This window comes from Thermococcus eurythermalis (genome assembly GCF_000769655.1).
GTDB lineage: Archaea > Methanobacteriota_B > Thermococci > Thermococcales > Thermococcaceae > Thermococcus > Thermococcus eurythermalis.
Window position 1 is genome coordinate 387,168 of record NZ_CP008887.1, and the last position, 113,114, is coordinate 500,281.

The window sequence follows — 113,114 nt, forward strand, 5'->3', positions numbered from 1 at the left end:
TACTGGAAGGGGACAATAAAAATAACTTCCATCAACAAAAAAGAAGAAGTTGAAGCCCCGTCTACCTGAGCTCAACGACGTCAAAGTTGTTGTAGGCCAGGTCAACCAGCAGGAGCCTGTTGAGAAGGGGCTCACCGACCCCGGTCAGGAGCTTTATGACCTCCATCGCCTGTATTGAACCAATGACGCCGGCGGTGGCCCCGATTATCGGGAACTTCCCGCTTTTTTCTTTCACACTGGGGAAAATCTCGCGCAGGCTCTTTGTTTTTCCGGGGACTATTGTCGTCACCTGGCCAAAAGTCCCCTCGACGGCACCGTGGACGAGGGGAATGCCCTTTCTCTGGGAGTACTCATCGAGCAGGAAGCGGGTCTCAAAGTTGTCGAGGCAGTCAACGATTACATCGACCCCCTCAAGGACTTCGTCAACGTTATCCTCACTCAGCCTCCCCACGAATGTCTCGATTTTTATATCGGAGTTGAAACGCTCCAGCTTCCACTTCGCGGAGAGGGGCTTCGGGTTCCTCGCCACGTCCTCTTCCCAGTGGAGTATCTGCCTGTTGAGGTTGCTGAGCTCGGGCTCCTGCTCGTCTATCAGGAGGAGTGTTCCCACCCCCGCGGCGGCCAGGTAGTAGGCCACAGGGCTTCCGAGACCGCCGACGCCAACCACCGCGACCTTCGCCCGTTTGAGCTTCTCCTGTCCCTCCGTTCCAAAAATCATTATCTGTCTGTCGTACCTCTCCAGCTCCCTCTCGCTCAGCATATCAACCACCACTCACCGGCGGGAAGAGCGCCACGGCATCACCGTCCCGGAGAACCTCATCAAAGCGGGCATAGCGGCCGTTCAGGGAGACGTTGACGTCAGCTAAGTCGTCGTCCTCGGCAAAAACCTCGTTCTTCAGAACCGGGTGCCTCTCCTTGAGGATTTCTATCAGCTCTCTTATCGTTATTCCATCGGGAACCTCAAGCTCCTCCTCACTCTTACCAACGAGGGAGCGGTAGCGGGCAAAATACCTCACCTTGACCCTCATCCACACCACCGGAAGAAGTTGGGAGGAGAGTTAAAAAGGGTTGCTGGACGGCTTTGTCACCAAGGGACGCTCTTCCAGCCCATTTTGTAGGCAAAGTAGTTGGCGCCCCAGTGGATGAAGGGCGAAAATACGAGGAGGAAGATAATCTGCCCGCTGGAGAGAGTCTTAACAGGATAGGCGAAGGCAAGGGCGCTTATCAGGAAACCGAGCTGGTCGAGGCCTATGGCCGGAGCACCGCGCGGGAGGTTTGCGCGCCTCTTGATGAAGCTCCCAACGAGGTCACCAAAGAGCGCACCGAATGAAAGCAGGAACGCGAGCTTTACCGCCGTCGGAAGGTCTCCGTAGAACCCAGGGGTTATGAAGTACTGGACTACACCAACGAGGGTCCCAATGGCAACTCCACCGATGAAGCCCCGCCAGGTCTTTCCATCTCCAAGAATCCTCCGTCCGTCCCTCCACTTTCGCCCGCCGTCTATGGGCGGCCCTCCCCCCACGAGAACCGGGGAGGCGTTGGCAAAGTAGGCGGGAAGGATGTACCAGAACGCCCAGAACACGGATTCCAGCCCCATTTCACCACCAGAGGAATAAACTGGGAACCTTTTATAAGGGTTGGGGCTGGAATCCGAGACAGGGTGACAGGTATGATAAAGAAGCTCGTTGCAATAGTGCTCCTCGCGTTGCTCCTATGGGGGGCTTATGTCTCGTACACACTCCTCAGCTCGCCACCAAAGCTCAGCGCCCGCTGGGGCACAGTGACCGAGACAAACACGGAGCTGATAATCGAGGGTGAATGGAACCGGCCCCTTCTCCTGCCGGTTTCACTGGAGAACACCACAATGGGCTTTATGGGAATACCCATCGCCAGGACGGAACGGGTTGAGCTCTCTGGAGAGAACGCACTCATCGCCCTCAGCATAGACAACCAGAACCTGATCAGCGCGCTTTTCAAGTACCTTGAGAACGGACAGAGCGGAACTTTTGAAGTTTCCTTCAAGGGGACGGCCCTGAAAGTAATCCCCTTGAGGTTCAGCGTGACCCGAAACGTCGGTATGGACGTCTTCAAGACCTTCAACTTCACCTCCGAGAGCAAGCCTGTGCTCGGGGGCCTCGCGTACACGCCCGCACTCCTCGAGACCAAAGTCACCAGGGTGGAAGAGAAGGACGGTAAGGGAACGTTAATCGCCGACATGAGGCTCTACAACCCCAACTCGTTCCCAATCCCGCTCTCAAACCTGACGTTTGATGTGTACGCGAATGATGTAAAGATTGGAACCGGGTACCTCCTTAAGCCCACTACAATTCCGGCCAAGGACTACGCGACCGTCAGGACGACAATAGAGCTCGATAAGAGCGCACTGGCCAGGGCCTGGGCTCTTCACGTGAAGAACGGCGAAAGGAGCACCATAGAAGTCCAGATGGGGGTCTCAGTGAGCCTGCTGGGTAAAAACCTCAAGATACCCCTCAAAACCGAGAAAAGGTACCTCGAGACCCACATAATAGAGGACATCAACGGGGCACTGGCAGGGCTCGTGCGGGGGTGAGCTTTTAAATCAAGCCCCTCTTTTTTCACTATGGTGAGAGAAATGAACGTTAAGGAAATCCACGAGTTCCTCAACAGAATCTGGAACGACATCTTCACGCTCAACGAGGAGCTCAAGGTCGAGCTCCCAAAAGAAGGGTTCAAAGTGGAGGACGTGGAGGAGGTCTTTGGAGCGTACATATTCCTCGACGGCGAGTGGGTTAGAATGGACTACCCCCACCCGGCTTTTGAGGTGAAGCCGCAAATCGAAGTCGGGGCGACGCCGGAGAGCTACTACTTCGTGGTTGCAGTTCCAAAGGAGAGAATAAACGAGGGCTTCCTGGAGGCGTTCCTTGAGCTCTTCCCGAGGAGCTTCATCTACGGGAGCGAGGACTTCCTGAGCGACGTCCACAACTGGAGAAGAGGGGAGGCGTCGCCTGAGGAAATCCTTAGAAGAATCGAGGAGAGCCGTGAGAAGGTCTTCCAGTTTGAGGCGAACTTTGAGAGCGCCGGAGAGCTGAAGAAAGGGCTTTTGAAGCTCATTGAAGCCGGAAAGCGCTTTGAAATCTTTGACCTGTGAGGTGTCGCGATGAGCCCGGAGGAAGCGTTTCCAGCGGAGCTCAGGGAGTACTACCGGAAGCTCTTCGGGAGCGAGGCAGAGGAGATAATGGCGTCGCTCAGGACTCCCGTCGAGAAGTATTATATCCGCGTCAACACCCTCAAGACGAGCAGGGAAAAGCTGATGAGAATCCTCAGGCGCGAGGGCCTGAAGCCGAAGAGGAGCCCCTACCTAAAGGAGGGCATCTACTTCGAGAGGGAGGGCCCGAACTTCCCCGACGACTACAAACCGGGCCTGCCGGTGGTGAAGGCAAACAAGTTCGCGAGCGAGAGCGTCTACCAGGGGGCACACCTCTACGCCCCCGGAGTCCTGCAGGCGGACAGGAACATAAAGCCCGGCGACGAGGTCGAGATACGCGACCCAAGGGGCCTGCTCGTCGGGATTGGAATAGCCAGAATGAGCGCAAAGGAGATGGTCGTCTCGACGAGGGGCCTGGCAGTCGAGGTCACCCTGCCCAAGTTCAAGCTCCCGAGCCTGAACGAGCTGGAGTCCTTCAAGGAGGGCCTCTTCTACGCCCAGAGCCTTCCCTCTATGGTGGTGGCCCACGTCCTTGAGCCGAGCGAGGAGGAGCTGATAATAGACATGGCCGCCGCCCCCGGCGGAAAGACGAGCCACATCGCCCAGCTCCTCCAGAACAGGGGGGAGATAATCGCCATAGACAAGTCGAGGAACCGGCTGAAGAAAATGGAGGAGGAGCTCAACAGGCTCGGTGTGAAGAACGTCAAGCTTATCCGAATGGACGCGAGGAAGTTACCGGAGCTCGGTCTCCAGGCAGATAAGATACTCCTCGACGCCCCGTGCACCGCCCTCGGCATAAGGCCAAAGCTCTGGGAGAGCAGGACGCCGAAGGACATCGAGGCGACGGCCCGTTACCAGAGGGCCTTTATCTGGGCTGCAATAAAGTCTCTCCGCAGAGGGGGAGTCCTCGTATACTCCACCTGCACGCTGAGCTACGAGGAGAACGAGGCCAACGTGAAGTTCATGCTGGAGAAGGGACTCAAGCTTGAGGAGCAGGCGGTCTTCATAGGCTCTGAGGGAATTGAAATGGAGGAAGTCCAGCGCTTTTACCCAAACAGACACCTGACGCAGGGCTTCTTCATTGCAAGGCTCAGGAAGGTGTGACGGATGGACTGGAAGAAAGCCGGACTCATGGGCTTTGGAGTCCTCATCATTGGCCTCCTGCTGTGGTGGGCAGGAATACGGGACGTCATTGAGCTCCTGGGCCGGGTTAAGCCGGACTACTTCCTCCTGGCAGTTCTTATGTACATCATCGGGCTCCTCACGTGGGGCCTGCGCTGGAAGGTTCTCCTCGACGCCATCGGTGTGAGGACGGGCTTCAGGAAAGTGCTCCTCGCCCTGCTTTCCGGTATATTCGTCAACAACGTCACCCCTGGGGCGAGGGGCGGTGGCGAGCCCGTCAGGACTTATTTCCTCGCGAAAGAAATCCAGAAGCCCTACGGCCAGGTCTTCGCGACTGTTATGATGGACAGAATCCTCGACATTATTCCCGTTGTGGTGATGCTGGCCCTTTCAACCGCCTACGTCTACAGGCTCGGCTCCATCTCGCTCACCATTATACTCGTCCTCCTCGACATTGCCTTTGCGGGCCTTATACTCTTCACCCTTGGAATCCTGCTGAGCGAAAAGAAGACAAAGGGTGCCCTCTACTGGTTTTTCAGGCTCTTTGAGAGGCTCGCCCCCCAGAAGGCGGAAGACTACCGGGACAGGTTTAAGAAGACCGTTGAAGAAGACGTCCCGAGGTTTCAGAGCGACTTCCGCTTTTTGATGAGGCACAAGGGGGCCTTCCTGCTTGCCCTGGCTTACTCAACCGCCTCCTGGCTCACGGTCGTCCTCAGGACGTACTACGTTTTCAGGGCAATCAACTACCCTGTCTCACTGGTTGACGTCATGGTAGTCCAGATGGTGGGAATGGTCATAGGCATGGTGAGCGTGATTCCGGGGGGAGCCGGAATCATAGAGAGCGTAAACTCCGCGGTCTATATTCTTCTAGGGATAAGCAAGGAAGTCGCCGTCACGGCGACGCTTCTGGACAGGCTGATTTACTACTGGGTTCCAACCGCAGTGGGGGCTCTGGCGACTGCCCACCTCGGGACAAAGATAAAGAGAAAAGTTTAATTAAAACGGGCATAAACAAGAGGGATTGACATGAAGTTCGGAGTTGTTGCCCGCCGGGATAAGGCAGAGGCTTTGAAGCTGGCTTATAGAGTCTACGACTTCCTCAAGGTCAGCGGCTACGATGTGGTGGTTGATGAGGACACATACAGATACCTGAGGGAGTTCGACGAGTCGGACATTCTCCCCCTGGAGGACTTCGACGTGGACTTCATAATAGCCATAGGCGGCGACGGGACCATCTTGAGGGTGGAGCACAAGACCAAGAAGGAAATCCCAATCCTCGGGATTAACATGGGGACACTCGGGTTTCTCACGGAAGTCGAGCCCCACGAGACGTTCTTCGCCCTCAGCAAGCTCCTAGAGGGGGACTACTTCATAGACGAGCGCATAAAGCTGAGGACTTATATTGACGGGGAGGCCAGCGTGCCGGACGCCCTCAACGAGGCGGCTATTCTAACCGGAATCCCCGGAAAGATAATCCACCTCAAGTACTACATCGACGGCGGGCTTGCGGACGAAATCCGCGCGGACGGGCTCATAGTCTCGACGCCAACCGGGTCCACGGGCTACGCCATGAGCGCCGGCGGGCCGTTTATTGACCCCAGGCTCAGCGTCACGGTCATAGCCCCTCTCGCACCCCTGGCGCTCAGCTCAAGGCCGATGGTAATCCCGGCGGAGAGCAGGATAGACATCAGAAACATGACGATAACGAGGGAAATCCTGCTCGCCATAGACGGCCAGTTCTACACCTACCTGCCCCCCGAGACCGAGATAACGATAAAGCTCTCCCCCAGGAGGGCCAGGTTCGTGCGCTTCACTGAAGAGATATATCCCAAATACACGATGAGGCTCAAAAAGAGGTTTTAAAGGGGCTCAAACTCCTTGAGAAAGAGAGCCTTTTCCTGTTCACTCAGCACAGAGTCATCAACAAAGATTATTAGACCAGCCCCATGCTGAAAGACCACGTAGTCCTTGAGGTTTGTCAGGAACTTAAAGACCGCCTTGAAGTCGTTGTAGAGGAGTAGATACTCTACACAGTCAATCAAAACAACGGAACTGGGATTGTCCCTGACAAAGCGGATGATAACGTCCTGAAGTACGTGGAGTGCCGTCGGGTTGATGCCCTCCGAGATCTGAGTCACCCACACCGTCGAAACGTTCTCAAAGCCTTTGTACATGTTAGGCGACCGTGTAACGGCCAAGACTGGGAAGTCGGCACCCTTTAGGAGCTCCATAACGTCAAGAAAGCGGGTCTTGGAAAAGACCACGTGGGCCCCAAAGGAGGATTTTTTGTAGAGGGAAGGGGGACGGGGGATATAGCTGCTCTCCACGAGTTTGATGTAATGGACTATCGCGTAGATTACCCCAACTATCGAAATTGAGTACGCAAACAGCTCAAAATACCAAGCAGGCTCCACACAGCAGAAGTCATCAATCAAATCAGCAACGCGGCCGAGCTCAGCTATCCCGAGGAAAATAACCGAGTACCTCACAAGTGTGTCAATCTCAGACCTATATTTACCCAAACGCTTCACCATGAAGGCAAGCACGTATCCGATAGCCAGGAACAGAATTATATCAATTACCAGAACGTAGAAGGGAACTATCAGCTCCATATAACTTCCACCTCATCGGTTCTAAACTTCTGCTTCACGACGGTCTCTCCAAGGGAGAACCTGATTCCAGCCTTAAACATCCTCAGCCCGGTGTACGCTATCATCGCGCCGTTGTCCCTGCACAGGTCGTAGGGCGGGACGAAGAACTTAACCCCCCTGTCCTGGGCCATGATTTTGAGCATCTCCCTCAGCCTGTTGTTCGCCGCGACGCCGCCAACGAGGACGACTTCATCTTTTCCGGTGTGCGCAACGGCCCTCTCGGTGACCTCAACGAGCGCCGCAAAGGCAGTCTCCTGGAAGGAGTAGGCCAAATCCTCGACGCGGTACTTCCCGGTGCGGTACTTCCTAACTGCCTCGGTCAGAATCCCCGAAAAGCTCAAATCCATTCCCTTTACAGCATAGGGGAGCTCTACGTAGCGCCTGCCCTTGAGAGCAAGCTTCTCAATCTTAGGGCCACCGGGGAAGCCGATGCCGAGTTCACGCGCGAAGGTGTCTATCGCGTTGCCTATCCCAATGTCGAGGGTCTCGCCGAAGACGCGGTAGCGGCCGCCTTCTAAGGCTAAAACCTGCGTGTTTCCGCCGCTCACGTAGAGGCCAACGGGGTCTTTAACGCCGAACATCTTGGTTATCTCGACGTGGGCTATGCAGTGGTTCACACCAACAATCGGCTTGTTGTACTTTATCGCCAGGGCCCTGGCGGCTGTTGCAACAACGCGGAGAGCAGGCCCGAGGCCGGGCCCCTGGGAGAAGGCGATAACGTCAACGTCCTCCATCGTTATTCCAGCAGTCTTGAGGGCCTTCATGAGGAGGGGCTTCAAAAGCCTGGCGTGGTGCTCAGCGGCCTCCTTCGGGTGGATTCCGCCCTTCTCGGTCGTGAGGGTATCAAATACGTTGGCCAGAACTTCCTTCTCAGTGACAATGCCTATGCCGAGCGTGTGGGCGGTGCCCTCTATGCCGAGTGCAATCATGGTGCAGAATAGAGGAAAGCGGTATAAAAAAGTTATTGGGAGGCACAACCGCTACGGCTTGGAGTCTCTTCCAGGACGGTAAATCCTCTTCTCAAACGTTACAAAATCAGTCCAGGCGGCGTGGGCAAGGAAGCCTGCCTCAAGATCAGGCTTGCCGTCCTTAAACGCGTGCTCCTGGTAGGAGCTCCCGACAACCTCGCCAACGAACCACGTGTGGTCGCCGTAGTCCCTCTCGTCAACAACCCTGCACTCCAGGTTCGCGAGGGCCTCCTTTATGCTCGGCGTTTCAATGGCCTTGGACGGAACAAGGGTCACGTTCATCTCCTTAAGCTTCTCCGGGCCGTGCTTCGTGCCCGCTATCCAGACGTCATCGAGCATGTCAAGGCTGGGAACGCTTATCACGAACTCCCGGTACTTCTTGACGAGCTTCCAGGTGTACCTCCGGGGCGCTATGGCAACGCCGACCATCAACGGCTTCGCAGAGAGTATCGTGACCCAGTCAGCCGCCATAACGTTCGCTTCCTCACCCCTCCCAACCACGACGAGATAAGTCCTCATCGGGTAGAGGAGCCTGTACGGATTCATGATAACCACCACATATGAACCCGACGCCAAATTTAAAAAGTTAAAAGCCTCAGCGGAGAGAGAGCCACTTTAAGGCCCTCGCCGCGCGCTCCGGCGTGGGGAAGTTCTTGATTCCATGCTCTTCGAGCAGTTTTACCCCCCCGCGGACGAGCTCACCGGCCATGAAGTTGACGATGACCGGCTTGTCGCAGTCGGCCTCGATAACTGCCTTAGCTATCTCCTCGCTCGGAATGAAAATCGGAGGAACGCAGATTACGAGGATTGAGTCAACGTTCTCGTCCCTGCAAACTACCTCAATCGTCCTCTTGTAGCGTTCGTAGTCGGCATCGGCGATGAGGTCAATCGGGTTCCTGACCGAGCACTGGGGCGGGAGGAAGGAGCGGAGCTCCTCCACAGTCTTATCGCCCAGCTTTGCAATCTCAAGGCCCAGCCTTTCGAGCTTGTCAGTCGCGAGGACGCCCGGACCGCCGGAATTGGTGATGACCGCCACGCGCTTTCCGGCCCTGGGATACATCTCGAAGGCCTTCGCCGCGTCGAAGAGCTCCTCCATCTCTTCGACCTCTATCGCTCCGGCCTGCTTGAAGGCCGCGCGGTAGATTTCGTAGGAGCCTGCGAGCGAGCCGGTATGAGAGGCGGCAGCTTTAGCACCGCTGGCGCTCTTGCCGGCCTTGAGGACTATCACGGGCTTCCTCTCGCTCGCGTAGCGGAGGGCTTTCAAAAAGCGTCTGCCGTCCCTAACGCCCTCTATGTAAAGCGCTATCGCCTTAGTGTTACCGTCATCGGCAAAGTACTCCAAAAAGTCGCTCTCGTTCAGGTCAGAGGCGTTTCCATAGGAAACGAAGGCCGAGAAGCCTATGCCCTCGTCGTTGCCCATCGCAAGGGCCGCGCCGCCGAAGGCACCGCTCTGGCTGATGAGGGCGAGCCCGCCGGGTTTAACGCGAACCTCGAAGGAGCCGAAGAACCTCCCGTGGACGCCGAAGATGCCGGCGCAGTTGGGGCCGATGAGCCTAACGCCGTGCTTTTTTGCCCTCTCGACCAGCTCGCGCTCAAGCTCTTCGTTTCCAACCTCGGAAAAGCCGGCGCTTATCACAACGGCGCCTTTTATCAGCGGGCCGATTTCATCGATGAGGGCTGGAACGAACTTCGCCGGTATGGCGATTATGGCGGTATCGACCGGCTCATCAAGTTTTTCCCGGACTTCAAAGGTCTTCCCCGCGACCTCAACGGTGCCGCCTTTGGGGTTGACCGGGATTATTTTGCCTTCAAAGCCTCCCTCGACAATGTTCCTGAGGATTTCGTAGGCTATGGCACCTTTCTTGAACGAACCGAACACAGAAACGCTTGAAGGGTAGAAGAAGTAGTCCACACCATCACCTCCAAAAGAATCTCCACAGGCCATAAAAAAGCTTATTGGTTCTCGTCCCAACTTTAACCTATGAAGAAAAAGTACCGCAAGGTTGTAGTCGGCGGAACCTTTGACAGGCTACACCTCGGCCACAAGGCACTGCTCAGGAAGGCCTTCGAGGTCGGAAGGGTGGTTTACGTCGGCTTAACTTCAGATGAGATGATAAGAAACAAGCCATACGCCGAGAAAATACTCCCCTACGAGCTCCGCTTAAGGGATTTGCTCAAGTTCTTCGACGTCAACGGCTACACGAACTACCGCGTCATTAAAATCCACACGGCAATAGGCTTTGCAGGAGAAATGAAAAGTCTTGAGGCAATAGTGGTCAGCGAGGAGACCTACAAGGGGGCACTGCTAGTAAACCAGGCGAGGGCCGAGCGCGGGCTCAGACCGCTTGAGATAGTTGTGATTCCGGTAATAAAGAGCTCCCTCGGGCCGAAGATAAGCTCCTCACTGATAAGGGCCGGGCTGATAGACCCGTTTGGGAGGCCGGTTTCCAGTGGAAACGGAACTCCCCGAAAGACGTTTAAGGGGAAAGGACTTAACACCAACGGTGATACCCATGGCGAAGCTGAAGGAGCCGATTATAGCGATCAACTTCAAGACATACATCGAGGCGACCGGAAAGAGGGCGCTTGAGATAGCGAAGGCCGCCGAGAAGGTCTGGAAGGAGACCGGAATAACCATAGTCGTCGCGCCCCAGCTGGCAGACCTCAGAATGATAGCCGAGAGCGTTGAAATCCCGGTCTTCGCCCAGCACATCGACCCGATAAAGCCTGGAAGCCACACCGGCCACGTCCTTCCAGAGGCCGTGAAGGAAGCTGGCGCGGTAGGAACGCTCCTCAACCACTCCGAGAACAGGATGATTCTGGCAGACCTTGAAGCGGCGATAAGAAGAGCAGAGGAAGTCGGGCTCATGACGATGGTCTGCTCCAACAACCCGGCCGTTTCCGCGGCGGTTGCAGCTCTCGGCCCGGACTACGTTGCCGTCGAGCCACCTGAACTAATAGGCACGGGAATCCCCGTGAGCAAGGCAAAGCCCGAGGTCATCACTGACACCGTTGAGCTGGTCAAGAAGGTCAATCCAGAGGTCAAGGTTCTCACTGGAGCTGGAATTTCCTCTGGAGAGGACGTCAAGAAGGCCCTTGAGCTGGGAAGCGTCGGGGTTCTCCTCGCGAGCGGGGTTACCAAGGCAAAGGACCCGGAGAAGGCGATAAGAGATTTGGTGTCGCTTATCGTCTGAGCCCCTTTTTCCCACTTTTAAACACTGGTTTGTAGGCTTAAGATTTATAAGCCTGGACTCTGCTTTTCTATCGGGCAGCCCCGTGGTGTAGCGGCCAAGCATGCGGGACTTTGGATCCCGCGACCCGGGTTCGAATCCCGGCGGGGCTACCACACAAACTTCGCCTGCGCGAAGTTTGACCAAGGTTTATGATTCTTTTTTGGAATGCTGTTCTTTGGATGGATTTCTTCTTGAGTTACTCCTTTTGAAGGGGTGAATTCCCTTGAAAGCGCCTTTTATAAGAGGTTCAAGCCTTTTAGCGCTCCGATGGAGCGCGGTTTAAGTAGAACCTCCCCAAGAAGAAGCATTGGTAGTGAATTCTTCCTCGAAGGGCTAAAATGAAGAGGCAAATCCCTTCTTAAGAAGAGTCTTGTACAATGAATCACAAACTTTTGGTCAAGCTTTGCTAAAGCTTGCTCTGTACTCTCAAACCCCCGAGTGGGGCTTCGCCCCACAACCCCGTTCTTTTTAAAACTCTGGGGGGCTAACGCCCCCACGCCCCCAGAATTTTGCCTGCGCGAAGTTTAGTGAAGCTTTTTGTAGAACAGCCGTTGAAAGCGACCACAAACTGTGGCCATTACTCCTCAAGTGATGCCCCGTCACCAGTGATCGGGTGTTCATTTTGCCAATTTGAGAAGTTTAACTAACAACCCCGAACTTTTTACGGGTTGTTACTCGAAAATAAAAATCAGAGAAGGCTTTCAATGAGCTTGTAGTCTTCTTCTGGGATTTCTCTCATCGCCTTGCCCATCAGGTGACCGCTCCAGCGCTTCTTGTTGGTGATGAACTTCAGCTTTGGAACCAGCGGCTTGAACTCAACCTCGCCGAGCTTTACGGGCCTAATCTTCACCCTCAGCGGGTAAGTCTCGTTGAGGTGCGGCGGGCTCTTGAAGATTCTGCTTGAGTCCGTGTAGGGCTCGCTAACGACCTCGAAGATGCCAACGATCTTGGGTTCGAGAATCTCTTTGTTTTTCCTCTCCTTGTTTTTCCTCTCCTGCTTGACGTAGAAGACGAGCTTATCACCGGGATTGACTTTGGCAATGGTGTTCCTGTGCCTTCTCGGCACGCCCCAGACGTTCTTCTCCTTGACAACCTCCCAGTTCTCGCGGTTCGTAATGCAGAGCCAGTACTTCATTTCACTTCACCCGTAAAGGCAGTTGGGCTCCAAAGGATAAATAAGTTGTTGTCTCAAATTTGGGACCCATGGCACTCACCGCAACGCTAAAATACCCCACTTAGTAATTATCCCTTTGGGTAGAGTAACAGGTGGGATACCCATGGTCAGGGATAAAGCCGAGAAAATCAAAGCTGTTCTTGAGGGCCTCGAAAAGGAGACTAAAACTGAAGAAGCCATTAAAACCTTCCGCGAGATTTTCACGAAATTCTGGGGTTTTAGTTATCGGGATGAGGACATAGAAAGGGAGTACCTCGATAACTTTGTTGATGGGAACACGGGTGTCCTGAAAGTCATTGCCATCACCGAGCCTGAGGAGGGGGCCGAGTTCTTTGTTATCTATGGTGAGACCTGGAGTGATACCGTGAGGTACCGCCAGAGGCTGATAAAGAGGCTCCTGGAGTTTACGGGTTCCCTTGGACTCGACTTTGCGAACTTCATTCTCATCCTGGATATTAAAAAATCGGCCGGAGGCCCACGCAAGTTCTGGAAGCTCATCGTGCCCCTCTATCAGAGGCACCTGGAGAGCGCCAAGCTCAACATCTATACAATTGACCCTGAGGACAAGAAGCTCCGGACTCTTGCGTGGAACTTGGCCCGGGTTTCCGAAGAAATTGAGAAGAAAAGGAAAGTATTGCCCGCCAGTGAGATCAGGGCCCTGATAAATGAACACATGCTCGTACAGCCCCTGACGGAGCAGTTCTTTGAGGACTACAAAGAGTACTACCTGAAGCTCAAGGACTGGATAAAGGCCAGCTACGGGGATGCCCTGAGAAAGGCCTGCCCGCCGGACTATCTATCAACCGTTGATGAATCCGCAAAGGTTCCCCAGGAGAAAGCCGAGGATATCTTCGTTGAGAGGGCCGCCAAGACCTTTGCCCACACCTTCTTCAACAGGCTCATGTTCGTCTACTTCCTCCAGAAAAAGGGATGGATAGTTGATAGGGCGACCCTCAGAAAGGAGCTCAGGGAAAAAGTTGACGTTAAGAACTTCGTCAGATGGCTTCTGGAGCAGCATGAAGAATATGGGGGCAACTTTTACGGTGACTACCTAAGGGTTCTGTTCCTCTATGCGATGAACACTCCGAGAAGGGACTGGGCCAGGCTTAAAACTCCTGAAGTTAAAGAAACCCTGTCAAAGATACCGTCGCCCACCGTTAGGGACGTCTTCCTCTACGGTGTTCCATACTTCAACGGCGGCCTCTTCAGCCCAGTTAAGATGGAGGGCGTGAACCTGGACGAGATAATTACCGAGATCGACGACAACCTGCTCAGGAGGATAATAGTTGACTTCTTCGAGGGCTACAACTTCACCGTTACCGAAGAGACCCCCTACGAGGTTGAGGTGGCCGTTGACCCGGCCATGCTGGGCAAAATTTACGAGTCCCTCATCGCCGAGGAGGAAAAAGCCGGCGAGGAAGAGGAGAGAAGGGCCTCGGGGATATTCTACACCCCGCGGGCAGAGGTTGACTTCATGTGCAGGATGGCCGTTTACCAGTACCTCCGGAGGAACACAGGAGTCGGGGAAGAACTCATCAGGGGGTTCGTCTTCACGCCCGCCCACGAGTGGAAACCGGGGAAGCTGTCGTGGGGTGAGATTGAAGAGCTCGAAAGGGCCCTAAACGAGGTTAAAGTCGTTGATCCGGCCGCCGGAAGCGGTGCCTTCCTCGTGGGCATGTACCACCTCCTAATCGAGCTCCACGAGAAGCTGACGGAGGACAGCAGGGCAACCTACAAGAAGAAGCTTGAGATAATCAGGGACAACATCTACGGCGTTGACATCAAGGAGTGGGCGATAAGGGTTGCAAAGCTCAGGCTCTGGCTGGCCCTCATAGAGGAAGAGGAGAGAATCCCCAACGAGCCAATCCTGCCAAACCTTGAGACGAAGCTGGCGGTTGGAGACTCGTTAGCGCCACCTCACTTCGTTCTGAAGCTCGGCGGAAGGAAGAGGGTTATAGAGATACCCCTCGCCAAGTTCCGTGAGGGTCTCAAGCTTTTAGGGGCGAGGAGGGGTGCCAGCGAGGCCATAGTCGCTTACAAAGGCCTCGTGAGAAAGTACTACATGGGCGAGAAGATAGACGGCAAGCCCGTGACGCTCAGGGACATAGAGAAGGCCAAGTGGGGAGTCCTCCAGGAGTTCCTTGAGATGGCCCTCCAGGAGGAGCTGAAGGCAAAGGAGAAGAAGGAGATTAAACTGCTCCTTGAGGCGGTGAAGAAGGAGGACTTCTCGGCCCTTGAGAAGCCACCCTTTATCTGGGAGCTTGATTTCCCCGATGTCATGCTTGAGAAGAAGGGCTTTGACATCGTGATAGCGAACCCGCCCTACGTGAGGCAGGAGAAGATTTACCCGGAGTACTATGACCTGGCGGAGTTCCAGATGCTGCCGAAGAAGGAGCAGAACAGGCTCAAGAAGGAGTACAAGAACAGGATAAAGACCCACATGGAGACCATAATAAAGGAGAAGTTCAAGCACGAGATGAAGCTCCCCGGCAGGAGCGACCTCTACGCCTACTTCTTCGTCCAGGGGGTTAACCTGCTGAACCCCAAGGGGGCGCTGGTCTTCATCACCTCAAACTCCTGGCTCGACGTTGACTTCGGGAAGGCCCTGCAGGAGTTCTTCCTCCGCTTCACCCACCTCAAGGCGGTGATTGACTACACGAGGAGGAGCTTCGAGCAGGCCGATGTCAATACGGTGATTACGGTTTTGACGAGAAAGCCCAAGGAGCTGTTCAACACGGTCGGGGAGGAGTGCGTCAACTTCATCCTGCTGAAGAGGGGCTTTGAGGGCATTGAGTCAGGGGTTGCGGAGAAACTGCTCGAATGCTACGCCGGAAAGGTGAAGGGCGTTGAGGTCTTTGGCGGGGAAGTTTACAGCTACGAGGACGATGATGTTAGGGTCAGGAGCGTTAAAGCGGTGGAGCTCGCCAGAATGGGCGGCTTCGAGGTCGGAAAAAGGAACCCCCTCCTCGGGACTTACAACATCTTTGGTGAATACGGGGGCATGAAGTGGGGCGGAATTTTGATTAGAGCACCGAGGATATTCTACGTGATTCTGGAGAAAGGTAAGGGGAAGCTCGTGAGGCTGGGGGATATTGCTGAGGTCACAAGAGGATTCACAACAGGAGCGAACGAGTTCTTCTACCTTGAACCTATCAAGAACCCGATAGAGTGGCCAGTCTGTCCTATTTGTGGCAGGGTTCACAGGCCGGAGGAAGGATTAGTCGCCGTCAAAAATAAAGCGGGTTGGGAGGGCTACATTGAGGAGGAGTTTTTGAGGCCTGTAATAATAAGTCCCCGAGAAATTAGGAAACCTCTAATCTATGAGCAAGAACTAAAGATGGTAGCGTTTATTTGTAACGAATCCAAAGATTCGCTAAAAGATCATCAAAAACTTCACGCTCTTAATTACATCCAATGGGGAGAGCAGAGAGGATATCCTCAGCGTAGCACCCTTAAAAGTAGAAAGCCTTGGTATGGACTAGTTCCCCATAAAACTCCTGATGTACTATGGCCAATGATACACAATGACAGGCTTATTGTTGGGATTTTGCAGAGTAGAAATATTGTAGTTGATCACAACCTATTTGAGATAACTGCCGACGAAAAAAATGCATCATTGGCTCTTTTTGCATCATTATTTGCAACATACCAGGCACTTATTCGAGAACTTATTGGACGTTCGAATCTTGGAGAAGGAGCGCTGAAGACTGAAGGAGTTGATATTCAAAAGCTTATTGTCTTTAAGCCTGAAGCTTTGGCTGGATTCACAGAACAGCTAAAACAGGTGTTTGAAAGACTGAAAGACTACGAAATCAAGTCCATCTTCGAGGAGCTCGGCCTCCCGAAGCCCAACCGCGATTTGAGCAACATCAACCCCGAGGACGTCTCCCTCGACAGGGTTCTTCCCGACAGGCGGGAGCTCGACAGGGTCATCTTCGAGGCCCTTGGATTGACGGAGGAGGAGCAGCTTGAGGTTTACAGGGCGGTGGTTGAGCTCGTGAAGGCGAGATTAGTTAAGGCGAGGACGTTTTCGAAGAAGGGGAGGGGGTGATTCCGTGTGCTTAAAGGATGGGCAAAGCTTATTCTTGGGTTATTAGCTTATTCTCCTCTCTTTGTGATAATATTGATAAAGAACCTTCCTCTGATGTGGGGACTCATTGCTGGGGCGGGGGTATTTATTATAATTTTCCTGTTGTCTCGGGCAGTAATAAACTCCGTGAGGAAAACAAGTGGACAGTTAATATTGGTTAAAATAGATAGGGATCTTAATGAACAATATGTTGGTTTTATCGTCACATACATAGTTCCGTTTATTGGAACCATTAGGACAGTAAATGATGTGATCTCACTGGGAATTTTGTTAGTAGTTATATTTGCTCTGTATCTAACGACGTCTCTATTTGCTGTTAATCCCTTATTGAAGTTACTTTTTGGATACAATCTTTATCTATGCACTATTAATAATAAAGATGGAATACTGTTGTCAATGGAAAAACTTAATAGGGATGAAGAATTATTTTTGCCAGCATATTGCCTAGATTCAGGATCCCACATTTTCATTCATCATAGGGGAGGTGTGATGAAACATGAGTCAGGTAACAGCGGAGATAGAGGAAAAGACTCTAACAAGAATTAAAGTTTCAGACCTTGAATTTCCCCCATTGGATAAAGTTCAGGATGAAGTTCCAGTCATTACTCCAAGAATGTTTATCATCAAACGATATCGTACCCCAAAAGAGGAGAGTACTCCTTACAAGTACCTATTTTATCCTGCCACCATTACTGATGAAGTGGTAGGAAGCTTTAAGGAAATCCTATCCACTTACATTGATTACATTTCAGAGCTAGAAACTGAAAGTATTCCCATGTATCATCCAGATTTGGAAGAATTTCCTTGCTATGTTGAATTAACTTCAGATGGCTTCCCGTACTGGTCCTATTTTGTCAATGTCCTGAGGTTGGACTATGAGGCAAAAGCTCCCAAGAACATCGAGAGTAATCTCTGGGGATATCTGTTTTATCTACGTGCTCCATACTACGCAATAGGATATGCGAAGAGATTATCAAAATCCAAAATTGTCAAGAAGAAACGTTTTTTAAAAGGTGGCCTTGTTGATAGAAATATTGTCTTTAATTCAGTCGAAGAAATCGATGGGATAGAATTTGATGAGTCTGTAGACTTTTTATTTGTTGTAAAATTTAGCAAGAACGACCCCAACCAAGTAAAATCTTCATGGGGAATAATCTGGAACAAGAACGGTTTTGAGTCCCTGTTAAATGTCTATGAATATCAAAAGCAAAAAGCCCTAGAAGTCCTAGAGCAATGTAATACGCTTCAATCTGTTCTCACAGATGAAGACCTTCAAAATTTCAAGCAGACTGTAGAATCTAACAGACAGCTCCATAAAATGCTACTTCATCCGGTGACAAAACAATACATGAATGAGGCAACTATAGAGGATTTCAAATGGGTAAAAGAAAAGTTTGGCGATGAAGTTTCTTTTGATATCGACGAAGATTCAAATAGAGTCATACTTCCCCCTACTGATTCTGAAGAATACAAAAAGGCTGTTAGAGAGGTTTTAGGAGTGATAGGAGCTAGGTTCACAAAAACCCTCAATGATCAACACATTTCAAAGGGAAAACCTGAAGAGTTGAGGTGATAGAACTATGAGTGATACTCTAAGAAAATTAAGCTACGAATTAGATAATGCTTTGAAATTTTCTATTCAGGATAGTCCTATAGGTAAGGAACCCAAAATTGTTGAAACGTATTTAACTAATATTTCCGCCATGTTCACACACCCATTTCCATTACGAGCCGATAATCAGTGGCATTTAGTATCAATCCGTACAAAATTTGTCCACCAGAAGCCATATGCATTATTTAGTTCTAGTGGACCATGCGGAAAAACAAAGATAGAATTGGGAGATATCCTATTTGTCGTAAAATATCTTGATTCCCACTCGATACCAATCGAAATAAGAGCCTCATTTCTTCAAGCAAAGCTAACTAATAAAAACATGTGGAAAATAACAGCCCATCAGCAAGAATTTCTAATGAGTCCCCACAGATACAAATTCAAATTTGGTAAAAAGTGGGATAGTGACCAGCAAGAAAGAAGAATAAATTCCAGATCTAGTTGGTTGTTCACATACTTATTAATGTCTACCCAGGGCGTTCCCAATTTAGCTACGAGTCCAGAAATTGTGGAGCTCTGGAGGCAAAAACCATGTAAAGATTACACAATACCAATGGATTTCTTTGTTCCAGTCATTTACTCAAGAACACCCCAATTTTCAGGTTTTGTATGGTATAACAAATTTGTAGGTGGAAGCTATGCATTATGGCTCTACAAGTTCCTCAGAAAGAATGGAGTGGGGGGATACATTGTCAATAATGGTAAGATTTCAAATTTAGAATTGAATGATTTAGTTAATACAATTCACAGATTTGTAGGCTTTCTACCTGATCCCCCTAAGGAGTTTGAGGGATATTACGGTGAAGGAACATTTGGGATCATTGAGTTCACGTTCACTCCAGTAGAAGAAAGAGAACTTAGGAGACTTGACTGAAGTTCCCTCCCAAAATCGAAGCCATCTCAATAATAACTGACATGTTAGATGGGGATTCCTATGCACAACCTCGATAAAGCGTTGCTGGAACTCTTTGCTAGCTCCGGAGGAACTCTCACAGCAAACTTAAAACCATACCTTAGCCTAATTCTTGAGATTTATGGAGCATTTGAGATTCTCGACCGATTCATCAAATGGAGGAAGAAAGAAGAAAAGAGGAGAAAACTCAAAAGATCCCTTGCACTCACGTTCCAGAAAAAGCTCGACAAGGCTCGTAATGATCTTGAAAAACTGGCGGATGACCTTGCATACGCGTTTGGGGCCCTGTTCATTTACTCCATTGCAATACCCCCATTTGAACCCAAAGAAAAGGCCAGAGACATAATCAAACAGCTCGAAAATGATTACATCGAGATGACAAAGAGCATGGGGGAATTAATGAGATTGGTCAAGAAACACGAAAAAATGATAGTTTCGGCCCTTGAGCTAGATGAAACCCAAATTATGTTGCTGGAAGGTTTAAGTGAGGCTTTTGAAAAAGAAACCCCGGATATCAAGGCACTCGTGGACTACCTGCCCCTAATCGTTCAGGAAATGCAGAAGACTGAAAAAGAGAGAAAGGCTTTCGGCCGTGAGCTTGCTAAAGGAATAGGAAAGTTCAACTCTACTACCGGACTCGCTGTAATAAACCGAGCCCTCGGAATCAACCGGCGGTACAAGAGGTGCTTCAAAAAAGCGGCTAAGCACGGACTCAAAGAGTTCTCCGAGAAGTTTAATGAATGCATCGCCCGTTAACTTCCCACCCACTTATCCCCTCAGCGCAGTGTTTTCAAGGCCCTCTTGATGCAATCAATAACCGTATTCTTGCGCACCCGAATGATATCCTCTAACTTATCCCCGTCCTCATCATCGAGTAGGTTTTCCACAAAGGAGTACTTTCGCTGGGCTTTTCGAACGTAGGATTGTGATGAGAAGTTAACTTTTTCCGAGCCTCTTGGCGTTTTAATCTCCGGCATCTCTTTTAGGTCGTAGTCCGCCGCGTTTCTTAGGCTCCTAAGATATACCATGGAATTATGAACTTGCCTGATCCTAACATCGTTAATTTCCTCTTTAAGTGCTTCAAGAAAAGCTATTATTGCTGCATGGGGGCTACCACCCTCAAGGGAAGCGATGAAGTCCCTAAGATCCTTATCACATAGGGATGGAGGGTATTTTTTCAACCCGTTCTTTAAAACCTCCCGCAGCTGTAAAAAGGCCGAGTAATAATACCTTCCAACAGCCGTTCTGTTTATGGCATCTCGAGGGGGAGCGCCTGAGTCATTATTTAAAGAACTTAAATAGTCCCCAACTAACTTGAACCCCTTTGGGTCAAAGTCGGGCATGCTACCCCACCATCATTCAAAGAGAGAGTACACGAGTATTCTGTTGGATACCTTGGGGTCTGCTGAGAGGAGCTGGTACTCAAAGTCCTCAGACATATCAACTGCTTCCTCGGAATCTTTGAACTTCGCTATTATTACAATGTGGGGGTTGAGGCCGCCTTCGGGGGTTCCTGCAGTTATCTTTATCTCCCTGACTTCTGGCTTGTCCAACCATTCGGGGAGAATTCTTAGGAGATAACCGAGTATCAGCTCTTTGTGAGGTATCGAAGTCTCAAGCAGGGATTCAAGATCTACATTAAGCTTTCCCTTCCACCCCTCCTGAAGGCTCGAAAGGAGTACAATCTCACGAAGGGTTAGCAGCGCCCTCGCTATGTTTGATGAGAGTGCTGACAGAGCGCTTTCTAACGCACTTGTTACTTCCTCAGATACAGTTAGCACCTCCTCTGGCTCCTCTGAGGATAACGCCAGGCCGCTCTCGTAGTAGAGCGTTTGCTGTCCAGCTCGAATGGTTCCCGTGAAGTACTGGTTAGTTTCCTTGAGCGACATCGCCATCGCTGAGCACCTCCCCTATAGCGTTGTAGAGTTTCATCAAATCCCCTTTTGTCATGATAAGGTTGATTGCAACGGGCTTCTTGTCCTTTAAGTGTTCGATTTTTAAGAGGTAGTACTTCAACTCCGCTCCATCCACGTTTATCTCTGCAGGATGCACCTCAATATTGTCAATTACAGGCAGGGTATAGGCTCTTTTGAGTTTGGCTTTTACTCTGAGGTCAGGAACGTTGAAGGTTTCAGAGATTTTCTTTTCAATCTCATTTTCGGGCTCCTTTTCGTTGAAGACCATCTCTCCCAGTATCTTTAGTGTTTTTTTCATTGCCGCATTTAGATAGCGTTTCTGCTCGTTCGTATCAAGGCCCATTTCTTTAAGGGTGGAGAGCACGTTGTTGCCTGGGAGGGATATTGTGAGCTGACCATCCTTACCAAGGGCAACCTTTGGCCGGTAGTCTGAGAGAACTTTTTCAATGACTTTATTGATTAGATCATCATCAAGCTTTGGCTTTTCACTCTCTGCTTTCGCCAGCAACTGGAGAATCTTAATAAGTTCGCTGTTCTCCATAGAATGCCCCCACTTCTTCTTGGGTTTCTGAGCTTAAAAAAATTCCGTCTGGATATATCAGTTTGACTAACAACCTCAAGAACGCGGTGGTGGCCCTCGGAGAGGGAGGGCTCCTTAATGACCTTAGATCCAAAATGGAAAAGGACGTAGGCCTCCTAATTGAGCCAGTATCAATGGAAGAGTTTTTGAACTTTGTTGAAGAGTTACGATTGGAACTCATAGGTATTGTCGCAGAATTGGGGGGACTTAGTTGAGGTGAAAACTGATGTCTGAGTCCGCAATCTCCCTCCTCGACAAATACGGGCTTGTGGATAACAGAATTAGAGAAGTGAATGGTAAGAAAAAGGGAATCAGGCTGATAGACGTCCTCAGGGAAGTATTAACCTCCGGGGACTACAACAGGATTGACGTCGCCGTGGGCTTTCTGTTCATCAGCGGCATGAAAGAAATACAGGATGAGCTTGAAGAGTTCTTCTCCAACGGCGGAAAAATGCGCATAGTAATTGGGAACCAGACCAACAGGGAGACCTACGAACAGCTGAGCATGGTTTATCATTCCCTCGAAGCCCTGAAGAGATTAAAGGAGAAAGTCGAAAGCGAAAAATCGGATCTGGATGAGCAGAGCAGGGACATTGAGGCCAACGCAAACTACATGGAGCAGACTCTTGAGAACGAGGAATTCCTCCAAAAACTGCTGAAATGGCTCAGAGACGAGAAACTTGAGATCCGCGTTTATGTGAAGGAATTCATGCATGCCAAGGCGTACCTGTTCTACCCTTCGAGGGGCTCTGTTACGAGAATCGGGCTGGTGGGCTCCAGCAACTTCACCCTGGCAGGATTTTCGGGCAATACGGAGCTAAACGCGCTCGTCCAGTCAACGCACTTCGAGAGCCTCAAGGAATGGTACGAGGAGATATGGGAAGAGGCCGTCCCGTTTAATCCCAAGCTTCTTGAAGTGATTGAGAGAAGCTGGGCAAACCAGATCCCTGGAAACCTTCCATTGCCATACGAGGTCTTAATTCGGGGTCTCTATGAACTCTACAAGGAGATGCTGGAGGAAGACTCAAAATTCTTGCTAAGGAAACTGGATGAGACCCTCTACGATTTCCAGAGGGACGCCGTCAGAAGGGCCATAGCAATAGTAAACAAGTACGGTGGAGTTCTCATAAGCGATGTGGTCGGCCTTGGAAAGAGTTACATAGGCCTGGCCCTGCTGGAGCACTTCTCCCTTTTCGAGCTCCTCCATGGACGCTCAAAAGAGGTGGCGGTGATAGCTCCTCCGGAACTGGTTAAGTACTGGGAAGGCCTTCTCAACGAATTCCGCATTCCGGGAAGGGTGTTTTCCGCGGGTTTATTACCTCGCAGAGAACTCTCACCTGAAAAATACCGGGAGATGGAGAATTACATTCGGAGCGTGGAGACTGTTCTGGTGGACGAGGCCCACCACTACGCCAACACCAACACAAAATCTTATAGAAACCTTCAGGAACTCCTCACTGGTAAGAGGGTTATTCTCCTCACGGCAACCCCCTACAGGAAGCAGTACAAAGACATAATCAACCAGATTCGCCTATTCCTACCTGAGAGAAGGCACCCATTCCCGATAACACCCCAAACATGGGATGAGCTGGTAAAAGCTATCGAAAAAGGGGAGATAGACCCCTCGTACGTCCTGCGGGAGATAATGATAAGGAGAACCAGATACGATATTCTGCGTCTTTACGGCGGAAAAGACAACTGCATAAAAGTAAAAAGGCGTAAAGAACCCTTATGCTTCCCCAGAAGAAAACTTTCAGTCCTGACGTACAAGATATCGGAAGTTTACCCGATTGAGTTCGTCCCCAAGGAGCTTGTCTCAAAGATAGCCTTTGACTCGTCAATAAAACCGGATGATATCTACACCCTCTTCCTCGCAGGTATTAGCTCCATGAAATACGCGAGGTTTGCCCTCTATGACTATGTGATACCCCACTACAAAGATGCCGAACCCTACAGAAGCCTGTCCTCCGTTGGGAGGAACCTAAGGGGCCTAATGAGGATTCTCTACCTCAAACGCCTTGAGAGTTCATGGTATGCCATGTACCAGACCCTTAGGAGGGACATAATAAAGACCGAGAACTTCATCAAGTTCGTGGAGCACAAGTTCATCCCGGCTGGAGACGAGTTCGATGACGTTCTCCTCGGAAAGATAAATGGAAACAGGACACCCAAGGTTCTCAGCGATGAGGAAGTTGAAGGATTCATCAAGGAGTACACCGCCTCAAGAACTCCACAGTACAAGGCCGGTGCCTTTAGGAGGAGTGAACTTCTGGATGACCTCCGCTACGATCTGGAAAAGCTCAAGGCCATGGAGGCGGCCCTACGTCCCCTAAAGGAATACCTCGAAAAGAATCCAGGAAGGGACCCAAAACTAAAGGTTCTTGCTGAAGAAATACAGAAGCTGTGGAAGGAGGGGAAGAAGATACTGGTTTTCAGTGAGTTTGAGGAGACCGTTCAGTGGGTTTACAATGGACTCCAGGAGATTATAGAGAACGAAGAACTCAAACGCAAGATGGCATACGTAAGTTCGAATACAAAAGGAATTGCCGAGAAGATAAGGCGGTTTGCACCGAAGGCCAACAGATATGAGGAATACATAGACAAAGAGGACGAGCTTGACATCTTGATCTCCACGGACGTTCTCAGTGAGGGTCTTAACCTCCAGGACGCCAACGTTGTTGTTAATTACGACCTTCACTGGACTCCCATAAAGCTCATACAGCGCATAGGAAGAGTTGACAGAATAGGAACAAAACACGACAAAATATTGGTCTATAACTTCTTTCCCGAGACCAAACTCGAAGAGAATCTGGGCCTGGTTGAGAAGGTCAGGAGAAGGATTGCAGAGTTCAACAATGCACTCGGTGCTGACGGTAAAATCCTCGAAGAGTCTGAAGAGTGGAACCCGTCTGCGATAGAGGCGATTTATCGGACCAGTAACTTAGATGAGATTGAACTTGAAGCTGATAAGTCCCTCCTCTCGGTCACAACATTTGCGGAGAAACTTGTGAGGGAATACATGGAATCCCACAAGGAAAGGTTTGAAGAACTGAAAAAGAGATATTCAATGAGAAGCATTGCTCTTTCAGACGCTAAAGAGCCTTATGCTTTCTTTGTCCTCTCCAACGGTGTTACGTCACAATACTTAATCTACAGACTGGTGGATGGAGAATGGAGGAAGCAGAACGTCCCAATAGAGCAATTAATTGCCAGAACTGGGTTGTCAGAAGAAACACCCCCATACAATGATGAGAAGGCCATGGACGTTTATCGTGAGGCCGCAAGAATCGCGTTAAGGGACTTTAAGAGGCTCCTCAAGATAAGTGGCAGTGCCCTTGAATACAGTAGAAGGCGTCCCTCCAAGTATCCTCCAAAGGTCAAGTTAATACTTCAGAGACTTCAGAGCAGGCTGGAAAGGACTAAAAAACCCGGTGAGAGAGAATTGCTTTCAAAATTAGTTGATCTGGTCCAGTGGGGCTACCTAAACCATGAGCCGTTTAAAGATGCACTGCTGAAGGCAAAAATCAACAAAAACGCCCGTACTGAAGATATAATCGAGCTGTGCCAAGAATTGATAGACCGCTTCGGCATCGCTACCCGTCGCAAAACTCTGCAGGAAGAAGCCAAGAAGAGAGAGCTAGAGGGAACAAAACCACACATTGTCGCTGGATTATTGTTTGTGCCCCGAAGCTCCTCTTGATTCCCAAATTATTTCTTTGGAAGAATGGATATAAACACTAAAAACTATGTAATGGTAGGTGAATTGACATGAAAACGCAAGAAAACATAGTTGGAGCCACATTTCCCGTGCCAAAACCCCTGCTGGACAGGATACTCGACAAGGGAAAGACTGTCTTCGTCAAGCCCTCGACGCTCAGGCTCAAGCCCGGCATGAAAGTGATATTCTACGCCTCAAGGGAAGATCAGGGCTGGCACGGTGAGGCGGAGGTCGAGAGCGTTGAGCACTTCACGAACGTCGAGGAGATAATCAAGAAGTACGGGAGAGAACTCTTCCTTACTCCGGAAGAGCTCAGAAAGTACGAGCGCGACAGGGTAAGGTGGCACTCAAGGGGAAGAAGGCCGAGGCCCTGGATGGTTGTTAAGCTGAAGAACGTTCGTAGGTATCCGAAAATAGTCAGGCCGAAGAGGTTCATTGCCGTTTCTGGCAGATACATCAGAGAGGACGAGTACAGGGAGATTTTGAGGAAGGCGGGGCTTTGAGGTGGTGTTATGGATCTATCCGGTGTACTTGAACGGGTTAAAGAACTTGCCGGCAGGGTCTCCAACGAAGAGTCCACGAAACAGCACATAATCCTCCCAATTCTTCAGGCTCTGGGCTGGGATATTTTCAATCCCGATGAGGTCGAGCCGGAGCTTAGCACGAACGAAGGGCGGCCGGACTACACTCTTAGGCTTGACGGAGAAGCGGTGGCTTTCCTTGAGGCCAAGAGCACCAAGGTGCCGATATTCAAAGGGGGACGAATAGACCCGAGCCACGCGAGGCAGCTCACGAGGTACTGCTTTGACCAAGGTGTCGAGCTTGGAATCCTTACCAACGGGCTCCAATGGGCCCTGTTAAAAGCCTTCGAGCCCGGGAAGAGCGTTGATGAGAGGGTCATTCTCGCCGTCGATCTTATAGGCCAAAGCACAGAGAATGCCGCCGAAAGGCTCCGGTGGCTCTCAAAGGGAAAAATCACTAATTACAGGAACATTCCGCCGGAGTACTCAAGGGTACTCACTCAAGTGCCTGCGCGAACGATATCGGCTTCAACGCTTCTGAGGACTCGTTCTGCTGTGACGTCCTCCTCTCAGGATCACAGGTTCAGAACCCTTTACGTGTCTGCTAGGGAAATTCCGTCCCTTCCAGCATCGGCGATTCCAGTGAGAGAGCTTCTGGGAACTGATCTCAAAGGGTATCAGCCCTCAGGGTGTTCGTAAAACTCAACGGTAAGTGGTACCGTGTTGATGTCTCCCGTTGGGAGAACTGGAGGAGATATAAGCTTGCCTGGAGCAGTGTTACTGCGGTGGTCGTGAGGTTTCTCTGTGATAGGGGAATGTGCGACCTTCCAGAGATCGGCCAGTTCATAACCAGGCAGTACCCTCAGACTCATCCGGAGTGGTACGCCAAAATTGACAAATGGTACCTTCGCGGGCCGGGCAATGGGGAGCAGGCAGTGAGGGTATTCCGTGAACTTGAGAGACACCTTGGAGTTGAGATTGCCCTCGAAATTATGAACACAGGATGATGCCTCTTTAGCGGGGGGATACGATGGCTGAGTTTCCAGAGCGTAAATTTTGCGACAACTGTGGTAACCTAATGATACCCAAACAGACTCCCGAGGGAATTGTTTTCAAATGCCGATACTGTAAAATGGAAGTGCTGGTAACTGAGGATGGAGAACGGGTAATAAAGCCACCTCTCAAGGTTCCAAACCACCACTCTGAAACATTATGGGTTAATGGGCATAGTGTGCCTTTTTATTATCTGGGTTATTATATACCCAAAAGAAGAGGGTACCCAGATGAGTTCTCACAGCAAGTGCTTGAGTTTAAACAAGGGTATCCATTTATTGTTTCAAGGTTCGCAGAAGAAGTTGTTAATTTAATAAGATTCAGAGAGTTGGAACCGGATATAATAGTCCCAATACCTAGGAGCTCCGCGGGCAAGATTGGTCTGGGACACAGGCAACTAGCAGAGTATATTTCGCGAACCCTTGGCATACGGAACGGCACGGGAGTTCTTGTGAGAAAAATTTCGGTTCCCTCTGCACACTTGGCTAGATCACTTGAAGAACGACCCAATGAGGCACTCCACAATTTTTCAATAAGTTGCACCGGAGACATACAGGATTTAAGAGTCTTGCTCTTCGACGATATTCTAACCACGGGAGCAACGGCGATGGCCTGCATTAAAAAGCTTTTTAGGTGTGGAGCGTCGGAAGTTTATCTGATAACACTGGCAAAAACAGGGATGGGGTGAACCGTGGTTCAGAAAAGACTTGTTGATTATTCGAGCAATCTGGAGCCTTTGGATATCGCCGAAATACCCATTGATTCCCCCAAGTATCCAATCATGTTGCGTCAGATAAAGGATCCGCCAAAAACGCTTTATGCTCTTGGTAACATTGAGCTCTTAAATCTACCTGCAATTGCCATTGTTGGCACAAGAAAGCCAAGCAATCTTGGCAAAAAATACGCAGAGTGGGCCACCAAGTTTTATGCACAACAGGGATTTGTTATTGTTTCTGGTCTCGCACTGGGAATTGATTCGATTGTGACAAGAACTGCACTGGATGTTGGTGCCAATTTAATTAGTGTTCTTCCTTCCCCTGTTGACAGCATTGTACCTAAGAAAAACGAAGAGCTCGCAAAAGAAGTCGTTAAGAAGGGAGGGCTCCTTATCTCAGAATTACCCCTCGGTACTAAAGTCAGGAAACACCACTTCATCCGAAGGAACAGAATAATTAGTGGTATCTCCCTCGGAGTGGTTATCGTTGAAGCTGACTTAACGAGTGGCACAATGCACACCGTGAAATTTGCCCAACAACAGAGGAGGATTCTTTTAGTTGCAGATGTCCCTGCGAGTGGAAATGAAAAACTAAAAAATGACGGGTTTCCAATTATCCGTCTAAAGAAAAGTCTAAATGAAAAAAAGGCAGTATCCTCTGACCTCTCTCATTGAAAGGGAAAGACGAGCGCTGCTTTTGGCTTAGCCACCCAGGTACTCGGCTCTAATAGAAGGCTGCTCTATTCTCCCCATTTAAGACCAATAATGAGTTCTTGACCATTTTCCAGCAAAAGTTTCTAAAACGCAAACTCCTCCACGCTGAACTGCTCGATGACCCTCTCGAAGTCGTGCTCAGGGGCATAAACGAATCCACAGCGGGTGCACTTCAAAACGCCGTTCTCCTCGGCAAGCGGGGAGAAGCAGACCGGACAGCGGTACTCCTCTCGCCTCAAAGAGTCATAAACCTCGTCCCTCATGACGAGCAGGTTGAGCTCGCTCTCCCAGTCCTCGTGGAGCATTCCCCAGTAGGGGGTCTCGACCGGATAGAAGTCCTCAAGGATTAGAGCCTTAATCCCTATCCCCCTAACCCCCGGTGGAAGCTTACCGGCGGGTTCTATGCTGACAACATACTGGTCATAGAACTCTATGTGCTCGGCCCTGATTGTCAGCCCGCGGGAGAGCCTTGAGCGGAGCGGAATCAGCTGGAGGAACAGGCTTTCCCTCTCCACGTCCCAGCTCGCGCTTATTGAGACGCTCCCCTTCACGAAGAACTGGGTTATCGAGCGCTCGTCCTTCTCCTCGCCAGCAAAGGAAAAGCCCAGCTTTCTCATCGCCCTTCCGAGGAAGTTCGGCCTGGGGAGCTTTTGGTAGTTAATCAGATACTCCCCCATCCACCCCGCAAGGGGCATGGAGTAGCCTATGAACGCCTGCTTCTCGACGCGCAGGTAGGCAACGCTGGGGAGGAGCTTGAACTGGTCGAGCATCGGAAGAAATAGGCGGAGGGACTATAAATAGCTAACTCCCGAAGAACTCATCGAGGCTTATGCGCTTCTTCCGCTTTGCCTTCGCCTTCTCCCTCTTGACTTCTTTCTTGAGGTCTCTCGACTTTTCGGCCTTGGGCTTCCTCTCCCTCTCGACCTCATTCTCTGCCTTCGCTTTCCTCGCCTTCCCGTCCTTCCCGTTGAATCCATCGAGGTAGCCGTTCTTTCCGTTGGAAGAACCCGTCCGCTCCCTAATCATCTTCTCGCACACATCCGCCGAGAAGCCGAGCAGAGTCCTCTGCTTTTCGGGCAAAACCGTCTCGAAGAGCGTCTTTATGTCCTTCTCGGTCAGGCAAATCCTCTGCCTCGTGTAGTCCTTGACTTTATAGCGGGTAACCAGCATCTTTGCAGTGGGCAGGTACTTTTCCACCGCACCTTTGCTCACCGTCAGGACGATTTTTCCACCGCACTTGGGACAGCACCCGATGAGAGGGGGTCTCCGATATTTCGTGTTGCACTTCACACAGCGGAACTCCTGCCTCGTGAAGCTCCTCAGGTTGCCCCTTAGGTCGGGAATCAGGTGGGAGTTGAGTATCGTCTCAGCCACGTGGTGTTCATCGACCGCCCGAATCCGCTCCGCCAAAGCGAGCTGTCTCTCGACCTTCTCGACCATGTCGCCGAGCTGTTTGTACAGGCTCATCTTCGGGCCCAGACCTATATCGTCCGTATCGTGGGTGAACTTTATCCCCTCGTACATCTCGGGCTTTCCAAGGCGGTCTTCAACGCGCTCGATGAACTTAACCTCCTTGGGCGACTTCATCTCGTAGGTGGCCTCGTAGAACTCGAGGGGGTAATAGCGGACTACGTCCATATTGTGTACCTCGCTGTCGACCTCACGCGGGTCAAGGCGCGTGGTGACGACCAGCGGGGCGTCCATTTTGCCACCGCGCTTCTCTGGGAGATAGTACTTGCTGAAGTTTAGTAGTGCATCGAGGAGAAGCATTACGGCGTCCTCGTCGCCATCACAATTTGCTGTAGTAATATTATTACTAATTATTATAGTATGATATTTGGAGGCGCTTAGCGAGTATACAACATCGTCGGGAGACTGAATGAACTCAACAGACCTAACTTTAAGGAGAACACCCATATCAGTAGCACGCCGATAGGGTTGGAAGTTATAGCCCCTCCACTGCTTGGCAACACTGTTCTTTCTTTTGCTAATGAATCCGATTGAATTCATGAAATTCAACGCCTGAATACCGTAGAGGTTCAAACGGTAGATTTTAGACACGGGGACGGTACCACCCTTGACCTGATGGTATTTTTGAACAACGTTGCCGGGACGGGAATTCGCATCCCTGTCCACACCCCAGCTTGAGTAAAGGCCAAATTTAGAGATTAGCAATGTATCAATGTCCTCTAACAGGGACCGGTTAACACTGTACACAACGACCATTGGCTTCGTTCCGATAATAGTTCCATCGCCCTCAAAGTACGCTCTAAGCATCTCCGCAACAGCGTCTTTCGGCAGTGTGTAAACCAGAGAGGGAACGCGCTTTGTGTGGGCGTTGTTCCCTGCACTGAGAACTTCTGTGAAGAGCAGGTACAGAATACGCGAGCCGACTGTAACCTTTTCCCTCCGCTCGTATATCTTGAAGCCATTGCCAAAGGCATCTCTCAGTGCCCTCTTGAGGTCCTCGCGAACTTCATCGTCCGCTATCGAGAAGCTTATCTGGTAAACGCTGTTGCTTTCCCTCGCGTAGCCCTCGGCGAGGTAATAGCCAAGGACCCGCATCAGAGGCCTTATTGGGACAAAGCGCTTGACCGTCACTTTGTCCCTCTTGAAAGCGAGCCGGCAGTCGGGAACGTCTTTGATTGATAGGCCTTTCTCTTTGAGAACGTTGAGCAGTACTGAAAGCGGTAGGGAGTCCCTGCGGAGGTAATCGTATTTGACTTCAGCCCCAATCGATGAAAGCCAGTTCGAAAGTCCGCGAACCATTATGGAGTCCCAGAGGGATTTGAACTTCTCGTCAGCGAAGGCCTCCAACAGGTCAAGGTTTTCAAGGGAAACTTCTCCGAATTCAAGTCTCGGGACGAGTATTCTATCGCCCTCCTTCACCTCAAAGGCCCTCTTTTCCACGAACTTCCCGTTTTCGTAGACGAGAACCGGGTGGTCGACGGTCGTTTCGAAGCTCCTCCCGAGTTCGAGCTCGAAGCGAATCAGGTGGTCGGTGCTCGGCGCTTTTATAACGTCCTCGATGTCAGTGAGAACAACCTTCCCGCTCTCGGGGTCGAAGGAGTAGACCTTAACGTCCCTCTTCGACTTCCTTCTCACGTAGACCATGTTCTCGTAGCTTTCCCCTTCAAACAGCTCGTAGAGCTCGCGGAGAGGTATCCTCGCAGGTTTTCCATCAATCTGGACTAAGATTCTCGTATCGCCAGGGAAGCAGTTCCTCCTCTTCGCCGCATGATAATACGGGTGCGCGTAGCCGACCAGAACGTCGGAGAAGCCGATAATCCTGCCGATGATTCCGGCCGAGGTGTGGGGTGCCAAACCGATGACGAGGTGGCCTATCAAATCCTCCATCTTCTCGGCATTGTAGAACCTCGGCAGGCCGTAGAACTTCTCGAGCAGGTCATCGACGAAGCGCGCGACCTTGAGGAGGTATTTTCCGGCCTCGTAGGAGAGGATTATGTCCTGAACCTTCAGCTCGACTATCTGGTCGTCCCGCTCAAGGGGCTTGCCCTCGAAGTCGTGGGTGTAGCCAAGTTCGCGAAGCTTTTCAACGCTGACCCCTATCTCCTTCGGCTTGAAGTGCGTTATCGGGGCGTCGGTGGCGTCGAAGCGGATTGTGCCGTCCTTGAAAACGTAGACGTCGTTCTTAACCCTCAGGAGGCCCTTTTCAAGGGGCTCGGCCATTTTGTAGCCCGATGTCATACCCTTGACGCCCTTGAGCCTGTCGATGCCGTAGACCTTGACGTTGTCCATGGCCCGCCTCAGAAGTTCGGAGGGCTTTATCTCCCTCTCGGCGTAGGGCCTCAGCTCGACGTCGCAGCGCGGGCACCGGAAGCCGAACTCCTTCGCCTCGCTCTCTGGGTAGTCAACGTTGCACTTGGGGCAGTGCCAGAGGAGCTCCTTCCTCGTCCCACAGACGGGGCAGAGGTGCTCGGGGCCAACGTGTCCGCACTTAGGACACTTGAAGAAGGCTATCTCGACCTTAGCTGTTTTTCCTTCCTCAGCGGCCTTCTTAATGTCCCTGCTCTGGCCTCCCGCCAAACCAATCGGGAAGAGCACCTGAACAGGGGGCTTCATCTTCCTCTCCTTGGCCTTCTCGGGCCTGCCCATTCTGGCCCCTATCCAGCTTATTCCCCTGTCGCGGAGCTTTATCGGGTTGTTCTCGTTGATTATATCAATGACCGTGTGGAACGGCTTAGCCTTGAACTCCCATTCGAGGTTGCCGAGGGGAGTCAAGAGTGCAGAACTCCAGGGGTAGTCAACGACGATGACCTTTCTCCTGTCCTCTGTCCTCTCGAGCCTGTGGGGCAGGCCGAGGAGCTCAAGGTAGCGCTTGATTCTGGGGTCGTTGTCAAGGATTACCTTCCTCGCGAACTTCAGCTTCCGGAACTCGTCCCACTCGATTTGGGCGTTTAGTAAAGCCTTCTGGAGTTCCTCCACTTCCTCAGGCTTCAGCGTGTTCCAGTAGAGGGTGTAGTAGGGGTGGAAGGGTATGTCCAGAACCTTCGAGAGGTGTATAGCCAGCTCGACGCTCGGCCTGACCCTGAGCGGGTCTCTCAAAAGGCTTTCTAGGAAATCAGGGTCTATTTCGAGGTACTCAGCGGCCTCTTCTATTGCCTCGCGCGGGTTGTCGGAGAACGGCTTGAGCTCGACCTCGTAAAGCTCCTCGATTGCCTTCACCAGCTCCTGAACCCACCATTCCTCGACGTAGTTGGCCGGCAAAAGCGTCTGATTGTTCTCAACGAAGTCGCCGAAGTTCACGAGGGCATCTCCGACGTATAGAATCTCCTCAATCTCGTTTTTAACCCTGAGAGCCGTCTCGTAGTCGTCAACCCGTACGACGCTCCCGTCCTTGAGCTTGACTATCGGCCCCTCAACAGTCGTTGCGGGGGTAACGATACAGCCCTTTCCGGGCCTCTCGGTCTTCATCTGCGTTCCTATCGCTATGAACTCGTCGAGGATTATCATTGTGGCCGGGTTGACGCTCCACGTCGCAAAACCGCTGACCCTGCTCCTCCCGTAGCGCAGGCGGAAGCCACCGTTCTCTGAGGGTTCGGCGAAGAGTGGCCTACCACCTATTATCTCCTTCGTGTACTTCTTGTTAGGGGCGATGTTGGCCTTGAACTTCTCGTAGAGCTCGTAGTAGAAGCCCTTCTCAACCTTCTCAACGATCTCTTCCTTTGCGCCCGAATCCTCAGCCTTAGAATCTTCCGAAGGGGAACTCTCAACGCTCGCACCCTTTTCCTTGGCCTCGACGAACTCCTTTATCCAGTCCCATCCCTCAATACCCATCTTGTCTATGTACTTGACAAGCTTCTTCGCCTTCTGAAGCACACCCTCGGCAAGGACGAGGATAGCGCCGCCGCGGAGGTGGTTTGTCTCAACCCCGGGGACGTTCCTGTGGCTCACTTCCACCTTATCGGTCTCTTCACCGGTTATCTCAATCGGGATGTTCCTCATGGCGAGTCTGACTTCGTCTGCCTCCGGGTGGTACTGCAGTCTCGTAACGGCTCTATGGTAGAGGTCTATCTCCTCGACCATCCTCTCTATATGCTCCTCGCTCGGCTTGAAGCGGTCGAGGCCGAGCTTTTTCCTCACGTAGTCGCCTACGAGGACGCTCAGCGCCTGGGCCGTTCCACCAGAACTCCTGATGGGTCCAGCGTAGTAGAGCGCCAAGTACTCGCTGTTATCGGCCCATGTGTTGCGCTTTATTTTAACGTCAGCGATTCCCTCAAGCGGGGCTGAGACGATACCCTCTGTGAGTATCGCGAGGGCAGTTCTGACCGCCTGCTCCGCGTACTTCTCCTTGCTCCCCAGGTCGCCGAACTTGCCCTCGATGATTTCATCAACGACCTTAAGAGCCGCCAGTTCCTTACCGTACTCCTTGACGAGCTCTCTAATCCTTTCGGCGACTCCAGGGGGGCCGACGAGGCTCTCAACACGGCCGGCCATGTCGGTTGCCTGAGGAACCTCAACATCGAGGCTTGGGTCTTTCCCCTGGGCCCGGGCCTTTCTCGCAATCTCGTAGGCCCTGTCAATCTCCCTCTGGAGTGATTCGAAGTAAGCCTTCATCTCAGACGAGTAGAGCTCTTCCCCCATTCAAACCCCCTCGCAGAACTGGTCAAAGCTCACAACGGCCCTCAGGCGGGCCGTCTCAACGTCTATTATCGGCACGCGCGCGGGAGTCGGGACTATGTTCACCATCTTCTGGAACTCCGTCTGCGCCTGCCAGGTGCCCGTGTTTATGACGAAGACGCCGCTGTAAATCTGGTATTCCATAACGTGGACGTGGCCGGCCTGGAAGAGGTCTGGAACGCTCTCGATGACAAGGGTATCCTCTGGGTCAGGGGCTATTGGGACTTTGTTCCCGAAGGTCGGCGCGATGTGGCGGAGCTTGAGGAGGTCAACCATCGCCTGTGCCGGGTGGTGGTGGCTTCTCCCCGGAATAAAGTCAACGACGTCCTCTATTCCCCTTCCGTGGGCCACGAGGAACTCCCTGCCATGGAGGTTTATCACGGCAGGGTTGCTTATGATGACGGCGTTCTTGAGCTTGTAGAGCGGCTTGGCATACTCCTCGTAAAAGCCGGGCTGGGGAAGGGCAGTCCTCGCGGCGTCGTGGTTGCCGGGGCCGATGAACATCGTTATATGATCCGGAACGTTGCGGAGGAGGTTTGCCAGAGCTTCGTACTGGTCAAAGATATCGGGGATTTCCAGCTCGTTGTACTGGCCGGGATAGATACCGACGCCATCAACCACGTCGCCCCCGATTATCATGTACTTAATCCTGCTCACGAGTTCTTCCTCGGCCCTGCTGTTGACCTCGCCGTTGAGCCATTCGAGGAACTTCTCAAAGGCCTTCTCGCAGAACTTGTTCGAGCCGACGTGGATGTCGCTCAGCAGAATCGCGTAGACCTTCTCTTCCAGTGGAGGCTTCTCGCGCCTGAACTTCGGCACATCCGGGAGGAAGACGCGGTTGGCGAAGAAGATTCCCCTTCCAGACTGACCGCGGAAGGCAACGACTGAATCGGGCATTATTGCGTTGTAGGCCTGGGAAGCGTTCTCCTTGTCCCTGCCGAGGAAGACTTTAACCCGCCCTGTTGCATCTTCCACCTCGAACATGTAGCCCTTCGCCGTTTCGCGCTTGTCGTTCACTAGGCCGATTATCGTGACTTCGTCGTCCCGGACGTAGCTCAGCTTCGCGATGTCTATGACCGTCCCGATTTCGGGGTTCTCGCGGAAGATTCTGCGCATCTTCTTGAGGCGCGATTTGAAGTAGTTCGAGTACGCCTGGATTATTATCTCGCCCTCCTTGCTCGCGGCGTTCTTGACCTTGGGGGCCTCGAACTTCACGTTCTTGACGTCAAAGGTCACTTCCCAATCGTCGGGGATTTCCTTCGCGCGGTAGTGGAAGCCCTCTTTGGGCCGTATCACGACGTCTCGGTACGTTGAGTAGCTCTTCTCACCCTCGACGTCCTCGCCAACGTACGCTATGGGAATCCCGTAGTCGCCGTAGACGATTTTGGGCTTCACTCCGTTTCCGTTCTCGCCGTTCTCATAGTACTCCTCACTGTCGGCGTAGTTCCCGTAGCCGTTGCCGTTCAGGGGCTCGGCTTCCACTGGAAGTGAGTCCTCGACGACCTCGGTTAGTGACGAATCCAATGAACCAGAGGCTTCATCCACGAGTTCTTCAGGTTCAGGCGTTCCAGTGGAAATAAAACTCTCCCCCTCTGAAATCTCGCTGGAAATCGATTCTTCAACAGGATTAGATGCAGGAAATTGCTCCGATTCAGCGGTTGCTCCAGTGGAAATTGAAGTCTCGCCAACAATTTTGGCGGGTTCAACGCTCTCTTCCCCAGAAGAAGCCGTGGCAACCCCGCTTTCCACGACATCTCCAGTGGAAATAGAACCCGCATCCTCCGCGAGAACTGCTTCATCAGAAGGAGCGATATCCTCGGGAGAATCCCCTTCAACGGACTCAGAAACGGAGGTCTCGCCAGTTTCAACGACATCTTCAGAGTACCCAACGTCAGCAGGACTTACAGGAGTCTCTTCTGTGGCCTCTTCCGGGGCACTATCATCGGGGCTTCCAGTGGAAACTACGCCCTTCTCCACTAGAAAGTCCATGGCCAGGGCGGAGTCTATGACAAACGTCCCCCTCGCCTTTGCGAACTTTATGAGCTCGGCAAGCGTGAAGTCCCTCTTGTAGTGGGGTTCTAGAAGATAATAGGCTGATGGAGTTATCAGGTAGTTGTTCTTGATTAAATCCTCGACCAGCATCAGAACAACCTCCTCTGCTTGGAAAGGGTGAGGGTGAGGAGGCCTCTAACCTGTTCATCGTGGCGGTAGATGTTCTTAACCATATATGGAGTCACGTTGAGGCGGATTTCCTTCGTCCTGCCGTAGCGGCCCTTGCTGACGACCTTGGCGTTGATGATGCCGAGCATATCGAGCTCGTTGATTAGGTCGCTCACGCGCCTCTGGGTGAGGGGCTCAACATCGAGGTGGTCGCAGAGGGACTTGTAGACGGAGTAAACGTCGCCTGTGTTGGCCGGCAGTTCGCCGTTCTCGTCGAGCATGACTATGGCGTAGAGGAGCACCTTCGAGTGGAGCGGGAGCGTCTTTATGACCTCTTCCATCGTGTCCTGCTCGATCTTCTCCTGCGCCTTCCAGACGTGCCTCTCGGTTACCTTGCTCGCCCCCTCGCGCTCCGCTATCTCTCCGGCCACACGGAGCAGGTCAAGGGCCCTTCTCGCGTCGCCGTGCTCCCTCGCGGCGAGGGCAGCACAGAGCGGGACAACGGCATCGTCAAGAACACCCTCGTAAAAGGCCTCCTCCGCACGCTGCATGAGAATGTCCCTCAGCTGGTTGGCGTCATAAGGCGGGAAAACAACTTCCTCCTCGCTCAGACTCGACAGGACGCGCGCATCGAGGTATTCCTTGAACTTGAGGTCGTTGGAGATTCCGATTATGCTGACCTTCGCCCTTGAGAGCTCGGTGTTGATCCTCGTGAGGGAGTAGAGTATGTCGTCACCGCTCTTCTTGATGAGCTTGTCTATCTCGTCAAGGACTATAATCACGAAGCGCTCCCTCGCGTCTATAACCTCCTTTAGCTTGGCGTAGACCTCATCGGTTGGCCAGCCGACGAGGGGAACCTCCACACCGCTCTCAGCTTTGAAGTGGTTGACTATCCTGGCGAGAACGCGGTAGTGAGTGTCAACAATCTCACAGTTTATGTATATGACCTCAACCGGGATGTTGTACTTCTCGGAGATCTTCTTGAGCTCCTCGGTGACGAACTTCACTGTAACAGTCTTACCGGTTCCAGTCTTGCCGTAAACGAAGACATTAGAAGGAGTCTCACCGCGGAGAACAGGAACAAGGATGTGGGCGAGCTCGTCTATCTGCTCGTGCCTGTGAGGGAGTTCCTTTGGTGTGTAACTATGCCTCAGAACTTCCTTGTTCTTGAAAATCTTCTTGGCGTGGAGGTACTTCTCGAATATTGAAGTCAGGTAGTCGTCCCTGTCTCCCATGGTTCCCATCTCCACCGGAAATTATACTCTCCCATTATAGCACCGCCATAATCGGGCGGACAAGGAAGACATTTCGTCAAAGATACGGGATATTTTTGGATTGTATCTAAGTATTGACCGAGATTTTGAACATACTACCAAATCTCCACCGGAAGCACAGGATACACTGGAAAGCATTGCAGGTGTGGGTGCTGGGGTTTATATACCTTGTTGAGCAGGAAGATGTAAAACAGATATAGGGAAGGATAGGAATTGGCCTCACATATAACTCCTGTCAGACTCCTCGGGAAGCACCTCCGAGAGGAGTGCCAGGGCTTCATTCTTGGACATCCCTACCCTGGAAACCAGGAAGTCAAGGAGCTCTTCCCTGCTCGCGCCGTTGCGAAGCCTCTCGTATACCATAGCAAGCACGCGCTCCCTAAGGAGCTCCTCAAACTCCTCTTCGAGGCCGAGGGCCGAGACCGCAGAGAGGAGGCCAACCAGTAGGGCAGACAGGGCGTCGTTAAACTCATCCTTTTCAAGGCTCGACGTGTCAAGGTCAACCGCGAGGTAAACATCGTCGTTCATCCCCATGAGGAGGAACTTCATGAGGTTGACTTCCGCGTTGAGCTTGAGGAGCGCGTGGTAGACCTTGAGCTTCTCGTCTTTGGTCATGGAGAAAGTCTCAAGGCCCATTGGAACGAGGAGCCTAACAAAGCCGTCTCCAAAGGAGACCATCAACGTAAACGGCATCTTTGGGTGTTCAGCAATGTAGAGTCCCGGTTCAAGCTGCCTGGCCTCCCAGGGCAGGTCAACGATATCGTTTGCATCGTCGCTCCCCGAGCGCAGCCATTCGATTATGGTCTTCTCAATCTCCACAGGAACCACCCTAAGAAATACGATGTGGGGACATTAATGGTTTGCCCTTCCACGAGAAACGGGAAAGTTTAGTGCACAGGTATGTGCACGAAAATTTGCATTTGGAAACACTAAAAAAGATAGGGCCACTTATTTCCACTGAAAGAGAAATGAACATAAATGAACAGCCACAAAAGAGCATTAGTGAACTTTACAATACAAACCAGTTAAATAGAAATCGTTACTATTTTGCAGAAGTTAAACAGCACATATCCCCCCCAGAGTTTCATTTCCACTGGAACCGACTTTTGGAAGCTTCCAATAGAAGACCGTTTGTTTGTTGGTAAAAGCTCCCGTTCTTTTTTTCTGCGCTGGTTTTTATATTTTTCTATGAACATTCGACGAATTTGTCTGGAATTTCAACCAGAATTTCTGAACGACATCATAAACCATGGGAAAACTCACTGAACAACATGATGGCTACATACCTCAAAAATCCATCATCTTGGTGTTTGCATTTAGCCACCCATCTAAACCCGTCCTTTTTCCGAAAGTGGGCTCCAGTGGAAATGAAACTCTGGGGGGTCTTTTCGATGGCCATCGAAAAAGACCTTTATTTCCACTGGAAAAACTGGTCTTTGTAGTATTTTTCTGAACATTTCTGGATAGTTTTGTGGTGGGGGTATATTTTTAAGTTTTGAGTGGAAACCATCATACATGATACCGGTCACCGTCGTGAGGCGGCTTCTCCGCGTGAGGGTCAAAATCAGCCGAAACCGGTTGCTGCAGATAGCCCTCGCCGTGCTGCTGCTTGCCGTGGTGTTTGCCGTTGCATTCGCTTATTTCGAGGGTGTTGACTTCTTCACGGCCTTCTACTGGGCGATTATCACGATGGCCACAATAGGCTACGGCGATGTAACTCCTTCAAGTGCAGGAGGGCGGGTAGTTGCAATGATTGCGTCCGTCGCCGGTATCTCCACTTTCACGGCCCTCGTTTCTCTCCTGGCTGAGAACTTCATCTCTTCGTCCCTGAGGAGGATGATGGGCATGCACCGGGTTAAATACTCCAACCACTACCTCATAATTGGCCAGGGCAGTAGCGTCCCCACCTGTGTTAGCGAGCTTCTGGGTGCGATTGAGCGCGGTGAGCTGAAGCTTGCCCCTATAGTCGTGGTCTTCCCCAGTGAAGAGGAGCGCAGGAAGGTGGAGCTTCCAGAGGAAATAGAAGTTCTCATAGGGGACCCCACCAACAGGGAGACCCTTGAGAGGGCCCGTGTTGAAAAGGCTTCTCACGTAATCTTAGCCCTCGAAGACGACTCAAAGGCCGTCTTTGTTACCCTCATGGTGAAAAGGATGTCAAATGCAAGGGTTCTCGTCGAGGTCCTGAGTGAGGAGAGCGTTGAGCTCCTGAAGGGGGCCGGTGCGGATAGGGTCATCGTGAGCAGGAGCCTGGCAGGAAGGCTTCTCGCGAGTTCTGTCTTCGAGCCTGAGGTTGTTGACGTTATAGACGACATAACGAGCTCGGTTAAGGGCTACGACGTCACCGTGATAGACGGACGGGACTTCTGGGGCAGGCCGTACATAGAAGCCCTCCGCGAGCTCAAGGAGACAAAGGACCTGTTTCTTCTGGGCTACTACTTGGATGGCCCGGTTCTCAATCCCCCGCTCGACGAGCCGATTCCTAAGGGTGCCAGACTGATAGTTCTGAGGAGTTCCATTTCCACTGGAAAATCCTGAGCTCGTGGTCTATCTTTTGTAGTTCTCTTCTTTCTTGGCTTTTCAGTAAAATTCGGGCGTTTATAAAGTTCGTTTTTCGAAACGGGCGAAAATCTTAAAAGATTGCCTCCCCGATTTTTCCGGGAAAAGTTATTTAACCACCGAACTTTACCCCCATTAAGGGTATTCCCGGGTGAGTCTCATGGCGAAGAAGAAGGTTGAAGAGGTTAAAGAGCTTGAGGAGTTCGAGGAGCTTGAAATAGCCGAAAGCTCACCGTCATCGTCCTCAAAGAAGAAGGAAAAAGAAATCAAGACCCTTGAGGATTTGCCTGGCGTTGGTCCTGCCACAGCTGAGAAGCTTCGCGAGGCCGGTTACGACACGATAGAGGCCATAGCCGTCGCCTCACCGCTCGAGCTCAAGGAGATAGCGGGAATAAGCGAAGGTGCCGCGCTCAAGATAATCCAGGCCGCCAGAGAAGCCGCTAACATCGGAACCTTCATGCGCGCCGACGAGTACATGGAGAAGAGGAAGACCATTGGCAGGATTTCCACTGGAAGCAAAGCCCTCGACAAGCTCCTCGGAGGCGGAATAGAGACACAGGCCATAACCGAGGTCTTCGGTGAGTTCGGAAGCGGCAAGTGCTTCGCCAAGGACACTCCAGTCTACTACGAGAACGACACCCTCGTTCACTTCGAGACCATCGGGGAGATGTACGAGAAATACCGGGCTTTGAACGGCGAAGTTCCCTTCGACACTGGCTTTGCGGTTCCACTGGAAACGGTGAGCGTCTACACCTTCGACCCCTCAACTGGGGAAATAAGGCGAACTAAGGCGTCCTACCTGTACCGCGAGAGGGTCAGGAAGATACTTCAGCTCAACCTGTCCCGCGGAAGGACGCTCAGAATAACCGCAGTTCACCCGGTTCTCGTCTTCAGAAACGGCCTTGAGTGGGTTCGCGCCGGGGAGCTCAGGGAGGGCGACGTTATAGTTGGCGTTCGCAAGGTTCCAGCGAATTCAAAGAAGGTGCCTGATGAGAGGGCCTATTTCCTCGGCCTCTTCGTTGCGGAGGGGACGTCGAACCCGCTCTCAATAACGACGGCCTCTGAAGGACTCAGGGATTTCGTAGTTGAATTCATCAAGCGCCATGACGGTTACGAACCCAGGGTTGAAGTTAGGCGCGGCCTCTACAGGATACTCCTCCGCAAGAAAACAGCCGAGTGGCTCGGGGAACTCTCCACTTCGAACGCTCAAAGCAAAGCAGTTCCGGAAAAAATACTCAACGGTGACGAAGACGCGATAGTGAGCTTCCTTGCGGGCTATCTCGACGGGGACGGCCACGTTGCAAAATCCCACGTTGAATTCTTAACGAAGAGCAGAAACCTTGCAGATGGCCTGGTTTTCCTGCTGAAGCGCCTTGGCATCTCGCCTGCGGTCTCTGAGAAGGAAATCAACGGTGAAGTCTATCACCGGATTTTCATAACCGGCGAGGACAGGGCTTCATTCAGCCCGGTCCTTAAGGTTTCTCTGCTCAAGAACTCGGAGCTTCCGGACGGTGGCGTTGGAAGGTATCCACCTGTCGTTGCCCGGTACCTGGCCGCTCTTTACGGGCACTTCAGACTGCCTAAGAGGGACAACGAAACCTCCTACCACATACTAACTCGCAGTAAGAACGTCTGGTTCACAGAGGCAACCCTAGAAAGGGTCGCCGACTACTTCAGGGACGCTCTCAATAGACTGGAACTCGCAAAGAACGCGATTGAAAATGGGGAGAAACCGGAACTTCCGTTCCCGTGGACAGCCCTTAGAAAGCACGGTTTCACCGAGAGACAGATTGCCAACTATCGCACCAGAGGGCTTCCGAAGCGCGAGCCGCTGAGGGGCAAAGTAGTCTCCGCCCTCCTGCGTGAGATTGAGGAGCACGAGAAGATAGCCAGGAAGGCCCTTGAGTTCATTGAACTCGTCAAAAAGCTTGAGTTCTACGAGGTTAAGTCCGTTGAGCTCATCGACTACAACGACTGGGTTTACGACCTTGTCGTTCCGGAGACCCACAACTTCATAGCACCAAACGGCCTCGTTCTTCACAACACTCAGCTCGCGCACACCCTCGCCGTCATGGTCCAGAAGCCGCCTGAGGAGGGCGGGCTCGGCGGCTCCGTAATCTGGATTGACACCGAGAACACCTTCAGGCCCGAGAGGATAAGGCAGATAGCCGAGGCCCGCGGTTTGGACCCCGACGAGACGCTCAAGAACATCTACGTTGCGCGCGCTTTCAACAGCAACCACCAGATGCTCCTCGTCGAGAGGGCCGAGGAGATAATCAAGGAGAAGGCAGCCACCGACAGGCCGGTTAAGTTACTCGTCGTTGACTCTCTCATGGCCCACTTCAGGAGCGAGTACGTGGGCAGGGGAACCCTCGCCGAGAGACAGCAGAAGCTGGCGAAGCACCTCTCCGACCTGCACCGCCTGGCGGACCTCTACGACATAGCGGTCTTCGTGACCAACCAGGTGCAGGCGAAGCCTGATGCCTTCTTCGGCGACCCGACGAGGCCCGTCGGTGGCCACATCTTGGCCCACAGCGCGACGCTCAGAATCTACCTAAGGAAGGGCAAGGCAGGAAAGCGCGTCGCCAGGCTCATAGACAGCCCGCACCTGCCCGAGGGCGAGGCCGTCTTCAGGATTACAGAGAAGGGAGTTGAGGATTAATCTTTTTAATCCCCTCCCCAACTCTCCTCATGCCCAAGGTTGAGCTCAGGGAGAACCCATCTCCAGAGGAAATAAAACTCCTCGTCGATTCGGCCGTTTCCTCCGAGGGAGTGCTTACAATCTTCGCCCGCTGTCGGGTCCACTACGACGGCAGGGCCAAAAGCGAACTCGGCCCCGGTGACAGGGTTATAATCGTCAAGCCCGACGGCTCTTTCTTGATACACCAGAAGGAGAAGCGCGAGCCGGTCAACTGGCAACCTCCTGGGAGCGTTGTCAGGCTGGAGCTCCGCGAAAAGCCCGTCCTCGTCTCGGTCAGGAGGAAGCCGAGGGAAACGCTGGAGGTTGAGCTTGAGGAAGTTTACCTAATCACCGTCTTCCATGCAGAGGACTACGAGGAGCTCGCTTTGACGGGTAGCGAGGCCGAGATGGCCGAGCTCATCTTTGAGAACCCCGAAGTTATAGAGCCCGGCTTTAAGCCCCTCTACCGCGAGAAACCGATTAAGCACGGCATCGTTGATGTCCTCGGCGTTGACAGGGACGGGAACCTCGTCGTCCTTGAGCTCAAGCGCAGGAGGGCAGACCTCCATGCTGTCAGTCAGCTCAAGCGCTACGTTGAGACGCTCCGCGAGGAGCACGAGAACGTCAGGGGAATCCTCGTTGCCCCGTCACTCACCTCCGGGGCCAAGAAACTCCTTGAAAAAGAGGGCCTCGAGTTCAGGAAGCTCGAACCCCCGAAAAGGGACAGGAAATCGAGGGGGAAACAGCTGAAGCTGTTTTAACCCATGTTCATCTCGTGCGGGAACAGTTCTCTCACCTTCGCGACCAGGATTCTTTCCCTTCTCTCGACTTCAACGACCCTTCCGAGCCCAAAGAGCTTTACCTTTGCCCTGCAGACCGTTATCTCGCGCTCGTCGCTTTCCTCCCATGGAACCCTCATTTCGAGCTGCTTTGCCTCAATGAGGTCTGCGAGCAGGCCTTCCGTCCCGGTGGAGACGTCCTCAATGGGGTCGTAGGTCAGGAACAGTTTGAGGGCCTCGTCCATTGCCTTTTCCACTGCTAAAACGTTCCTGGCGCTCCTGAGCTCTATCGTTCTGTAGGGGTTCCTTAGGAGTTCGTCCAGCACTCGTCTCGCAATGCCGCCGAGGATTACCGCTCTCATCTGCACCACCTCACAGGTAGAGGCTCTCGTACTGCTTCATCTCCTTCTTCCTTGCCTCCTCCATCTGCTCGTGCATCTTTCTGAGCTGCTCCTCTATCATCTCCGCCTCCTTGATGAGAGGTTCGGTTGAGACGTCAATCGGCGTGAGCTTCTTGAGTACCTCGATGACGTTGGCCGCTGCCCTCGGGTCTGGCCTGTCGCCGAAGGTCTCGCCCAGGAGCGCATATGCGTCGAGGCCCCTTCTGCTCGCCTCCCAGAGGAGCTTTCCGCTCATGCCCATTATCGAGCCGTACTGGAGTATCTTCACGCCGAGGTTTTCAAGCTCTTTGTTGAGCTCCTCGCGCGCCCCGACGCCCCACACTTCCATCTTCTCCTTGAAGAAGCCTATCCCTATTCCGCCGATTGAGATTACCTTTTGGGCGTTCATCTCCTTGAGGTAGCTCGCGAGCTCTTTGGCTATCTCGTTGACGAGGGTCGGCGGGATGTATATGTCGGCCACTGCGAGGATTATGTTGTCCTTCCCGTAGAACCTGAGCGGTGGGTTGGGCTTCCCTTCGAGGATGAGCGCCATTGGTGGAAGGAACGGGCTCTCAACGTAGCCTATCATATCCATTCCAAGCTCCTTCGCCAGGAAGTTGCCCGCTATGTGGCCGACGAGGCCTATCCCTGGGTATCCTTCGATGAGAATGGGGTTCCTTATCTCCGGCAGAACGATCTTTACCGGCTTCTCGTTCTCCATGCTCTCACCCCCACAACTGATTTAGTTCCCAAAGGTTATTAAATTTTCGTTCATTCGGTGCGGGCTTCATTTCCACTGGAAAAGCAACCCTTATATGTAAGGGGCGCGCAGTTTACACGGTGATGACCATGCCGAAGATAGGCATCATAGGCGGTTCGGGCGTTTACGGCGTCTTTGAGCCGAAGGAAACTGTAAAAGTTCACACCCCCTACGGGAGGCCCTCCGCTCCGGTGGAAATCGGCGAAATCGAGAGCGTTGAGGTGGCATTCATACCGAGGCACGGCAAGCACCACGAGTTCCCGCCGCACGAGGTTCCCTACAGGGCGAACATCTGGGCCCTCAAGGAGCTCGGCGTCGAGAGGGTTATTGGCGTCACCGCCGTCGGCTCGCTCCGCGAGGAGTACAAGCCCGGCGACATCGTCATAACCGACCAGTTCATCGACTTCACCAAAAAGCGGGACTACACCTTCTACAACGGGCCGAGGGTTGCCCACGTTTCCATGGCCGACCCCTTCTGCCCTGAGATGAGGAAGATATTCTACGAGACTGCAAAAGAACTCGGCTTCCCCGTCCACGAGAAGGGCACCTACGTCTGCATCGAGGGGCCGAGGTTCTCAACCCGCGCCGAGAGCTTCATGTTCAGGCAGTACGCCCACATCATTGGCATGACGCTCGTCCCGGAGATAAACCTCGCCCGCGAGCTCGGAATGTGCTACGTGAACATCGCAACAGTTACGGACTACGACGTCTGGGCCGAGAAGCCAGTTGATGCACAGGAAGTCCTCAAGGTCATGGCCGAGAACAACTACAAGGTTCAGGAGCTCCTCAAGAAGGGCATCCCGAAGATTCCGGAGGAGAGGAAGTGCGGCTGCGCCGACGTGCTTAAGAGTATGTTCGTGTGATGTGTGGCACGGTCTCTTCATCATATCTCTTTTACCGTTCTTTTTACTACTGCCTGTTGGTGCGCTTTTAAACTTGGATAATCTCTCCTAATGGTCGTCGAACAAACTGCGAGTAAAGTCTTTTACCCAACTCTTGAAAAAAACAGACACACCATGGTAAAGAGTAAAGCTTAAATATGAGTTTGTCTTCATTAATATTGGTGATGGCCGTGAAGCGGCTTGTGGGCATCTTGCTCGTCTTCCTCGTGCTTGGTCTGACGACCAGCTCAGCTATGGCTGCGTCAAACGTTGCGCCAGAGTCAACTCCGAGTGTTCCTCAAACCTCTAAATGCCCCTGTTGCTCCGGGAACGTGAGCCTGCCGAGGAATCTTAGAGTGCAGGAACTTAGGGGGCCAACAGCGTATCTAATGGTCTTAAGGGTTTTCAATGCTAAAGATTCAACAATGCTGAGAGAGCACTTGCAGGATCAAAACCTTGTGCCGATGTATGAAAAAGCTACCGTTTTGGTAGTGAAGTACAATGGAACAACGACAGAAATAGTTAAGGTGCCGCTGATTGGATCCACCAGTGTAGGGCAACTGGTGTATGTCCAGAACAAATATGGCTCTGCGTTAGCGCTGGGCAGATATGTATTAGGATCCCATGAAATAGAGGTTTATACTGTGAATACCAACGGGGATATTCATAGGGAGGTTCGTCCGCTGGGATTTTGGGGATCTTTGAAATGTTTCATCTGTGAATATGTGGCTGATGCTGTGATAAAGTTGGGAGGAGCTGCTGCATGTACTGGAGTATGTGGGACGGCGTGTCTAATGTCCACTCCAATTCCGGGTGCAGTGGCAGCATGCCTTTCCACGTGCTTTCCGATTTGTAGTGTTGTAAGTGGGATTGTAGTTGAGTATCTAAAATACAAGAAGTACATAAGCTCTCATGAAGTATGTAAAAAAGCAGGATATTGTTGAGGGAGGAGTTACGATGGCTCCATCTAAAATTCTTCAATCGAAACTTTTTATATATCTTTCTGAGATTATTTTAGATGAATTTTGTATATCTCTTATCATGACCATGGCCATATTTTCCGCTTTAAAAGGAAGTCCTTTAATAGCAGCTGTGATATCTGCCCTTGTCTTAATGGTTTACCTATTGTTGATTCGGAGGAGTATTCATTATAAAAAACGGAAGTTATGGCTCTTGTGGGGTCTCTACAGAAACATGACCCGGAATATTGACAAAGAAGAGGGCAAAAGGATCGTGGCTCTTTTTATTTCTCGTGAAAAGAATCTTGAGCATAGGCGAGTTTTAGAGAAATATTCTCAGATTCTCATTGATGGTGAAGTGTAATGAGTGCATGTGGAATAACTCTAGTGTAGAATAAGTGTTGTGTATAAGTGTCATCAACTGAGAAGCATATTCGTAGATTAATCCGGGGGTAGGAAAATGAAGTGGTGGGTACTGATATTATTGACAGTCTTGGCTTTGGGATGTATTTCCCCCACCTATTCCAAAGGGGATATGGTCCCCTACTGGCACTCTATCAAGTCCTTCTCCGCCGAAGAGACAATAAAAATCGGCAATCAGACGTTTGAGAGCTACGTAAACTTTACAAAGCCCGACGAAATCTCCCGGGCCGACTACATAAACGGCTCCCTAATTCAGAAGGTTGTTATCAAAAACGGGATTGAGAAAATTGTAACCTCCAACGGGACTTTTACGCTCAACGCCACCATATATGACGTCAACGCCCTCGACCCATTCGCAGCAATACTCAACAACCTTGACTCCTTCAATGTTACGATGGGAGGTAACACTCTCATCTTGAAGCCGAAAAAGCCCGGCATGCCCGCTTACGAAGTTGAACTCAACGGAAAACTTCCAAAGAAAATTACAATAAAGCAGGACGGTTTGGTTGTTGTCGTTGAGTATCGGAAGATTACGACTAAGGCCTAATTCCGTCCAGCGATTGGCCGTAATGGTACGTTGGTTAGTTTGATTTCGTCCTTTCATTTCCTCAGCCCTATTTTTGACCCAAAATCTCGTGTGGTACTTTTGCAGGGGGTAATCCTTAAATATGAGTTCCCCTTCATAAGTAACACACTGCCTGCTTGGGGGTCTGAGCTTGGGCTCGAAGGGAGGGCCGGGCTACCGGGCACTGCTGAGAAGCGGCAACATTAAGGCCTTACTCCCTGCTTACTCTCTAAACATTTTCGCTGTGTCTTACCTCATCGGCTACTACCTGAACATAACACTCGCCTCCATCGGCGGCCCGGCGCTCGTGGGCCTCTTCGCGACAATCAGCAACGTCTTAGCGGGCTTTCTGCCGATTGTTGCCGGCGCTTTCGCCGATTCACACGGGAGGAGGTATATGATTGTTGTATCTGCGGTTTTTGAGGTGCTGGCGTTACTTTCTCTCGCCCTTGTGGCCGGTTCCGGAGGTAAGTTAATCGTTCTACCGGCAGTAATGCTCAGCGCCTCTTTTACATCCTCCTCCCCAGCGTTGTTCTCCCTCATGGGCGAGTCCGTGCCGGGAGATAGCATGGGAAAGGCCATGTCGCTCCTCTTCATCGCGAGCAGTGCCTCCGGAATTCTGAGCTATCCCACCTTCGGTTATCTTGCTGGGAGGATTGATGACTCCCGTCTTTTTGTCCTTTCGGCCCTTCTGGTGCTCGTCTCCATCCATCTCTACCTTCGCGTTTCTGAAACCGCCGGAAGAAGAGCCGGCAGACCCTTTGAGAGGTTTAAGGAAGCCCTTAAGGGAGTAACCCTTCTTAAAGAGCCTCCCTTAAAGCTTTTCATGGTTTGCATCTGCTTTGAGCTGTTCGTCAGCTCGATAGCCTCGCCCTTCGTTCCGGTGTTCCTTCAGAAAGTTTACTCGCTCAGCGTTTCCCAGATTTCCTGGCTGTACTCCGCCATAGGCTTTGCAACCCTTGTGGGTGCGTTTATAGCCGGCTACGTTGTGGACAGAATTGGCAGTCTAAACTCCCTAATACTGAAGGACTCTCTTTCGGTGCCCCTGCTAATTCTCTTCGCACTCGCCCCGTTCTCTGGCGCTTTCCTGTTCTTGGCGGTTCTCGCCTTCATCGAGCAACTCAACGTCGCTTCCAACAGATACGTGGTCGAGAACACGACACCTGAGCATAGGGGCCTTATTCTTGGCTTTAAGTCATCGCTGGCAAAGCTCTCCGCGGTTCCGGGACCGGTTGTGGGAACCCTTCTCTGGGGCATCGGTCCGGGGGTGACCTTTATAGTGCCGGCACTGCTAACGCCAATCGGAATCGGGCTTCTCTTCATGCTTAGGTCTGCTACGATTAGTTGATAGCCCGACTCTTGTTGAGTTTTAGACCCTTTTCCGACACCTTTTTAACTTCCAGGGGAAACACACCCCTTTAAAAGGGGTGGTGATCATGGGCATTCTCATCAAAAACGGCCGCGTTATCTACGGGGAGGGCTTTGAGGTCGTTGAGGCCGACGTTCTCATCGAAGAAAACCGCATCGTTAAGGTGGCCAAAAACATTACCGAGGCCGCGGATATCGTCATAGACGCAAAAGGAAAGGTCGTCTCTCCGGGCTTCATAAACCTCCACACCCACTCCCCGATGGGCCTCTTCCGCGGCCTTGCCGACGACCTTCCGCTGATGGACTGGCTCCAGAACCACATCTGGCCGAGGGAAGCGAAGCTGACAAGGGATTACACCAAGGTCGGTGCCTATCTCGGTGCCTTGGAGATGATAAAGACGGGCACGACTACGTTCCTCGACATGTACTTCTTCATGGACGCGGTTGCCGAGGTCGTCGAGGAGTCCGGGCTCAGGGGCTACCTCTCATACGGAATGATAGACCTCGGAGACCCTGGGAAGACTGAAAAGGAGGTAAAAGAGGCTCTCCGCACGATGGAGTTCATAGATAAGCTCGGCTCGGAGAGAGTTCACTTCGTCTTCGGGCCCCACGCGCCCTACACTTGCTCCATAGCCCTGCTCAAGGAAGTCAGGAAGCTGGCGAACGAGCATGGGAAGCTGATAACGATCCACGTCAGCGAGACGATGGCGGAGATGGGCCAGATAAGCGAGCGCTACGGCAAGAGCCCCGTTGTCCTGCTCGATGAAATCGGCTTCTTCGGGAGCGACGTCATAATAGCCCATGGGGTCTGGCTCGACAGCAGGGACATACAGATACTCGCGAGGCACGGCGTTACTGTTGCCCACAACCCCGGCAGCAACATGAAGCTCGCCAGCGGCGTGATGCCCCTCCAGAGGCTCATCAACGCCGGTATAAACGTCGGCCTCGGCACAGACGGCGCCGCCAGCAACAACAACCTCGACATGGTGGAGGAGATGAAGCTGGCCGCCCTGCTCCACAAAGTCCACAACCTCGACCCGACCGTCGCCGATGCAAAGACTGTCTTCAAGATGGCCACCCTCAACGGCGCGAGGGCGCTCCGCCTCAACGCCGGCGTGATAAAGCCGGACTACCTGGCGGACGTGGTCATCTTCGACTTCAACAAGCCCCACCTGAGGCCGATAAACGACGTCGTGAGCCACATTGTCTATTCGGCAAACGGCAACGACGTCGAGACGACGATAGTGGACGGAAAAATCCTCATGCTCGACCGCGAGGTTCTCACGCTGGACGAAGAGAAAATCCTCGATGAGGCCGAAAAAACTATAGAAAAGCTGGCTTAGCTCGACAGTTGGTTACAGAAGGACTACTTTTGAGTCCTCTTTCCCTCATATATCTTTCTATGCCGTTAGGTCTCAAATATTTCGGGTGTTAGAGGGTGGCGGAAAGGTTTTAATGCTTGAGGGAAATTTAACCTTGGGTAGATGTGTGTAAGCTACAGCCGGTGAGCGGTAATGATAGAGTTTGTTTTTGGCGTGGCGCTTCTCGTGTCGTACGTCCTGCTCTTCTACAACTATCACCTGACTGGGCGGAAGGCGCTTTTTTACTACGCCCTGGCCTGGGTCAGTCTCTCCGTGCCCTTCTTCGTCCCGCGGGAGTCAGTATATATGACTGGCCTCGCCGTTTTTGCGTTCCTTATCTGGCTGGGGAACATAAAGGCCTCGGATGAGCTTCTGTGCTCCATTAAATATTCCAGGGAGCTGAGGTACTTTTCCGTTGTTCCCATAGCCGGGTTGCTTTTCCTGTTTCCCAAGCATCTCTTAGCTTCGCTTGCGGTTCTCTCGATTAGTGTAATGTTTGCCGGAACGTACTTAATTCTAACCGGAAACAGCGATTTTAAGCTTATGGGCTCCCTTGAAGTTCTCTTTGGGGTCGTCTCGTTTTTTAGGGGCTACTACTTTTCTAACCTCCCCCTAAGTCTGGTTGAGGCTGTTTTGGCCTTTGTTCTCGCCTACGTTTCCATAAAGGCCTTCCTCGATAGTTCGTTCATCGGCGAGTTTGGGGAGATGAGGGATGTAAAGACCAAGCTGAAACCGGGCGTGGTCATGCTTAATCCGGTTCCAGAGGATATCCTCGAGGGTGCCTTGGTGTTTTCGCGGAAGAAGAATGAGGCTCCCAACTGGTTCTGGATAACCACGGTGTCCAGCGAGGGAATCGCCCCCACCAACCTTCCCAAAATGCTCGATATTGCCGTTAAATTCATGAAGATGGCCAGCGAGCACGGAAAACACCCCGTCATAGTTATCGACGGTCTTGAGTATTTGACCCTGCAGAACGGATTTCCTGCTGTTACCAAATTCCTGGCAACGCTGAGGGACTACGCCCTTCTCCATAACGCGACCGTCATTATCTCCGGAGACGATTCTTTCCTTGATGAAAGGGAGCGGGCAATACTCCGCAAGCTCCTTGACTGGTCGGCTGAATAGGCTCCTCCGGTGAACTGAGTGGGGGTGAGTCCATGGTTCACTTTGAGATTGTCCGCGGGGACATAACCCGATTTCCGGCAGAGGCCATAGTCAACGCCGCCAACAGATACCTTGAGCACGGCGGCGGTGTTGCTTATGCAATAGCAAAAGCGGCCGTGGGAGACGTCAGAGAGTACATCAGGATAAGCAAGGAGGCCATGCAGGAGCAGGTTGGGAAGGATTACGTTGAACACGGCGAGGTTGTGGTCACGCCCGCCATGAGGCTCGAAAAGGACGGAATCAAGTACGTCATCCACACGGTTGGCCCCTACTGCGGCGGCGTCTGGGACGGGGACAAAAAGGAGAAGCTCAGGAAGGCAATTCTCGGCGCGCTGAGGAAGGCTGACGAGCTGGGCGTTAAAACTATAGCCTTTCCCGCTATAAGCGCCGGCATCTACGGCTGTCCGCTTGAAGAGGTCGTGAAGACCTTTAAGGAGGTTGTGGAGAAGTTCTCAAAGGAAGCGAAGAGCGTGGAGAAGGTTTATCTGGTGCTGTACTCTGAAGAGAGCTATCGGAAAGCGCTGGAAGTTCTCAACGGGTGAAGTTTTTATCGCCGGTTTCTAAATATTCTCTTGGGTGGTGCTCATGCGCATCGAGGACGTTTACATCTGGGACATCAACGCCAAGTGGCTCGGGATTACCCCTTACCAGCTTATGGAGAACGCCGGTGCTGGAGTTGCACGGGTGATTGAGAAGCGCTTTGGAAAGGGCCTCAGGGTAGCAGTCTTCTCCGGAACCGGGAACAACGGCGGTGACGGCTTCGTTGCCGCGAGACACCTGAGCTTTGAGAACGAGGTTACCCTTTTCCTCGTCGGCGATGAGGCCAAGATAAGAAGCGAGGAAGCCAGGCACAACTGGGAAATCCTGAAGGGCCTCGACTTCGTGAAAATCAAAGTGCTGAAGGACTCGGCCTACATAAAGTCTCTCGACCTGAGCGGCTACGACGTCATCGTTGACGCCCTCCTAGGGGCGGGCACAAAGGGCGAGCCGCGCGAGCCAATCCGCTCTGCTATTGAGAAAATCAACGAGTACGCCGGGAAGGCAAAGATAGTCAGCATCGACCTGCCGAGCGGCTATCCAAGCAACGTACTCGTTAAGGCAGACTTCGCGGTGACATTCCAGTGGGACAAGGAGGAGTACGGGGGTTTTGAGCGTGTTATAGTAACGATAGGCTACCCGAGGGAGCTCTACCACCTCGTCGGGCCCGGTGACGCGAAGTTCGCTCTGAGGAAGAAGGGAGAGCACAAGGGCCAGAACGGGAAGCTGCTCGTAATCGGCGGGAGCGAGGACTACTTCGGCGCGCCGTATCTCGCCTCCAAAGCGGCGGGCTACCTCGTGGACTTGGTCTACCTCACGATGCCGGAATACTCAGCAAAGCGCATAACAGACCCGGACGTTATCCTTAGGCCTGTTGAGGGAAGGAACTTCACAGAAGAGCACCTTGAGGACGTGCTGAAACTGGCGGAAAAAGCCGACGCCGTCGTCATTGGCCCGGGAATAGGCCTCGCGGAGGAGACAAAAAGGTTCGTGAGGGAGTTCGTAAGGCGCTGTGAAAAGCCGATGGTTATTGACGCCGACGCTCTCAAGGCGGTGGCTGAGGACTTGAGCGTTCTGGAAGGGAAGACCTTCGTCCTGACCCCGCACGCGGGAGAGTTCAAGGTTCTGTTCGGAGAGAAGCCAGAGGGTTCGCTCATGGAGAAGGCAAAGCTCGTGACGGAAAAGGCCGGTCAGGTTGACGGTGTCGTCCTCCTCAAGGGCGCCTACGACATCATAAGCGATGGAAAAACATGGAAATACAACAAGACAGGGAACAGGGGAATGACTACCGGTGGAACGGGCGATGTTCTTGCCGGCCTCGTTGGTGCACTCCTCGCGCTCGGCAACGAACCGCTGAGGGCCGCTTCGGTCGGGGCATTCCTCAACGGCCTCGCCGGGGACATGGTAAAGGAAGAACTCGGCGAGAACTTTACCGCGCTGGAGCTGGCGAAGAGAGTGCCAAAGGCCGTTAAGTGGGTGATGGAGTTCTGAGGTGGCGTGGCGAAACCCGGAGGGTCTTTTCTTTTCTCAAGTTTATCTTTCTGGCTCTGGTTAGGGAAATCCTGAAAAATCAAAGAGTCTCGTTTGTTTTCCTTCCAAGCTTCAAACGAGACGACCTGCGTGAACGAGAGCGTTGAAGTCTTTGGAAGGGCTTGTGAGATTTCTACGGAAATAATCAACGAAAACGGAGATGGTCATCCGGTTGAGTATATGATTATATCATCCTCCTGGTATTTGTTGCATCCCCGTGCAACTTTTTTTTACATTTTTCTTTTGAAAGCCTCGCCCTTCAGGGCGGGGAGGAGGTCAGCCGTACTCCGCTACGGTAATTTCGCTCCTCTGGACGCTTCTTTTGTTCTGGATTGGGTTGAAAACGGGGACCTGGGAGTTTCTGGCGGTTTCCCCTCCAGGGGACGGGTAGGGCCTTTTAACTACTGAACTCCGGAGTTGAAACGGCTTTTGATGGGAACTAAAAGAATAATTAAAAACGGGGCGAAAGTTCAGCCCACCCCGCAGTAGCTCCAGACGGAGTAGCCGTAATAGCCGTTGGCCGGGTCGTGGGCAGGGGCCTCGAGGTACACCCACCCGCTTGAGTCCACCCACTTGTCCACCCAGCCGCCGAGGTTGCCGGTGTACTCGTGGATGCACGCTCCCGCGAACTTCGGAACGTAGACCCACCTCCCGGCCTTGCTCGAGCCTAGGTTGATGTAGGTTATAAGCCCCGGCTTGTCCCCGTAGCCGTTCCTGACGAAGATGAGTTCATCGTTATCGTAGTAGACTATGTCGGTGCTTCCACCGGCGAGGTGGTCGTGTATCCAGATGAGGTTCTTGAGCCTGTCCTTGTTGAGCCACTCCTCGTAGTCGCGGTAGAATATCGTCGGCTGGCCCTCGTAGGTGAGGATGAAGGCGTAGGCCGGGTACTTGTTCCAAATTATGTCCGTGTCGTGGTTTGCAACGAAGGTTACGGCCTTAAACGGGTCGCGGCTGACGACTGTGCCCCCGTTCTTGAGGGCCTCGACGAGTGCGGGAATGTTCTTGTTGTCAAAGGCCGCGTCCATCTTGTAGTAGAGCGGGAAGTCGAAGACTTTTGCATCGCTCGAGTAGGCCCAGTTGAGCAGTGCATCAACGTTTGTGTCCCAGTACTCCCCGACGGCCCAGCCTCCCCACCAGTCCAGCCAGTCCTTGACGACCCACGCTCCGTAGCCCTTGACGTAGTCGAAGCGCCATGCGTCAACGCCGATGCTCCTGAGGTAGGCGGCGTAGCTCTCGTTGCTCGCCCAGAGCCAGTACTGGTCCCAGCTCTTCTCGTGGGCTATGTCCGGGAACCCTCCAAAGGTGCCCTCGTCGCAGCACTTGACCTCGTTGGGGTGGAAGTCGAGGTAGTTGGCCGTGTACTTGCCGGAAGCGACCTTCGAGAAGTCCGTCCAGGTGTAGTCATTGACGAAGGGGTTCCACTCAAGGTCTCCTCCGGCGCGGTGGTTGATTACTATGTCTGCGATGACCTTGATGCCGTAGGCGTGGGCGGTGTTTATCATGTTCACGAGCTCCTGCTTGGAGCCAAAGCGCGTCTCTACCGTTCCCTTCTGGTCGTACTCACCGAGGTCAAAGAAGTCGTAGGGGTCGTAGCCCATCGAATAGGCGCCGCCCATGCCCTTGCTCGCCGGGGGAATCCATATTGCGGAGATTCCGGCATCGTACCACTCCGGTATCTTCTGCCGTATTGTGTCCCACCATATTCCTCCTGAAGGCACGTCCCAGTAGAACGCCTGCATTATGACGCCGCCCTCTTCGAGCTCCAGGTACTTGGCCGCCCCCGCGGGCTGGGCGTAGAGCCCCGCGAGGATAGAGACTACGAGCACAAAGACGAGGAGTTTCGCAGGCTTCATACCTTCGCACCCCACTTATTTGAAGCCTCGTTTTAGGTCATCGGCCCAATATGTATCACCGATGGTGAGATATTTAAGCTTTTGCCATTAATGGCCATCAGAGAATATTTCTGTTCATCAATCAAAAATTCGTTCCTGTCCGGGCGTGTAACACTGCTCACAAAACTCTCCCGTCCCTGCTGGAACCACGGGACGGTGCAAATAAAATAACTAAAACTGGAGGAGCTTCTTCATTTCTTTGGCCTTCTCACACATCTCACAGCTCTGGAGGAACACCAGCACGTTGAGAAAATGGAACGTCTCTATTTCGCTCAGCTCCACGTTGGCCTCGGATATTTTCTTTATTATTGGCTGTGAACTGACTTCAATTTCATTTAAAACGTCCTTTATGAGCTCTTTCAGCCTTTCTCTGTCCGTAACCTCGATTCCTGCCTTTTCGAGAATCCCTACCAGGCGCTCGGCCTCCACCTGGAGGTACGACTGCCTGAAGTTCTCAACACTCTCGTCCGGCTCGGCCTTTATTAGGAAGAGCCTTGCAGTCCTGCCGTAGAGCTTCTCATTGCCTTCACTGCCAAGCTCCTCGACAAAGCCCGCATTCTCAAGGGCCTTTATGTGCCGATAGATGGTTGTCCTGTCCTTTCCGAGCGCTATGCTGAGCTCCCATACAGTCATTGGCCTCTGCCTGAGAAGCTGGAGTATCTTAAACCTGGTCTCCTCGGACAGGATTTTAACTTTCTCAGGCTGTGTGATTATTATTACTTCTTTCAACCGCTACTCCTCCAGCTTGTCCTGTGGGGTTTCCTCTTCCTCAATGATTCTTTTCCCGGCGGCAACCATGTCAATGCTGTGCACGACCCCGCCGAACTCCTCGATCGTCCGGACTATCTCGTCGTAGTCAAGGTCGTCGCCCATTATCGTTATCTTGACGTTTTCGGTCTCCTTGTCAATCTCCACGAGCGTTATGTTGACTCCGTCCACGCCTTCTAGCTCGCTGAGACCCAGGGCCAGCTCCGTGACCATCGGCTGGTGGGGCTTCAACACATCGAGGACGAGAAGTCTTATTCCCCGCGCCATTGCTATCACTTCTTGAGGAGCTCTCCAAGCTTTTTAAGCAGTTCTATGCTCTCCTCGTCTCTACCCATCTTGGCCATGGCAAGCCACTCAATTGCGTGGATTATGTCTTCGTTCGAGAAGTCCTTGAGCTTGTCTTCGTTTGCTTCAATCTCTTTGGATATTTCTGTTTTGAACTCGTGTTCCTTTTTGAGGAGCCTGTCCATGACGTTGAGGAGTTCCTCATCGTTGAACTCGTATCCGAGGGCCTTGAATATGTCGAGCTTGGTCTTGAGCCTTGAGCGGGCGAAGTAGCGGAGCTCCTCGTCTCCGAGGTAGAGGTTGATGTAGAACGCGTCGGCCGTTCTTCCGTAGTACTTCTCAACGAGGTTGCCCTTCATTTCTGTCCTCTTGACCTCGACGAGGCCCGCCTCCTTGAGCTTTTCGATGTGGTGGTAGACCGTCTGGGGTGTCTTTCCCAGTATCTCACTGAGCTGGGAGATTGTCATCTCTCTGTTTCTGAGCAGGGCCAGTATCTTCCTTCTCGTGTCTTCCAGCATCAGTTTTATCACTTCTGGGTCTGTTATGACCTTCACCTTGGGCATCACGACCACCCAATCTTAACGCTCCAATGCTCTTTTAAACGCTTAATTGTTTTAACCTTTTCCGTTCCGGTAGCTTTATATATGTAAAGGAACACGGCATTTTAAAAAGCCCATTGGATAAAATGTCCACTTTCGGAACCCTTAAATAGATATGGCCGAAAAACTTTCGGAGGTGGAGAAAGGTGGAGGCTCCAAACCTTGACTTCCTGTTTTACCCCCGGAGCGTCGCTGTTATAGGCGCTTCCAACGTGCCAGGGAAGGTCGGAAACGCTATAATGCGCTCCATGACGCTCCGCTTTGACGGCAAAGTCTACGCAGTCAACGTTAAGGGTGGTGAAATCGAGATAAACGGGAAGAAGTTCCCCGTTTACAGGAGCATTAAGGACATACCCGACGAGGTTGACGTCGCCGTCATAGCCGTTCCGGCTAAGTTTGTTCCTGACGTCATCGACGAGTGCGGCGAGAAGGGCGTCAAGGGCGCAGTCGTTATCTCTGCCGGCTTCAAGGAAGCCGGAAGGGCCGACCTTGAGGAGGAGATTGTGAAGCGCGCCAGGAAGTGGGGAATAAGGCTCGTCGGCCCAAACTGTCTCGGCGTCACCAACCTTGAGAACGGCTTCGACTGCAACTTCAACCCGCCGGAGAGACAGGCCAGGCCGCCCTTCGGAAAGGTCGCCTTCATGAGCCAGAGCGGTGCTTTCGGAGCGGCGATTCTCGACTGGGCCGCAAACCACAAGATAGGCATGAGCAAGTTCATTAGCCTCGGAAACATGGCAGACCTCGACGAGAGCGACTTCATGGCCTACCTCGGCGACGACCCCAAAACCGGCGTTATCACCGGCTACATAGAAGGCGTCAAGGACGGAAGGAAGTTCTTCAACACCGCCAAGGAGGTCACGCTCAAGAAGCCCATCATTATTCTCAAGGCGGGAAGGACTGAGGCCGGCGCCAAGGCCGCCGCCAGTCACACCGGCTCCCTTGCGGGCTCCTTCAAGATATACGAGGCCGCCTTTGAGCAGACCGGTGTTTTAAGCGCCAAGAGCATGCGCCAGCTCTTCAACTACGCCAAGGCCCTGGCAATGCAGAAGCCCGCGAAGGGCAATCGTGTTGCCATAGTCACCAACGGCGGCGGTGCCGGAGTCATGATGAGCGACGGCCTGCTTGAGAGCGGCATGAAGCTCGCCGAGCTGAGCGAAGAGACGAACGAGAAGTTCAGGAAGGACATCGAGGCCGGAAAGCTGCCCGCCCACATGTCCTACAAGAACCCGATAGACGTCATCGGCGACGCCCCGTCGAGCAGATACGAGGTTGCCATGCGCTACGCGCTGGAAGACCCGAACGTCGACGTCCTCGTCGTCATAGCCCTCTTCCAGAGCCCGGCCCTCGACGAGGGAATAGTTGATGCCGTCGCAAAGATGCAGGAGTACGGCAAGCCGATAGTCTTCGTTGCCCCGGGTGGTGAGTACCCGCACAAGATGGCGAGGAACATCGAGCTCAGGGGCGTTCCAGTTTACGAGACCGTCGAGGACGGCGTTGATGCGGTCTACGCCCTCGTCAAGTACGGCGAGTGGCTTATGGAGAACGGAAGGCTCTGAGCTTTTTCTCTCTTTGTATTTTGTATCACGTTCATAAGTCCTATTTTCCAGAACTCTTGTTTTTGGTCGTGAGTTTTGCCGTATAGAGTTCTGTTTGGGTTTTGTAAATCGGTTTTTGCTCTTTTGGAATTGTGACATTATGTTGTGGTTTGAGCAGGTATTTGTAACGAATTTTTTGTGGAAATTTGAATGGGGGAAGCTTACCCCTCCGTTGGCCTTAAACCCTGTTGAAAATGCTGTTTTTCATTATTTTGGGAACTTTAAGGGAAATTGCTCGAAATACCTTCCCTTTGGGGCCCTGGAAATCTCGTGTACTTTGATGTTCATTGTATTTTTTAAGGGGTTTATTTGGTTGCTGAAGACGGCAAAGGGCTCCAATCAGGGGCCTTTGGGGGGCTTTTTACCGCCGTTTTCCAGAAAAGCTTAAATATTTGGGTGTCTATAGCCCTCTGTTGGGCGAATGGGCGAATTTTCCGCCCTGTTGCAATAAGACTCTAGGAGAATTGAAAGTCGAATACACCTGGACGACCTGAGAGTTCGGCTGTACGTTGCAATAAGACTCTAGGAGAATTGAAAGTGTCGTGGAACTGGGCGCCGAGCACTTCGCTAAGCGTCGTTGCAATAAGACTCTAGGAGAATTGAAAGCCAAGTCAGTAATATCTACAAACGCCACGCCCCGTCACGTTGCAATAAGACTCTAGGAGAATTGAAAGGTCTTATTAGCAATCTCATAGTAATCCCCCATACTACGTTGCAATAAGACTCTAGGAGAATTGAAAGTAGAGAACTCAAGGAAAAAGCGGAGAAGAAAGGGGAGTTGCAATAAGACTCTAGGAGAATTGAAAGTTTTAAGGGATATAGCCTTAGTAGGTTCGAGGTGGTGAGTTGCAATAAGACTCTAGGAGAATTGAAAGGAGGAGAGTATGCGGTTCCCCAATCATCGGAAGGGCCGGTTGCAATAAGACTCTAGGAGAATTGAAAGGTATAAGCGAATTTAACTGCTTCTTCTGTTGGGTCATCGTTGCAATAAGACTCTAGGAGAATTGAAAGCGGAAGATACCGCGCCCTGCCACCGTGTCGCCGTTCGTTGCAATAAGACTCTAGGAGAATTGAAAGTCGTCACCCGCCAGAAGAGTTCGTACCAAAAGTAATGTTGCAATAAGACTCTAGGAGAATTGAAAGCGGCCTCCGCAGCGGAAGCCTCAGCCCGATTTCGAGGTTGCAATAAGACTCTAGGAGAATTGAAAGTCGCAGAGGTTGGCGGCATCCCGGTCGGCTCGGACATGTTGCAATAAGACTCTAGGAGAATTGAAAGCGTGTACGCGTCGAGCTGGAAGAAGAGTAATTTCCGAGTTGCAATAAGACTCTAGGAGAATTGAAAGAAGAAAGTAATGTGGTTAGGGTCAGCGTCTGAAAGCGTTGCAATAAGACTCTAGGAGAATTGAAAGAGGATTACGGAAGGAGGGGTGGATGAGATAATAGAGGTTGCAATAAGACTCTAGGAGAATTGAAAGCTGAAAAACTGGAAAAAGCGGGTCTGGTGGTGGGCGGGTTGCAATAAGACTCTAGGAGAATTGAAAGAAGTCCTCCGTGCCCTTGCTACGCACGACCAAGTGGGTTGCAATAAGACTCTAGGAGAATTGAAAGAAACGTTACTGAGCTGATTGAGATTAACAAACTCATTGTTGCAATAAGACTCTAGGAGAATTGAAAGATGTGAACAACCCGAAGAAGCACCCGCCGGAGCAGGTGAGTTGCAATAAGACTCTAGGAGAATTGAAAGCTGCTCGTAGTTGTCGAAGGAGTAGTAGCCGAGGCTCCAGTTGCAATAAGACTCTAGGAGAATTGAAAGCTCTTACCATTTACGGCGACGACCTTGCGAGGATAAAGTTGCAATAAGACTCTAGGAGAATTGAAAGGATTTCGTCCATCTGGCCCTTAATCTTGTGCTCATAGGTTGCAATAAGACTCTAGGAGAATTGAAAGTCGGTAGAATCTTTTCTGCCGGAACACCCTCAAAGAGTTGCAATAAGACTCTAGGAGAATTGAAAGCATAAACCCGAACTCTGCCACTAACCAGGTTACTAGTTGCAATAAGACTCTAGGAGAATTGAAAGACGAGTTCCTTCGCGGTGGGGAGTACACGATGGAGGAGGTTGCAATAAGACTCTAGGAGAATTGAAAGGATGGGCTGGGTCGCCGACAAGATGGGCCACCCCGAGGTTGCAATAAGACTCTAGGAGAATTGAAAGCTCGAACTCCTCCTGAAAGAGCCGGTCGTACTCCTCAAGTTGCAATAAGACTCTAGGAGAATTGAAAGATGATAAGTTTCCCATTGAAAATAATAGGACATTCATGTTGCAATAAGACTCTAGGAGAATTGAAAGCAAGCTCGCCGAGCTCTTCCTTTAATGAAACGTATCGTTGCAATAAGACTCTAGGAGAATTGAAAGTGACTGCTGACCCTTCTTATTTCGTTCTTTCGGAAAGGTTGCAATAAGACTCTAGGAGAATTGAAAGCGACTGACAGCGACTACACTCACCGCGATAACTCACTGTTGCAATAAGACTCTAGGAGAATTGAAAGGCTAATTATGGTAAAGATAGCCTCAGTTGCCGTAGCGTTGCAATAAGACTCTAGGAGAATTGAAAGAGAGCACCGCCGAAGGTGGTAGCCATGCCGACAGTTAGGTTGCAATAAGACTCTAGGAGAATTGAAAGTGAAGGGCTCAAGGGCCGTCGTGGTCGCCAAAAGGGGTTGCAATAAGACTCTAGGAGAATTGAAAGCCGTTGTTGTTGCTACAGTTGTTCCTCCTCCTGCTGCAGGTTGCAATAAGACTCTAGGAGAATTGAAAGAATATCAGGTGACGATGTCCCCCAGCATAAGCGAACGTTGCAATAAGACTCTAGGAGAATTGAAAGAAAGGAAAATGTAGCCGAGGCGCTTGAGGGTGCTGTCGTTGCAATAAGACTCTAGGAGAATTGAAAGCATCGTCCGCGAGATGGAAGAAGGGGGTCGCGAGGAGGTTGCAATAAGACTCTAGGAGAATTGAAAGAGTGGAGGGGCTACGCAGTCTTCGGAGCACTGTTCCGTTGCAATAAGACTCTAGGAGAATTGAAAGGTACAAAGCACTGGGAAGACTTGTACGCAGACTTTGCCAGGTTGCAATAAGACTCTAGGAGAATTGAAAGCCGAGGGCCCTTCCGGGGAGAACCATAAGCGAGTACGGTTGCAATAAGACTCTAGGAGAATTGAAAGTGGTCCTGTGCTATTATCCTTAGTGCCTGCGAGAATGGTTGCAATAAGACTCTAGGAGAATTGAAAGTGAGCCGTACAGCGCCCGGCAGTGGCTGGTCAAGCTGTTGCAATAAGACTCTAGGAGAATTGAAAGGTATCCTCAAGGAGTATAACCTTTACCTTCTACGACACGTTGCAATAAGACTCTAGGAGAATTGAAAGCTCGACGAAGGCCCAGGGCACGTAGTAGCCCTTGCCCCAGTTGCAATAAGACTCTAGGAGAATTGAAAGTGATGTGGACGGTCTTGTCGCTGTTGGGGGGGTTCTCTAGTTGCAATAAGACTCTAGGAGAATTGAAAGACACATCTGGTTTGAGATAGGGAATTAGGTCGTCATGTTGCAATAAGACTCTAGGAGAATTGAAAGAGCCGAGAACTCCGCGAGGAACGGCGCCGCAGAAACGATGTTGCAATAAGACTCTAGGAGAATTGAAAGTGAAAATGTTCTTTATGTTGTCCACAATCCCCATCTCATGTTGCAATAAGACTCTAGGAGAATTGAAAGACTATTGAGGGGGTGGGGTAATGGCGACCTGGCAGAAGGTTGCAATAAGACTCCAGGAGAATTGAAAGTTGAACTCTGGGGGAACGGTGAGGCTCTCGACAAACGTTGCAATAAGACTCTAAGAGAATTGAAAGAGTCGCGAACATCGAGATGGAAGACGAGAAAATCAAGGTTGCAATAAGACTCTAAGAGAATTGAGGTGTGACTGCTTCATTGGCCCGAACCTGTAGGCACAGGTTCTAATAAATGGAGAACGGGAAAAGCAGAACAAAGACGGCTCTTCTACGACTTCTTTACAAGGGTGTAATAAGCCATGGCCAAGAAGACGATGTACATTCCCACTGCCAGTATCACCGCTGTGATGTTTGGCTCGGTGCTTGTTTGGTCGTTCTTGCAACGACTCCATACAGCTGTGTGTCTATTAGCATATCACACCACCAGTATGAGCATTGTGTTTGAAAATTAAAACTATTCGCGTGGTGTAGTACTATATGCAACCCTTTGTCAATTTCGATACTGTATTGTTGAGAGGGCCCAATTGGACAAGTTTTGACTCTGGAGGAGTTGAAATGCACTCTGATGGTAGATGCTGATGGGGTTTCGGTCCTCTTTCTTACGACTGGATAAACGAAAAACATTTAATTCAAAAATCAAAAAGTATAAACATGGGTCTCAGGAGAAAGATCAGATCTTTTGTTGAGGACTACCTAGTAGTGATTCTGATAGCGGCGATACCCGTTATTCTCCTCCTGTTCCGCTCTCTTCTACTCATTTCCTACTACCTGACCGGTGGTTTTCTCCTTGGGGTGATCTTAGTCTTCTTGGCGATTTTTTGTATAGCATTGATTTTGAAGCCTGCAGACCTTAGAAGGCAGATCTAAACTTCAATCCACGTGAAGTCCCTCGAGACTTCCCCAGCGACGCCGCTTTCCCTGACCCTCTTCTCTAGGACTTCGTGGGGGTAGTTGCTGTGGCTTATGTGGGCGAAGACCGTGTAACCAGCGCCAACCCTCTTTGCGAGCTCTATGGCCTCTTTGACTCCAAGGTGTGTGCCTGGGATTGCCTCCCTGTGCGTCATCTCGGCTATGAGAAGGTCGGCCCCCTCCATCAGCTTTAGGGCCCTCTCGTCCTTTAGAATCTCCGGCCCGGTGTCCCCGGTTACAGCTATCCTCTTGCCCTTCACCTCTATGACGAAGCCCCCCGCCGTTGTCGTGTGCACGACGGGGAAATGCGTGACCTTCATGTCCCCTATTCCGGTTTCTTCCCACGGTTCGAGCTCGTGGTAGCTCCAATCGTACCCCTCCGGGTTCTCCGAGCCGAAGGCCAGCCTGGCGATGCTCTTCGCGACCTCAATCGTCTCCCTGCGGGAGTAGAACTCCATCCTCTTGAAGACCTGAAGTTCCGGCAGGCCGAAGACGTGGTCGAAGTGGCCGTGCGTGATTAAGACTCGCTCCACCTTCTTGTTCAGCCTCTCAAGGTGGTAGTGCAGGTCTGGGCTCGGGTCGACCAGAGTTCCCTCAAAGTACACCGAGAACCTTGTCCTCCTCGATGCCGGATTGACCCTCGCCCGCGAGCAGTTCTCGCAGGTGCACATTGGCTTTGGAGTCCCGCTGTAGGAACCGGAACCCAGGATTACGACCTTCATTTTACCACCTCACTTTCTTCCCTGCTGATGGTCAGCGTTCCGATGGTTATTAAAGCTAATCCCGCCAGGTGGTATGCCGTAACCTCCTCCCCGAGGACGGCGGTTGAGATTAGCACGGTTAAAGCAGGGGCTGGGGTCAAGATGGCGGTTGCCTTCGAGAGGTTGATCCGCGCTATCGCCATGTACCAGAGGCCCTGGGTCAGCGCGATTATAATGCCCTCTGCCAACGCGAACTCTGTGAAGGCGAAGCCAGTTATTACTGCCGGGACGAGGAGGAGAAGCCCGCCGAAGGTGTTCCTCAATGCCGCTATGGTCAGCGGGCTGTAGTTGGTCTTCTTCGCCACCGCGTGCCCGAGCTGCCAGAAGAGGGGGGTCAGGAGAAGCAAGATATCGCCCTTCAGGAGTTCGGGCCTCTCCCCTTGTGTGACCACGAGGAACACGCCCGCGATTAGGGCGAGTGCAGAGAGCACGGCCCTTCCGCTTATCCTCTCCCTCAGGAGAAGCCACGAGATTAGAAACGAGTAGAACACCTCGAAGCGCGTTATTATGGCGGAGTTTATGGCCGAGCTCAGCCTGGTTCCGTAAGCGAAGAGTGAGTACGCTATAGCCGTCGCGAAAAGACCCGTGAGGAACGTCTTCTTTATCTCGCCCGGCCTCTCAAGGACTTCCTTTGCCTGGCTCCGGAGCAGGACGAGGGGCCAGAGGACTAAAGACGCGACTATAGCCGAAAGCGAGGCGAAGGCGAACGGGCTAACGGGGTTGGCCTTGATTACAACCGGCTCGAGACCGAGCAGTACAAGCACCGCGAATGCCAGCAGGGTTCCTTCGGTCTCGCTGTTCATGGTGGGCCGTATAGGTTGGCCGGGTTTTTATGGTCTTCGTCCAAAAACTTTAAATGCTCCCGCCCCCTTTTTCAACCCATGTTCGGTGGTTGTTTTTGGCCTTGGTGAAGCCCTCCTCTTCTGCACCGCCTTAGTCTTGAGTTTCGTTTCCACTGGAAATGGAGGTGTTTTGAATGGACGAATTTAAGGTTACCCCATGGGACGTTGAGGGTCTGGTGGACTACGACAGGCTGATAGAGGAGTTCGGAACGAGCCCGCTGACCGATGAACTGCTGGAGAAGACCGCAAGGCTCACGAAGAGCGAACTGCCGATATTCTTCAGGAGGAGGTTCTTCTTCTCCCACAGGGACTATGATAAAATCCTTGCCGACTACGAGAGCGGAAGGGGCTTCTTCCTGTACACGGGGAGGGGCCCGAGCGGGCCGATGCACATAGGTCACATAATCCCGTTCTACGCGACCAAGTGGCTCCAGGAGAAGTTTGGCGTCAACCTCTACATACAGATAACCGATGACGAGAAGTTCCTCTTCAAGAACCTCACCCTGGACGAGACAAAGAGATGGGCCTACGAGAACATACTCGACATCATAGCGGTCGGCTTCGACCCCGACAGGACCTTCATCTTCCAGGACAGCGAGTTCACGAAGATTTACGAGATGGCCCTTCCGATAGCCAAGAAGATAAACTTCTCGATGGCTAGAGCAGTTTTTGGCTTCACCGACCAGAGCAAGATTGGAATGATTTTCTACCCTGCCATACAGGCCGCACCGACCTTCTTCGAGAAGAAGCGCTGTTTAATTCCAGCAGCAATTGACCAGGACCCCTACTGGAGGCTCCAGAGGGACTTCGCCGAGAGCCTCGGCTACTACAAGACCGCTGCTTTGCACTCGAAGTTCGTCCCGCCGCTGACGGGCCTTGAGGGGAAGATGAGCGCCAGCAAGCCGGAAACTGCCGTTTACCTCACCGATGACCCTGAGGAAGCTGGAAAGAAAATCTGGAAGTTCGCCTTAACGGGCGGTCAGCCGACGCTCAAAGAGCAGAGGGAGAAGGGCGGAAACCCGGAGAAGTGCGTCGTCTTCAAATGGCTTGAAATCTTCTTCGAGGAGGACGACAAGAAGCTGATGGAGCGCTATCACGCGTGTAAAGCTGGAGAGCTTACCTGCGGTGAGTGCAAGCGCTACCTCATCAAGAAGGTGCAGGAGTTCCTGAAGGAGCACCAGAAGAAGCGCAAGGAGGCCGAGAAGAAGGTCGAGAAGTTCAAGTACACCGGCGAGCTGGCAAGGGACCAGTGGGATAAGGCGATTCCTGAGCCGTTAAAGAACTGAAATCAGGGGCGGCCGGGGAGGCCGTTCCTTAATTTTCTAAGTTCTTGATAAACCTTCCTCGCGAGTTCCACCTCCTCGCGGGTTCTTTCCATTATGGCCTGATATTCCCCTGCATCGTATAGTTCCCACACGGTTGTGCCGCTCGGTTTTCTTCTTCCGTCTCCGAGGAGGTTCCGAACTGCCCAGTTCTGTGACACAGGGGCGAGCACTTTTCTGTTCCTGCTCTCGGGGAGTACAGGGGCGGAGGCGACGCTGAGGTCGAAGTGCCTGAGTTTAAAGTATGTGTCGTAGAGCCTCTCCAGCTCGGCTATTCCGTGAATTAGACTCCTGACAAAAAGCACGGGAATATCGAGGCGCGTTATCCCGAAGCCTACTGCCATCGGCTCCGTCAGCCCGGGGTCTTTGCCCAACAGTTCCCACCGTGTCCAGCTCTCCCTGAAGTAGAGGTATATTTTCTCCAAGAGATTCTTCTCCTGCTCCACGACGTCCTTACCTTCCATGTCCCATATCCAGAACTCCTCCTTCTTTTCCGGCTTCTCATCTATGGGGAAGTACCTCTGGAAGACGCCGCCCATGACGAAGCTTCCGTTCAGGTAGGGGTTGGCTCTTAATCCGGGCCCGTTCCGGTGTTCTCTGGGAACGTAGTATTCAATGTCAAAGAAAATAACGTGTGTAACCCCGCGTTTAAACCTCATGTTGAATCCTCCCCCGGTTGTAATGCCATCAAAAAAGTAAGGATATCAGAACCAGTTGCCAATATCAAAAATATCATCAACGTCTGTTCCTTCCTCTGATGCCAGCATTATTTCTTCGACAACCCAGTCCTCGAACTCGTCGTCATTGTTCTTCGAGTTCCTCGCGGCGGCGCTCATGGCCCTGGCCTTGAAGCCCTCGTCCGCCTTGACGGCCCTTCCGCTGTCCACTGCGCTCTGTATTCTCCTCGCGGCCTCCCATGTCATGGGTTTGGAACCCTTCTTGCCCATGGTATCACCTCCGAAAACTGTCAATACTTATTTCGCAGTTTACTTTATAAGGGGGTATTCTCAAAAAGAAACACTTTTTTGTGAATACCTACTAACCATAACGGGGGCCTATATGGGGAGGTTAAAAGATACTGAGGAATTCACTGAGATTGCATACCGAATAATTGAACTTGCACAGGAGGGTAAAGAACTTACCGTGTATAACCTCTCAAAAGAACTTGGAAAACGACAAGAGTCTGTTCGAAGGGTCTTGAATGAGCTTGTGCGTTTGAAGGTTTTGGACGATCCTATTCCTGTGCAAAACTCGCAGGGAAGACAAAAGAAGCCCTATAAACTTCTTTGGGACCCTGAAAAAGCCAAGGCGATTATAGAGTGCTGGAAGGAGTTTTATTCTTTACAACAGAAGCTTAAATTTTTGAAACATCTTGCTGATTCTAAAGAGAATGAGCCTGAGCTTTCAGAGTTGTCATACAAGTTTTGCCCTTACATTGTTCTTATCGGAATTGATTGGATTGAGGGACTCTCGGGCTTTCTTGGGAAGTTTGATTGGAAAACTTTCCTGGACAAGGCTATTCCTCTCTACTGGGCGGTGTTTTCGCTAAGGCACGATAAAAAACTCAGAATGCTGAATGAAGGGTACGCCGGTGGAAATTTCTTTATTGTCGCGGGCAAAAATTCATGCATATTCTTTGAAGAAGCCCGGTGGGTTGAGTATGTGTCTCGCAGAAAGGCCAAAATGGAGATTGAAAATAAGCTTTTGGAGATGTTCTATGGAGGGAATGACTTTCACTGTTTAAGCGTTCACTATGGAGACAGTGCAGGAACGCTTTCAAATTACATCTTTGGAGTTAGGTATTTTATTGGGGATTCACGTCTTGTTATCTTTGATTTCTCTCCAAATCCCTTTCTGAAAGGAACTGATGATAACGAAGTTATGAGGGCCTTTGAACTTTTGCTTGAATATCTGCAGGAAAAATATCCTGAAGTAAAGTCTGTTCAAGTTAGGTCAGTGTCCCGCGTTATGGAGAATTTTTTAGCCTCCCTTGGATTTGAGGAACGGAAAGAGCTGTATCTATATACAAAAACTGAAAAGTTGCCCGGCAGTTCAAGGTTTATCATTGAACTCTCTAAGAATCCTCCTTCTGTAAGTGAAATGGAATGGGTAGTAAGAATTTTTGAAAAAAGGCTTTAAGTTCTTGTTAGTGCTTAAAGCTTATGCCTAGCCTCGTGGTTAAGTTCAGGAGGGTACAGGAGGACATTACAAGAGGTAAGAGACAATCCTCAACCGTTGAGAGGCTGAACAAATTCAGCAGGTAACTCTCTCGTCTCCCGTTCGTTTCTTTCTCTTTAGCTCCCGAACTTTTCTGTGCCAGCTTTAAGGAGATATTAGGAAAAGTACTTAACCCGCCCTTGCCAATGGTGGTTGGGTGAAAACATGAATCAGATATGGGGAGTTGTTATGGCCGCGGTGGGCCTTTTCATGCTGGTTTCTGGCGTTACCCGGAGCAACTTCGTCGTTTACAGGCTCCTGGTTGCGCGCTCCAAGATGTTCTGGGGCGAAAACGTGCACCGGTTCTACCAGGCCGTGGGGACGGTTCTAATCGTTCTAGGGGTTCTGGCGGCACTTGGTGTCATTTGGTGACTGCATGCTGTCCTCGATAGCGGTTCAAGTGACTTTATTCAGACCCCCGCGAAAGTACCATCATAGTTATATTCCGCAGGAACGTTTTCTAAACAGGTGGTCGCCGTGAAGTCCACGAAAAAACGTTCGGTGATGGCGTGGCTTGAAGAGTACTGGCCGATCTCGACGCCCTTTCTCGCAGTATACATAACGGTTGTGCTGGTTCTGTTCGTCCTCAAAGAGAACTTCGCCCTCTTCCTCATCTGGCTGCAGACGCCGGTCTACTGGGTGCACCAGTTCGAGGAATACATCTGCCCCGGCGGCTTCGTGGAGTTCTTCAACAGGAAAGTCCTGGGCTCAAAGCGGGAGGACTGGCCGCTCACAAAAACACACGCCCTTTGGATCAACGTTCCGATAATCTTCGTCGCGTTCCCGCTCTCGGCCATACTTGCGAGTCTTATTGATATTTCACTCGGAATATGGACGGCCTATTTCTCAATCCTAAACGCCCTCTCGCACGTGGGCATGTTCTTCAGGCACGGCTACAATCCGGGCCTCGTGGCGAGCGCGCTGCTCAACATACCCGTTGGCGCTTACACGGTTTACTACTTCGCCACCAGCCACCCGCTCTCGCTCGGTGCACATATCGCTGGCTTTCTCGTCGCTCTGGCAATCCAGGGAGCGCTGATGGTCTGGGGACTGAAGTTCATGAGGGGGAAGGCAGGGCAGCCCTCCTGAGTGCTTCTGCGGCCTTTATATTTTTCTTTCGAAAGCCTCGCCCTTCAGGGCAGGGAGGAGGTCAGGCCGGAGTGGCTTTCCGGCCCTGTACTCTGTAGGTGTTCATGTATCCATTCGACCAATAAAGAAATTCCTTGAAAATTTTTTCATGCTCTGCTGTTCTTTGTTGTTCATTTCTCTTTACTCCAGTTCATTTTGGCATATTATAGAGGCCTCAGGCCTGTGTTTTTTGCGGGAAAAGGGATATTAGCTCCGAAAAGCCTTCATTCTAATGGGGGTGGTCTTATGAAAAGGAGTGAAGCCCTCGCAGTTTTAATTGGGACTCAAATAGGGGCCGGTGTCCTCGGATTACCTTACGCGGCCAAGGAAGTAGGCCTAATCCCCGCAGTCCTCGTGCTCGTTGGGGTAATGCTCCTCATGCTCTTCACGGCCAGAATCGTCCTGTACTTCTCGGCAAGGATGGGCGGCGCCCAGCTGAGCACAATGGCCAGAAAGATGCTCGGGCCCGGCGGCGGCCTCATAATGTTTGCGAGCGTGACTTTCATGAGCTTCGGGGCCCTCCTCGCGTACATCGCGGGAATGGGGGACGTGTTCGCGGCCCTCTTTGGGGTGAGCCCTAAAGTAGGCGCCCTAATCTTCTGGGTTCTCGCGTCCATAGTGATATACCTCGGCCTTGAAGCGAGCGGAAAGAGCGAGCTTGCCATGAGCCTTGTGATGCTCGCCCTCTTCCTGGCCGTTGGAGTGATGCTCCTCCCGAAGGGAAGGCTTGAGAACGCGCTGTACTCGGACACTTCAACCCTCTGGAAGATTATCGGAGTCTCAATATTCGCCCTCGGCTGCCACTCTGTCATTCCAGACGTTTACAAGGGGCTCGGAAGCTACGAGGAGACCAAGAAGCTACTCACGTGGGCCTTTGTTATACCAACCGCAATCTACACCCTCTTCATGGCGTCGTTCCTGCTCGTCTTCGGAAGGGACACGCCCCAGATAGCCACCCAGGCCCTTGAGAGCCTCTTCGGCAGGACTGGCTTCCTCGTTGGAAACCTTATTCCGCTCTTCGCTATAACCACGAGCTACATAGGAATCGGCCTCGCCCAGCTCAGCAACATGGAGGAGTACCTGAAACTGGACAGAAAGCTTGCGTGGGCGATAACGGTCGTCCCGCCGCTGGCGGTTTACCTCTCCGGAGTCGGGGACTTCGTGAGCGTCCTGGGGCTTGCAGGAGACACCGGCGACCTCATGGCGTTCATAGTGCTGCCCCTCGTCCTCTATATAACCTACAAGCTCGGCTTTGCGACCGTCGAGGGAGAGGCCGAAGCTGGGTGAACTTTCTCCCTTTATTTTTTCGGAAAGGTTTAATTCCAGTTCCGTGATTGAGGTGTAGGTGGTATCATGGTCAGGCTTCCCTACATGGACGGCTTCTACGAGCTACGCCCGAGCAAGATTGTGGCTTTAGCTAAGAACTACGCCGAGCACGCAAAGGAGATGGAGAGTGACGTCCCGGAAAGGCCGGTTTTCTTTCTTAAACCGCCGAGTGCTCTAATCGGTCCCGGAGAACCGATAATCCTGCCGAGGATTAGCAGGCGCGTTGACCACGAGGTTGAGCTGGCCGTCATAATAGGAAAGCGCGCCAGGCGCGTGCCGGCTGAAAAGGCAATGGACTACGTGATGGGCTACACGATACTGCTAGATATAACTGCCAGAGACCTTCAGGCCGAGGCGAGGAAGAAGGGCCTCCCCTGGACGGTGGCGAAGGGCTTCGACACTTTCGCACCCGTCGGGCCGAGGATTGTGGACAGGCGAGAGCTGAAGATAGACGACCTTGAAATCGGCCTCAAGGTGAACGGCCAGGTTAGACAGCTCGGGCGGACGAGCGAGATGGTCTTCAAGGTTCCGGAGCTGATAGAGTACATAAGCTCGATAATGACGCTTGAGCCCGGCGACATCATAGCGACGGGGACTCCGGCCGGCGTCGGCCCGCTGAGGCACGGGGACAAAATAGAGGCGTGGGTAGAGGGCATCGGAAAGGTCGAGTTCGACGTTCTGGCGGAGAACTCGATACTGTGCTGATGGGTTTTTCTCTTTAGACTTAACAATTCTTTTAAGGCCGGGAGAAACCTTTCCTGCCGGGAAAACAGGGAAAATGAAAGGCCGTCAAAAGGGCTCAAAGGCGCCTGATGCGCTCCTTGACGTCCTCTGCCTCGTACCTTTCGAGGAAGGCGCGCCACTCCTCCTCGATTTCTTCCATTCTCGTCTTCTTCCGCTTCCTCCCCGTCATGAGCTCGACCATGGAGGGGTTCAGTATCGCCGCGAACATATCCTTCACCGGTTGAATATATCATGACAAAAATATAAAGATTTTCGCAATAATCTATATAGTTATACTCGCCTGCCCTCGCGAATATATATCACCCTCGCGCCTATCTCCTTGGAGTGGTCGCTTATCCGTTCGAGGTGGCGCATTATCAGCGCGTCCGCGGCCTTCTCCGGGCTCTCGTTCAGGGCCTCGAGGGAGAGCAGGTAGTACTTGTCAATCTGTCTGTCTATCTCGAGGAGCCTGCCGACGAGGGTCTCGTCGAGTTCCCTGAACGCGTCAACCGAGAGCCTGACGGCCTCCTCGGTTAAGGGAAAGGCCTTTCTCGACAGCTCCACTGAACCCTTGACAATCCTCGTCGTCCTCTCTATTTCCATAGCATACCTCGAAATCCTGTAGAGGTCGTAGGAGACGTCTATGGCGCTCTGGATGAAGCGCAGGTCGCTCGCAACCGGCGAGTAGCGGACGAGGAGTTCTGTGGCTAGCTCAAGGACGTCTGCCCTTATTATGTGGAGCCTGCTAGATATTTCCTCAGTCGAGTCGAAGTCGCCTTCTATGCTCCTCCTCGCCGACTCGAGGGCCTCCATCGAGCCGTTCGCCATCTCCCTAATCATCTTCTTCATCTGTTCAATCCCTATGTCGAGGAGCTTCCTCATGCTATCACCTCACGAGATGAAGAGTATCGGGGTCCTCTCGAGCCCCTTCGAGCCCTCAAGGTAGTAGAGGGCCGAACGGAGGATATCCTTGGTGTGGTTGTAGATGCCTTCGCAGTGCATCAGCATTCCCATGGCCGTCGGGCTCTCCGTCTTCACGTTCTCATTCCAGAAGTCCTCGAAGGACGACTCGAGGAAGGGGAGCTCCTCCACCGGGTATGGCCTGCCACGGGTTAGGGCCTCCAGCCCGATGGTCAGCCACGGTCTGATGAGGTTCATTCCCCCGACGGCCACGTCCCGGGCGCACTCGGGGCTGCCTATGAAGAGCAGCGCCTCCATGCGCGAGAGGTGCCTCGCTATCCTGTAGAGGTCGTAGGATGAGTCGAGGGCCGAGCGGACGAAGCGCAACTCCCTCGCGAGGGGCTGGTAGCGGAGGAGTATCTCTATGAGCACGTCGTTGAGCTTCATCCTCAGGTCCACCGCCTCCCAGAAGAGCTCCTCGACTTCGCCGGGCTCGTTTTCCTTGGCTTCCCTTTCGAGGGTCTCCATGGCGGTCAGTACCGTTCCCCCGAGCTCCTCTAAAAGGTTCCGGGCCTTCTCCATCGCCTTCCACTTCATCCCAGCGCCCCCGTCACGTACTTCTCGGTCAGCTCGTGCTCCGGGTTCTCGAAGACCTTCCTCGTCGGGCCCACCTCTATCAGCTTCCCGAGGTAGAGGAACGCCACCCAGTCCGAGACGCGCGCCGCCTGGGCCGGGGAGTGGGTGACGAGGACTATGGTGTACTCCTCCTTCAGCTCGAACAGGAGCTCCTCAATCTTCGCTGTTCCAACGGGGTCTATGTTCGCGGTCGGCTCGTCCATCAGGAGGATTCTCGGCCTCATCGCGAGGGCCCGCGCTATGACGAGCCTCTGCCTCTGGCCGCCGGACAGGTTGGAGGGGTAGTCGTCGAGCCTGTCCTTGACCTCGTCCCAGAGGGCCGCCTTCTTCAGCGCCCACTCGACCCTCTTCGGTATCTCATCCTTCGGGAGCAGGTTGTTCAACTTCAGCCCGAGGGCCACGTTCTCGTAAATCGTCAGGTGAGGGAAGGGGTTCGGGTACTGAAAGACCATCCCCACCTGCCTCCTGACCTCTATCGGGTCAACATCGGGGGAGTAGATGTTCCTCCCGAAGAGCCTGACCTCCCCCTCGACCCTCGCGCTCTCATTGAGCTCTATCAGCCTGTTGAACGTCCTCAGCATCGTTGATTTTCCGCAGCCGCTCGGCCCCATGAGCGCGAAGACGCCCTTCTCGGGAATATGGAGGTCAACGCCCTTGATAACGTGGTTTGAGCCGTAGTAGACGTTCAGGTTCTTCGTCTCAATCGCGTGGTTCACAGTTTCACCTCCCTCAGGCTGAGCCTTATGGGGACGAATATCCCGAGGAAAATCAGCAGGAGGACGAGCGAGGCCCCCCACGCCGTCAGGTGGTCGGCCTTACTCGGGCTCTGGACGAGCTGGTAGATGAGGAGGGGGATGGCCCCCACGGGCTTCGTCACGGAGTGGGGGTAGCTCTCGTAGAGCCCGCCGGCGGTGAAGAGGAGCGGTGCCGTCTCTCCGGCAACCTTGGCGAGGCCTATGAGGACTCCGGTCAGGACTCCGCGCTTTGCCATCGGCGCTAAGACCCGGAAGAGGACCTTCGCCCTCGTGAGTCCGAGGGAGAAGGCCGCCTCGCGGTAGGTGAATGGTATCTCGCGCATGGCCTCGTGGGTGTAGACTGCCACGTAGGGCGTGAGGATTATCGCGAGGGCCAGCGCGCCGGCTATGGCAGAGTAGGTCCCCATCGGGACCACTAAGACCTGCATCACAAAGACCCCTACGAGTATCGTCGGGAATTCGAGCATTATCTGGAGGAGCGTCTTCGTCCACCTGCCTATGGTGCTGTTCGGGAACTCGTAGGCGTAGAGGCCGACGAGGAAGGCAACCGGAAGCCCGAGGAGGGCCGAGAGGAAGGTCAGCAGGAAGGTTCCGGCCACGGCCGGCCCAATTCCGCCCTCGGAGAGCGTCCCAGTGATGAACTTCCCCCCGCGCTCCGCTATGACGGGCAGGCCCTTCGCGGTTACCGTGAGGATGATGTGGAAGAGAGGCAGGATTGCGAGGAAGGTTAAGGCTCCAACGCAGGCCAAAAAGACCTTCTCCTTCAGCTTTCTTGCGTTAAGCCTTGACATTCTCCTCCCACCTCCCCAGAATCCTGAGGCCGAGCAGGTTCACGGCGAGGCCTATCGCGAAGAGCGCAAGTCCAGCGGCGTAGAGGGCCGGCGTCATGTACTCGTAGATGAACGCGTTGCCGAACTGGTTCGCTATGAGCGACGAAACGGTGTAACCGGGAGCGAAGAGTTCCCAAGTCATGTTGAATGTGTTGCCTATAACCAGGGACACCGCGACGGTCTCTCCTATCGCCCTCCCGAAGGCGAGTATCGTCCCTGAAACTATTGCGGGCCTTATGTAGCCGAGGAGGAGCCTCGTCGCCTCGAACCTCGTCGCGCCGAGCGCGTAGACCGCCTCGCGGTAGGTGAAGGGGACCATCGAGTAGGCCCCCCTGATTATGGCCGAGGCGAAGGGTGTAATCATAATCGCGAGCAGTACGCCGGCCGAGAAGTAGCTGTAGCCGGTCGTCGGCGGGTAGGAGAAGAGCGGGATAAAGGAGAGGTGCTCGTGAAGGGGCTTCATGACGTGCTCCCTGAGGAACGGGACGAGGACGAGGGCCCCCCAGAGGCCGTAGATTATCGTCGGGAGCCCGGCCATTATGTCGGAGATGATGATGAGGGGGTTCTTGAGCCACTTGGGTGCGTAATCAACGACGAAGATGGAATAAGAAATCGAAAGCGGGAGCGCGAGCGCTATTGCAATCAGCGAGGTGTAGATGCTCCCCCATATGGCAGCGGCGACGCCGTAGATCTCGTCTTCCGGGTTCTCGGCGGCTATCCACACGTTCTTCAGGTAGACGTCAATTCCGAAGCGGTGGAAGGCCGGCACGGCGTGGGTGAAGTAGACGAACAGCATGCCGGCGAAGAGGATAAAAACCGCGAGGACAGCTGGAAACGTCATCGCCTTAAAGGCATCCCCCATACGGCCACCCCCTTAACCTCGACCTTTTTGAGGGACTTGACGAAATCTATCGCCTCGAAGACGCTCTCGGGCCTTGAATAGCGCCTGATTTCGAGAACCGCATATTCCGGCTCGACGGCCTCGATGAGCCGCCCTATGTAGTTCTTCCCTATCATCCCCTCCTCCGGTGGGAGGTGCTCGTCCATAATCCCGTTGTTGTCGTGGACGTGAATTTCCTCAGCCTCCAGCAGGGCGAACTCGTCCATTGGAACGCCGTACTTCATGGCCGTTAGGAAGGCGTGACCGACGTCGAGGCATATCCCGACGTTCTCCTCCACGAAGGGCAGCAGCTCATGGGGAAAGGCCCCTATCCTGCCGTCCGTGAGGTTCTCGATGAGGAACTTGACCCCGTAGTCCTCGGCTATGGCCGAGATCTCCATAAGCTGTCTCCTCGTGTTCGCGAATGCCCTGTGGTAGCTCCCCCTTATATCTCCCCCATGAACGACCACAACATTGGCGTCGAGGGCGCTTGCAATCTTGAGGACGCGCTCCATCGTCACGATGTTCATCCTGCTGTAGCGGCCGAGGTCGACGCTGACGTTCCTCCCGTCTGAGGTTGGTGCATGCAGGGTGAACTCCGTCCCGAGGCCGGCGAGGTCCTTTAGGATGCTCCAGTTTATTCCTTCCTCTGTGAGAACCTCGACGTCATCAAAGCCGAGCTCCAAGACTTCAACGCCCAGCTCCTCAAGGGAAAAGCCCCTTCCGCTGACCTCTTGAACTATGCAGGTGTTTACGCCGACTTTCATGGCCACCACCAAAAAAGAGGGAAAGTCAAGCTTCCTGGAGAATCAACATGACGTCATTTAAGTCAACCATGCCGTTGTTGTCTATATCGACTCTCTTTTCAATTTCATTATCCACTTTTTCTCCGAGAAACATCATGAGCGTAACGTAGGCATCCTTCTCATCAACCCTGTAATCACCGGTTATGTCTCCCTTAACACTGCTCACGCTTGAAATGGTAACTGGAATATTCCTCCTTCCAAAGAGCATTAACTTTGCAACTAATCTTGCTGTATCCACATGGTGTAAGAAACCTCTGAAGTTCTCTGCCCCGGGACCGTAAGCTAAGAGCGGAACTGGAACTCCTGTATGCTCATAGGAGGTGAATCCAACACCAATACGCCTGTTTATAACATCGGCTACTGCATTTGAGAGGGCATACTTGTTTGTCGAGTGCAGCGCATTCTCAATATACTTGACTTCTTCCTCTGTTGGGACAAATCCGGCATACCTTTTGAGGACCTCTTTTACACTACTCCCTGCCTTAACCTCTTTGGCCATCCTCAACGTGCTTGCTTTTATTTTTCTTATGGCATCTTCATCGATTGCATTTCCATACGTTAGACCTATTGCAAGACCTCCAGTTTCGTGATCGGCAAGCACTATTACCAAGGTATCTCCCCTCTTCTTCGCATATTCCAGCACGTATCTGACAACATCGTCAAACTCCTTAGTTTCTGCAACAACCGATGCGACATCGTTTCCATGGGCTGCATGGTCAATCCTTCCGCCCTCAACCATGAGAAAGAATCCGCTCGGGTTCTTCTCGAGTATTGAAATTGCCTTTTTGGCCATTTCTAAAAGTCCAACATCATCGGGTTTTCTATCCAATACGTAAGGGATGTGACTTTCTGCAAAGAGTCCTAGGACATAATCTCCTTCAACTTTTTCAAGCTCTTCCTTCGTGAAAACTACTTTGTATCCCTGCTTTTTGGCCAGCTCCAAATTTTTCTCATCGAATTTCTCCCTTCCACCACCCAACAAGACGTTAACTTTGTGCATTATGAGTTGCTTTGCTATCTCCCCCTCCATATCCCTATCTGGGACATGGGACGCAAAAACTGCTGGAGTTGCATGGGTAATCCTTGTAGTGGTGACCAGTCCTGTTGACTTCCCAAGCTCTTGAGCCACTTCAAGTAGGGTTGTTAAGTTAACTATCTTTCCGGTTATGTTGGTTACTGAAATCATACCATTATACGTTTTAGCTCCAGTGGATATTGCAGTTCCTGCCGCAGCAGAATCTGTAACTTCACCACTTAGGGAATCAGTAAGCTCAAATCCAGTAACTGGAAAGTTTTCCATGTTTAAGTGTCCATAAACGAGCTTTGTAATTTCTACATGCCCAAGACCCATGCCGTCTCCAACCAGGATTATGATGTTTTTGACACCGCCGTGTGGGGAGTATGCAAAGCTTGGCTGGAATGAAATCAGGCTCAAAATTAAAAGACCCAACAACAGACCGCTAACAAGAGACTTTCCTTTCATTTTTTCACCCCCATTCTTTTTGCTTTTCGACAAAAGGGAAATGAAAAATCACCCCTCCTGTATCATATCAACGGCCTTGAGACCTATTTCGGCAACTTCTTTCGGTAGGCCTACATATCCTGGAGCGATGTATTCATTCTTCTGGCCCTCCGTGAGGACCCACTTCAGGAACTCCTTTATTGCCCTGGCCTTCTCGGGGCTGTAGTGCTTTCCTCCCTTGTTCTGCCAGACGAGGAGGTGGGTGAAGGCCACTATCGGGTAGGCGTTATCGCCGGGCGCGTTGAGGAGCCCCTTGAGGTCCTCCTTGTAGCCCTCGGTCGGGTCTGGGATGTAGGCCTTCACGGCCGAGACCGCTGCCTTGATGCTCTCATCGGTCGGCTTCACGAACTTCCCTGCCCGGTTCTTCAGGGCGACGACCTTGAGGTTATCCTCTATAGCAAAGGAGAGCTCGGTGTAGGCTATGCTGTACTTGGTGCTCTTGAGGGCCTGAACAACACCGGGGTTGCCCTTTCCGCCGATTCCCCTTCCCATCTTGTCCACCGGCCAGTTGACGAGCTTTCCTGCACCAACTTTCTCGGCAAACTCCCTGCTCACGAGGGTGAGGTAGGTGGTGAATATTGCCGTCGTTCCGCTCGCGTCGCTCCTGTGGACGACGATTATCTTCTCGTGCGGGAGTTTCGCGCTGGGATTGAGACCCTTTATGGCCTCATCGTCCCAGTATTCTATCTCGCCCATGAAGATCTTCGCAAGGGTTTCGCCATCGAGCCTGAGCTCATCGATACCGGGAACGTTGTAGACAACGACAACGGCGCCGACTATCTCCGGGAACTGGAGGGGCTGGTCTCCGGTTTCCAAGAACTTCTTCCACGTTGACTCCTTGACGGGTGGGTCAGTCCTCCCAATGTCGGTCAGGCCCTTTAGAAACGCCTCCTGCCCGTGGCCGCTTCCGCCACCTTCATACTCAATCTTAATGTCCGGGTGGGCCTTCATGTAGGCCTTAATCCACTTCTGAATCTGATACTGCGGGAAGGTCGCCCCCGTCGTGCGGAGGGTTATGGCCTTGATGTCGGCTTTAGCACCGGGTGACTGAGTCTGCTTCCCCTTCTCGGGGCTCGGCTTCGTGCTGCTCTTCTCTTCCGAGCCTATACACCCGCTCGACAGGACGGCAATCCCGAGGAGGAACACCAGCAACAGTGCCGCGAGCCGTTTCATTGGTTTCACCGACTGGGGAATAACGATATGAAATATAAAGATTGTCGCAATAAAACATAGTGCCACACAAAAACTATATAGATGTATAATCTATAGGGCTGTTGGTAGGCTACTTCTTGTCCACCAGCTTCACCGAAATCCACTGCATGCCATTCTCCTCGTTTTTGACGACGAGGACGTAGTCCCCTTTGGGGATTTTGACGTCCTTGAGCTCGACGCTCTTCACGTGCTCCCAGGCCCGGTAGTAGTCGAAGGGCTCGCCGTCCTTGAGCTTTTTGAAATCGTCCTTCGTGATGATGTAGACGCTTATCTCTCCGTCCGCCCTCACGTAGCCGTTTAAAGTTGAATCCCCCAAGAGTCCGTACTCTTTATAGTCGTTGAGATTGGTCTTCCACTGATAGGTAATAGTGCAATAGTGGGTTACTAAGTAGTACGTTCCGGCACTTATCGCCACGACCAGCCCGATGGTCAGCAGGATTATGGAGACCTTCTTCATATGACCACCCAATGGAGTATAATACCACATGCTTATAAGTTTTGTTTGCTGTGGTTCTGGCGTTGGTTGTCTTCACAACTGTCCTTGGGGTCCTAATCTTTGTTCGGCCCTTTGATTTGTTCTCCTCAACTTCTTTTGAAACTGCTGATGTTATGGGTAATTGTTCACATCCCTCTACTACTTTTCTAAATTTTTTCGAGTGGTTGATGTCGTAATGTGCGCTGGTGTTCATTTGTTCATTCTGTTGATGTGTTTTTATCCATGTTGGAACTTAAAAAGGCAAAAAGGCCTCTTTTGACCCATTAAAGGTTTTATCGTGGCTTTCTTGACTTTTACAGGTCTAAAAAACTTTAAATTTCGTAACGGGGCAACATTATCGGTTTGCACATTCGTCCCTTACATGGACATGGGTGCACAAAATTGTACAGGGGGTTGAGAGATGGTAGAAGCCGGTTCGAAGAAGGGGACCTACCGTGAGATAACTCCCGCGGCGATAGTTCTCGGTGTCATCTGGGGCGCCTTCATGGCGGCCAGCTTTACCTACGCGGGAATGATAATGGGCTTCACCTCCGGCGGTTCGGCAATCGCTGCCATCGTCGGCTGGGGAGTCCTCAGGGGAATCCTCAAGAAGGGGACCATCGTTGAGAACAACATCGTCCAGACCATAGCCTCTGCGGTCAACATCTCCGTTTCGGGAGTCATCTTCACCATCCCGGCGCTCTACATCATGGGGCTCCACGAAGAGATAAACATGCTGTACTTCTTCCTTGCCACCGCGGCGGGAGCGATACTGGGAATCACATTCATAATCCCGCTGAGGAAGCAGATGATCGAGATTGACAGGCTCCGCTTCCCGACCGGAACGGCAGTTGCGACCGTCCTCAAGACCCCGGGAAGCGGAATCGAGAAGGCCAGGCTCCTCTTCATAGGCATGGCCGTCAGCGCACTCATCTACCTCGTCCAGCAGTTCCCGGTGCTCGGCCTTCCGGAGATAATCCCCGAGTACGTTGACCTCGGTGCAGTGCTCCACCTCCCGGAGTGGATTGACTTCAGCATGGCCCTCTCTCTGATGGTCTTTGGAATGGGTCTCATCACCGGAAGGAACGGTCTCATAGTCCTCGCCGGCGGAATACTCTCATACTACATCATCACGCCAATAGTCAAGGCCCTCGGCTGGCTCCCGAGCGACGTCACCGGTGCGGCGGTCAGCGGCTTCGTTTACTCCAACATGACCAGGCCGCTCGGTATCGGAATGCTCCTCGGCGGCTCGATAGCGGGCCTCATACTCTCGATGCCAGTCATCGTCGTGGCCCTCAGGAGCATAGCCAGCGCGAGCAAGCTCGGAACAGGCAGGAACGAGGAGCTCCCGATAAAGTACCTCTACGCCGGAATAGCCCTTGCATTCGCCCTGTTGCTGATCATCACCTACCAGATTGGCGGTCTCGGCCTCGGCAGGAGCCTGCTCACTGCGCTCGTCGGTGTCGCCTGGATATTCGTCGCCTCACTGCTCGTCGCCATGGCAACTGGAATGACCGACTGGAGCCCGGTTTCCGGTCTCTCCCTCGTGTCGGTCATGATACTCCTCTACCTCACCGGCAAGCAGGTTCCGCTCACCATACTCCTCGGAGCCACCGTCGGTGTCGCCATCTCCGGTGCCGCCGACATGATGCAGGACCTCAAGACCGGCCACCTCGTCGGTGGAATTCCCTCTAGGCAGCAGAAGGTCGAGCTCCTCACCGCCTGGATAGGCCCGATAATAGCCCTCACCGTCGTTGACCTCATCTGGAGGGCCTACGGTATCGGAAACGAGACCGTTCCTGCCCCGCAGGCAATGGCCCTCAAGTCCATGGTCGATGCTATCCTCGGCGGCAACGTCCCGGTGGACAAGTTCTTAGCTGGAGGAATCCTCGGCTTTGCGCTCTCAATGAGCGGAATACCCGGACTTGGAGTCCTCGTGGGTCTCTCAATGTACCTGCCGATGCTCTACATCCTGCCCTACGGACTTGGCTGTGTCGTCCATGACGTCCTCAAGAGGAAGAGGGGCCACGAGTTCATAACTGAGAAGGTGCTCCCGGTCGCGGCAGGGCTTATGGTCGGAGAGGCGGCAATGACGCTCCTGTTCGCCGTCCTCACAGTCATGGGAGTGCTCCACCCGTGAGGTGATGGAAATGAAGAAGCTCGTCGGAAACGTCCTGCTCACAGCGGGCCTCATCGTCGGCGCAATAACCGCCGCGAGGATACCGCCCATGTGGGGCGGTGTGGCCGTTTCCCTGGCCATAATGGGCGTTGGTATCTTCCTCAGGCGCCAGGGTGAGAAGGAGGAGCTCCACAGGGCGGCAGAGAGCGGAACCGGTGGCGTCAAGGAGCTCGACGCCCTCCTCACCGATGCCATCAGCAGGATTGAGAAGATAATGGACGCCCCGCGCGAGGAGGTCGTCAGGGAGCTCACCAAAGTCCTTGAGGAGCTCGAGGAGTTCGCCGAGAAGGCCCAGCCCCTCAGGATAGAGGGCCTCATGACCTACGGAAACATCATGAGCATCTTCAGCAGGGGCGAGAGAGCCCTCAACAGGGCCTGGAGCGCCTTCGCAGACGGCTACGAAGAAGAGGGAAGGAAGTACCTCCGCTACGGCTACGAAGACCTAAAGGAGACCCTCAGCGCGGTTAGGGCTCTGAAGGTCTGAGCCCTCTCCTTTCTTCTCTTTGGCTATTCTATCACGTAGGTATGAACCATCAGCCCGCCGTGGCCGATGAGGCGGTGGTGTTTGATTTCAAAGCCGTTCTCCGTTATTGCTTTCTCTATGGCCTTCTTTTCCGTCGTGATGAAGACGCCGCGCTTTTCGAGGACTTTGGAAAGCTCGCTGAAAAAGTCCATGTAGAGCTTCGGTATCATGCTCTTCCGCCCGATTTTGAGGCCGTATGGAAAGTTGCTGACGGCAAAGTCCACGCTCTCGACGTACTCGCTCAGCCTGGTGGCGTCGCCGAGTATGAACTCTATCCGCTCTAAGACTCCCGCGGAGAGGGCGTTCATCTTGGCCCCGTTGAGGTGTTTTCTGTACTTCTCCAGGCCGATTATCCTTCCACCGTAGCCCCTGAGGGCGAGCTCTATTGGAATAGTCCCGCTTCCGCAGAACGGGTCGATGAAAGAACCGCCGTCCGGCTTCGCCAGCTCAATCAGCGCGTTGGCTATGCTCGCCTTCAGGTGCGCGGGGTGGTCGTAGACGCGCCAGGGCCTCTTATGGAGCGAGCTGTCACCGGTAGTGTCAATCCCTAGGAAGAAGACGTCCCCAACCAGTTCGGCCCTGAATATGACAGCGGGGTGGTCGAGGTTCACCTTCGGAGTCCCGAACCGGGACAGGCGGTCGAATATGGCTTTGCCAACGGTTTTGGCTATATCAACGCTCGTTATCCTGTGCTCTCCCTTCCGGAAGCTCCTAACGGCGAATGTCTCGCTGACCTTGACGTGTCTTTCCACTGGAAGCGATGCCACGAAGTCCTCAATCCTCTTGAGGGCCCTCTCTGGCTCGTCTTCACCGATGCCCTCAAACCTCTCGCTCGCTATCTCGACTATCACGCGGTGGAGGAGCCTTGAGCGCTCGTTTAAGTAAGTGGAAACGCTTAGCTCCCTCTTCCGTCCCTTCTCGTCGGTGTAGAAGGCCTCGCCAACCTCTGCCAAAACCCTCCCCTCGACACCGAGAGGTCTCTCCTCCACTCGAAACTGAACTCCAAGGGGCGAGAGAAGGCCCTCCACCTCGGCCTTTGCCAGGTCTTCAATTCCCTGTGAAGTCGTGAGCAGGAGCTTCATGATGACGAGTGCTCGGCACGTCTTTTAAGCTTTTGCTGAGCTAATAACAATACCATCAATACTCTACCCTGTGCTTTTTATAACTTAATTATCAAGTTGAGTACGTATTCAAATGATGATCTCTAGTTGTATATTGCGACATTTTGCTTATTGTTGGAAAGTTCGTTTGTCGAACTGTTAATTTTTATGAACGTAACTTTTATATGCTTGGATGTTATAGAATTATACGTGGTGAATGTAAATGGAGAGCGAGGAATTCATTAGTTCACTGTATCTTGATAAAATACTAGATGAATACCTTCTGTTCTCACCAAAGACACTCCACCTTATTCGGTTGGATAATGAGAGTTATGAGCTACTGAATCACATTAAAAAGTATGGAATTAACGAGGGCGTTAGTGAGTTCTTAAAAAGGCACCCTAGACTCAATCGTGAAGATGTGGACAGGATAATAGAAAGCTTGAGGGCCTTGGATGCTGTTCCTTATTGCTTGAACGATGATTATAACTCCCCGGAAGTCGTTCCTGCTTCTGTTGCTCTCTATCTCACGAGTGCATGTAACTTTAAATGCGTGTATTGTTATGAACAGCAGCATGGGATTCCGCTGTTTATGATCCGTGATGAGAATGATGCAGATGACATAATTGAGTTTTTACTTTCTAAGGGATCCTCCAAGCTCTCCGTTGGTTTCTTCGGGGGTGAGCCTCTCCTGAATTTCCGCATACTTAGATACATTGCAGAAACCCTTTCACGGAGGGCAACCTTATTAGGAAAGGCTGTTAATTTCAGCATCACAACCAACGGTTACTTGATAACGCCTTCTGTTGTGGATTTCTTCAAAAAATTCCGCTTTAATGTCGTTTTCAGTATGGATGGGCCCAGAGAGATACAGAATCACAACCGGCCCACTAAAACAGGTGATTCAACGTTTGACGTGGTCATGAAAAATCTTCGGCTTCTCATTGCCAGTGGTGTTCCTGTGACTGTGAGGGCGACCATACTTCCGGAGCAGATTGACAAGTATTTTGAAATTTTTAGATTTTTTGTAGAAAACGGTGTTGGAAGTGTTCACATTGAGCCCGCATCTATTGGCTCAAATAGCTTCCGCGAGATAATACCACCACTGAAAGAGCAATTGAGACTCGTTGCCGAGTACGAACTTCAGCACATAGAGGAGACAGCGATGTTCAGGTATTCCCACTTTAGGAAGTATTTTGCTATCCTGGCCTCGAGGCGCGCCCTTCTCTATCCCTGCGGTGCTGGTAGGAAACTTTTTGGGATATCCTCAGACGGAAGGCTTTATCCATGTCAAAGGTTTGTGGGAATGGACGGGTTCGTTATAGGGGACATTAGATCTGGCGTTGATATTAGTTCTGAGGTAATACAAAAAATACTTCTCAATCCCCCAAGGGAGCCATGTAGCCAGTGTTGGGCTTATCCCTTGTGCAGAGGGGGTTGTTATTACATAAACTACATGTATTCAGGGGATATTCACAAACCTGATCCCTATTACTGTGAGTTTATTAGAGAGCTGATACGGCTTTCCATGTGGCTTTACATCAAAGTTAAGCGGAGTCACCCGGTGGTTTTCGAGAAAATGCTGAAATCACTTAAGTACAACTCACCCCTTGCCGGGGTGAGCGAGGCCTCGGCCGATGAGTCAAAAATTAAAAGGAGGTTGGTGAAGTATGGAGTTCGAAGTCGTGAACCCCGGAGACAACACCAAGTCTGGAAATAGACCTTGCCCACTTTTTGACCATGGCGGCTGCCCGTTCCCGAAGGACATGGAGTGTTGGTGGCCAGAGGACATATGCTACAGGCCTGAGCCAATCTGATGAGATTTTCTTTAAAAATCTTTACTTTTTTCCACTGTCCAGTGTCTAATCTAGGGGATGATGCAAAATGAAGCTCCCGTTCAAGAGCATTGCCCGGCTGGTGGCGATATACCTCTGCGTCCTTCTGGTTATTGTCCTCGTTGCGGGGGCCGCTGCCAACAAACGTACTTGGAACTACGTTTATGACGCTGTAGAGTCCTTCAGGATTTTTAATCCCGAGTTCTACTCCGAGCTTGAACGAAACGCCACCCGCGAGGGAATCAGCGTTGAGGAGTACTACTATAGAATCCTGACCAAGAGTGCGGGGGTGCGAACCCACAACCTGTTCGTTATGGGTATAGACCTGCTGAAGAAGAGTTTCAAGTACCTTTCGACTCAGAATGACTACGACCTGGGACGTTCAATCGGGGTCTCTATTCTGGTGCTGGCCGTCTCTATGCTGGCCATCATGCTCGGCGGCTACATCATCGGTCGGCTCGCCGTGAAGAGGAAACGGCTCTCAACGGTCGTTGACAACCTGGCACTTTTCTTCGCTGGGCTGCCCTCTTGGTGGGTCGGTGCCGTCCTTGTGTCGGTTTTCGCGGTCAAACTTGACCTTCTGCCCATCAGCGGGATAACAACCGTTCCTCCAAAAACAGGGTTTGCACTCGTCCTGGACGTTTTGAAGCACCTGGTTCTCCCTGTGGGGGCGATTTTCCTTATCCACGTCTGGGAGTTCGCTTCGGTGGTTGCCCATGCGTCCAGGGAGGAGCTTGGCAAGCCCTACATCCTCGCGGAAGTGGCTAAAGGAATTCCGGAGGGGGTTATCTTCCGAAAGCACGTGCTCCGGAACATCTCAATACTGCTCGCGTCCTTCAGCGTCCAGAAGTTCATGGAAATGACCACCGACTACCTAATTGTGGATGCCTTCTTCGGCCTTGGCGGGCTTGGCGTCCTTCTGAGGAACAGCTTCGTACGCACGGTCGTGGTTCCCCAAGGAGTGGTCATGAGGTTTAACTATCACCTGTTTTTCGTGGTTCTGCTGTCAATAGCCACCATCGGCTTTCTGATGTCCCTGCTCCTTGAACTTGTTAAGGGCATACTTGACCCGAGGGTGAGCTGAGATGAGGCGGAAGGTGGGCGCTCTGATACTGGCCTGTTTCCTGCTCTTTGTCGCTGTTTCGAACCTCACCGTGGATAGAGAAAAGCTTGAGAGGTGGGAGGACATAAACTACTGGAAGGACTACCCGAGGAGGGCTTATCCCTCCTGGTTCTCTACGTTCCGCGACTTAACTCCCACCGTAACGCTCTCCCCTGAGGTTTCGGAAGAAAACGGGACTTTTGTGTACCGCTTTGTTTACAATCACAGGGCCTCCGACAAGCCAAACGACGTAAGGTTCTACGGCCTTTCGCGCCAGGTTAAGGTTGAAATAAGCGTCACCCGGCCGGACGGCATCGAGGTGACCCTTTACAGGGGGAGACCCGTTTCGGAAAACATGAGCCTGAACGTCAATATGAAGTCCGGGGTTGAAAGCCAGATATCTTCTGTGTTCGGCCTCTCTGTGGAGAGCTACGTCCTGCGGCCCCCCACACACCTCCTTTTCATCGCGGACGCTTCCTTTGAGACCCTTAAAGGTGAGTACGTCTTTGAGGTCAGGTCGCCGGAGCCGCTTTCCCCGCAGATGCAGGTTATAGGAACGTGCTACGGCCTGATGGGCACTGATTCAAGGGGTCGGGACCTCTGGGTCGGCTTTGTCAAGGCAATGAACAACACCCTGTTCCTGGCCTTCTTCACCGCTGTGTTCGTCGTTGTCCTGGGCGTCATAATCGGGATGGTCTCTGGCTACGTTGGTGGGGCAGTGGGCGAGGCTTTGAGCTTCATTCTGGAGGTTCTTATGACCCTCCCCCTCCTTCCGATGCTCGTTGTCCTCGTCTGGCTGTTCTCTACCCAGGGTCTGAGGGAGCAGGTGCAGATTAACCCGGTGGTTTTCATGCTGCTCGTTGCTGTAATGATAATGGGCAAGCTCGCAAAGACCATCAAGATGATGACCGTGAAGGAGAAGGTTAACGAGTACGTCAAGGCCGCGGAAATCATGGGAGCTGGGACACTGTGGGTCCTCAGGAAGCACATATTCCCGCCGATTCTGAGCTTCTCGGCCAGGTACTTCGCGACGCTCCTGGTTAGAGTCGTGGCGCTTATTTCCCTCTTTGGGTTCTTCGGGCTAATCCCAGGCACAAACTGGGGTTCCTTCATGATAGAGGCAATGATGGAGGGGGCAATCTACGGTGGCTGCTGGTGGTGGATACTTCCCCCGGGACTCGCCATGGCTGTCCTGAGCGCCGGTTTAGTTTTAATACTGCCCTCGGGAGAGGTCCAGTCCGTCACCATTGGGTAGTCACTCCAGTATCGCTATGACCCCTTTCCACTTCTTCCCGAAGCACTCGCTCGCTATGACGCTCTTTCCGGTCAGTTCCTCAAGGAACTTTAAAGCTGAGTCGCACTTCTTGAAGCCGGTCGCTATGCCGACGGTTACCCCCTCGATTTCCCTCACGCCGGCCCTCTTCTGGTTGTCCAGCTTTTCCATAAGCTCGTCCCCAAAGCGCCAGAGGATTCTTCTCGGGTCGACTAAAAGCTCCTTCTCAACGCCCTCGAGGACGTCCTCAAAGTCCCAGGCGAAGTCTCTGTTCCTCTCTTCCTCGCTCGCGAAGAGGGTAAAGCGACCTGTCTGCCACTCCCTCAGGAGCCACCTCGCTGTTTCCTCAAGGTCTACCTCTCCGCCGGCCTTTATGAGGCCCCTCTTCTCCCCTATTTGCCTCAGAATTTCCTCCTCGCTCTCAAACTCCTTTATGCCGAACTTCTCGGTTATCGCTTTCTTTCTCGTCTCAAGGATTCTGGATATGAGCTTCAGCGCCGGCTTGACCGGCTCTTCAATCTTGTCCGCCGGGAAGCCGCCCTTTATGACGAGCTCGTCGAAGTCGTCTATCGGCACTACTCCGGGGCTGTCAAGGAGCCAGAGCCTCTTGCTGAGCCTTATCAGCTGTTTGCCCTTTGTGTAGCCGGGTATGGGCGCTGTCCCAACTGCCCTCTTCCCCTTAAGGGTGTTTATTATCGTGCTCTTGCCGACGTTGGGATAGCCTATCAGGGCCACCTTGACCTTCTCTTTCTCGCCTAACAGGGGCTTTGCGAGCTTTTTGAGCTCCCTCCTGAGGATTCCGGTTCCCTTCCTCTCGCGGGCGGATATGAAAACCACGGGTATCTCGCTCTTCCTCTTGTACTCCTCGGCCCACTCTTTGGGCACGAGGTCTGCCTTGTTCATGACTATGAGGAGCGGTTTGCCCTCCTCCTGGATGAGCCTCTCCAGCTTCCTGTTGCGGGTCCCTATTGGGTCCCTGGCGTCAACTACCTCAACGACCACGTCGGCCTCGTCTATGACTTCCTTAACGACCTTCCAGGCCTTCTTCTGCTTCATCTCTAACCACCGTTATCTCAAAGATTACGGTTCCTCCGTCGGTGTACGGCGGTCCCGGGTCGAGACACTGGACGTATGCCTTGTCTCCTTTGCCCAAGCCTAACTCGCTCGGTTTAATACCCTTTCGTAGCGCAACTATGTACGGCAGTAGCGATGCGAATGCATGGGTGCATACCGCATCGGTCTCGTCGAGCTTGACCCTTGGGCCTTCTACAACGATTCTGTCACCTTTTTTGAAAACTGGACATTTTCCTCTCACTTCTTTGACAACTATTTCCAATCGCTCCACGTTCCCACCGAAACGTAAATAAGGATTAAGAACTCAAAAACTATTCGGGACATAATACATTGCGATAACTGTTATGGTGGTGCTCAAAGTGGCTGAGGATATTGAGGCGAAAATACGGCGTCTGAGGGAGCTCGGGAAGGTAACTACCGAACCCGAGGCTCCTCCGGTTAAACCACCAACGGCTTCGGCGAAGAAGCCCCCCCGCAGACCCCGCTCCATCAGCACTATCCGCGAGAAGGAGAGGCGTAGGAGAGTCCTTGTTGGAGCGTCTGTTTTAATCATAGTACTCCTTCTAATCTCTGTTGGCGTCTACTCATACCTTCAGAGCAGAAGCACGGCCAAGCTAAACGAGCTCCGCACCAGTAAAATCAACGAACTCAACACCTATTTTTCAAGCTACAACTTCTCCAATAGAGACTGTGTCCAAAAGGCGCTCCAGTTTAAAGACCTGGCTCTACGGCAGATTCAGAGTGCAGGTAGCGTTGATGAGCTCGAGGGGATAAACGTTAGGGCTTACTTCGATAAGGCAGTTCAGGCATACTCTGAGTGCGTCCGCGAGCAGGAGAGAATAGCCTATGAAAAACAGCTGAACCAGACAAAACAGGCCAAAGTCAGGGCAATTAAAACTGCATTCCAGCCGCTTCTCTCGATGCCGCTTCCAGACAGCATAAGAACCAAGGTCGTCTCTGCAATGAAGACCCTTGAGACCCAGGTCGCCAACGCTCAGACCATTGAGGAAGTTGAATCCATAAGCCCGGACTCATACCTGCTCTCGCTCTGGAAAGACTACTACTTCTGGAAGATTGACGAGATTCCCGGTAACGAGATTATCCTTGAGAGGGGTGGCTCCAAGCAGCTGGTTTCCAAGTCTGAGGCGAAGGCCCTGCTCGGCGCGGCCACTGATTACGCCGAGCTTCTGCAGTACAGTGTCCACGAAGTTCAGTACGTTGAGATTGCCCTTGTGCTTCCAAGGGAGAGGATTACCGGCGGGTTCCTCACCCCGGGAGACCCCGTGATGTTCTTTGCCAAGAACGGTACTCAGGGCCTCTACCGTGAGATAGTGAACCAGGGCTACGTTGAACTCGTCCTGCTGCCGACTGATGCCGGTCGTATCTCGGCCAGTGAATCTCAGAGCCAGAGCAGCTCGACGGGCTCATCAACTTCAACGACCTACCAGGAGAACCATGCCTCTGAGTACAACCCCGGTAGCTTCCAGTACTCGAACGGCACCCAGGTCTCGGACACCTACTCAAACTCCCAGAGCTCCAGCCAGAGCTCCTCAGCCAGCTATTCCTACAACGTTGACCTCAAGGAGATACTGAAGGCGATAGCCGCCGGAAAGATACAGGCGAGTGACCAGGCCAAGCAGGCCCTTGAGAACTACGGCTGGAAGATTATTGACCTTGAGCAGTCTTCCGACATGCTCGTGCTGTCCCCGGATACGGAGTTCCTCGTGATCGTCAGGGTTCCGTCAATCTTCGTCCCGGATATACTCCAGAACCAGCAGTACCTCTACATAGCGAAGGTATCAACGTGAGGTGGTGCCCATGAGGAAGCCCCTTTCCATTCTTTTGATTTTCGTAGTGTTGCTTTCAGCCCCTGCATTCTCTCTGGCCAAAGATTACAGCCTTCCGGGCGCTATTTCGGGGGGAATCACCTACAACAACATAGGCCTCTACGGTGAAATCATGGTTGATTTCAACGTCACGCTCGTTAACACTGCTCCGTATCCCAAATACGTCATGGTTAACCCGAGGTATGACTTTAAGGTTCTCCGGGGGAACGGTAGTGAGTACCATTACAATTACAGAACCAGCGATGGAAACATCAAAGGGGCGATTTCGAGGGAACTCGTTTCCAGGTCCGTTAACTACGTCACCGGCTTTTGGCTGGCCCCTTACGAAACCGTCGTTGTTAACTTCAGGATAAACGAAAACGCGTCTTATCCAGTTCCCCTTGTCGATTTCAGGTCTCACTGTGGCAATCTAGGCAAACTGACAGAGCTCACATATGAAAACGGCACTCTCGTAGGTGTGGTTCTTGACAACAACGGGGGCCTGGACGGGTTAATCTGTGATTCCCTCTACCCCTATCTCGTGAACAGCCCGATGTTCCTGAGTGTCCGCTCGATGTTTCCTATTCCTGACCGGAACATAGAGGTGCTTAAGTACGAGGGCGTCGTTAACTTCAGGATTACAAACGTTCCTAACTTTGAAAACAAGGATAAGCTCTTCGACGTTTTCTTCGCAGTTGCACAGCCCGTGGTGTTCCTCGACGGCGAGACCTACGGCTACAGTCCGAACTATACGATGACATACAGTGAGTACGTCCAGAAGTTCGTTTGGGAGTACTCCGGCAGGAGCAGGCCTGAGAAAAAGGCCCCAAGCGTTTCAGTTCCTGAGAACGGCCTCTTCAAGCTCACGGACACCCTGATTTCGGGCGTTGAGGTTGGCTCGCCTTTGAAGGTGGAGAGAAAGTCTTATAGCGGTCCGGATTTCCCTGTATGGATAGTATTCATGGGAGACAGGGTTGATATAACATACCGTGTGAGCTGGAATAACAACTCCGGACGGTGAGAGTTCGTGTTCGGCGAGAAAAAGAAAAAGGAGGAGGGCTTTTCCTGGATAGACGAGATACTCTCCGGTAATGCGGATCCATTAGAGAATGTTCTCAAAAAGAAGGGGGAAGAGAAGCCGCCCCTTCCATTTTCTTCCTCAGAGGGCTCTCTTGAGGATATCCTTGGAGGCGTTTCAAAAGAAGGGACAGAAGCCAAGAAGGGGCCGGAGCAGACGTCTGCTGACATACTGAGCTCCATACTCGGGGGAGAGTCATCTAAACCAAGGCCGGAACCCCAGCCCCCAAAGCCGGAGACCGGTGCTGATATTCTGAGTTCCCTTCTCGGTTCCTCTCCAGCCCCTGAGCCGAAGCCCCGGCCAAAGCCCGTTGAATCAAAGCCTCCTGAAACTCCTGCTGGTCTGGTGGGACTGCCCTCCACTGGCGGCGGTACCGGTGTTGATGTCCTGAGCGAGATTCTCGGGAAACCCTCCTCAAGTGCCCCTCCAAAGAAAACTCTCCCAGTTCCGCCTGGAAGGCCCCCAAGCGATATCCATGATATCCTTGGCTCTTCGCCCTCCGAAGAGTCGTCCCTGGCCGGAAGGGGTGAGGTACTTGACGCGTACGGCAATGTCCGTATCATCAGGGTCAAGGGAGAACCCGTTCCAATTTACGAGGTTCGCTTCCCCAAGCTCAGCGCAGAAGAGCAAAGGCTCTTCCGGCGCATCAAAGAGAGGGCTATAACCGAGATTCAAATTGACCCGACGGCCATACCAAACCCCGAGGAGCGCAGGAAGGTCTTCATGAACGCAGTGAAAAAGATGATTAAGGAGGAAGCCCCCCACTACTCGGAGGGCAGAATTGAGGTTCTGGCCGACATGATAGTCCAGCAGATGATAGGCTACGGCAAGCTTGACCCTCTCGTCAGGGACGACAACCTTGAGGAAATCATGGTCATAGGCACCAACAGGCCTGTTTACGTCTGGCACAGGCGCTTCAACATGTGTAAGACCAACATAGTCTTCCCGGAGGACAAGGAGATACTCAACATAATCGAGAGAATAGCGAGGGAAGTTGGCAGGAGAATTGACCAGCAGAGCCCCCTCCTGGACGCCCGTCTCCCGGACGGAAGCCGTGTTAACGCCACTATTCCCCCAATCAGCTTGGACGGTCCGACGATAACCATACGTAAGTTCAAGAAAGACCCGCTCACCATAATAGACCTTATCAAGTACGGTACCATAAGCCCTGAGATAGCGGCGTTTTTCTGGGTTCTTGTTGACGGACTAGGAGTTAAGCCCGCGAACATTCTTGTGGCCGGAGGAACGGGTTCCGGAAAGACGACGATGCTTAACTCCCTTGGAATGTTCATTCCACCGAGCGAGCGCGTTATCACCATCGAGGACACCGCCGAGCTCCAGCTCCCCGTTGAGCACTGGGTAAGGCTTGAGACCAGGCCGCCGAACCTTGAGGGTAAGGGAGAGGTCACGATGGACGACCTCGTCAAGAACACCCTCCGTATGCGTCCGGATAGAATCATCGTCGGTGAGGTTCGTGGCCCAGAAGCAAGAACGATGTTCACTGCTATGAACACGGGCCATAATGGTGCCCTCTACGACTTCTCGGTCATACAGCTCTCAGACGGGCGCTTTGTCCTCATCGGCGACCTTCTTGAGGAGCTCTTTGCCAAATACTCCGACAGAATCGAGACATACAAAGATCTGGAGTATGTGGTTCTCAATGAAGAGGACAGGTTTGAGGTCGTCAGTGTCGGGCCCGACTTAAAGGCGGGGAAGCACATTGTTTCGAGAGTCTGGCGGAGGAAGGTGAGGCCCGGCGAGAAGCTCATTCGTGTTAGGACGAGGACTGGCAACGAAGTTATACTCACAAAGACCCACCCGTTCTTTGTGTTCTCGGACGGTGACGTGGTCAGGAAAGAGGCGGAGAAGCTAAAGCCCGGGGACAGGGTTGCGGTTATGAGAAAACCGCCGAAGCCACCCCAAAAGAAGGCTGTCATCAACCCCGAACTCTACGCTGGAATAAGCGACTACTACCTCGTTCCCAATGGAAATGGCCTCGTAAAGGTTCCGAACGATGGAATTCCGCCGGAGACGGCCCAGTATCTGCTCTCAGTTAACTCCAAACCGGTGAGGATAGTCCGTGAAGTGGACGAGGGACTCTCCTATGCCGTTGGAGTCCTCCTCGGGGACGGCTATATATCCTCCGACGGCTACTACATCTCGGCAACATTCGATGATGAGTCGTACATGGAAGCCTTCACCTCTTCCCTCTCAGAGTTCCTCCCTGAGAGCAGGCCGCAGGTCAAACGCGAATCAGCGTACACCGTGGTGACGTACGGATCAAAGCCCTTTGCGGAGTTCCTGCACAGAGCCTTTGGAGTACCTAAGGGACACAAGGAACAGATTGATGTCCCTGACCTGGTTCTGGCAAACGATGAACTGCTGAGGCACTTCATAGCGGGTCTGTTCGATGCCGATGCCTACGTTGATGAGAAGGGCCCCGCTGTCATTTTAACCACGAGAAGCGAGAACCTGGCGAGAAAGGTCTGGTACGCCCTCCAGAGGCTCGGAATAATAAGCACGGTCTCCCGTGTGAAGAACAGGGGTTACAAGGAGGGTATAATCTTCAGGGTCACCGTCAGGGGCGTTGATGACCTCATTAAGTTCCACCGCTACATCCCGCTCAGGCACTCGAGGAAGAGGGCAAAGCTTGAGGAAGTCATAAAGAGGTACAGGTCGTACCGCGTTAAGAGGACCGACCGCGTCCCGATTTCCCCGGTGATGCTCGAACCGCTCAGGAGAAAGCTTAACCTCACGGTTTCAGAGCTTTCAAGGCTCGCCTCAACCTACGCGGGCGAGAAAATATCGGAGAGTCTTATAAGGCACGTCGAGAAGGGCAGAACGAAGGAAATCAGGCGCTCTGCCCTGAAAGGAATAGCACTCGCCCTGCAGCAGGTTGCTGATGACTTAAAGGACGAGGACGCGTGGGTTCAGGCCAAGAGGCTTGAGCTGATAGCCGATGGAGACGTCTACTGGGATGAGGTTGTGAGCGTTGAAGAAGTCGAGCCGGGGGAGCTTGGCATAGAGTATCTCTACGATCTCACCGTTGAGGAGGATCACAACTACGTGGCCAACGGGATTCTCGTCTCGAACTGTATGGGTACCATCCACGCAAACAGCGCCAGAGAAACGATTGTCAGGCTTGAGAGCCCGCCGATGAATGTCCCGAGGATCATGATTCCTGCCCTGGACATCATCATTATGCAGGTTCGTTTCCACAGCAGAAAGAAGGGAACGATAAGACGTGTTACGGAAATAGCTGAGGTATCGGGAATAGAAGGGGAGAGCGTACAGCTCAACAAGCTCTACAAATACGACCCTGCCAAGGATGAACTCGTCCCGACGGGCGTGCCGAGCAAGACCCTCAACACACTCGCCCACCACACCGGCATGAGCGTAAAGGAAATTGAGCTTGAAATAGAAAAACGCAAGATAATCCTTGAGTGGATGATCGAGAACGGCATCAGGGGCATAAACGAGGTAGGCTACTACATCAGGCAGTTCTACATCGACGAGGAGGAGCTCATGAAGAAGATAGCCTCCGAGAGCAGTGTTGAGACTAGCAAACAGATTCAACGGATGATGTGAGGTGTTCGCATGGGGTTCATAGAGTTCCTTGAGAAGTTGGGTGGCAAGACCATAGAGATTACCGAGAAGCCGATGCGCCGTATCCCTCAGGGTAAGTCAATCCAGGAGAGGCTTCGCGCTCTAAAAGAGCTCCAGAAGGAAATAGAGGAAGAAAAGAAAGAAAGCGAGCAGGAGAAGTTCGTTGAAGAGGTCATTGAATGGCGCAAAGAGGAAATTGGCCAATCCTTCTCTGAGAGACTCGCGGAGGCTATGCTCAAGTACTTCAGAGGCCCGATAGAGTCCCTTACCCAGTCAATCAAGGGCCTTGACCAGGACCTTTACAGGGCCAGCATCTTCATGCCGAAGGAGAAGTACGTAGCTTATATGCTTGGAGTTTCAATGATGGCGGCGTTCTTTGGGTTTGTCTTTGCCTACCTCCTCTACATGCCCATAGACACCGCCCTCCTCATAGGGCTCCTTGGGTTCTTCGGCGGGTTCTTCTACATGAGGCAGTATCCAAAGATGGTATGGCGGAAGCGCGTGACTGAAGTGGAGAGGACTATGCCCTACGCACTCAGACACATGGCGTCCCTCCTCAGCGCGGGAGTTGGCATTGCCGAGGCCATACTTTCAGTTGCAAAGGCCGACTACGGAGTGCTCTCAGAGGAGTTTGAGCTCATCTTGAGGGACATGAGGACTGGCTCCTCTTTCGAGGATGCCCTGACGAAGTTCGAGGAGAAAATGGCATCTGAGAACATAAGCAGGGTCGTTAAGCAGATTCTTAGGGCCGTTAAGTTCGGTGGAAACCTTGCAGACATCCTATACAAAATGGCTGAGGACTTCTCATTTGAATACAGGATGAAGCTTGTGGAGTATGTCCAGAAGGTCAACGGTATAGCCTTTATCTACATGTTCATGACAATAGTTATGCCGACGATGTTCGTGGTTGGTGTCCTGGCCGGTTCAGTTATGGCTCAGCAGCTAATCTTTGACGTCCAGACCCTTGCGGTCATCTTAATACTGGCGTTCCCGGCCATCTCGCTGATTATCGTTAACATGATTAAGAAGGCTGAACCGAGGTGAGAACGTTGGCTCGCGGAGGCGTCTCACAGCTTCTTGTCACATTGTTTGAGAAAATTATTCCCCAGAAATACCTCAAACGGTATGAGCTGTACATCTATTCTGCCGGTATAAACTTCCTAGCGGCGGAGTACCTGGTGATTTCGTTCTTAATGGGGCTTATCTTTGCGCTCGTCGTATCTTTCCTGGGCAATACCCTTTACAGTGTAGTTGCCTTTATTGGTGGCTTCATTGGAATGGCGTTTATCTACCCCTACTGGAGGATCTCCAAAAGGATAGAGGACATGGAGAAGAACCTTCCTGATGCGTTTTTCTACCTAGCGAGCTCCCTGAGAGCGGGTATATCCTTCTCCGAGGCCCTTGAGGAGCTGACGACTGCCAAGTTTGGGGCTTTGACCGACGAGTTCAAGAGAACCGTTGCGGAGATAAAGAAAGGCCGTCCAACCGTTGATGCTCTCAGAGCCTTTGCCCTAAGGAACAAAAAATCTCCAGTTATCTATCGCTCGATGATGATTATCATCGAGGCCCTTGAAAGGGGTGCGCCGATGAGCGATGTCCTGGTGTCAGTCGGAAACGATGTCCGTGAGGTTCTCAGAATAAAACAGGAGAGAAAGGCTTCAACCGGAATGCAGGCAATGTTCTTTATAATCACGAGCGGTTTCGTGGGCCCGCTGATTCTGGGGATAGTTACAAAGGTTATGGAGTCAATGAGCGGTGCCGGGACTGGAGTTCACTTGCCAGTGGAGTCCATGACAAACGTGCTCATGGCGTTCGTGGTGGCGCAGGCACTTGTTTCAGGGCTCGGAATAGGGGTAATAAGAGAAGGGAGCTACAACGCCGGTTTGAAGTACGCGGCGTTGCTCGTTGCAATGGGCTCAATTGTCTTCAAGGGCGCTGCCCTCATCAACATCGGCTTCTGACTTCTTTATCTCCATTATCTCGACTTCAAAGATGAGGGTCTTCCCTGCGAGCGGGTGGTTGAAGTCGAGGGACACCATGCTCTCCTCGACCTTCAGGATCTTCGCTATCCCTGAGTCAGTCATAACGTAGAGCCCTTCCTGGGGCTCGAGTCCTGCTTTTGTGAACTCCTCGATGGGAACCTTGATTATGAGCTCCGGTTTGGGCATGCCATAGGCCTTCTCTGGCGGGACGGTGACCGTCTTCTTCTCGCCCTTCTCCATCCCTATGAGGGCCTCGTCGAGACCCGGAATAATCTCGCCAACTCCAATCCTTGCCCACATCGGGCCGTACTCCCTTTCCTCAACGTAAATGCCGTGTTCCCTGGCGAGCTCCTCTATGCTCGTGTCAAAAACTTCACCGTTCTCAAACCTTCCAACGTAGTTAAACAGAACGTAATCACCAGCTTCAACCTTCATTTCCTTCAACTCCAAAAATTGCTTCACTGAGGACTTACTTCGGCCCTTTATAACCCTTTTGGTTTCTCGCTTTTTTGTGCGGTAGGTATATAAGTACCTTTGCTCAATGTTATCATGGTGATCGATATGGGATACCTTTCTGACGTTCTTCGGGACGAGTACGGCAACCTCGAGGTTCGTAAGGTTTACTCCTCGAAGCTCGGGGACACCGATGTTGAGATAGTCGAAGTGAGCTCCGGTGGTGAGAAGTTCATAGCGATGTTCCAGAGCATTCCGGTTAAGGACGAAATCTACAAGTGGTCTCTGATTATAACGAGCGCCCACAACACGCGCACGATAAAGGGAATGGACAGGCTCGACGCCATAAACCTCGCCTTGAGGTCGAGCATCGAGGCGATAATAAAGGGGATAAAGGGTGAGTGACTACTTCTCTGGGAGAATGTAGTAGACGTAGTGGGGCCTGTTGGTTATCTCGTCAATGAACACCACAGTCCCGTTCCTCGGTGGCTTCAGGTAGTGGATCTCTCCCTTCCTTGTCGTTACCGCCGCGAAGGCATCGCCCGTCCTCACCCTGTTGCCGACGTTGGCTATCAATGTCTTCGTGAAGCCCTCAACGGGGAGGAGCATCAGCTCGTCGCCCTTCTTGAGGTAACTCCTTGTCCTGCCGTCAGGGAGGACGAGGATAGCGTCTGCGCTCATCTTGTGGGCTGTCCTGTCAACGTAGAGGTAAAAGCGGTCGTAGACTTCCTTGATGAGGAACTTTGCCTTCTCGCTCACGAACTCGGGCACGGGCTCTCCCTTCCTGAGCCACACCTCTACGTTGCCGTCTATTATCACGCAGTCGCCGGTTACTTTCCCGTCCTTCACGCACTCCTCCCTTGTGCTCTCGACGTAGAGCTTTGGAACCTTCTCCATGCTACCACCAAGGTTTAACTTGCATAAAAGCTTTTAAACGTGCTCTTCCTACTGTACGTGATGAAAATGTCCATCAGGGTAAAGTCACTGTCCCTGCTGGTTCTTCTGTTTTCATTGATGACGCTTCTAGTGAGGTACAGCGTCAGGACGGAGGAGTTAAAAAGAACTTCTGCGTCATCAATAGGAATCCTCCTGGGTGCCGCCGCGGCAGTCTCGGCGCTGGCCCTCCTCTTTATAGTTCTCAGCTGGCGAGACCCCACTTCCAGGTGGGAATTTAAACCCTCGTCTTCGATTTCGTGGGTTGCAATTTTTATCGGGCTTCTGGGATATTATTTTGTTCTCCTCATTATGGGCCAAACGGAGACTCCCCTTCCTTCCAACTCGTCCTTCAACGCCACCACCAACCACACTTCCGTGGGCGGGCCGGCGCTTCCCGAATATAACGTCACTTCAACAAACGCTACCCACAGAGTTTTTTCTTCGCCCGTTTACATTTTCTACGCCGCCATCATCGTTTTCGTGGTGGCTGTTGCCTACTTTGCTGTTGCCTATTACCGCGATGCCCTCAAGAAAAGGAAGCTCCGGGAGATGAGGCAAAGGGCTGAGCTTTTCGACAGAAAGGTGGAGGAATTGGGTCTCGATATGTTCAGCGACCCGAGGGAGGCCGTTGTTGGAATATACAAGAACGCTGTCCTCTGGCTTGAGGTTCTCGGCGTTCCATACAAGGAGAGCTGGACTCACTGGGAGCACGCAAGGCGGGTAAGGTTCAGGAAGGAAGCCTTCACCGAGCTGACAAGACTGTTTGAGAAGGCCAAGTACGCACCCGAAAAAGTAACCTGGGAAGACGCTGAACGGGCTTTGAGCCTCTATAGGGAGATCAGGAGGGGGATAGATGAAAATACGTAAATCGTTTCTGATCCTAATCTCCCTGCCCCTGATAGGTGGCGTGGTGTTTGGGACCTATATGCTCAGGTGGCTCTCTGTGCTGGCATTATCGCTTATCACACTCGCATACCTCTTCGGAGAAGAGCTAAAGATTTCGTACCCCTCCGTTACCAGAAGGCAGAGTGTAAAGAGAAGAGACGAAGTCAAAAGGATCGCCAAGATAATCGAGAAAGCAAAGAAAAGCCCCCTCTCCAGGTCAATACTGAAAGAGCAAATAATCGAGATCTACATGACCCTTTCGGACGATCAAGCCAAGACATATAGGGAGCTCCATGAAAAGCCCAACAAAGCCCTCCTCTTACTTGATAAGGAGGGGGATTTTGTGGAGAACCTTGAGAAGGCCTTGAAGGTTGTTGAGGTGGACATAAATGAAAGTTGAGGAAGTTCAACTGAAGGGTAACGAAGTCCTTAAGGAAGTTAAGAAGGCAATAGTTGGAAAGGACGAGGTGCTCAAGCTTATACTGACGACGATCCTGGCAGACGGCCACATCCTGCTGGAGGATCTGCCGGGCCTTGCAAAGACCCTCATGGCCAAGAGCTTCGCCAGAGCCCTTGGGGTCGAGTTCAGGCGTGTCCAGTTTACGCCGGATCTGCTCCCAAGCGATATACTCGGCGTTTCAGTCTTCAACCAGAAAACCCTTGAGTTCGAGTTCAGGAAGGGACCTGTCTTCACCAACGTCCTCCTGGCCGATGAAATAAACCGCGCTCCCCCGAAGACCCAGTCCGCTCTGCTTGAAGCAATGCAGGAGAGACAGGTGACGGTTGAAGGCAAGACCTACGAGCTCCCAGAGCCCTTCATAGTTATAGCCACACAGAACCCGATAGAACAGGAGGGCACTTATCCCCTGCCCGAGGCCCAGCTCGATCGTTTCCTCGTCAGACTGCGCGTCGGCTACCCAAGCAAGGAGGAAGAAATCGAGATACTGCGCCGGAGGGTGGAAAGGAAGAAGGAAGAGGTAGATATCCAGTCTGTAACGACGCCCAGGGAAGTCGTGGAGATGCAGAAAGCCATCGAAGACGTCTACGTAAGCGATGCGATTCTAGAGTACATAACTAACATCGTCACCGCAACGCGAGAGGACAAGAAGGAGATCGAGGTTGGCGCATCCCCGAGGGGAAGCTTGGCCCTGCTCAAGCTCTCTAGGGCATACGCGGCACTCAACGGAAGGGACTACGTAATCCCCGATGACGTCAAAGCCGTTGCCGTTCCCGCACTGAGTCACAGGCTCATCCTCAAGCGCGAGCTCTGGTACACAAGGGTCAGTCAAGAGAGTATACTGGAGACGATTCTCGACCGGGTTCCAGTTCCAAAGTTCGAGTGATGGCTATGGCAGAGGAAATCAAGCCCGAACTGACAGAGAGAGGGGCAGAGACCCTGTTCGCGATGTGGGTTATAATAATCTCCGCCTTTTTGTTCCTGCGCTGGGAGTTAGTCTACCTGATGCTCCCAATACTCTGGGTATCCTTCGTGTCGCTGTTCTTCTTCAGGCCGGGGATAAAGCTCGAAATCCAGAGGGAGATCCCCCACGATAGGATGCTCGAAGGAGAGATCGCGGAGATAAAGCTTAGGATAAAGTCCAGTACAAGGATACCCAGTCTCAAAATCGAAGAAGACCTCCCGGAGGGCCTTGAACTGGTCGAGGGGAGCAGAGAACACGTGCTCTCGCTTGGAAAAGATGAAGAACGGGTAATAACGTACAAGGTTAAGGTCAAACGAGGGATACATGAATTCAACGGCGTGAGGGTGAGTTACCGGGATCCAATGGGCTTCTTCAAGCTCGATCACTTCATAGAGCACTACACAGAACTCATAGGAATGCCCCTAATAGAGGACGTCCCAACACCCTACTCAACCAAGGGCACCAAGATCACCGCGGGCCCGCTCCCATCTCCCAGAGTCGGAGAAGGAGTCGAGTTCCACGCAATAAGGGAGTACCAGCCGGGAGACCCGCTGAAGATAATCAACTGGAAGGCAACCGCAAAGACGGGCAGGATAATGGCCAACGAATACGAGAGCGAAAGAAAGGTGGACGTCATTTTCATAGTCGATGCCTCTTACAAAAGCCAGAGGGTCTTTGATTATCTCATCCGAGCTGCTGCCTCGCTAATGCTCAACGCCCTAAACAATGGAACGAGCTTTGGTCTGCTCCTGGCCGAGGCAGTGCCCCTGTGGGTTCGCGTTGACTACGGGAAGAGGCACTTCTTCAAGTGCATTGACTTCCTCAGCACGGCCCGGCCCGACAAAAACAATATGATAGCCTACCAGGTCGAGCACCTTATCAGGTCTCGTTTTCCCCCCAGGGCACAGCTCCTTTACTTTTCCACCCTTCAGACCGAGGAGAGCAGGGAGGCCCTCAGAACCATGGCTTCCTACGGCTACCGCGTCGTTGTGATTTCCCCAGATCCGTACAGTGGTGTAGAGCCCAAAACTAAGGAAGAAGAGCTGGCCCTCAAGCTACTGAGGCTCAAGAGGAAGGTGCACCTCAAAAAGATGGCCGCCCACGGCATTATAATAGACTGGGATGTCAAGAAACCTCTAAAAGCCGCCATCGCAGAGGTGATCCTCCTATGAGAAGGCTCCAAAGGAGGCTCTACTCGTTGATTCCCCTGGTGCTCTCAGGTTACCTGCTCTACACCACAGCAGGAGAATGGGCCCTCCTTCTCTTCCCGCTGGCGTTGATAGGAATACACTGGCACTTCTTTGGCATGATATTCCTGATTGGGACGGGGATAATACTCGTTTACAAAAATATCGGGGGAGTACTCGGGCTGTCCATCGTCGCACTGGCACTTCTGGCGGTTGAAATGGGCCAAATGGACAGGGAGAGGGCCCCTTATGAGCACTACGCCGTTCTGGTACTGGCAACTTTCCTGAGCATTCCAACGTACCTGTTGATCTACACGATATCCCCCTTCCTGCCCAAACTGGAGGTCACCGCAATAGCGGCCGGCCTCGTGCTGGCTCTTTACCTGTTTACAAAAACCGCAGGGGAGGGCTAAACGCTCCAGCTCCCCTTTTTCTTCAAAACTTCCCTCGCCCGCTCCAGCCCGAGCTTTATGCAGGCCTCCAGCGGCTCTCCCCTGGAGTAGCCAGCCAGGAAGCCGCCGGCAAAGGCGTCCCCGGCACCGGTGGGGTCAACGATTTCCTCGGGCCTTATTGGAAGTGCAGGGAACTCCCTGAACTGTCCGTCGTAGACAAGGACTCCCCTTTCGCCGCGGGTTATGACAACGATTTTTGCTCCCCAGTCGTGGAGAACCTCTGCGGCCTCCTCAACGCTCTCCGCGCGGGTTATGAGGAGTGCCTCCCTCTCGTTCGGGAAGACCACCTCGGCCCGCGAGACGATTTCTCTCATGAGGTCTCTTTTCTCCATGTAGTCGTCCATATATGTCGGGTTGAAGTCGAGGCTTATCCTCTTCCCTTCAAGCCTTTTAACGACCTTCAACTGTTCCTCCGGCGGAATAGGGGCTATATGAAAGACCTCTGCCCCCATGTACTCCTCTGGAATTGGCGTCTCCCCCATCTTCTCGGCGACTCCCATATCTACCGGTGCGTCAACGCTCCCGTCCTCGTGGTAAATCATGTAGATGTGGATTGTCTTTCCAGGAAGGACTTGGACTCCCCTAACATCGAGGATAGAGGCCAGCTTTTCCATCCATTCCTCTGGAAAGTCCTCGCCGACTTTGGTCACGAGACCCACTCTTGCACCGGCAAGGGCAGCAGAGGTCGCAACGGCCGCCGCAGCCCCACCTGGCAGGAGTATCTCTTCCTTCCCCGGAAAGATGATGTGGTCAACGGAAACGTGCCCCAGGACGACCAGGTCGAGCTTCATCTTCACCACCAACTGCGCGTTTTTCGGTGACTACGACCGTCCCTTTAAGCGGTTTCCGGTTGAGTAATCGGCTTTTACCCCCTCGTTTAGATGTCCATCGAAAAGGTTTAAAAGTTCCGACGCCCAAAATTTTTCGGTGATACCCCATGGAGTCTGTTTTCCAGAACGAGACCATTAAGGAAATTCTAGCCAAGTACAGGCGCATCTGGGCCATCGGCCACGCTCAGAGCGTTCTCGGCTGGGACATGGAGGTCAACATGCCGAAGGAGGGAATCCTTGAGAGGAGCGTTGCCCAGGGTGAACTCTCAGTCCTCAGCCAGGAGTTTCTGCTCAAACCGGACTTCGTCGAGCTCGTCGAGAAGGCCAAGGGAATCGAAGACCTCAACGAGTACGAGCGCGGTGTTGTTAGAGTCCTTGACAGGCAGATAAGAATCAGCAAGTCGTTCCCGCCGGAGTTCCTCAGGGAGATGAGCGAGGTCACGAGCCAGGCGACCAAGGCCTGGGAGGAGGCTAAGAGGACAGACGACTACTCAAAGTTCGAGCCCTGGCTCGACAAAATCATAGACCTCGCCAAGAGGGCCGCCGAGTACCTTGGCTACGAGGACGAGCCCTACGATGCCCTCCTGGATATGTTCGAGGAGGGACTCACGACCAAAGAAGTCGAGAAGATGTTTGACAAGCTCGAGAAGGAGCTCAAGCCGCTCCTCGAGAGGATAATGGAGGAGGGCAAGGTCCCGAGGGAGCACCCCCTCGAGAAGGAGAAGTATGAGAGGGAGCAGATGGAGAAGGTGAACCTCTGGATTCTCGAGAAGTTCGGCTTCCCGCTCGGCGTCCGTTCAAGGCTCGACGTTTCGGCCCACCCGTTTACCACAGAGTTTGGAATCCGCGATGTTAGAATAACCACCCGCTACGAGGGCTACGACTTCAGGAGGACTGTCCTGAGCACCGTCCATGAGTTCGGACACGCGCTCTACGAGCTCCAGGGGGACGAGAGATTCATGTTCAGCCCGATAGCCGGTGGGGTTTCCCTTGGAATCCACGAGAGCCAGAGCAGGTTCTGGGAGAACATCATTGGACGCTCAAGGGAGTTCGCGGGGCTAATCTACCCTGTCCTGAAGGAGAACCTGCCCTTCATGACCAACTACACGCCGGAGGACGTTTACCTGTACTTCAACATCGTTCGCCCGGACTTCATCAGGACTGAAGCCGACGTCGTCACCTACAACTTCCACATACTGCTCCGCTTCAAGCTTGAGAGGATGATGCTCAACGAGGGCGTTAAGGCGAAGGATTTACCAGAGCTCTGGAACGAGGAGATGGAGAGGCTCCTCGGCATAAGGCCCAAGACCTACGCTGAGGGAATACTCCAGGACATCCACTGGGCGCACGGAACGATAGGCTACTTCCCGACCTACAGCATCGGAACGCTCCTCGCGAGCCAGATATACTACCACATGAAGAAGGACATCCCGGACTTCGAGGAGAAGGTCGCTAAAGCCGAGTTCGAGCCGATAAAGGCCTGGCTCCGCGAGAGAATCCACAGGTACGGAAGCATCTACCCGCCGAAGGAGCTCCTCATGAAGGCCATCGGCGAGGAGCTGAACCCGGACTACTTCATCAGGTGGGTGAAGGAGAGGTATCTTTGAGTTACAGCTTTGCCACTCTTATTTTTCTTCAGAGGATAAAAGAAAAGGCCGTATCAGCTCTTATCGGCAGAGTCTATGCAGAGTCCGGTTCTCGGGTCACAAATTCCGGGGGATTTCCCGTCCGTCACCGTAACTAAAAGCATTGGGACGTCAACGTGACGGTAATCGCTTGTGTTTACCTTCATCATGTATACCAACGCGTAACAATCGCGCTCGGGAGTCCCCTTGATGGAGTAAAGGAACCCGGACTGCTCTCCCGAGTAATAGTGGAATCCGAACGTGAGCGATATTGAGTTCAGAACCTTGGCGAGGTTCGGGTACCTCGATATGAGATCCGTTTCCTGCAGGGCTTTAACAATTCCCGGCCCAATCGGAACGGAGAGGCTTGACTCGGAGGTGAACCTCCAACTTGAGTGGCCCCTCATATAAACTATCGTCTGTTCTCCACTCGAGGACAACCAGATTCTTTGCACTTGGGAGGAGTCAGGAACGCGATAGTAATGGGGCTCTGAGGAAATGAAGGGAGACCATAACCCTTTTGTCCCCTCGACGAACTTGGGCCCATTGGATGTCTCCTCGACAGTGTATCTGCCTTCGGAGATGATTTCAAGGGGATACGTGGCCATTACAGGTAGCTTTGTGAACTTCTCCGTGTAGCGGTCGTAGGCGAGGACGCCAAAAACCACCACTTGATACTTGACATAAAGATTAACGTAACGCGACCAGACCGAGTCTTCGGGGTGGATGTTGCCTGGAGTACGGTAGCCTATGTCAATGCCCTTTCCATCAAAATGTTCGCCGAGTTTTTTCGTGTAGACCGTAATGGGTCCAACGTTTAATCCCACCGTCCAGTAGGCGTACGTTGAGCGGTGGAAGAACAGCCACGTTTCAAATTCAAGTTTCCGGAGGACGTTGTTTTCGACGCGTATTCCGATGAAGGATATTGGTTCTGTGATTGTTTTTGATTCGAGGACTTCGACCCAGTTCGTGGTGACATCGTTTGGAACGCAGTACCGGGGTCCCTCGGGAACGTAGCCCTTTGGACAGGGTTTTGCAGTCATAACGCTTGGCTTGTTGGGGACTTCAAGCGGCTTGAGTACGACTTTGCTTCCCCTGAGGGTGGCGAAGCCGAGTCCTTTATCGTTCACGAATATCACGAGGGGAACTGGCTGTGTTCTGAGAACGTTGTTGTTTTCCGCTGAGAATACTCTCAGCCATTCCTCCCGGGGGATTTTGATGAGGGTTGGGAGGAGCTCCACTTTCCCGGTTTTCAAGAGTTTGACTGAACCGTTTGGAAGGGGGTAGAAGACGGCGTAGTGGCCGGAGCCTTCGAATTCGTAAAGGTTATAGCCGAGGATTTCAATGGTGGTGTTCTCATCGAGTAACCATACCGTCGCCACAACGATGGACGTAACGCTCCCCGTGAGTAATAACAAGAACAGTAACAGCCCAAGTGTCCGCGGGCTCCGCATATAGACACCTCCTAATGGTAGTCAATAAAGATTACCTATTAAGAATATAAAAAGTCTTTTGGCGATGATTGCTTGTAATACACCTGATGGCGTTAGCGTGCAGATATCCAACCTGGGAGTAACATGCCATGCCTTTTAGAGATTTGCTGATAGCCTCAGTCGCAATCGCCAACGGCTTGCCCTTAATAACCCTCGACAGAGATTTTGAAGCTCTGAGAGAGCTGGGTTTTGATGTTCACATCATTTAGGTTCCCCAATCCACGCCACCGGTTCGACCTCTATGGCAACGACCCCGTACTTCTTCTCCTTCTCCTCCGAATAAAAGCGCCTGTAGACCTTAACGCCCTCCTCGATGCTCTTCACTCCGGGCAGGACGTTCTCAAGGCCCTCCTTTTCCAGCATCTCCTTGAATGACGAGTAAACCCTCATGTCCTTGACGACGCAGACGAGCTTGTTCTCGAAGACTATCTCATCTCCTGGCTTTATTGCTTGCCTCTTCTCGTCATATAGACGGCCCTCAATCTTCTTTTTGCCCTCGGCTATGGCCTTTAGGTACTCCTCCTGGAGGCCCATCTTCCACCTCATCTTACCACCTCACAGCAGGGCTTTTATGAGGCTCGGACTGACCTTTATGAGCTTTGCGAGAAGTCTTGGCCTCTTGAGTATTGCCTTTGCAGTCCTGAGGTGGTCGTCGAAGTCCGCCTGGCTCTCAATTACCTCCCTCGCTTCCTTACTGCCAAGGACTTCAAATATCTTCTCTATGGCCTCCTGGTCGAGGCCGAGGAAGAGCTTCCTGAACCTCAGCCCGAAGCTTATCTGGTTCCTCACCCAGGAGCAGTAGTTCCAGTAGTTCTCTGGTTTATCCTCAAGCAGGGCTTTCCTCAGGGCCCTTGCACAGAGCATCCCGTAGACTATTCCCCCTGCGGTCGTCGGCTTAATCTGCAGAGCGGCGTCGCCTACGAGGGCGACGTTTCCCCTGACCCAGGGCTTTCTCCAGCCGAAGCCCACTGGGCCGGCCTTAAACTCTAGAATCTTTGTTGGTTTGAGCATCCTGAGGCGCAGGAACCTGTTCAGGGACTCTATACTACCGAAAGTCCCCACCCTGGCGGTCTCCTCGTCTATGGGAGCCACCCACGCGAAGAATTCGGGTGTTATCTCCTTGTTAACCCAGACTTCGACGTTCCTCTTTTCAAACTCTCCCAGCACCTCAACCTCGTATCCGCTGAGGAACTCGGCCTTCGTCTTCGCTCCCATCGCTTTCGCCACCGTGCTGTTCACGCCGTCGGCGCCGATGTAGAACTCGGCCCTGACTTCGAGGGTCTCTCCGAGGTGCTGGAGGACTGCTCTCCCGCCTTTGAAGCCCTTAAACGTCGTGCTCATAAGGTATTCGGCGCCGTGTTTCATTGCGGACTTTGCGAGCTCCCTTTCAAGCGTTTTCCTGTCAACGAGGTACGCCTGGGGGCTCTTCCTTCCTATCGAGAAGCTCTGGATTCGCGAATAGAAAGTCGCCCCGTAGAGCTCGTTGAGGATAGCCTTTTTCGGCAGGCTGAGCGTCTCGTAGTTCTCGGCCCCGATTATTCCGGTGCATGCCTTTCCCCCGAAGGAGTTCTTTTTCTCGACGACGGCGACGCTGTAGTCCCTCGCGAGAATGCTCGCCAGATAGTTGCCAACGGGTCCGCCGCCGATGATTAGGACATCGTACTTCATCCTCACCCCTCTGTGGGAGGTAGTTTTTAAACTCTAAAAACCTACCTTTCCCGGTGATCGTATGAAGGTTCTCGTGACGGGTTTCGAGCCCTTCGGTGGTGAGAGCATAAACCCATCGTGGGAGGCCGTTAAAGCACTTCCCGACGAGCTCAACGGCGCAACGCTTCTGAAAGTCCAGTTGCCCGTGTCTTTCAAGGGCGTTCGGGAAATTCTTCCGAGGCTGATAACCAAGGAGAAGCCTGACATCGTCCTAATGGCCGGTCAGGCGGGCGGAAGGCCCAACGTGACAGTTGAAAGGGTTGCAATAAACGTCATGGACTCAACGATGCCGGACAACGACGGCTTTGCGCCCGAGGACGAGCCTGTCTTTGAGGGCGCTCCAGATGCCTACTTTGCCACGATACCGATTAAGGCCATTGTCAAAGCTCTCAGAGATGCTGGAATCCCGGCTGGGGTCTCCAACACCGCCGGAACCTACGTCTGCAACACCGCGATGTTTACGGCCCTGCACACGATAGCGGTCTCAGGAATGGAAGCAAAAGCGGGTTTTATCCACGTTCCATTTAACCATGCCCAGGCCCTCGACAAGCCGAGGCCGTCCATGGCCCAGGAAACGATAAACAGAGCGATAAGGCTCGCCTTGGAACTACTCATTGAATAGCTCGTTGAAGTCAATCTCGTAAACCACCGAGCCGTTAAAGCTCTGGGCCTCCCTGAAGCGCGCTATGAGGGAGCTCAGTGTCTCTATCAGCGCTCCCCTAATTTCGCTCATTATCTTCTCCGCCTCTTCCCTGTTTCTGAGGTCAAAGACTTTGTCCTTGAGCTCGGAGACTCTTATCTCCTCGTCTCCAAGCCGGATTGGGGGGTCTACTCCGTTGAGAACCTTCTTGAGCTCCTCATCGAACTCAAGCTCCCTAACCCTGACCCTGTACACTCCCCTGAGGACGTCGTACTCCTTGTCAAAAACAACCCGCATCTTCATGCTATCACCTCTTTAGTGTAATTGGCGTTTCACTAAATAACCATTTTGGTGGCAACTTTTTAAACCACCCTCCCTACTCCCTGTTAGAGGTGGTGCTCATTCTCATACTCGGCATAGATGTGGTTGGCGAGAACCCAAAGCGCTTCGCAGTCGTGAGCTGGTACAACGGGAGGCTTGAGCGAAAGGGTGAGTTTACACTGTACCGCCTGATCCGCTTCATCAGGACTAAGAGGCCGGACATAGTGGCCATTGACAGCGTCACAGAGCTCGGCGACGACCTTAGAAAGTTCCTCCGGGCCCTCCCGCCTGGGACAAAGCTCGTCCAGGTGACCGGCCGTCCCGGGGAGCAGAGGAGCCTGCAGAGCCTTGCAAAGGAGCACGGCATAGCCACCGGCGACAGGTTCGACCCCTACGAGGAGGCTAAGCTCTCCGCCCTGCTCGCGAGCAAGGGCGTCGGCTACGAGGTTCTGGCCTTTGAGGACGAGGTCATAGTCAGGGTCACCCGCGGAAGGAGCCACGGCAAGGGCGGCTGGAGCCAGGACCGCTACAGGAAGCGCGTCCACAACCTCGTCAGGGACAAGGTTAGGGAGATTGAAGACAGGCTGAGGCGGGCGGAGATACCCTTCGACCTCGAAACTGAGGAGAAGGACTACGGCCTTGCCAGGGGAGAGTTCAGGATATACGCGAGCAGGGAAGAGCTCACCGGAATCGTGAAGCCGATGCGGGGTGGGGATGTCGAGGTCAGAATCCAGCCGGTTGAGAGGGCAGAGCTCGGCTTTGCCCCTCTTAAAGGAGAGGAGGCCGTGAAGGAGAGGAAGAGCGTTATCGTGGGCATAGACCCGGGTATAACCGTTGGCATAGCCGTGATAGACCTCAGCGGCAACGTGATAGCCCTCCACAGCGAAAGGAACATGCCCGTAGGTGAAGTGTTCCGGTTCATAAGCGAGATAGGGCACCCTGTTGTTGTCGCGACCGACGTTTCCCCCGCTCCGGGCTTCGTCGAGAAGATAGCCCGCTCATTCAAGGCCCAGCTCTTCGTCCCGAGGGAGAGCTTGAGGGTTGAAGAGAAGAACGAGCTGCTGAGGAGCCTTGGCGTCAAGGTCGAAGACGACCACCAGCGCGACGCCCTGGCCGCGGCATACAAGGCCTACCTCCGCCTGAAGCCGAAGCTTGAGCACGTCGAGGCCAAGCTCCGCGAGGCGGGACTTCTGAGGAAGGCGGATGAGGTTAAGGCCCTCGTAATTCAGGGCTACAACCTCGGCGAGGCGATGCAGAGGGTTGCGAGGCGCGAGAGGCCCATGGAAGAGACTCCCGAGCCTGAGGGCGGAGAGAGCGTTGACGTGAGGCCGTACGTGAGGAAAATCCGCGAGCTTGAGGAGAGGATAGCGCTCCTTGAGAGGGAGAACGAGGAGCTCAGGGGCATCATTAGGGAGCAGAGAAGAACCATCGAGAGGCTTGAGCGTAGAATAGCGGACTACGACGAGGAGGTCAGGAGAAAAGTCCTCCGCGAGAGGGAGCTTGAGGCGAAGGTGAAGCGCATTGAGGCCCTTGAAAAACAGCTGAGGGAGGCGAAGGCCCTAATAGAGCGCCTCAGCAGAGACCTCGTCAAGGTCAAGAGGATGAACGTCGTCGAGGTTCGGGGCAGTGCGGTTCCGTTGAAGGTGCTCCGCGTCCTCAGCTGGCGCGAGCTTGAAAGGATTGAGCGCGAGGTTGGCCTGAGGAGGGGCGACGTCCTCTTCGTTGTGAACCCCGCGGGCGCTGGAAAAGCAATAGCGGAAGAGCTCGTGGAGAAGGGAATTAGGGCGCTGATAACGGAGAACCCCCTGCCAGACCCGGTCAGGGAAGTCCTACGCGAGGCGCACGTGCCGTTCTTCACGAGCGAGGAGCTCGACGTCAAGCGCGTGGACGAGTTTGCAGTCGTCGAGAGGGAGACTCTGGAGAGGGCAATCAAAGAGCTTTTAGAGCGCTGGAAGAAGGAGGACGAGGAGAGGGAAGCCGAAAGGTTCCTCAAGCTGGTTGAGGAGTACAGGATTGAGCGCATCAGGGAGCTCAAGCGGAGGGCAGAGGAGGAGCTTGAGTCAGAGAGGTGGCATAAAAAACAAGGGATTTAAGTCCCGGCGCCTTAATCCTTTTGGTGGTGGAAATCGGGCGGGAACGGTTTGTCTTGCTCTCCTCGCTCTTCGTTGTCTTTCTGGGGTTTTTGACTGCCCTACTCAACGGGAGGAGCGACCACATCTACCGGACTCTCGTGGCAATGCTCGGCCTTTCCGTCCCTCTGGTTCTTCCGAGAAGGCTCCCAGACCCGCCGGCGAAGCTCAGGCCCTTCCTGGCCCCGGTATACAACAAGAAGACAATGGCAGTCCTTTCGGTCTTCATAGCGGTTCACGTCTCCCTTGTTAACGTCCCCTTTACAAGCTACGACCTCTTTCACAAGGACTGGCGGAACGCGGACATGATAAGCCACTTCCTCGGAGGGCTGACGGTGTGGCTGATTGTAGCCGAGGTTCTCTCTGGCCTGGAAGCCCTTGGAGTCCGGCTCACAAGAAGGCAGGTCATCGTTTACTCCTTCGTGGTCTTTTATGCACTCTCCCTCGGCTGGGAGCTGGCGGAAAAGCTGAGCGAAGGCTGGATAGGCTTCATAACCGAGAGCACGGAGAACAAGCTGAGAGACTTGACCATGAACACCCTCGGGGCGCTCCTTGGGCTGTGGGTGGTCGAGAAGAGGGGTTATCCCTTCCGGCTGGGATAGGGGACAGGACAAAAGGGTGGCTACTCAATTCCCTCAAGCACGCTCTTGAGGGCCTTTAAATACCTCGCGGTTTCCTCCACGCCTTTTTCCGTTATCCTGACTGCCGTTCTAGGCCTGTCCGCAAAGACCTTGTAGAGCTCCACGTAGCCCTCCCTTTCGAGTGCCTTGAGGTGCGAGTCGAGGTTTCCAGGGGTTACTTCCAGGACTTCCAGGAGCTCCTTGAATAGGGCCTTCCTTCTCGGCAGGAGGTAGAGCACGATGCCCAGTCGAATCGGGTTGCCGAGGACGTGGTTCTTCGTCAGTTCCCTTAGGGGCTCCATCGTATCACCGTTCAATGGCTTTGAAGGCCGAGTGGAGGTACCAGAGAACCGTAAAGGAGTACCCCGCCGTCACGACGAAGCCGGCCCAGACTACGGCACCCGTCTCCATTCTCCATACCACTGGGATTGCGAGGAGCGGGAGTACGAACGATGGCATCATCTCGCGCTCTCCTCTTCCGCGGGTCATGAGGAGCCACATGCCGAAGATGGAGATGGCTATGAAGCTCAGGAATCCAACTCCAAGTCTCGCATCTGTGCTGACCCCCACCCATTCAAGGGACGGTATGAGTCCCCACCCCACGATGCTTCCGATGGCCCAGGGGAGGCCTATCAAGAAGGCGGCTTTTTTGTCTCCCCTCTCTTTCGCGTCTGGGTAAACTGCCGAGTACAGTCCCTCCAGCCTTCTCCAAATCCTGGCCGTCAGCGGCACAACGACCATAATGGCCCCCGCCCAGTAGAGGGCTGAGGCCCAGCCGGACATATCAAACACTCCGTACAGCGTGTAGAAGACCGCCATGGCGGCGAGCCATATCCCGAAGTTCATCGCGCCGTACATCTTCCCCGCCGCTATCAGCTTCCCCTCAACCCTCTCAAGGACGTTTTTCAGCTCATCGATTTCCTCCATCCTTTATCACCAGTTGAGAATGAGCGTTTCTCCTATTTATAGCGTGGGCTTTTTCTGAATTTCAG

At 52.6% G+C, this 113,114-nt stretch carries 109 protein-coding genes, 1 tRNA gene, 1 pseudogene and 1 CRISPR repeat array (1 of these 112 only partly in view); of the genes and pseudogenes, 63 read left to right on the forward strand and 48 right to left on the reverse strand.

Features of this window, described 5'->3' with window-relative positions:
• Positions 1 to 69, forward strand: the 3' portion of a protein-coding gene (locus TEU_RS02135) for a hypothetical protein (RefSeq protein WP_050002218.1). It extends 741 nt beyond the left edge of the window; the window shows 69 of its 810 coding nt (coding positions 742-810); its start codon lies beyond the left edge, outside the window; it ends in the stop codon at positions 67 to 69.
• Here TEU_RS02135 and TEU_RS02140 read toward each other — a convergent pair.
• The 3 genes from TEU_RS02140 to TEU_RS02150 are packed head-to-tail and all read right to left on the reverse strand — an operon-like array spanning position 62 to position 1,597.
• Positions 62 to 760 carry a ThiF family adenylyltransferase gene (locus tag TEU_RS02140; RefSeq protein WP_050002219.1) on the reverse strand — a complete coding sequence of 233 codons (699 nt, stop codon included), beginning with the start codon at positions 758 to 760 and terminating at the stop codon, positions 62 to 64. The genes TEU_RS02135 and TEU_RS02140 overlap by 8 nt on opposite strands.
• A gap of 1 nt (position 761) precedes the next feature.
• Positions 762 to 1,028 carry a ubiquitin-like small modifier protein 1 gene (locus TEU_RS02145; RefSeq protein ID WP_050002220.1) on the reverse strand — a complete coding sequence of 89 codons (267 nt, stop codon included), beginning with the start codon at positions 1,026 to 1,028 and terminating at the stop codon, positions 762 to 764.
• 56 nt (positions 1,029 to 1,084) lie between these two features.
• On the reverse strand, positions 1,085 to 1,597 hold the full coding sequence (locus TEU_RS02150; protein ID WP_050002221.1) for a CDP-2,3-bis-(O-geranylgeranyl)-sn-glycerol synthase: 513 nt from the start codon (positions 1,595 to 1,597) through the stop codon (positions 1,085 to 1,087).
• Positions 1,598 to 1,669: 72 nt separating this feature from the next.
• Here TEU_RS02150 and TEU_RS02155 point away from each other — a divergent pair, with 72 nt between their 5' ends.
• Genes TEU_RS02155 through TEU_RS02175 form a run of 5 tightly spaced genes read left to right on the forward strand, consistent with a single transcriptional unit; the run spans position 1,670 to position 6,169 of the window.
• Entirely contained in the window at positions 1,670 to 2,569 is a 900-nt protein-coding gene (locus TEU_RS02155) for an LEA type 2 family protein (protein WP_050002222.1), read from the forward strand.
• Between the two features lie 42 nt (positions 2,570 to 2,611).
• A complete protein-coding gene (locus TEU_RS02160) occupies positions 2,612 to 3,127 on the forward strand; it encodes a DUF3201 domain-containing protein (protein ID WP_050002223.1) in 516 nt (171 codons plus the stop codon).
• A 9-nt stretch (positions 3,128 to 3,136) separates the two neighbouring features.
• On the forward strand, positions 3,137 to 4,288 hold the full coding sequence (locus TEU_RS02165) for an RsmB/NOP family class I SAM-dependent RNA methyltransferase (RefSeq protein WP_050002224.1): 1,152 nt from the start codon (positions 3,137 to 3,139) through the stop codon (positions 4,286 to 4,288).
• A 3-nt stretch (positions 4,289 to 4,291) separates the two neighbouring features.
• A complete protein-coding gene (locus TEU_RS02170) occupies positions 4,292 to 5,302 on the forward strand; it encodes a lysylphosphatidylglycerol synthase transmembrane domain-containing protein (RefSeq protein WP_050002225.1) in 1,011 nt (336 codons plus the stop codon).
• A gap of 30 nt (positions 5,303 to 5,332) precedes the next feature.
• Entirely contained in the window at positions 5,333 to 6,169 is an 837-nt protein-coding gene (locus TEU_RS02175) for an NAD(+) kinase (protein WP_050002226.1), read from the forward strand.
• Here the strand turns inward: TEU_RS02175 and TEU_RS02180 are convergent.
• From TEU_RS02180 to TEU_RS02195, 4 genes are read right to left on the reverse strand one after another with little or no spacing between them, the layout of a single operon-like run.
• A complete protein-coding gene (locus TEU_RS02180; protein ID WP_050002227.1) occupies positions 6,166 to 6,918 on the reverse strand; it encodes a DUF835 domain-containing protein in 753 nt (250 codons plus the stop codon). The genes TEU_RS02175 and TEU_RS02180 overlap by 4 nt on opposite strands.
• Complete coding sequence (locus TEU_RS02185) at positions 6,909 to 7,886, reverse strand: bifunctional N(6)-L-threonylcarbamoyladenine synthase/serine/threonine protein kinase (protein WP_050002228.1); 978 nt, start codon at positions 7,884 to 7,886, stop codon at positions 6,909 to 6,911. The genes TEU_RS02180 and TEU_RS02185 overlap by 10 nt, the downstream gene beginning before the upstream one ends.
• 51 nt (positions 7,887 to 7,937) lie before the next feature.
• On the reverse strand, positions 7,938 to 8,471 hold the full coding sequence (locus TEU_RS02190) for a flavin reductase family protein (protein WP_050002229.1): 534 nt from the start codon (positions 8,469 to 8,471) through the stop codon (positions 7,938 to 7,940).
• A 49-nt stretch (positions 8,472 to 8,520) separates the two neighbouring features.
• Positions 8,521 to 9,837, reverse strand: coding sequence for an acetate--CoA ligase family protein (locus TEU_RS02195; RefSeq protein ID WP_050002230.1), 1,317 nt, complete (start codon positions 9,835 to 9,837; stop codon positions 8,521 to 8,523).
• A gap of 69 nt (positions 9,838 to 9,906) precedes the next feature.
• On the opposite strand from TEU_RS02195, the pseudogene coaD reads away from it, so the two are divergent.
• From coaD to TEU_RS02210, 3 genes and pseudogenes are all read left to right on the forward strand, one after another.
• A pseudogene (coaD, locus tag TEU_RS02200) lies at positions 9,907 to 10,371 on the forward strand (phosphopantetheine adenylyltransferase); the annotation flags it as partial.
• A gap of 67 nt (positions 10,372 to 10,438) precedes the next feature.
• Positions 10,439 to 11,119, forward strand: a complete 681-nt coding sequence (tpiA, locus tag TEU_RS02205) for a triose-phosphate isomerase (RefSeq protein ID WP_050002232.1) — start codon at positions 10,439 to 10,441, stop codon at positions 11,117 to 11,119.
• Positions 11,120 to 11,195: 76 nt separating this feature from the next.
• Positions 11,196 to 11,271, forward strand: a tRNA-Gln gene (locus TEU_RS02210).
• 575 nt (positions 11,272 to 11,846) lie between these two features.
• Here the strand turns inward: TEU_RS02210 and TEU_RS02215 are convergent.
• Positions 11,847 to 12,293 carry an EVE domain-containing protein gene (locus TEU_RS02215; RefSeq protein ID WP_050002233.1) on the reverse strand — a complete coding sequence of 149 codons (447 nt, stop codon included), beginning with the start codon at positions 12,291 to 12,293 and terminating at the stop codon, positions 11,847 to 11,849.
• A gap of 142 nt (positions 12,294 to 12,435) precedes the next feature.
• On the opposite strand from TEU_RS02215, the gene TEU_RS02220 reads away from it, so the two are divergent.
• From TEU_RS02220 to TEU_RS02240, 5 genes are read left to right on the forward strand one after another with little or no spacing between them, the layout of a single operon-like run.
• Positions 12,436 to 16,383: an Eco57I restriction-modification methylase domain-containing protein gene (locus tag TEU_RS02220; protein WP_081947185.1), complete on the forward strand. Its 3,948-nt coding sequence runs from the start codon at positions 12,436 to 12,438 to the stop codon at positions 16,381 to 16,383.
• Between the two features lie 6 nt (positions 16,384 to 16,389).
• Complete coding sequence (locus TEU_RS02225; protein ID WP_050002234.1) at positions 16,390 to 16,968, forward strand: hypothetical protein; 579 nt, start codon at positions 16,390 to 16,392, stop codon at positions 16,966 to 16,968.
• Positions 16,919 to 17,995 carry a hypothetical protein gene (locus TEU_RS02230; RefSeq protein WP_050002235.1) on the forward strand — a complete coding sequence of 359 codons (1,077 nt, stop codon included), beginning with the start codon at positions 16,919 to 16,921 and terminating at the stop codon, positions 17,993 to 17,995. The genes TEU_RS02225 and TEU_RS02230 overlap by 50 nt, the downstream gene beginning before the upstream one ends.
• Before the next feature lie 7 nt (positions 17,996 to 18,002).
• Entirely contained in the window at positions 18,003 to 18,908 is a 906-nt protein-coding gene (locus TEU_RS02235; protein WP_050002236.1) for a hypothetical protein, read from the forward strand.
• A gap of 60 nt (positions 18,909 to 18,968) precedes the next feature.
• On the forward strand, positions 18,969 to 19,703 hold the full coding sequence (locus TEU_RS02240) for a hypothetical protein (RefSeq protein WP_050002237.1): 735 nt from the start codon (positions 18,969 to 18,971) through the stop codon (positions 19,701 to 19,703).
• Between the two features lie 20 nt (positions 19,704 to 19,723).
• On the opposite strand, the gene TEU_RS02245 is transcribed toward TEU_RS02240, so the two are convergent.
• From TEU_RS02245 to TEU_RS02255, 3 genes are read right to left on the reverse strand one after another with little or no spacing between them, the layout of a single operon-like run.
• Positions 19,724 to 20,290, reverse strand: coding sequence for a hypothetical protein (locus TEU_RS02245; RefSeq protein ID WP_050002238.1), 567 nt, complete (start codon positions 20,288 to 20,290; stop codon positions 19,724 to 19,726).
• A gap of 12 nt (positions 20,291 to 20,302) precedes the next feature.
• A complete protein-coding gene (locus tag TEU_RS02250; RefSeq protein WP_050002239.1) occupies positions 20,303 to 20,842 on the reverse strand; it encodes a hypothetical protein in 540 nt (179 codons plus the stop codon).
• Positions 20,817 to 21,404: a hypothetical protein gene (locus tag TEU_RS02255; protein WP_050002240.1), complete on the reverse strand. Its 588-nt coding sequence runs from the start codon at positions 21,402 to 21,404 to the stop codon at positions 20,817 to 20,819. The genes TEU_RS02250 and TEU_RS02255 overlap by 26 nt, the downstream gene beginning before the upstream one ends.
• Before the next feature lie 62 nt (positions 21,405 to 21,466).
• Between TEU_RS02255 and TEU_RS02260 the strand changes: the two genes are divergently transcribed.
• From TEU_RS02260 to TEU_RS02290, 7 genes are all read left to right on the forward strand, one after another.
• Positions 21,467 to 21,658: a hypothetical protein gene (locus tag TEU_RS02260; RefSeq protein WP_050002241.1), complete on the forward strand. Its 192-nt coding sequence runs from the start codon at positions 21,467 to 21,469 to the stop codon at positions 21,656 to 21,658.
• Positions 21,659 to 21,819: 161 nt separating this feature from the next.
• A complete protein-coding gene (locus TEU_RS02265) occupies positions 21,820 to 25,143 on the forward strand; it encodes a helicase-related protein (RefSeq protein ID WP_265100831.1) in 3,324 nt (1,107 codons plus the stop codon).
• Positions 25,144 to 25,211: 68 nt separating this feature from the next.
• The gene (locus TEU_RS02270) at positions 25,212 to 25,664 is read left to right on the forward strand and encodes a DUF365 domain-containing protein (protein ID WP_050002243.1); all 453 of its coding nucleotides are present in this window, start codon (positions 25,212 to 25,214) and stop codon (positions 25,662 to 25,664) included.
• A gap of 9 nt (positions 25,665 to 25,673) precedes the next feature.
• Positions 25,674 to 26,381, forward strand: coding sequence for a type I restriction endonuclease (locus TEU_RS02275; protein ID WP_050002244.1), 708 nt, complete (start codon positions 25,674 to 25,676; stop codon positions 26,379 to 26,381).
• Positions 26,372 to 26,689, forward strand: coding sequence for a hypothetical protein (locus TEU_RS11595; RefSeq protein ID WP_144244794.1), 318 nt, complete (start codon positions 26,372 to 26,374; stop codon positions 26,687 to 26,689). The genes TEU_RS02275 and TEU_RS11595 overlap by 10 nt, the downstream gene beginning before the upstream one ends.
• Positions 26,690 to 26,712: 23 nt before the next feature.
• Positions 26,713 to 27,423, forward strand: coding sequence for a ComF family protein (locus TEU_RS02285; RefSeq protein ID WP_081947186.1), 711 nt, complete (start codon positions 26,713 to 26,715; stop codon positions 27,421 to 27,423).
• A 3-nt stretch (positions 27,424 to 27,426) separates the two neighbouring features.
• Positions 27,427 to 28,125 carry a DNA-processing protein DprA gene (locus tag TEU_RS02290; RefSeq protein WP_050002246.1) on the forward strand — a complete coding sequence of 233 codons (699 nt, stop codon included), beginning with the start codon at positions 27,427 to 27,429 and terminating at the stop codon, positions 28,123 to 28,125.
• Between the two features lie 122 nt (positions 28,126 to 28,247).
• Here TEU_RS02290 and TEU_RS02295 read toward each other — a convergent pair whose 3' ends face one another.
• From TEU_RS02295 to TEU_RS02315, 5 genes are all read right to left on the reverse strand, one after another.
• Positions 28,248 to 28,934, reverse strand: coding sequence for a hypothetical protein (locus TEU_RS02295; protein WP_050002247.1), 687 nt, complete (start codon positions 28,932 to 28,934; stop codon positions 28,248 to 28,250).
• A 31-nt stretch (positions 28,935 to 28,965) separates the two neighbouring features.
• A complete protein-coding gene (locus tag TEU_RS02300) occupies positions 28,966 to 34,269 on the reverse strand; it encodes a DNA-directed DNA polymerase II large subunit (RefSeq protein ID WP_050002248.1) in 5,304 nt (1,767 codons plus the stop codon).
• The gene (locus tag TEU_RS02305) at positions 34,270 to 36,447 is read right to left on the reverse strand and encodes a DNA-directed DNA polymerase II small subunit (RefSeq protein ID WP_050002249.1); all 2,178 of its coding nucleotides are present in this window, start codon (positions 36,445 to 36,447) and stop codon (positions 34,270 to 34,272) included. It lies immediately after the preceding gene.
• Positions 36,447 to 37,700, reverse strand: a complete 1,254-nt coding sequence (locus TEU_RS02310) for an ORC1-type DNA replication protein (protein WP_050002250.1) — start codon at positions 37,698 to 37,700, stop codon at positions 36,447 to 36,449. The genes TEU_RS02305 and TEU_RS02310 overlap by 1 nt, the downstream gene beginning before the upstream one ends.
• 258 nt (positions 37,701 to 37,958) lie before the next feature.
• Positions 37,959 to 38,567, reverse strand: coding sequence for a DNA-binding protein (locus TEU_RS02315; RefSeq protein ID WP_227738753.1), 609 nt, complete (start codon positions 38,565 to 38,567; stop codon positions 37,959 to 37,961).
• Between the two features lie 687 nt (positions 38,568 to 39,254).
• Here TEU_RS02315 and TEU_RS02320 point away from each other — a divergent pair.
• From TEU_RS02320 to nucS, 3 genes are all read left to right on the forward strand, one after another.
• Positions 39,255 to 40,274 (forward strand): potassium channel family protein, encoded by a 1,020-nt coding sequence (locus TEU_RS02320; protein ID WP_050002251.1) that lies wholly within the window; start codon positions 39,255 to 39,257, stop codon positions 40,272 to 40,274.
• 181 nt (positions 40,275 to 40,455) lie between these two features.
• Positions 40,456 to 42,957, forward strand: coding sequence for a DNA repair and recombination protein RadA (gene radA / locus TEU_RS02325; protein WP_050002252.1), 2,502 nt, complete (start codon positions 40,456 to 40,458; stop codon positions 42,955 to 42,957).
• Between the two features lie 29 nt (positions 42,958 to 42,986).
• Positions 42,987 to 43,736: an endonuclease NucS gene (gene nucS / locus TEU_RS02330; protein WP_050002253.1), complete on the forward strand. Its 750-nt coding sequence runs from the start codon at positions 42,987 to 42,989 to the stop codon at positions 43,734 to 43,736.
• On the opposite strand, the gene TEU_RS02335 is transcribed toward nucS, so the two are convergent.
• Positions 43,733 to 44,116 carry a DUF473 family protein gene (locus TEU_RS02335; protein WP_050002254.1) on the reverse strand — a complete coding sequence of 128 codons (384 nt, stop codon included), beginning with the start codon at positions 44,114 to 44,116 and terminating at the stop codon, positions 43,733 to 43,735. The two genes, nucS and TEU_RS02335, sit on opposite strands and share 4 nt — an antisense overlap.
• A 10-nt stretch (positions 44,117 to 44,126) precedes the next feature.
• Positions 44,127 to 44,855, reverse strand: coding sequence for a proteasome assembly chaperone family protein (locus tag TEU_RS02340; protein WP_050002255.1), 729 nt, complete (start codon positions 44,853 to 44,855; stop codon positions 44,127 to 44,129).
• 128 nt (positions 44,856 to 44,983) lie between these two features.
• Here TEU_RS02340 and TEU_RS02345 point away from each other — a divergent pair, with 128 nt between their 5' ends.
• The 10 genes from TEU_RS02345 (at position 44,984) to TEU_RS11600 (ending at position 54,090) form a co-directional block, all read left to right on the forward strand.
• Positions 44,984 to 45,757 (forward strand): S-methyl-5'-thioadenosine phosphorylase, encoded by a 774-nt coding sequence (locus tag TEU_RS02345; RefSeq protein WP_050002256.1) that lies wholly within the window; start codon positions 44,984 to 44,986, stop codon positions 45,755 to 45,757.
• A gap of 200 nt (positions 45,758 to 45,957) precedes the next feature.
• Positions 45,958 to 46,719: a hypothetical protein gene (locus TEU_RS02350; protein WP_144244795.1), complete on the forward strand. Its 762-nt coding sequence runs from the start codon at positions 45,958 to 45,960 to the stop codon at positions 46,717 to 46,719.
• Positions 46,688 to 47,098, forward strand: a complete 411-nt coding sequence (locus TEU_RS02355; RefSeq protein ID WP_144244796.1) for a hypothetical protein — start codon at positions 46,688 to 46,690, stop codon at positions 47,096 to 47,098. Before TEU_RS02350 ends, TEU_RS02355 begins: the two co-directional genes overlap by 32 nt.
• A 171-nt stretch (positions 47,099 to 47,269) precedes the next feature.
• Complete coding sequence (locus tag TEU_RS02360; RefSeq protein WP_227738754.1) at positions 47,270 to 47,704, forward strand: hypothetical protein; 435 nt, start codon at positions 47,270 to 47,272, stop codon at positions 47,702 to 47,704.
• A 169-nt stretch (positions 47,705 to 47,873) separates the two neighbouring features.
• Complete coding sequence (locus tag TEU_RS02365; RefSeq protein ID WP_050002260.1) at positions 47,874 to 49,070, forward strand: MFS transporter; 1,197 nt, start codon at positions 47,874 to 47,876, stop codon at positions 49,068 to 49,070.
• Positions 49,071 to 49,158: 88 nt separating this feature from the next.
• Positions 49,159 to 50,433, forward strand: coding sequence for an amidohydrolase family protein (locus TEU_RS02370; protein WP_050002261.1), 1,275 nt, complete (start codon positions 49,159 to 49,161; stop codon positions 50,431 to 50,433).
• Positions 50,434 to 50,604: 171 nt separating this feature from the next.
• Entirely contained in the window at positions 50,605 to 51,576 is a 972-nt protein-coding gene (locus tag TEU_RS02375; RefSeq protein WP_050002262.1) for a DUF835 domain-containing protein, read from the forward strand.
• 32 nt (positions 51,577 to 51,608) lie between these two features.
• Positions 51,609 to 52,157: a [protein ADP-ribosylglutamate] hydrolase gene (locus tag TEU_RS02380; protein ID WP_050002263.1), complete on the forward strand. Its 549-nt coding sequence runs from the start codon at positions 51,609 to 51,611 to the stop codon at positions 52,155 to 52,157.
• 43 nt (positions 52,158 to 52,200) lie between these two features.
• Positions 52,201 to 53,643 (forward strand): bifunctional ADP-dependent NAD(P)H-hydrate dehydratase/NAD(P)H-hydrate epimerase, encoded by a 1,443-nt coding sequence (locus tag TEU_RS02385; RefSeq protein ID WP_050002264.1) that lies wholly within the window; start codon positions 52,201 to 52,203, stop codon positions 53,641 to 53,643.
• Positions 53,644 to 53,772: 129 nt separating this feature from the next.
• Entirely contained in the window at positions 53,773 to 54,090 is a 318-nt protein-coding gene (locus TEU_RS11600; protein ID WP_144244797.1) for a hypothetical protein, read from the forward strand.
• 62 nt (positions 54,091 to 54,152) lie between these two features.
• Here TEU_RS11600 and TEU_RS02390 read toward each other — a convergent pair whose 3' ends face one another.
• The 4 genes from TEU_RS02390 to TEU_RS02405 all read right to left on the reverse strand — a co-directional run bounded on the left by TEU_RS02390 (position 54,153) and on the right by TEU_RS02405 (position 57,193).
• Entirely contained in the window at positions 54,153 to 55,538 is a 1,386-nt protein-coding gene (locus TEU_RS02390; protein ID WP_050002265.1) for an alpha-amylase, read from the reverse strand.
• A 210-nt stretch (positions 55,539 to 55,748) separates the two neighbouring features.
• A complete protein-coding gene (locus TEU_RS02395; RefSeq protein WP_050002266.1) occupies positions 55,749 to 56,306 on the reverse strand; it encodes an ArsR/SmtB family transcription factor in 558 nt (185 codons plus the stop codon).
• A gap of 3 nt (positions 56,307 to 56,309) precedes the next feature.
• Entirely contained in the window at positions 56,310 to 56,612 is a 303-nt protein-coding gene (locus TEU_RS02400) for a DUF211 domain-containing protein (RefSeq protein WP_050002267.1), read from the reverse strand.
• Positions 56,613 to 56,617: 5 nt separating this feature from the next.
• Positions 56,618 to 57,193 (reverse strand): winged helix-turn-helix domain-containing protein, encoded by a 576-nt coding sequence (locus tag TEU_RS02405; RefSeq protein ID WP_050002268.1) that lies wholly within the window; start codon positions 57,191 to 57,193, stop codon positions 56,618 to 56,620.
• 182 nt (positions 57,194 to 57,375) lie between these two features.
• Between TEU_RS02405 and TEU_RS02410 the strand changes: the two genes are divergently transcribed.
• Together TEU_RS02410 and TEU_RS02420 are read left to right on the forward strand one after the other, a co-directional pair.
• On the forward strand, positions 57,376 to 58,785 hold the full coding sequence (locus tag TEU_RS02410) for an acetate--CoA ligase family protein (protein ID WP_050002269.1): 1,410 nt from the start codon (positions 57,376 to 57,378) through the stop codon (positions 58,783 to 58,785).
• 480 nt (positions 58,786 to 59,265) lie between these two features.
• A CRISPR array of direct repeats spans positions 59,266 to 62,788; the repeat unit is 30 nt; unit sequence GTTGCAATAAGACTCTAGGAGAATTGAAAG.
• 464 nt (positions 62,789 to 63,252) lie between these two features.
• Positions 63,253 to 63,468 carry a hypothetical protein gene (locus TEU_RS02420; RefSeq protein WP_050002271.1) on the forward strand — a complete coding sequence of 72 codons (216 nt, stop codon included), beginning with the start codon at positions 63,253 to 63,255 and terminating at the stop codon, positions 63,466 to 63,468.
• Here the strand turns inward: TEU_RS02420 and TEU_RS02425 are convergent.
• Both TEU_RS02425 and TEU_RS02430 read right to left on the reverse strand, forming a co-directional pair.
• Positions 63,465 to 64,232, reverse strand: coding sequence for an MBL fold metallo-hydrolase (locus TEU_RS02425; RefSeq protein ID WP_050002272.1), 768 nt, complete (start codon positions 64,230 to 64,232; stop codon positions 63,465 to 63,467). The two genes, TEU_RS02420 and TEU_RS02425, sit on opposite strands and share 4 nt — an antisense overlap.
• Positions 64,229 to 65,074 carry a DMT family transporter gene (locus tag TEU_RS02430; RefSeq protein ID WP_050002273.1) on the reverse strand — a complete coding sequence of 282 codons (846 nt, stop codon included), beginning with the start codon at positions 65,072 to 65,074 and terminating at the stop codon, positions 64,229 to 64,231. The genes TEU_RS02425 and TEU_RS02430 overlap by 4 nt, the downstream gene beginning before the upstream one ends.
• 173 nt (positions 65,075 to 65,247) lie before the next feature.
• Between TEU_RS02430 and TEU_RS02435 the strand changes: the two genes are divergently transcribed.
• Positions 65,248 to 66,399, forward strand: a complete 1,152-nt coding sequence (locus TEU_RS02435; protein WP_050002274.1) for a tryptophan--tRNA ligase — start codon at positions 65,248 to 65,250, stop codon at positions 66,397 to 66,399.
• A gap of 2 nt (positions 66,400 to 66,401) precedes the next feature.
• Here the strand turns inward: TEU_RS02435 and TEU_RS02440 are convergent, their stop codons facing one another.
• Together TEU_RS02440 and TEU_RS02445 are read right to left on the reverse strand one after the other, a co-directional pair.
• On the reverse strand, positions 66,402 to 67,094 hold the full coding sequence (locus tag TEU_RS02440) for a 3'-5' exonuclease family protein (protein WP_050002275.1): 693 nt from the start codon (positions 67,092 to 67,094) through the stop codon (positions 66,402 to 66,404).
• Between the two features lie 45 nt (positions 67,095 to 67,139).
• Complete coding sequence (locus TEU_RS02445; RefSeq protein ID WP_050002276.1) at positions 67,140 to 67,382, reverse strand: hypothetical protein; 243 nt, start codon at positions 67,380 to 67,382, stop codon at positions 67,140 to 67,142.
• Positions 67,383 to 67,494: 112 nt separating this feature from the next.
• Here TEU_RS02445 and TEU_RS02450 point away from each other — a divergent pair, with 112 nt between their 5' ends.
• From TEU_RS02450 to TEU_RS02470, 5 genes are all read left to right on the forward strand, one after another.
• Complete coding sequence (locus tag TEU_RS02450; protein WP_050002277.1) at positions 67,495 to 68,574, forward strand: hypothetical protein; 1,080 nt, start codon at positions 67,495 to 67,497, stop codon at positions 68,572 to 68,574.
• Positions 68,575 to 68,817: 243 nt separating this feature from the next.
• Positions 68,818 to 69,024: a hypothetical protein gene (locus tag TEU_RS02455; protein WP_050002278.1), complete on the forward strand. Its 207-nt coding sequence runs from the start codon at positions 68,818 to 68,820 to the stop codon at positions 69,022 to 69,024.
• A gap of 132 nt (positions 69,025 to 69,156) precedes the next feature.
• A complete protein-coding gene (locus tag TEU_RS02460) occupies positions 69,157 to 69,741 on the forward strand; it encodes an HXXEE domain-containing protein (RefSeq protein WP_050002279.1) in 585 nt (194 codons plus the stop codon).
• A gap of 285 nt (positions 69,742 to 70,026) precedes the next feature.
• Positions 70,027 to 71,067, forward strand: a complete 1,041-nt coding sequence (locus tag TEU_RS02465) for an aromatic amino acid transport family protein (protein WP_050002280.1) — start codon at positions 70,027 to 70,029, stop codon at positions 71,065 to 71,067.
• A 66-nt stretch (positions 71,068 to 71,133) separates the two neighbouring features.
• Positions 71,134 to 71,811 carry a fumarylacetoacetate hydrolase family protein gene (locus tag TEU_RS02470; protein WP_050002281.1) on the forward strand — a complete coding sequence of 226 codons (678 nt, stop codon included), beginning with the start codon at positions 71,134 to 71,136 and terminating at the stop codon, positions 71,809 to 71,811.
• Between the two features lie 94 nt (positions 71,812 to 71,905).
• On the opposite strand, the gene TEU_RS11700 is transcribed toward TEU_RS02470, so the two are convergent.
• The 10 genes from TEU_RS11700 to TEU_RS02515 form a co-directional block, all read right to left on the reverse strand.
• The gene (locus tag TEU_RS11700) at positions 71,906 to 72,067 is read right to left on the reverse strand and encodes a hypothetical protein (RefSeq protein WP_158506631.1); all 162 of its coding nucleotides are present in this window, start codon (positions 72,065 to 72,067) and stop codon (positions 71,906 to 71,908) included.
• A gap of 53 nt (positions 72,068 to 72,120) precedes the next feature.
• On the reverse strand, positions 72,121 to 72,711 hold the full coding sequence (locus TEU_RS02475; protein WP_050002282.1) for a phosphate signaling complex PhoU family protein: 591 nt from the start codon (positions 72,709 to 72,711) through the stop codon (positions 72,121 to 72,123).
• 9 nt (positions 72,712 to 72,720) lie between these two features.
• On the reverse strand, positions 72,721 to 73,326 hold the full coding sequence (locus tag TEU_RS02480) for a PhoU domain-containing protein (protein WP_050002283.1): 606 nt from the start codon (positions 73,324 to 73,326) through the stop codon (positions 72,721 to 72,723).
• The gene (locus TEU_RS02485) at positions 73,323 to 74,081 is read right to left on the reverse strand and encodes a phosphate ABC transporter ATP-binding protein (protein ID WP_050002284.1); all 759 of its coding nucleotides are present in this window, start codon (positions 74,079 to 74,081) and stop codon (positions 73,323 to 73,325) included. Before TEU_RS02485 ends, TEU_RS02480 begins: the two co-directional genes overlap by 4 nt.
• Positions 74,078 to 74,911: a phosphate ABC transporter permease PstA gene (pstA, locus tag TEU_RS02490; protein WP_050002285.1), complete on the reverse strand. Its 834-nt coding sequence runs from the start codon at positions 74,909 to 74,911 to the stop codon at positions 74,078 to 74,080. Before pstA ends, TEU_RS02485 begins: the two co-directional genes overlap by 4 nt.
• Positions 74,898 to 75,812, reverse strand: coding sequence for a phosphate ABC transporter permease subunit PstC (gene pstC / locus TEU_RS02495; protein ID WP_050002286.1), 915 nt, complete (start codon positions 75,810 to 75,812; stop codon positions 74,898 to 74,900). The genes pstA and pstC overlap by 14 nt, the downstream gene beginning before the upstream one ends.
• A complete protein-coding gene (locus TEU_RS02500; RefSeq protein WP_050002287.1) occupies positions 75,788 to 76,597 on the reverse strand; it encodes a sugar phosphate isomerase/epimerase family protein in 810 nt (269 codons plus the stop codon). Before TEU_RS02500 ends, pstC begins: the two co-directional genes overlap by 25 nt.
• Before the next feature lie 25 nt (positions 76,598 to 76,622).
• Complete coding sequence (locus TEU_RS02505) at positions 76,623 to 78,119, reverse strand: alkaline phosphatase (protein ID WP_050002288.1); 1,497 nt, start codon at positions 78,117 to 78,119, stop codon at positions 76,623 to 76,625.
• 48 nt (positions 78,120 to 78,167) lie between these two features.
• On the reverse strand, positions 78,168 to 79,331 hold the full coding sequence (gene pstS / locus TEU_RS02510; protein WP_050002289.1) for a phosphate ABC transporter substrate-binding protein PstS: 1,164 nt from the start codon (positions 79,329 to 79,331) through the stop codon (positions 78,168 to 78,170).
• A 109-nt stretch (positions 79,332 to 79,440) separates the two neighbouring features.
• Positions 79,441 to 79,827, reverse strand: coding sequence for a hypothetical protein (locus TEU_RS02515; protein ID WP_050002290.1), 387 nt, complete (start codon positions 79,825 to 79,827; stop codon positions 79,441 to 79,443).
• Positions 79,828 to 80,266: 439 nt separating this feature from the next.
• Between TEU_RS02515 and TEU_RS02520 the strand changes: the two genes are divergently transcribed.
• Together TEU_RS02520 and TEU_RS02525 are read left to right on the forward strand one after the other, a co-directional pair.
• Complete coding sequence (locus TEU_RS02520; RefSeq protein ID WP_050002291.1) at positions 80,267 to 81,985, forward strand: OPT family oligopeptide transporter; 1,719 nt, start codon at positions 80,267 to 80,269, stop codon at positions 81,983 to 81,985.
• A gap of 4 nt (positions 81,986 to 81,989) precedes the next feature.
• Positions 81,990 to 82,508 (forward strand): cell division protein, encoded by a 519-nt coding sequence (locus TEU_RS02525; protein ID WP_227738755.1) that lies wholly within the window; start codon positions 81,990 to 81,992, stop codon positions 82,506 to 82,508.
• Positions 82,509 to 82,531: 23 nt separating this feature from the next.
• Here the strand turns inward: TEU_RS02525 and trm14 are convergent, their stop codons facing one another.
• Positions 82,532 to 83,629: a tRNA (guanine(6)-N2)-methyltransferase gene (gene trm14, locus TEU_RS02530; protein WP_050002293.1), complete on the reverse strand. Its 1,098-nt coding sequence runs from the start codon at positions 83,627 to 83,629 to the stop codon at positions 82,532 to 82,534.
• A gap of 241 nt (positions 83,630 to 83,870) precedes the next feature.
• On the opposite strand from trm14, the gene TEU_RS02535 reads away from it, so the two are divergent.
• The 3 genes from TEU_RS02535 to TEU_RS02545 all read left to right on the forward strand — a co-directional run bounded on the left by TEU_RS02535 (position 83,871) and on the right by TEU_RS02545 (position 87,839).
• The gene (locus TEU_RS02535) at positions 83,871 to 85,367 is read left to right on the forward strand and encodes a radical SAM/SPASM domain-containing protein (protein ID WP_050002294.1); all 1,497 of its coding nucleotides are present in this window, start codon (positions 83,871 to 83,873) and stop codon (positions 85,365 to 85,367) included.
• A gap of 164 nt (positions 85,368 to 85,531) precedes the next feature.
• Positions 85,532 to 86,566 carry an ABC transporter permease subunit gene (locus TEU_RS02540; protein WP_050002295.1) on the forward strand — a complete coding sequence of 345 codons (1,035 nt, stop codon included), beginning with the start codon at positions 85,532 to 85,534 and terminating at the stop codon, positions 86,564 to 86,566.
• A 1-nt stretch (position 86,567) separates the two neighbouring features.
• Positions 86,568 to 87,839 (forward strand): ABC transporter permease, encoded by a 1,272-nt coding sequence (locus TEU_RS02545; RefSeq protein ID WP_050002296.1) that lies wholly within the window; start codon positions 86,568 to 86,570, stop codon positions 87,837 to 87,839.
• Here TEU_RS02545 and TEU_RS02550 read toward each other — a convergent pair whose 3' ends face one another.
• Positions 87,840 to 88,913, reverse strand: coding sequence for a YlqF/YawG family GTPase (locus TEU_RS02550; protein ID WP_050002297.1), 1,074 nt, complete (start codon positions 88,911 to 88,913; stop codon positions 87,840 to 87,842).
• Positions 88,882 to 89,202, reverse strand: coding sequence for a TIGR04076 family protein (locus TEU_RS02555; RefSeq protein ID WP_050002298.1), 321 nt, complete (start codon positions 89,200 to 89,202; stop codon positions 88,882 to 88,884). Before TEU_RS02555 ends, TEU_RS02550 begins: the two co-directional genes overlap by 32 nt.
• Before the next feature lie 88 nt (positions 89,203 to 89,290).
• Here TEU_RS02555 and TEU_RS02560 point away from each other — a divergent pair, with 88 nt between their 5' ends.
• Genes TEU_RS02560 through TEU_RS02580 form a run of 5 tightly spaced genes read left to right on the forward strand, consistent with a single transcriptional unit; the run spans position 89,291 to position 97,402 of the window.
• Entirely contained in the window at positions 89,291 to 90,739 is a 1,449-nt protein-coding gene (locus TEU_RS02560; protein WP_050002299.1) for a DUF515 domain-containing protein, read from the forward strand.
• 10 nt (positions 90,740 to 90,749) lie between these two features.
• Entirely contained in the window at positions 90,750 to 91,778 is a 1,029-nt protein-coding gene (locus tag TEU_RS02565; protein WP_050002300.1) for a hypothetical protein, read from the forward strand.
• Between the two features lie 6 nt (positions 91,779 to 91,784).
• Positions 91,785 to 95,423, forward strand: a complete 3,639-nt coding sequence (locus tag TEU_RS02570) for an ATPase, T2SS/T4P/T4SS family (RefSeq protein ID WP_050002301.1) — start codon at positions 91,785 to 91,787, stop codon at positions 95,421 to 95,423.
• 9 nt (positions 95,424 to 95,432) lie between these two features.
• Positions 95,433 to 96,485, forward strand: a complete 1,053-nt coding sequence (locus TEU_RS02575; RefSeq protein WP_050002302.1) for a type II secretion system F family protein — start codon at positions 95,433 to 95,435, stop codon at positions 96,483 to 96,485.
• Positions 96,486 to 96,490: 5 nt separating this feature from the next.
• Positions 96,491 to 97,402, forward strand: coding sequence for a type II secretion system F family protein (locus TEU_RS02580; protein ID WP_169741386.1), 912 nt, complete (start codon positions 96,491 to 96,493; stop codon positions 97,400 to 97,402).
• On the opposite strand, the gene TEU_RS02585 is transcribed toward TEU_RS02580, so the two are convergent.
• On the reverse strand, positions 97,358 to 97,858 hold the full coding sequence (locus TEU_RS02585) for an FKBP-type peptidyl-prolyl cis-trans isomerase (RefSeq protein ID WP_050002304.1): 501 nt from the start codon (positions 97,856 to 97,858) through the stop codon (positions 97,358 to 97,360). The two genes, TEU_RS02580 and TEU_RS02585, sit on opposite strands and share 45 nt — an antisense overlap.
• A 114-nt stretch (positions 97,859 to 97,972) precedes the next feature.
• Here TEU_RS02585 and TEU_RS02590 point away from each other — a divergent pair, with 114 nt between their 5' ends.
• A complete protein-coding gene (locus TEU_RS02590; protein WP_227738756.1) occupies positions 97,973 to 98,281 on the forward strand; it encodes a hypothetical protein in 309 nt (102 codons plus the stop codon).
• Here TEU_RS02590 and TEU_RS02595 read toward each other — a convergent pair whose 3' ends face one another.
• Positions 98,282 to 98,773, reverse strand: coding sequence for a DUF2118 family protein (locus TEU_RS02595; RefSeq protein ID WP_050002306.1), 492 nt, complete (start codon positions 98,771 to 98,773; stop codon positions 98,282 to 98,284). It abuts the gene before it with no gap.
• 60 nt (positions 98,774 to 98,833) lie between these two features.
• On the opposite strand from TEU_RS02595, the gene TEU_RS02600 reads away from it, so the two are divergent.
• From TEU_RS02600 to TEU_RS02620, 5 genes are read left to right on the forward strand one after another with little or no spacing between them, the layout of a single operon-like run.
• Entirely contained in the window at positions 98,834 to 99,679 is an 846-nt protein-coding gene (locus tag TEU_RS02600; RefSeq protein ID WP_227738757.1) for a DUF4129 domain-containing protein, read from the forward strand.
• Complete coding sequence (locus tag TEU_RS02605) at positions 99,666 to 100,097, forward strand: hypothetical protein (protein WP_050002308.1); 432 nt, start codon at positions 99,666 to 99,668, stop codon at positions 100,095 to 100,097. Before TEU_RS02600 ends, TEU_RS02605 begins: the two co-directional genes overlap by 14 nt.
• A complete protein-coding gene (locus TEU_RS02610; protein ID WP_050002309.1) occupies positions 100,087 to 101,040 on the forward strand; it encodes an AAA family ATPase in 954 nt (317 codons plus the stop codon). Before TEU_RS02605 ends, TEU_RS02610 begins: the two co-directional genes overlap by 11 nt.
• Before the next feature lie 5 nt (positions 101,041 to 101,045).
• Positions 101,046 to 102,290 carry a DUF58 domain-containing protein gene (locus TEU_RS02615; protein ID WP_050002310.1) on the forward strand — a complete coding sequence of 415 codons (1,245 nt, stop codon included), beginning with the start codon at positions 101,046 to 101,048 and terminating at the stop codon, positions 102,288 to 102,290.
• On the forward strand, positions 102,287 to 102,718 hold the full coding sequence (locus TEU_RS02620) for a hypothetical protein (RefSeq protein WP_050002311.1): 432 nt from the start codon (positions 102,287 to 102,289) through the stop codon (positions 102,716 to 102,718). Before TEU_RS02615 ends, TEU_RS02620 begins: the two co-directional genes overlap by 4 nt.
• Here the strand turns inward: TEU_RS02620 and TEU_RS02625 are convergent.
• A complete protein-coding gene (locus TEU_RS02625; protein WP_050002312.1) occupies positions 102,715 to 103,548 on the reverse strand; it encodes a carbohydrate kinase family protein in 834 nt (277 codons plus the stop codon). The genes TEU_RS02620 and TEU_RS02625 overlap by 4 nt on opposite strands.
• Before the next feature lie 146 nt (positions 103,549 to 103,694).
• Here TEU_RS02625 and TEU_RS02630 point away from each other — a divergent pair, with 146 nt between their 5' ends.
• Entirely contained in the window at positions 103,695 to 105,194 is a 1,500-nt protein-coding gene (locus TEU_RS02630) for a carboxypeptidase M32 (protein ID WP_050002313.1), read from the forward strand.
• A gap of 53 nt (positions 105,195 to 105,247) precedes the next feature.
• On the opposite strand, the gene TEU_RS02635 is transcribed toward TEU_RS02630, so the two are convergent.
• Entirely contained in the window at positions 105,248 to 106,666 is a 1,419-nt protein-coding gene (locus TEU_RS02635; RefSeq protein ID WP_144244798.1) for a hypothetical protein, read from the reverse strand.
• 128 nt (positions 106,667 to 106,794) lie between these two features.
• On the opposite strand from TEU_RS02635, the gene TEU_RS12050 reads away from it, so the two are divergent.
• Entirely contained in the window at positions 106,795 to 106,914 is a 120-nt protein-coding gene (locus tag TEU_RS12050) for a PIN domain-containing protein (protein WP_394297634.1), read from the forward strand.
• Here TEU_RS12050 and TEU_RS02640 read toward each other — a convergent pair.
• Positions 106,907 to 107,251: an ASCH domain-containing protein gene (locus tag TEU_RS02640; protein ID WP_050002315.1), complete on the reverse strand. Its 345-nt coding sequence runs from the start codon at positions 107,249 to 107,251 to the stop codon at positions 106,907 to 106,909. The two genes, TEU_RS12050 and TEU_RS02640, sit on opposite strands and share 8 nt — an antisense overlap.
• A gap of 9 nt (positions 107,252 to 107,260) precedes the next feature.
• The gene (locus TEU_RS02645) at positions 107,261 to 108,373 is read right to left on the reverse strand and encodes a geranylgeranyl reductase family protein (RefSeq protein WP_050002316.1); all 1,113 of its coding nucleotides are present in this window, start codon (positions 108,371 to 108,373) and stop codon (positions 107,261 to 107,263) included.
• A gap of 61 nt (positions 108,374 to 108,434) precedes the next feature.
• Between TEU_RS02645 and pcp the strand changes: the two genes are divergently transcribed.
• Complete coding sequence (gene pcp, locus TEU_RS02650) at positions 108,435 to 109,034, forward strand: pyroglutamyl-peptidase I (RefSeq protein ID WP_050002317.1); 600 nt, start codon at positions 108,435 to 108,437, stop codon at positions 109,032 to 109,034.
• Here pcp and TEU_RS02655 read toward each other — a convergent pair.
• Positions 109,020 to 109,355, reverse strand: coding sequence for a hypothetical protein (locus TEU_RS02655; protein WP_050002318.1), 336 nt, complete (start codon positions 109,353 to 109,355; stop codon positions 109,020 to 109,022). The two genes, pcp and TEU_RS02655, sit on opposite strands and share 15 nt — an antisense overlap.
• A gap of 92 nt (positions 109,356 to 109,447) precedes the next feature.
• Between TEU_RS02655 and TEU_RS02660 the strand changes: the two genes are divergently transcribed.
• Complete coding sequence (locus tag TEU_RS02660; protein WP_050002319.1) at positions 109,448 to 111,466, forward strand: DUF460 domain-containing protein; 2,019 nt, start codon at positions 109,448 to 109,450, stop codon at positions 111,464 to 111,466.
• Between the two features lie 23 nt (positions 111,467 to 111,489).
• Positions 111,490 to 112,104: a hypothetical protein gene (locus tag TEU_RS02665; protein ID WP_050002320.1), complete on the forward strand. Its 615-nt coding sequence runs from the start codon at positions 111,490 to 111,492 to the stop codon at positions 112,102 to 112,104.
• Between the two features lie 20 nt (positions 112,105 to 112,124).
• Here the strand turns inward: TEU_RS02665 and TEU_RS02670 are convergent, their stop codons facing one another.
• Together TEU_RS02670 and TEU_RS02675 are read right to left on the reverse strand one after the other, a co-directional pair.
• Complete coding sequence (locus TEU_RS02670; RefSeq protein WP_050002321.1) at positions 112,125 to 112,424, reverse strand: transcriptional regulator; 300 nt, start codon at positions 112,422 to 112,424, stop codon at positions 112,125 to 112,127.
• A 4-nt stretch (positions 112,425 to 112,428) separates the two neighbouring features.
• Positions 112,429 to 113,049 (reverse strand): hypothetical protein, encoded by a 621-nt coding sequence (locus TEU_RS02675; RefSeq protein ID WP_050002322.1) that lies wholly within the window; start codon positions 113,047 to 113,049, stop codon positions 112,429 to 112,431.
• Positions 113,050 to 113,114 lie beyond the last annotated feature (65 nt).

Bases quoted from the DNA above. Each gene is read 5' to 3' on its own strand.
- TEU_RS02405 (WP_050002268.1), bottom strand. From the start codon at position 57,193: ATGCCCAAGGTGAAGGTCATAACAGACCCAGAAGTGATAAAACTGATG.
- TEU_RS02390 (WP_050002265.1), bottom strand. From the start codon at position 55,538: ATGAAGCCTGCGAAACTCCTCGTCTTTGTGCTCGTAGTCTCTATCCTC.
- TEU_RS02140 (WP_050002219.1), bottom strand. From the start codon at position 760: ATGCTGAGCGAGAGGGAGCTGGAGAGGTACGACAGACAGATAATGATT.
- TEU_RS02285 (WP_081947186.1), top strand. From the start codon at position 26,713: ATGGCTGAGTTTCCAGAGCGTAAATTTTGCGACAACTGTGGTAACCTA.
- TEU_RS02600 (WP_227738757.1), top strand. From the start codon at position 98,834: ATGAAAATGTCCATCAGGGTAAAGTCACTGTCCCTGCTGGTTCTTCTG.
- TEU_RS02215 (WP_050002233.1), bottom strand. From the start codon at position 12,293: ATGAAGTACTGGCTCTGCATTACGAACCGCGAGAACTGGGAGGTTGTC.
- TEU_RS02515 (WP_050002290.1), bottom strand. From the start codon at position 79,827: ATGAAGAAGGTCTCCATAATCCTGCTGACCATCGGGCTGGTCGTGGCG.
- TEU_RS02610 (WP_050002309.1), top strand. From the start codon at position 100,087: ATGAAAGTTGAGGAAGTTCAACTGAAGGGTAACGAAGTCCTTAAGGAA.
- nucS (WP_050002253.1), top strand. From the start codon at position 42,987: ATGCCCAAGGTTGAGCTCAGGGAGAACCCATCTCCAGAGGAAATAAAA.
- TEU_RS02425 (WP_050002272.1), bottom strand. From the start codon at position 64,232: ATGAAGGTCGTAATCCTGGGTTCCGGTTCCTACAGCGGGACTCCAAAG.
- TEU_RS02535 (WP_050002294.1), top strand. From the start codon at position 83,871: ATGGAGAGCGAGGAATTCATTAGTTCACTGTATCTTGATAAAATACTA.
- TEU_RS02145 (WP_050002220.1), bottom strand. From the start codon at position 1,028: ATGAGGGTCAAGGTGAGGTATTTTGCCCGCTACCGCTCCCTCGTTGGT.
- TEU_RS02380 (WP_050002263.1), top strand. From the start codon at position 51,609: ATGGTTCACTTTGAGATTGTCCGCGGGGACATAACCCGATTTCCGGCA.
- trm14 (WP_050002293.1), bottom strand. From the start codon at position 83,629: ATGAAGCTCCTGCTCACGACTTCACAGGGAATTGAAGACCTGGCAAAG.
- TEU_RS02175 (WP_050002226.1), top strand. From the start codon at position 5,333: ATGAAGTTCGGAGTTGTTGCCCGCCGGGATAAGGCAGAGGCTTTGAAG.
- TEU_RS02340 (WP_050002255.1), bottom strand. From the start codon at position 44,855: ATGGAGAACGAGAAGCCGGTAAAGATCGTTCTGCCGGAGATAAGGAAC.
- TEU_RS02460 (WP_050002279.1), top strand. From the start codon at position 69,157: ATGGCGTGGCTTGAAGAGTACTGGCCGATCTCGACGCCCTTTCTCGCA.
- TEU_RS02420 (WP_050002271.1), top strand. From the start codon at position 63,253: ATGGGTCTCAGGAGAAAGATCAGATCTTTTGTTGAGGACTACCTAGTA.
- TEU_RS02520 (WP_050002291.1), top strand. From the start codon at position 80,267: ATGGTAGAAGCCGGTTCGAAGAAGGGGACCTACCGTGAGATAACTCCC.
- TEU_RS02545 (WP_050002296.1), top strand. From the start codon at position 86,568: ATGAGGCGGAAGGTGGGCGCTCTGATACTGGCCTGTTTCCTGCTCTTT.
- TEU_RS02605 (WP_050002308.1), top strand. From the start codon at position 99,666: ATGAAAATACGTAAATCGTTTCTGATCCTAATCTCCCTGCCCCTGATA.
- TEU_RS02450 (WP_050002277.1), top strand. From the start codon at position 67,495: ATGGGGAGGTTAAAAGATACTGAGGAATTCACTGAGATTGCATACCGA.
- TEU_RS02470 (WP_050002281.1), top strand. From the start codon at position 71,134: ATGGTCAGGCTTCCCTACATGGACGGCTTCTACGAGCTACGCCCGAGC.
- TEU_RS02320 (WP_050002251.1), top strand. From the start codon at position 39,255: ATGATACCGGTCACCGTCGTGAGGCGGCTTCTCCGCGTGAGGGTCAAA.
- pstA (WP_050002285.1), bottom strand. From the start codon at position 74,911: ATGTCAAGGCTTAACGCAAGAAAGCTGAAGGAGAAGGTCTTTTTGGCC.
- TEU_RS02240 (WP_050002237.1), top strand. From the start codon at position 18,969: ATGCACAACCTCGATAAAGCGTTGCTGGAACTCTTTGCTAGCTCCGGA.
- TEU_RS02440 (WP_050002275.1), bottom strand. From the start codon at position 67,094: ATGAGGTTTAAACGCGGGGTTACACACGTTATTTTCTTTGACATTGAA.
- pcp (WP_050002317.1), top strand. From the start codon at position 108,435: ATGAAGGTTCTCGTGACGGGTTTCGAGCCCTTCGGTGGTGAGAGCATA.
- TEU_RS02370 (WP_050002261.1), top strand. From the start codon at position 49,159: ATGGGCATTCTCATCAAAAACGGCCGCGTTATCTACGGGGAGGGCTTT.
- tpiA (WP_050002232.1), top strand. From the start codon at position 10,439: ATGGCGAAGCTGAAGGAGCCGATTATAGCGATCAACTTCAAGACATAC.
- TEU_RS02630 (WP_050002313.1), top strand. From the start codon at position 103,695: ATGGAGTCTGTTTTCCAGAACGAGACCATTAAGGAAATTCTAGCCAAG.
- TEU_RS02505 (WP_050002288.1), bottom strand. From the start codon at position 78,119: ATGAAAGGAAAGTCTCTTGTTAGCGGTCTGTTGTTGGGTCTTTTAATT.
- TEU_RS02590 (WP_227738756.1), top strand. From the start codon at position 97,973: ATGGTGATCGATATGGGATACCTTTCTGACGTTCTTCGGGACGAGTAC.
- TEU_RS02180 (WP_050002227.1), bottom strand. From the start codon at position 6,918: ATGGAGCTGATAGTTCCCTTCTACGTTCTGGTAATTGATATAATTCTG.
- TEU_RS02245 (WP_050002238.1), bottom strand. From the start codon at position 20,290: ATGCCCGACTTTGACCCAAAGGGGTTCAAGTTAGTTGGGGACTATTTA.
- TEU_RS02430 (WP_050002273.1), bottom strand. From the start codon at position 65,074: ATGAACAGCGAGACCGAAGGAACCCTGCTGGCATTCGCGGTGCTTGTA.
- TEU_RS02585 (WP_050002304.1), bottom strand. From the start codon at position 97,858: ATGAAGGTTGAAGCTGGTGATTACGTTCTGTTTAACTACGTTGGAAGG.
- TEU_RS02305 (WP_050002249.1), bottom strand. From the start codon at position 36,447: ATGCTGGTCGAGGATTTAATCAAGAACAACTACCTGATAACTCCATCA.
- TEU_RS02375 (WP_050002262.1), top strand. From the start codon at position 50,605: ATGATAGAGTTTGTTTTTGGCGTGGCGCTTCTCGTGTCGTACGTCCTG.
- TEU_RS02335 (WP_050002254.1), bottom strand. From the start codon at position 44,116: ATGAGAGCGGTAATCCTCGGCGGCATTGCGAGACGAGTGCTGGACGAA.
- TEU_RS02620 (WP_050002311.1), top strand. From the start codon at position 102,287: ATGAGAAGGCTCCAAAGGAGGCTCTACTCGTTGATTCCCCTGGTGCTC.
- TEU_RS02655 (WP_050002318.1), bottom strand. From the start codon at position 109,355: ATGAAGATGCGGGTTGTTTTTGACAAGGAGTACGACGTCCTCAGGGGA.
- TEU_RS02185 (WP_050002228.1), bottom strand. From the start codon at position 7,886: ATGATTGCACTCGGCATAGAGGGCACCGCCCACACGCTCGGCATAGGC.
- TEU_RS02235 (WP_050002236.1), top strand. From the start codon at position 18,003: ATGAGTGATACTCTAAGAAAATTAAGCTACGAATTAGATAATGCTTTG.
- TEU_RS02635 (WP_144244798.1), bottom strand. From the start codon at position 106,666: ATGCGGAGCCCGCGGACACTTGGGCTGTTACTGTTCTTGTTATTACTC.
- TEU_RS02455 (WP_050002278.1), top strand. From the start codon at position 68,818: ATGAATCAGATATGGGGAGTTGTTATGGCCGCGGTGGGCCTTTTCATG.
- TEU_RS02475 (WP_050002282.1), bottom strand. From the start codon at position 72,711: ATGAGGAAGCTCCTCGACATAGGGATTGAACAGATGAAGAAGATGATT.
- TEU_RS02150 (WP_050002221.1), bottom strand. From the start codon at position 1,597: ATGGGGCTGGAATCCGTGTTCTGGGCGTTCTGGTACATCCTTCCCGCC.
- TEU_RS02435 (WP_050002274.1), top strand. From the start codon at position 65,248: ATGGACGAATTTAAGGTTACCCCATGGGACGTTGAGGGTCTGGTGGAC.
- TEU_RS02615 (WP_050002310.1), top strand. From the start codon at position 101,046: ATGGCAGAGGAAATCAAGCCCGAACTGACAGAGAGAGGGGCAGAGACC.
- TEU_RS02155 (WP_050002222.1), top strand. From the start codon at position 1,670: ATGATAAAGAAGCTCGTTGCAATAGTGCTCCTCGCGTTGCTCCTATGG.
- TEU_RS02270 (WP_050002243.1), top strand. From the start codon at position 25,212: ATGAAAACGCAAGAAAACATAGTTGGAGCCACATTTCCCGTGCCAAAA.
- TEU_RS12050 (WP_394297634.1), top strand. From the start codon at position 106,795: ATGCCTTTTAGAGATTTGCTGATAGCCTCAGTCGCAATCGCCAACGGC.
- TEU_RS02360 (WP_227738754.1), top strand. From the start codon at position 47,270: ATGGTCCCCTACTGGCACTCTATCAAGTCCTTCTCCGCCGAAGAGACA.
- TEU_RS02190 (WP_050002229.1), bottom strand. From the start codon at position 8,471: ATGAATCCGTACAGGCTCCTCTACCCGATGAGGACTTATCTCGTCGTG.
- TEU_RS02500 (WP_050002287.1), bottom strand. From the start codon at position 76,597: ATGAAAGTCGGCGTAAACACCTGCATAGTTCAAGAGGTCAGCGGAAGG.
- TEU_RS02645 (WP_050002316.1), bottom strand. From the start codon at position 108,373: ATGAAGTACGATGTCCTAATCATCGGCGGCGGACCCGTTGGCAACTAT.
- TEU_RS02165 (WP_050002224.1), top strand. From the start codon at position 3,137: ATGAGCCCGGAGGAAGCGTTTCCAGCGGAGCTCAGGGAGTACTACCGG.
- pstS (WP_050002289.1), bottom strand. From the start codon at position 79,331: ATGAAACGGCTCGCGGCACTGTTGCTGGTGTTCCTCCTCGGGATTGCC.
- TEU_RS02385 (WP_050002264.1), top strand. From the start codon at position 52,201: ATGCGCATCGAGGACGTTTACATCTGGGACATCAACGCCAAGTGGCTC.
- TEU_RS02670 (WP_050002321.1), bottom strand. From the start codon at position 112,424: ATGGAGCCCCTAAGGGAACTGACGAAGAACCACGTCCTCGGCAACCCG.
- TEU_RS02355 (WP_144244796.1), top strand. From the start codon at position 46,688: ATGAAGTATGTAAAAAAGCAGGATATTGTTGAGGGAGGAGTTACGATG.
- TEU_RS02160 (WP_050002223.1), top strand. From the start codon at position 2,612: ATGAACGTTAAGGAAATCCACGAGTTCCTCAACAGAATCTGGAACGAC.
- TEU_RS02345 (WP_050002256.1), top strand. From the start codon at position 44,984: ATGCCGAAGATAGGCATCATAGGCGGTTCGGGCGTTTACGGCGTCTTT.
- TEU_RS02575 (WP_050002302.1), top strand. From the start codon at position 95,433: ATGGGGTTCATAGAGTTCCTTGAGAAGTTGGGTGGCAAGACCATAGAG.
- TEU_RS02300 (WP_050002248.1), bottom strand. From the start codon at position 34,269: ATGGGGGAAGAGCTCTACTCGTCTGAGATGAAGGCTTACTTCGAATCA.
- TEU_RS02465 (WP_050002280.1), top strand. From the start codon at position 70,027: ATGAAAAGGAGTGAAGCCCTCGCAGTTTTAATTGGGACTCAAATAGGG.
- TEU_RS02445 (WP_050002276.1), bottom strand. From the start codon at position 67,382: ATGGGCAAGAAGGGTTCCAAACCCATGACATGGGAGGCCGCGAGGAGA.
- TEU_RS02550 (WP_050002297.1), bottom strand. From the start codon at position 88,913: ATGAAGCAGAAGAAGGCCTGGAAGGTCGTTAAGGAAGTCATAGACGAG.
- TEU_RS02250 (WP_050002239.1), bottom strand. From the start codon at position 20,842: ATGGCGATGTCGCTCAAGGAAACTAACCAGTACTTCACGGGAACCATT.
- TEU_RS02275 (WP_050002244.1), top strand. From the start codon at position 25,674: ATGGATCTATCCGGTGTACTTGAACGGGTTAAAGAACTTGCCGGCAGG.
- TEU_RS02640 (WP_050002315.1), bottom strand. From the start codon at position 107,251: ATGAGGTGGAAGATGGGCCTCCAGGAGGAGTACCTAAAGGCCATAGCC.
- TEU_RS02540 (WP_050002295.1), top strand. From the start codon at position 85,532: ATGAAGCTCCCGTTCAAGAGCATTGCCCGGCTGGTGGCGATATACCTC.
- TEU_RS02595 (WP_050002306.1), bottom strand. From the start codon at position 98,773: ATGGAGAAGGTTCCAAAGCTCTACGTCGAGAGCACAAGGGAGGAGTGC.
- TEU_RS02675 (WP_050002322.1), bottom strand. From the start codon at position 113,049: ATGGAGGAAATCGATGAGCTGAAAAACGTCCTTGAGAGGGTTGAGGGG.
- TEU_RS02565 (WP_050002300.1), top strand. From the start codon at position 90,750: ATGAGGAAGCCCCTTTCCATTCTTTTGATTTTCGTAGTGTTGCTTTCA.
- TEU_RS02525 (WP_227738755.1), top strand. From the start codon at position 81,990: ATGGAAATGAAGAAGCTCGTCGGAAACGTCCTGCTCACAGCGGGCCTC.
- TEU_RS02400 (WP_050002267.1), bottom strand. From the start codon at position 56,612: ATGGCGCGGGGAATAAGACTTCTCGTCCTCGATGTGTTGAAGCCCCAC.
- TEU_RS02170 (WP_050002225.1), top strand. From the start codon at position 4,292: ATGGACTGGAAGAAAGCCGGACTCATGGGCTTTGGAGTCCTCATCATT.
- TEU_RS02255 (WP_050002240.1), bottom strand. From the start codon at position 21,404: ATGGAGAACAGCGAACTTATTAAGATTCTCCAGTTGCTGGCGAAAGCA.
- radA (WP_050002252.1), top strand. From the start codon at position 40,456: ATGGCGAAGAAGAAGGTTGAAGAGGTTAAAGAGCTTGAGGAGTTCGAG.
- TEU_RS02220 (WP_081947185.1), top strand. From the start codon at position 12,436: ATGGTCAGGGATAAAGCCGAGAAAATCAAAGCTGTTCTTGAGGGCCTC.
- TEU_RS02625 (WP_050002312.1), bottom strand. From the start codon at position 103,548: ATGAAGCTCGACCTGGTCGTCCTGGGGCACGTTTCCGTTGACCACATC.
- TEU_RS02480 (WP_050002283.1), bottom strand. From the start codon at position 73,326: ATGAAGTGGAAGGCGATGGAGAAGGCCCGGAACCTTTTAGAGGAGCTC.
- TEU_RS02295 (WP_050002247.1), bottom strand. From the start codon at position 28,934: ATGCTCGACCAGTTCAAGCTCCTCCCCAGCGTTGCCTACCTGCGCGTC.
- TEU_RS02310 (WP_050002250.1), bottom strand. From the start codon at position 37,700: ATGGGAGACAGGGACGACTACCTGACTTCAATATTCGAGAAGTACCTC.
- pstC (WP_050002286.1), bottom strand. From the start codon at position 75,812: ATGGGGGATGCCTTTAAGGCGATGACGTTTCCAGCTGTCCTCGCGGTT.
- TEU_RS02230 (WP_050002235.1), top strand. From the start codon at position 16,919: ATGAGTCAGGTAACAGCGGAGATAGAGGAAAAGACTCTAACAAGAATT.